98 protein-coding genes and 2 pseudogenes (2 of these 100 cut by a window edge) are annotated in these 115,343 nt (G+C 64.2%); 19 read left to right on the top strand and 81 right to left on the bottom strand.

Going from position 1 to position 115,343, the window contains the following annotated elements; all coding sequences use genetic code 11:
- The 10 genes from ACV229_RS00725 to ACV229_RS00680 form a co-directional block, all read right to left on the bottom strand.
- On the bottom strand, positions 1-305 hold the 5' portion of the coding sequence (locus ACV229_RS00725; protein ID WP_448081194.1) for an NADP-dependent oxidoreductase. It extends 739 nt beyond the left edge of the window; 305 of the gene's 1,044 nt are visible here — the first part of the coding sequence; its start codon is at positions 303-305; the stop codon falls past the left edge of the window.
- 91 nt (positions 306-396) lie between these two features.
- A complete protein-coding gene (locus ACV229_RS00720; protein ID WP_448081193.1) occupies positions 397-1,017 on the bottom strand; it encodes a TetR/AcrR family transcriptional regulator in 621 nt (206 codons plus the stop codon).
- Between the two features lie 173 nt (positions 1,018-1,190).
- Positions 1,191-2,213 carry a DNA-binding protein gene (locus ACV229_RS00715; protein ID WP_448081552.1) on the bottom strand — a complete coding sequence of 341 codons (1,023 nt, stop codon included), beginning with the start codon at positions 2,211-2,213 and terminating at the stop codon, positions 1,191-1,193.
- A 324-nt stretch (positions 2,214-2,537) separates the two neighbouring features.
- Positions 2,538-3,272, bottom strand: coding sequence for a DsbC family protein (locus ACV229_RS00710; RefSeq protein WP_448081192.1), 735 nt, complete (start codon positions 3,270-3,272; stop codon positions 2,538-2,540).
- Positions 3,273-3,462: 190 nt separating this feature from the next.
- A complete protein-coding gene (locus tag ACV229_RS00705) occupies positions 3,463-4,389 on the bottom strand; it encodes a YncE family protein (protein ID WP_448081191.1) in 927 nt (308 codons plus the stop codon).
- 946 nt (positions 4,390-5,335) lie between these two features.
- Positions 5,336-7,945 (bottom strand): glycosyltransferase family 2 protein, encoded by a 2,610-nt coding sequence (locus ACV229_RS00700; protein WP_448081190.1) that lies wholly within the window; start codon positions 7,943-7,945, stop codon positions 5,336-5,338.
- Between the two features lie 69 nt (positions 7,946-8,014).
- Complete coding sequence (locus ACV229_RS00695; protein WP_448081189.1) at positions 8,015-9,448, bottom strand: UDP-glucose dehydrogenase family protein; 1,434 nt, start codon at positions 9,446-9,448, stop codon at positions 8,015-8,017.
- Positions 9,449-9,485: 37 nt separating this feature from the next.
- Positions 9,486-10,481 (bottom strand): UDP-glucose 4-epimerase GalE, encoded by a 996-nt coding sequence (gene galE, locus ACV229_RS00690; RefSeq protein ID WP_448081188.1) that lies wholly within the window; start codon positions 10,479-10,481, stop codon positions 9,486-9,488.
- Positions 10,478-11,482 (bottom strand): UDP-glucuronic acid decarboxylase family protein, encoded by a 1,005-nt coding sequence (locus ACV229_RS00685; protein ID WP_448081187.1) that lies wholly within the window; start codon positions 11,480-11,482, stop codon positions 10,478-10,480. Before ACV229_RS00685 ends, galE begins: the two co-directional genes overlap by 4 nt.
- Before the next feature lie 632 nt (positions 11,483-12,114).
- Entirely contained in the window at positions 12,115-12,759 is a 645-nt protein-coding gene (locus ACV229_RS00680) for a flavin reductase family protein (protein ID WP_448081186.1), read from the bottom strand.
- Positions 12,760-13,212: 453 nt separating this feature from the next.
- Between ACV229_RS00680 and ACV229_RS00675 the strand changes: the two genes are divergently transcribed.
- Positions 13,213-13,725, top strand: coding sequence for a 6,7-dimethyl-8-ribityllumazine synthase (locus ACV229_RS00675; protein WP_448081185.1), 513 nt, complete (start codon positions 13,213-13,215; stop codon positions 13,723-13,725).
- Between the two features lie 255 nt (positions 13,726-13,980).
- Here ACV229_RS00675 and ACV229_RS00670 read toward each other — a convergent pair whose 3' ends face one another.
- Positions 13,981-14,490: a flavin reductase gene (locus ACV229_RS00670; RefSeq protein WP_448081184.1), complete on the bottom strand. Its 510-nt coding sequence runs from the start codon at positions 14,488-14,490 to the stop codon at positions 13,981-13,983.
- Positions 14,491-14,722: 232 nt separating this feature from the next.
- On the opposite strand from ACV229_RS00670, the gene ACV229_RS00665 reads away from it, so the two are divergent.
- The 6 genes from ACV229_RS00665 (at position 14,723) to ACV229_RS00640 (ending at position 20,538) form a co-directional block, all read left to right on the top strand.
- Positions 14,723-15,637 carry a LysR family transcriptional regulator gene (locus tag ACV229_RS00665; RefSeq protein WP_448081183.1) on the top strand — a complete coding sequence of 305 codons (915 nt, stop codon included), beginning with the start codon at positions 14,723-14,725 and terminating at the stop codon, positions 15,635-15,637.
- A gap of 276 nt (positions 15,638-15,913) precedes the next feature.
- Positions 15,914-16,945 carry an LLM class flavin-dependent oxidoreductase gene (locus tag ACV229_RS00660; protein WP_448081182.1) on the top strand — a complete coding sequence of 344 codons (1,032 nt, stop codon included), beginning with the start codon at positions 15,914-15,916 and terminating at the stop codon, positions 16,943-16,945.
- A gap of 116 nt (positions 16,946-17,061) precedes the next feature.
- Entirely contained in the window at positions 17,062-18,402 is a 1,341-nt protein-coding gene (locus ACV229_RS00655; protein WP_448081181.1) for an MFS transporter, read from the top strand.
- Positions 18,403-18,540: 138 nt separating this feature from the next.
- Positions 18,541-19,296, top strand: coding sequence for a GlcG/HbpS family heme-binding protein (locus ACV229_RS00650; protein ID WP_448081180.1), 756 nt, complete (start codon positions 18,541-18,543; stop codon positions 19,294-19,296).
- Positions 19,293-20,045 (top strand): transporter substrate-binding domain-containing protein, encoded by a 753-nt coding sequence (locus tag ACV229_RS00645; RefSeq protein ID WP_448081179.1) that lies wholly within the window; start codon positions 19,293-19,295, stop codon positions 20,043-20,045. The genes ACV229_RS00650 and ACV229_RS00645 overlap by 4 nt, the downstream gene beginning before the upstream one ends.
- A gap of 136 nt (positions 20,046-20,181) precedes the next feature.
- Positions 20,182-20,538, top strand: coding sequence for an STAS/SEC14 domain-containing protein (locus ACV229_RS00640; protein WP_448081551.1), 357 nt, complete (start codon positions 20,182-20,184; stop codon positions 20,536-20,538).
- Between the two features lie 350 nt (positions 20,539-20,888).
- On the opposite strand, the gene ACV229_RS00635 is transcribed toward ACV229_RS00640, so the two are convergent.
- The 4 genes from ACV229_RS00635 to ACV229_RS00620 form a co-directional block, all read right to left on the bottom strand.
- Entirely contained in the window at positions 20,889-22,457 is a 1,569-nt protein-coding gene (locus ACV229_RS00635) for an MFS transporter (RefSeq protein WP_448081178.1), read from the bottom strand.
- A 310-nt stretch (positions 22,458-22,767) separates the two neighbouring features.
- Positions 22,768-23,196 (bottom strand): nuclear transport factor 2 family protein, encoded by a 429-nt coding sequence (locus tag ACV229_RS00630; RefSeq protein WP_448081177.1) that lies wholly within the window; start codon positions 23,194-23,196, stop codon positions 22,768-22,770.
- 139 nt (positions 23,197-23,335) lie between these two features.
- A complete protein-coding gene (locus tag ACV229_RS00625) occupies positions 23,336-23,812 on the bottom strand; it encodes a MarR family winged helix-turn-helix transcriptional regulator (protein WP_448081176.1) in 477 nt (158 codons plus the stop codon).
- A gap of 119 nt (positions 23,813-23,931) precedes the next feature.
- On the bottom strand, positions 23,932-24,738 hold the full coding sequence (locus ACV229_RS00620) for an alpha/beta fold hydrolase (protein WP_448081175.1): 807 nt from the start codon (positions 24,736-24,738) through the stop codon (positions 23,932-23,934).
- 305 nt (positions 24,739-25,043) lie between these two features.
- Between ACV229_RS00620 and ACV229_RS00615 the strand changes: the two genes are divergently transcribed.
- The gene (locus ACV229_RS00615; protein WP_448081174.1) at positions 25,044-25,445 is read left to right on the top strand and encodes a tautomerase family protein; all 402 of its coding nucleotides are present in this window, start codon (positions 25,044-25,046) and stop codon (positions 25,443-25,445) included.
- Positions 25,446-25,668: 223 nt separating this feature from the next.
- Here ACV229_RS00615 and ACV229_RS00610 read toward each other — a convergent pair whose 3' ends face one another.
- From ACV229_RS00610 to ACV229_RS00585, 6 genes are all read right to left on the bottom strand, one after another.
- Positions 25,669-26,829 (bottom strand): porin, encoded by a 1,161-nt coding sequence (locus ACV229_RS00610; protein ID WP_448081550.1) that lies wholly within the window; start codon positions 26,827-26,829, stop codon positions 25,669-25,671.
- Positions 26,830-26,987: 158 nt separating this feature from the next.
- A complete protein-coding gene (locus ACV229_RS00605; RefSeq protein WP_448081173.1) occupies positions 26,988-28,208 on the bottom strand; it encodes a CaiB/BaiF CoA transferase family protein in 1,221 nt (406 codons plus the stop codon).
- A gap of 165 nt (positions 28,209-28,373) precedes the next feature.
- Positions 28,374-29,738: an MFS transporter gene (locus ACV229_RS00600; RefSeq protein WP_448081172.1), complete on the bottom strand. Its 1,365-nt coding sequence runs from the start codon at positions 29,736-29,738 to the stop codon at positions 28,374-28,376.
- 96 nt (positions 29,739-29,834) lie between these two features.
- The gene (gene fahA / locus ACV229_RS00595) at positions 29,835-31,169 is read right to left on the bottom strand and encodes a fumarylacetoacetase (RefSeq protein ID WP_448081171.1); all 1,335 of its coding nucleotides are present in this window, start codon (positions 31,167-31,169) and stop codon (positions 29,835-29,837) included.
- On the bottom strand, positions 31,159-32,394 hold the full coding sequence (locus tag ACV229_RS00590) for a CaiB/BaiF CoA transferase family protein (protein ID WP_448081170.1): 1,236 nt from the start codon (positions 32,392-32,394) through the stop codon (positions 31,159-31,161). The genes fahA and ACV229_RS00590 overlap by 11 nt, the downstream gene beginning before the upstream one ends.
- Positions 32,395-32,396: 2 nt before the next feature.
- Positions 32,397-33,257, bottom strand: coding sequence for an enoyl-CoA hydratase/isomerase family protein (locus ACV229_RS00585; protein WP_448081169.1), 861 nt, complete (start codon positions 33,255-33,257; stop codon positions 32,397-32,399).
- 245 nt (positions 33,258-33,502) lie between these two features.
- Here ACV229_RS00585 and ACV229_RS00580 point away from each other — a divergent pair, with 245 nt between their 5' ends.
- Positions 33,503-34,225 carry a TetR/AcrR family transcriptional regulator gene (locus ACV229_RS00580; protein WP_448081168.1) on the top strand — a complete coding sequence of 241 codons (723 nt, stop codon included), beginning with the start codon at positions 33,503-33,505 and terminating at the stop codon, positions 34,223-34,225.
- Positions 34,226-34,257: 32 nt separating this feature from the next.
- Here ACV229_RS00580 and yjfF read toward each other — a convergent pair whose 3' ends face one another.
- The 4 genes from yjfF to ACV229_RS00560 all read right to left on the bottom strand — a co-directional run bounded on the left by yjfF (position 34,258) and on the right by ACV229_RS00560 (position 38,954).
- A complete protein-coding gene (gene yjfF / locus ACV229_RS00575; RefSeq protein ID WP_448081167.1) occupies positions 34,258-35,382 on the bottom strand; it encodes a galactofuranose ABC transporter, permease protein YjfF in 1,125 nt (374 codons plus the stop codon).
- On the bottom strand, positions 35,379-36,419 hold the full coding sequence (locus ACV229_RS00570) for an ABC transporter permease (RefSeq protein WP_448081166.1): 1,041 nt from the start codon (positions 36,417-36,419) through the stop codon (positions 35,379-35,381). The genes yjfF and ACV229_RS00570 overlap by 4 nt, the downstream gene beginning before the upstream one ends.
- Positions 36,419-37,930: a sugar ABC transporter ATP-binding protein gene (locus ACV229_RS00565; RefSeq protein WP_448081165.1), complete on the bottom strand. Its 1,512-nt coding sequence runs from the start codon at positions 37,928-37,930 to the stop codon at positions 36,419-36,421. Before ACV229_RS00565 ends, ACV229_RS00570 begins: the two co-directional genes overlap by 1 nt.
- A gap of 61 nt (positions 37,931-37,991) precedes the next feature.
- Positions 37,992-38,954 carry an ABC transporter substrate-binding protein gene (locus ACV229_RS00560; protein WP_448081164.1) on the bottom strand — a complete coding sequence of 321 codons (963 nt, stop codon included), beginning with the start codon at positions 38,952-38,954 and terminating at the stop codon, positions 37,992-37,994.
- Between the two features lie 242 nt (positions 38,955-39,196).
- Between ACV229_RS00560 and ACV229_RS00555 the strand changes: the two are divergent.
- Positions 39,197-39,352 (top strand): annotated as a pseudogene (locus tag ACV229_RS00555) (galactose-1-epimerase); the annotation flags it as partial.
- A 76-nt stretch (positions 39,353-39,428) separates the two neighbouring features.
- Here the strand turns inward: ACV229_RS00555 and ACV229_RS00550 are convergent.
- The 6 genes from ACV229_RS00550 to ACV229_RS00525 form a co-directional block, all read right to left on the bottom strand.
- The gene (locus tag ACV229_RS00550; RefSeq protein WP_448081163.1) at positions 39,429-40,667 is read right to left on the bottom strand and encodes a dienelactone hydrolase family protein; all 1,239 of its coding nucleotides are present in this window, start codon (positions 40,665-40,667) and stop codon (positions 39,429-39,431) included.
- A gap of 39 nt (positions 40,668-40,706) precedes the next feature.
- Entirely contained in the window at positions 40,707-41,420 is a 714-nt protein-coding gene (locus ACV229_RS00545; RefSeq protein WP_448081162.1) for an SDR family oxidoreductase, read from the bottom strand.
- A complete protein-coding gene (locus ACV229_RS00540; RefSeq protein ID WP_448081161.1) occupies positions 41,410-41,751 on the bottom strand; it encodes a Zn-ribbon domain-containing OB-fold protein in 342 nt (113 codons plus the stop codon). The genes ACV229_RS00545 and ACV229_RS00540 overlap by 11 nt, the downstream gene beginning before the upstream one ends.
- Positions 41,748-42,917 (bottom strand): thiolase family protein, encoded by a 1,170-nt coding sequence (locus ACV229_RS00535; protein WP_448081160.1) that lies wholly within the window; start codon positions 42,915-42,917, stop codon positions 41,748-41,750. The genes ACV229_RS00540 and ACV229_RS00535 overlap by 4 nt, the downstream gene beginning before the upstream one ends.
- A gap of 25 nt (positions 42,918-42,942) precedes the next feature.
- A complete protein-coding gene (locus ACV229_RS00530) occupies positions 42,943-44,226 on the bottom strand; it encodes an MFS transporter (protein ID WP_448081159.1) in 1,284 nt (427 codons plus the stop codon).
- A gap of 190 nt (positions 44,227-44,416) precedes the next feature.
- A complete protein-coding gene (locus ACV229_RS00525) occupies positions 44,417-46,024 on the bottom strand; it encodes an ATP-dependent acyl-CoA ligase (protein ID WP_448081549.1) in 1,608 nt (535 codons plus the stop codon).
- Positions 46,025-46,448: 424 nt separating this feature from the next.
- On the opposite strand from ACV229_RS00525, the gene ACV229_RS00520 reads away from it, so the two are divergent.
- Complete coding sequence (locus tag ACV229_RS00520; RefSeq protein ID WP_448081158.1) at positions 46,449-47,384, top strand: LysR family transcriptional regulator; 936 nt, start codon at positions 46,449-46,451, stop codon at positions 47,382-47,384.
- Between the two features lie 51 nt (positions 47,385-47,435).
- Here the strand turns inward: ACV229_RS00520 and ACV229_RS00515 are convergent, their stop codons facing one another.
- Positions 47,436-48,695 (bottom strand): MFS transporter, encoded by a 1,260-nt coding sequence (locus ACV229_RS00515; RefSeq protein ID WP_448081157.1) that lies wholly within the window; start codon positions 48,693-48,695, stop codon positions 47,436-47,438.
- Positions 48,696-49,152: 457 nt separating this feature from the next.
- Between ACV229_RS00515 and ACV229_RS00510 the strand changes: the two genes are divergently transcribed.
- Positions 49,153-50,613 (top strand): amidohydrolase, encoded by a 1,461-nt coding sequence (locus ACV229_RS00510; RefSeq protein ID WP_448081156.1) that lies wholly within the window; start codon positions 49,153-49,155, stop codon positions 50,611-50,613.
- 205 nt (positions 50,614-50,818) lie between these two features.
- Here the strand turns inward: ACV229_RS00510 and ACV229_RS00505 are convergent, their stop codons facing one another.
- From ACV229_RS00505 to ACV229_RS00425, 17 genes are all read right to left on the bottom strand, one after another.
- A complete protein-coding gene (locus ACV229_RS00505; protein ID WP_448081155.1) occupies positions 50,819-51,934 on the bottom strand; it encodes a porin in 1,116 nt (371 codons plus the stop codon).
- Between the two features lie 64 nt (positions 51,935-51,998).
- The gene (locus tag ACV229_RS00500; protein WP_448081154.1) at positions 51,999-52,694 is read right to left on the bottom strand and encodes an ethyl tert-butyl ether degradation protein EthD; all 696 of its coding nucleotides are present in this window, start codon (positions 52,692-52,694) and stop codon (positions 51,999-52,001) included.
- A 7-nt stretch (positions 52,695-52,701) separates the two neighbouring features.
- Positions 52,702-54,162: an amidohydrolase gene (locus tag ACV229_RS00495; protein WP_448081153.1), complete on the bottom strand. Its 1,461-nt coding sequence runs from the start codon at positions 54,160-54,162 to the stop codon at positions 52,702-52,704.
- Positions 54,159-55,652: an amidohydrolase gene (locus ACV229_RS00490; RefSeq protein ID WP_448081152.1), complete on the bottom strand. Its 1,494-nt coding sequence runs from the start codon at positions 55,650-55,652 to the stop codon at positions 54,159-54,161. The genes ACV229_RS00495 and ACV229_RS00490 overlap by 4 nt, the downstream gene beginning before the upstream one ends.
- A 325-nt stretch (positions 55,653-55,977) precedes the next feature.
- Positions 55,978-56,934: a LysR family transcriptional regulator gene (locus ACV229_RS00485; RefSeq protein ID WP_448081151.1), complete on the bottom strand. Its 957-nt coding sequence runs from the start codon at positions 56,932-56,934 to the stop codon at positions 55,978-55,980.
- A 270-nt stretch (positions 56,935-57,204) separates the two neighbouring features.
- Positions 57,205-57,330: a hypothetical protein gene (locus tag ACV229_RS00480; protein ID WP_448081150.1), complete on the bottom strand. Its 126-nt coding sequence runs from the start codon at positions 57,328-57,330 to the stop codon at positions 57,205-57,207.
- Positions 57,331-57,448: 118 nt separating this feature from the next.
- Positions 57,449-58,168, bottom strand: a complete 720-nt coding sequence (locus tag ACV229_RS00475) for a hypothetical protein (protein ID WP_448081149.1) — start codon at positions 58,166-58,168, stop codon at positions 57,449-57,451.
- A 42-nt stretch (positions 58,169-58,210) separates the two neighbouring features.
- The gene (locus ACV229_RS00470) at positions 58,211-59,233 is read right to left on the bottom strand and encodes an asparaginase (RefSeq protein ID WP_448081148.1); all 1,023 of its coding nucleotides are present in this window, start codon (positions 59,231-59,233) and stop codon (positions 58,211-58,213) included.
- On the bottom strand, positions 59,226-59,567 hold the full coding sequence (locus tag ACV229_RS00465) for a non-heme iron oxygenase ferredoxin subunit (RefSeq protein ID WP_448081147.1): 342 nt from the start codon (positions 59,565-59,567) through the stop codon (positions 59,226-59,228). The genes ACV229_RS00470 and ACV229_RS00465 overlap by 8 nt, the downstream gene beginning before the upstream one ends.
- Positions 59,564-60,502, bottom strand: coding sequence for a dihydroorotate dehydrogenase (locus ACV229_RS00460; protein WP_448081146.1), 939 nt, complete (start codon positions 60,500-60,502; stop codon positions 59,564-59,566). Before ACV229_RS00460 ends, ACV229_RS00465 begins: the two co-directional genes overlap by 4 nt.
- Positions 60,496-61,368, bottom strand: a complete 873-nt coding sequence (locus ACV229_RS00455) for a dihydroorotate dehydrogenase electron transfer subunit (RefSeq protein WP_448081145.1) — start codon at positions 61,366-61,368, stop codon at positions 60,496-60,498. The genes ACV229_RS00460 and ACV229_RS00455 overlap by 7 nt, the downstream gene beginning before the upstream one ends.
- Positions 61,365-61,931: a nuclear transport factor 2 family protein gene (locus ACV229_RS00450; RefSeq protein WP_448081144.1), complete on the bottom strand. Its 567-nt coding sequence runs from the start codon at positions 61,929-61,931 to the stop codon at positions 61,365-61,367. The genes ACV229_RS00455 and ACV229_RS00450 overlap by 4 nt, the downstream gene beginning before the upstream one ends.
- Positions 61,928-63,196, bottom strand: coding sequence for an NAD(P)/FAD-dependent oxidoreductase (locus ACV229_RS00445; protein WP_448081143.1), 1,269 nt, complete (start codon positions 63,194-63,196; stop codon positions 61,928-61,930). Before ACV229_RS00445 ends, ACV229_RS00450 begins: the two co-directional genes overlap by 4 nt.
- Positions 63,193-63,558: a cupin domain-containing protein gene (locus ACV229_RS00440; protein WP_448081142.1), complete on the bottom strand. Its 366-nt coding sequence runs from the start codon at positions 63,556-63,558 to the stop codon at positions 63,193-63,195. The genes ACV229_RS00445 and ACV229_RS00440 overlap by 4 nt, the downstream gene beginning before the upstream one ends.
- Entirely contained in the window at positions 63,555-63,971 is a 417-nt protein-coding gene (locus tag ACV229_RS00435; protein ID WP_448081141.1) for a cupin, read from the bottom strand. The genes ACV229_RS00440 and ACV229_RS00435 overlap by 4 nt, the downstream gene beginning before the upstream one ends.
- A 19-nt stretch (positions 63,972-63,990) precedes the next feature.
- Positions 63,991-64,377, bottom strand: a complete 387-nt coding sequence (locus ACV229_RS00430) for a hypothetical protein (RefSeq protein ID WP_448081140.1) — start codon at positions 64,375-64,377, stop codon at positions 63,991-63,993.
- A gap of 14 nt (positions 64,378-64,391) precedes the next feature.
- The gene (locus ACV229_RS00425) at positions 64,392-65,684 is read right to left on the bottom strand and encodes an aromatic ring-hydroxylating oxygenase subunit alpha (RefSeq protein ID WP_448081139.1); all 1,293 of its coding nucleotides are present in this window, start codon (positions 65,682-65,684) and stop codon (positions 64,392-64,394) included.
- Positions 65,685-66,033: 349 nt separating this feature from the next.
- Between ACV229_RS00425 and ACV229_RS00420 the strand changes: the two genes are divergently transcribed.
- Together ACV229_RS00420 and ACV229_RS00415 are read left to right on the top strand one after the other, a co-directional pair.
- Positions 66,034-67,395: an MFS transporter gene (locus ACV229_RS00420; protein ID WP_448081138.1), complete on the top strand. Its 1,362-nt coding sequence runs from the start codon at positions 66,034-66,036 to the stop codon at positions 67,393-67,395.
- A 96-nt stretch (positions 67,396-67,491) separates the two neighbouring features.
- Entirely contained in the window at positions 67,492-68,538 is a 1,047-nt protein-coding gene (locus ACV229_RS00415) for a porin (protein WP_448081137.1), read from the top strand.
- A gap of 53 nt (positions 68,539-68,591) precedes the next feature.
- Here ACV229_RS00415 and ACV229_RS00410 read toward each other — a convergent pair whose 3' ends face one another.
- The 8 genes from ACV229_RS00410 to ACV229_RS00375 all read right to left on the bottom strand — a co-directional run bounded on the left by ACV229_RS00410 (position 68,592) and on the right by ACV229_RS00375 (position 77,463).
- Positions 68,592-69,212, bottom strand: coding sequence for a TetR/AcrR family transcriptional regulator (locus ACV229_RS00410; RefSeq protein WP_448081136.1), 621 nt, complete (start codon positions 69,210-69,212; stop codon positions 68,592-68,594).
- 131 nt (positions 69,213-69,343) lie between these two features.
- A complete protein-coding gene (locus ACV229_RS00405) occupies positions 69,344-70,684 on the bottom strand; it encodes an MFS transporter (RefSeq protein WP_448081135.1) in 1,341 nt (446 codons plus the stop codon).
- 69 nt (positions 70,685-70,753) lie between these two features.
- Positions 70,754-72,175 (bottom strand): FAD-binding oxidoreductase, encoded by a 1,422-nt coding sequence (locus tag ACV229_RS00400; protein WP_448081134.1) that lies wholly within the window; start codon positions 72,173-72,175, stop codon positions 70,754-70,756.
- Positions 72,176-72,230: 55 nt separating this feature from the next.
- Entirely contained in the window at positions 72,231-73,109 is an 879-nt protein-coding gene (locus ACV229_RS00395; RefSeq protein ID WP_448081133.1) for a dihydrodipicolinate synthase family protein, read from the bottom strand.
- A gap of 121 nt (positions 73,110-73,230) precedes the next feature.
- The gene (locus ACV229_RS00390; RefSeq protein WP_448081132.1) at positions 73,231-73,923 is read right to left on the bottom strand and encodes a GntR family transcriptional regulator; all 693 of its coding nucleotides are present in this window, start codon (positions 73,921-73,923) and stop codon (positions 73,231-73,233) included.
- A gap of 272 nt (positions 73,924-74,195) precedes the next feature.
- The gene (locus ACV229_RS00385) at positions 74,196-74,855 is read right to left on the bottom strand and encodes a Clp protease N-terminal domain-containing protein (protein ID WP_448081131.1); all 660 of its coding nucleotides are present in this window, start codon (positions 74,853-74,855) and stop codon (positions 74,196-74,198) included.
- Between the two features lie 19 nt (positions 74,856-74,874).
- Complete coding sequence (locus ACV229_RS00380; RefSeq protein WP_448081130.1) at positions 74,875-76,365, bottom strand: alanine/glycine:cation symporter family protein; 1,491 nt, start codon at positions 76,363-76,365, stop codon at positions 74,875-74,877.
- A gap of 357 nt (positions 76,366-76,722) precedes the next feature.
- The gene (locus tag ACV229_RS00375) at positions 76,723-77,463 is read right to left on the bottom strand and encodes a MipA/OmpV family protein (RefSeq protein ID WP_448081129.1); all 741 of its coding nucleotides are present in this window, start codon (positions 77,461-77,463) and stop codon (positions 76,723-76,725) included.
- Between the two features lie 319 nt (positions 77,464-77,782).
- On the opposite strand from ACV229_RS00375, the gene ACV229_RS00370 reads away from it, so the two are divergent.
- Positions 77,783-78,430, top strand: a complete 648-nt coding sequence (locus ACV229_RS00370; RefSeq protein ID WP_448081128.1) for a response regulator — start codon at positions 77,783-77,785, stop codon at positions 78,428-78,430.
- A 69-nt stretch (positions 78,431-78,499) separates the two neighbouring features.
- Here ACV229_RS00370 and ACV229_RS00365 read toward each other — a convergent pair whose 3' ends face one another.
- The 15 genes and pseudogenes from ACV229_RS00365 to ACV229_RS00295 form a co-directional block, all read right to left on the bottom strand.
- Positions 78,500-82,132, bottom strand: a complete 3,633-nt coding sequence (locus ACV229_RS00365; protein ID WP_448081127.1) for an ATP-binding protein — start codon at positions 82,130-82,132, stop codon at positions 78,500-78,502.
- Positions 82,133-82,277: 145 nt separating this feature from the next.
- Positions 82,278-82,802: a transposase gene (locus tag ACV229_RS00360; RefSeq protein WP_448081126.1), complete on the bottom strand. Its 525-nt coding sequence runs from the start codon at positions 82,800-82,802 to the stop codon at positions 82,278-82,280.
- A 117-nt stretch (positions 82,803-82,919) separates the two neighbouring features.
- The gene (locus tag ACV229_RS00355; protein WP_448081125.1) at positions 82,920-83,657 is read right to left on the bottom strand and encodes a response regulator; all 738 of its coding nucleotides are present in this window, start codon (positions 83,655-83,657) and stop codon (positions 82,920-82,922) included.
- 335 nt (positions 83,658-83,992) lie between these two features.
- Complete coding sequence (locus ACV229_RS00350) at positions 83,993-85,231, bottom strand: NAD(P)/FAD-dependent oxidoreductase (RefSeq protein WP_448081124.1); 1,239 nt, start codon at positions 85,229-85,231, stop codon at positions 83,993-83,995.
- Between the two features lie 141 nt (positions 85,232-85,372).
- Positions 85,373-85,528, bottom strand: a complete 156-nt coding sequence (locus tag ACV229_RS00345) for a rubredoxin (protein WP_448081548.1) — start codon at positions 85,526-85,528, stop codon at positions 85,373-85,375.
- 67 nt (positions 85,529-85,595) lie between these two features.
- Entirely contained in the window at positions 85,596-86,735 is a 1,140-nt protein-coding gene (locus ACV229_RS00340) for a LeuA family protein (protein WP_448081123.1), read from the bottom strand.
- Positions 86,732-87,070: an AzlD domain-containing protein gene (locus ACV229_RS00335; protein ID WP_448081122.1), complete on the bottom strand. Its 339-nt coding sequence runs from the start codon at positions 87,068-87,070 to the stop codon at positions 86,732-86,734. Before ACV229_RS00335 ends, ACV229_RS00340 begins: the two co-directional genes overlap by 4 nt.
- Positions 87,063-87,797: an AzlC family ABC transporter permease gene (locus ACV229_RS00330; RefSeq protein ID WP_448081121.1), complete on the bottom strand. Its 735-nt coding sequence runs from the start codon at positions 87,795-87,797 to the stop codon at positions 87,063-87,065. Before ACV229_RS00330 ends, ACV229_RS00335 begins: the two co-directional genes overlap by 8 nt.
- A gap of 285 nt (positions 87,798-88,082) precedes the next feature.
- Complete coding sequence (locus ACV229_RS00325; protein WP_448081120.1) at positions 88,083-88,922, bottom strand: sugar phosphate isomerase/epimerase family protein; 840 nt, start codon at positions 88,920-88,922, stop codon at positions 88,083-88,085.
- A gap of 387 nt (positions 88,923-89,309) precedes the next feature.
- Positions 89,310-89,495 (bottom strand): annotated as a pseudogene (locus ACV229_RS00320) (IS110 family transposase); the annotation flags it as partial.
- 96 nt (positions 89,496-89,591) lie between these two features.
- Positions 89,592-91,049, bottom strand: a complete 1,458-nt coding sequence (locus tag ACV229_RS00315) for an efflux transporter outer membrane subunit (RefSeq protein ID WP_448081119.1) — start codon at positions 91,047-91,049, stop codon at positions 89,592-89,594.
- Complete coding sequence (locus ACV229_RS00310) at positions 91,046-94,255, bottom strand: efflux RND transporter permease subunit (protein ID WP_448081118.1); 3,210 nt, start codon at positions 94,253-94,255, stop codon at positions 91,046-91,048. The genes ACV229_RS00315 and ACV229_RS00310 overlap by 4 nt, the downstream gene beginning before the upstream one ends.
- Before the next feature lie 10 nt (positions 94,256-94,265).
- Positions 94,266-95,489, bottom strand: coding sequence for an efflux RND transporter periplasmic adaptor subunit (locus ACV229_RS00305; RefSeq protein ID WP_448081117.1), 1,224 nt, complete (start codon positions 95,487-95,489; stop codon positions 94,266-94,268).
- Between the two features lie 102 nt (positions 95,490-95,591).
- Positions 95,592-95,792, bottom strand: coding sequence for a hypothetical protein (locus tag ACV229_RS00300; RefSeq protein WP_448081116.1), 201 nt, complete (start codon positions 95,790-95,792; stop codon positions 95,592-95,594).
- 263 nt (positions 95,793-96,055) lie between these two features.
- A complete protein-coding gene (locus ACV229_RS00295) occupies positions 96,056-98,557 on the bottom strand; it encodes a hypothetical protein (protein WP_448081115.1) in 2,502 nt (833 codons plus the stop codon).
- Positions 98,558-99,146: 589 nt separating this feature from the next.
- Here ACV229_RS00295 and ydiK point away from each other — a divergent pair.
- The 4 genes from ydiK (at position 99,147) to ACV229_RS00275 (ending at position 102,780) form a co-directional block, all read left to right on the top strand.
- A complete protein-coding gene (ydiK, locus tag ACV229_RS00290; RefSeq protein WP_448081114.1) occupies positions 99,147-100,274 on the top strand; it encodes an AI-2E family transporter YdiK in 1,128 nt (375 codons plus the stop codon).
- Between the two features lie 263 nt (positions 100,275-100,537).
- The gene (locus ACV229_RS00285) at positions 100,538-100,822 is read left to right on the top strand and encodes a hypothetical protein (RefSeq protein ID WP_448081113.1); all 285 of its coding nucleotides are present in this window, start codon (positions 100,538-100,540) and stop codon (positions 100,820-100,822) included.
- 48 nt (positions 100,823-100,870) lie between these two features.
- On the top strand, positions 100,871-102,043 hold the full coding sequence (locus tag ACV229_RS00280) for a patatin-like phospholipase family protein (protein ID WP_448081112.1): 1,173 nt from the start codon (positions 100,871-100,873) through the stop codon (positions 102,041-102,043).
- A complete protein-coding gene (locus ACV229_RS00275) occupies positions 102,040-102,780 on the top strand; it encodes an acetoacetate decarboxylase (RefSeq protein ID WP_448081111.1) in 741 nt (246 codons plus the stop codon). The genes ACV229_RS00280 and ACV229_RS00275 overlap by 4 nt, the downstream gene beginning before the upstream one ends.
- Positions 102,781-103,187: 407 nt before the next feature.
- Here the strand turns inward: ACV229_RS00275 and ACV229_RS00270 are convergent, their stop codons facing one another.
- From ACV229_RS00270 to ACV229_RS00230, 9 genes are all read right to left on the bottom strand, one after another.
- A complete protein-coding gene (locus ACV229_RS00270; protein WP_448081110.1) occupies positions 103,188-104,939 on the bottom strand; it encodes an ABC transporter ATP-binding protein/permease in 1,752 nt (583 codons plus the stop codon).
- A gap of 197 nt (positions 104,940-105,136) precedes the next feature.
- Positions 105,137-105,724 (bottom strand): PqiC family protein, encoded by a 588-nt coding sequence (locus ACV229_RS00265; RefSeq protein WP_448081109.1) that lies wholly within the window; start codon positions 105,722-105,724, stop codon positions 105,137-105,139.
- Positions 105,721-107,337 (bottom strand): PqiB family protein, encoded by a 1,617-nt coding sequence (locus tag ACV229_RS00260; RefSeq protein WP_448081108.1) that lies wholly within the window; start codon positions 107,335-107,337, stop codon positions 105,721-105,723. The genes ACV229_RS00265 and ACV229_RS00260 overlap by 4 nt, the downstream gene beginning before the upstream one ends.
- Positions 107,312-108,607: a paraquat-inducible protein A gene (locus tag ACV229_RS00255; protein ID WP_448081107.1), complete on the bottom strand. Its 1,296-nt coding sequence runs from the start codon at positions 108,605-108,607 to the stop codon at positions 107,312-107,314. Before ACV229_RS00255 ends, ACV229_RS00260 begins: the two co-directional genes overlap by 26 nt.
- Positions 108,604-110,073, bottom strand: coding sequence for an efflux transporter outer membrane subunit (locus ACV229_RS00250; RefSeq protein ID WP_448081106.1), 1,470 nt, complete (start codon positions 110,071-110,073; stop codon positions 108,604-108,606). The genes ACV229_RS00255 and ACV229_RS00250 overlap by 4 nt, the downstream gene beginning before the upstream one ends.
- Before the next feature lies 1 nt (position 110,074).
- Complete coding sequence (locus ACV229_RS00245) at positions 110,075-113,269, bottom strand: efflux RND transporter permease subunit (RefSeq protein ID WP_448081105.1); 3,195 nt, start codon at positions 113,267-113,269, stop codon at positions 110,075-110,077.
- 12 nt (positions 113,270-113,281) lie between these two features.
- On the bottom strand, positions 113,282-114,451 hold the full coding sequence (locus ACV229_RS00240) for an efflux RND transporter periplasmic adaptor subunit (protein ID WP_448081104.1): 1,170 nt from the start codon (positions 114,449-114,451) through the stop codon (positions 113,282-113,284).
- Between the two features lie 16 nt (positions 114,452-114,467).
- Entirely contained in the window at positions 114,468-114,863 is a 396-nt protein-coding gene (locus tag ACV229_RS00235; protein ID WP_448081103.1) for a hypothetical protein, read from the bottom strand.
- 26 nt (positions 114,864-114,889) lie between these two features.
- A protein-coding gene (locus ACV229_RS00230; RefSeq protein WP_448081102.1) for a glycine zipper family protein crosses the window boundary here: on the bottom strand, positions 114,890-115,343 show its 3' portion. 83 nt of this gene lie beyond the right edge of the window; 454 of the gene's 537 nt are visible here — the last part of the coding sequence; its start codon lies beyond the right edge, outside the window; the stop codon is at positions 114,890-114,892.

The following is a 115,343-nucleotide window of genomic DNA, read 5'->3' as shown; positions in this document are numbered from 1 at the left end:
CAGCCGCCGCCCGTGACCACCAGGTCGCCGGCCCGGTACGCGGGCAGGTTCGATGACACGACCTCGCTCACTGTCCCGCCGACCATCACGTCGCCGAGTTCCACCGGCGGCGCATAGGACGGCGCATCGCTCATCCGGCCGCGCATGTACGGGTCGAGCGACAGCCAGACCGTGCGCAGCAGCACCTGCCCCGGCGCGGGCACCGGCACCGCAGCGGTCTCGGTGCGGAAATTGTCCGGCGTGGGCGCGCCCGCCGGGCGCGAAGCGAGGACGATCCTGCGGTTTGCGGTCTTGCTTTGCGGCATGTGAACCTCCATCAACGTGGATACGACCATTCTTAGTAGACCAGTCGTCTAGAGACTGGCACAAAATAAGGCGCGCCAATGCGCGCCCTGGTTACGACCGCTCTCCGGGCATGTCCGGTTGCGGCAGATTCAGCATCCGCAGCGTCGCGGCCATTGCCGTTTCGAGCGGCTTGCGATTGCGATGGATCTTTTCCAGCAGCGTCGCGCCGAGCCACAGCTCATACAGCGTCGACGCCGTGTGCAGCGGATCGTCGATCCCGTGCAGCGAGCCGTCCGCAAGCCCCGCTTCGATGCCGGCCGCGAGCCGGTCGATGATCTGGCCGGTGCCGCGCCGCAGGACCGCGCGCATCGCCTCGGACAGGTCGGCCACCTCGGCGCCGAGCTTCACCGCGAGGCACTTGCCTTCCGGATCGTCCGCACACTGCGTGTGCAGCCAGTTGCCCCAGTAGCTCATCAGGCGCTCGGCGGCAGTGCCCGGCTGCCGGACCAGCAGATTGTCGAGATGCTCGCGATAGCCGTCGAAGTACGCTTCGAGCAGCGCTTCCCCGAACGCCTCCTTCGAGCCGAAATAGTGATAGAACGAGCCCTTCGGGATGCCCGCCGCTGCGAGAATCTCGTTCAGACCGACCGCCGAAAACCCCTTGTGGAGCATGATCGGCTTCGCGATATTCAGGATGTGCTGGCGGACTTCCGCGCCTGAAGATGCATTCATGGTGGCGTATGGTAGCAAACGATTAGACCGGTCGTCTAGTAACGGACGGACCGCATTTTGAGTGGCACTTTACCCCAATGGCTTCACGCGAAGCGCAGGGGCGCGATGCTGGCGGGCAGCCGACGTGCATCGAAGTCGACGCCGGCGCAGTGGCCATGTGGCCGCATCCGGCATCAGATCCCCTTCGGCGAACGCCGCTTGGCGCCCGGCTTCGCCGCATGACCGCCACCGCCTGCCGCCCGTGCCGGCGCGCGGCGCGCAGGCGGCCGAATCGCGCGCGCGCTGCGCAACGCTTCGAGTTCGCCGGCATACGTCGCATTTGCCGCCTGTGCGCCGTCGAGCTGCCCCTGGAGCACCCCGCACCGGTGCAGCGCGTCGCCGAGTTGCGCCTGTAGCGCAGCGACATCGTTGCGATGCTGCAAGTCGTTCTGCAATTGGCGCTGCTCGGCGCGCGCGGCCATCGCGTCGATCTCTCTCTGCAGCCGCGCGGCCGCCGTCCGCTCGCGATCGATCTCCTGAAGCGCACGCTTCTCCGATGCGCGCAGCCGGTCCTCGGCGCGATTCGCATCGTCGCGCAGCCGATCGAGCTGCGCGGTGAAATCCGCACGCGCCTGCGCCAGCGCGCGGTCGCCTTCCGCGTTGTCGGCCTGCAGGCGCTCGACCTCTGCGGCCAGCGCGCGCTGCGACGCGCCATCAGCCGCCCGCGCCTGCTCGAGTTCCTGAATCCGCACCTGCGCGGCCAGCAGCGCAGCCGTGCGTTGCTCCAGCGCCGTCTCGGTGCGCGCCAGTTCGGCCTGCATTGACGCGACCTCCGCACGCGCGGCCACCCTTTCCGCCTCCACCTCCGCGCGCAACGCGTCGAGTGCCGTTTCCGCCGCGGCCGTCGAGCGCTGCCATAGCGCCGCGACCAGTTCGCCCGCAGCCGCCTGCAGGTCGGACGGCAAATCCGGATGCTCGATCCGCACCCGGCTCTTTTCCCGGAGTTCGGCCCAGAACTCGCCGAGCACGGCCGTGGGCGTGCTCATGCTGCCTTTGCGGACGAGCTGGTACAGGCGGTTCGCGGTCGGCGTGATGCCGAACCGGAAAAACAGCAGCGCGCAGGCTTCGCGGTACAGCTCGCGGGTTTTCGGGAAATCGGCCTTCAGGCGCTCGATCTCGGCGGCGAGGCGGGTTTCGTCGGCGGCGATGTCGGACATGGTCTGGACGGTTGGATTTTTGTGAATAATACAACGTAAACCGTTAGATATCCAATCATCAGGCACCGTCAATTTGACATTATTTCTATAATGTCGAAATTTGCCCTTCGGGCATGCGCATGGATAAGGTCGGCCGGATAGCTTACGCGGCGCGCAAGCGGACATAATGAAATGGCCAGCCCGATCCCAGCGACCGTTCTACGATAGGAGGTTCGTTCGAAGGTAGAGGAGCGCGCCATGAGCGAGGTCACGCTGATCGGCATCGATCTGGGCAAGCATGTGCTTCATCCGCACGTGCAGGAAGCACCGGGTCCCCACACGCGATCAACGGATCGCCGCGAGCGCCTTATCGAGTTGATCGGCCTTCACCACGCCCGGCAATCGGCGGCCGTCCGCGAGGATGATGGTCGGCGTGCCGGCGACGTTCAGTTGCTGGCCGAGTGCGAGGTTGCTCTGAATTGCCGCGGTGTCACAGGTACCCGCAGCACTAGGTGCACGCCCCTCGAGCATCCAGGCTTGCCATGCTTTCTCCCGATCCGGGGCGCACCAGATCGATTTCGCCTTGATCTTCGAATCCGGCGTGAGGATCGGGTACAGGAACGTGTACACGGTAACGTTGTCGACGTTGATCAGCGTTGACTCAAGTTGCTTGCAGTAGCCGCAGTTCGGATCTGCAAACACCGCGATCTTGCGTGCGCCGTTGCCTTTGACGTGCTTCACCGCGTTATCGAATGGCAGGCTGGCGAAGTCGATCTTGTTTAGTTCGTCATTTCGCGCCTGCGTGAGATTCGCTCGGGTGCGGGCGTCGACGATATCGCCGAGAATCAGATAGTTGCCAGTCGCGTCGCTGTAAATGACTCGCTTGCCGAGATTTACCTCAAACAGTCCAGCAATCGGTGTTTTGGTAATGCTCTTGATCGACGTTTCCATTCCGAGCCGGACTTGCAGCGTCACCGCCAACTTCTCCGTGACAGGATCGGACTGCGCCAGGCCATCGATGCCGGTCGTCAGCGTCAAGGCCGCGGCACCCGCTGCAATGTAGCGTCTCAATGTCTTCATTTGCTTTCCTGCACTTCATTATGGCCGTGCGGCTGTTCCCGCTCGATGTCACATGGACCACCCAGCTTTCGATTACCGGTAATGCATGGTGGACACCACGCAGCTGGCCTGCTTCGATCGCTTACGCTAACGCAGCGCGTTGCGAACCAGGCGCTGCACCCGTGTCAGCCTTGGATCGCCGAAAAATCCATCACTGGCAGATACCGACGCTGCCCATGACATGACACACGCCGCTCGTGCAGTCAGAATTCACCAGACAATTCTTGCCTGAGGCGCACGTTGGGCAGGTTCCCCCGCCGCAATCGACATCGGTCTCCGAGCCGTTCTTGACATGATCAGTACACGTCGGTGCTTGGCAGGTGCCATTGGCACCACAAACGCCGCTCTGGCAGTCCGATTGCGTCAAACACTTTTGGCCTGCGGCGCATGGCGGACAAGTCGGCCCACCGCAATCGACATCGGTCTCCTGACCGTCCTTGACACCGTCCATGCACGTCCCGGACGAAGTGGTCGCGGGCGGAGTGACGACGTCGACCGGAGCCGACCCAACCGACACAGTGGCCGTGACGGTATTGGTCGTCGTGGAGATGACTGATACCGTGTGTGCGCCAGCATTCGTTACCCAAGCGCTCGCCCCATCCGGTGTAATGGCGACCTTTTCAGGAAGGGAACCAACCGGCACGGTGACGACTACCGTCTGCGTAGCCGTGTCGATGACGGAAACGGAATTGGCGCGAACGTTAGCGACGTACGCGTGTTTTCCGTCTGGCGTGATGGCGATACTCACCGGGCTCAAGCCTACTCGCACCGTGGCGACCACGGTATTGCTTGCCGTGGCGATGACTGACACGGTGTTCGAGCCGCTGTTGGCGACATAGGCGTGCGCCCCATCCGGCGTGACTGCGACGGCAACCGGACCTGAGCCGACCGCGATCGTCGCGACGATCGCGGAGGTCGTCCTGTCGATGACAGATACCGTGCTCGAGGCAGCGTTGGTTACAAAAGCATGTTGCCCGACCGCCTCTTCAGCGGTCACGACCAACGAGAGCAGGACAGCCAGAACGCGAAGGACGGCTCCGAATCTGGCATATGCGCGTCGATCATAGACTGTTGCCATGGTGAACCTCGTGACGTTGGGCCAAGCATTGTGTTTTCGGCCGTACCGGACGGATGTGAGATTTCCCCCGCTTGCACGCTCGCATCAGCCGTATGAAATTCGCCCGATCGAAAGCATCCGGGTCACGTCTGACGGAAAACCGACCGGCTTGGGGCACAACTCGTCCGCCTTGACGCGTAACGTGCGAGCCTAGTGAGTTGTACGTGGGCCGGGCGGTGGTGGCCGCAACAAGCTTGCCGCAGGCATTCTCGGGCGGCTGTTCGGGCAACCGATGTTTTCGCTCCATGCTTGCCGCGGATTCAAGCCAACGACGCAACCGCAGCGAGTAACGTGCCACCTGCGCCCCGGCGTTGATTTGGGCCTGATTTGAGCGATGCGGGATGGCGGAATGGCACCGGGAACGTAAAAAGTCGTTTCATCCCCGATACATGAAGGCAGGCAAGGTATTGGCGTTATCGTTTTGCGAACGCTCGCCTGCCCCCTGTCGCGAAGGCACAACGCGCCAACTGCTTGTTTTCAATGTGTTTGACAGCGGTTCCGCCGCCTGCAATCAGGCTTCCTGCTCTATTTGAGACAACTGAATTTGTTTCAGTCGCGATGCGCTCTGACAGGAATGGAACTGCAGTCGTGCTACGCCAGCCGGCTAATAATCTGAACTGTGGCTGACCCCGTGTCCTTTCGGTAAGCGATCCTTTGCGGTTTGCACCATCGCTGCCAGAGAATTGAAGCCGCAGCGCATATCAGTCCCCCCCTGCGGCGATCGAGATCCGGGTATTCGGCGGAATCATTTCAGGCGGTCCCGAAGAAACCGTGCGGCGAATTCCTGCGACACGCCTCGAATGCGGATGTGGCGCATGCCGACCACAACCTCAATCTCGCAATTCGGCACCAGCTCGGCGCTCGCCGGCACTTCGTGAACGTGCGTTGGGGGGCACCCGCGACAGGGTCAGTCAGCGCCGGCCAGGCGGAAAAACATCGGGTCTATCCGCCAGTTCGGCACGTACTGTGTCGGCCAGGCACCCGGGGTATCCTTGGCGTTGAAGTAGAACACGGATCTCAACAGCGGGTAACGCCAAAGCGTCGCTTGCAGCTGGTCGATCGCTTTTCGCTTGTGCTCAGACTCGCCATCGACACCGAGTTCGGCAATCATGACAGGTCGATCGTATCGCTGTACGCGCCGGTATTTTTCCCGGAATATGCTCGCCACCGAGAAAACGCCGCCCGCAGGCGCTGCGTTGCAGCGGGGGCAATCGTACACGGAGACGCCGATAAAATCGGCATACGGCCTGCCGGGAAAATACGCATCGAGATTTGGGTCGCCCGCAGGCGACCAGACATAAAGCAGTTTTCCCGTGAAGCGACGGCATTGATCGACGAAGTGCCGATAGGCGCCGATGTAATGCGCCGGCTCGCTGCCTGCCCACGGGTACCGCCCGGACGAAGCCTCCATTTCATGGCCCCAACGCACGAACAAGGGGGCATTGAGCGCGGCCATGCCTTTGCAGATCGCATGTATCTCGGGATCGTACATGCCCCCGCCGATGTCTGCGAGTAACGTGCCGCGCGCGCGCCCTGCAGCGGGCCAGGGTTCGATGGTGATCATCAACCAACGGTTTCGGTAAGCCGCATAATCATAGGATTGCATAATGTATGACATCGCGCCGGGATCGGACCAGGACACGAATATCTGTTCGATCGCCAAGTCGTCGCTGTCGGAAAAATCGTGGCTGGGATCGTAGACGCCCAGTACCGGCTCGGTGGCGGCACGATGCCCCGCCACCCGCTCATGGGCCGTTGCCGGCCGCCACATCATCGCCTGAATGCCGGTCGTGAAGCGCAGGACGAAACCCGACAGCGTCACTGTGAACGCGACGGCAAACAGGACGTTGCGCGCGAGCGACCGGTTGCCAATCAGCAGATTGATCGGAGCGGTTCGCTGCCCCCGCTCGCGATCGTGAGCGACGACAATGACGATGGCGATCAACAGGTACGTGAGGCAGGTCACGAGTGAGAAGACGTAAAACCCGCCGGCGGCCTGCGCATTGCGCACCGCGAGCACCGGGATTGCGCAGAACAGCGAAATCAGCAGGTATGGCATCACCAGACGAAGCGGCACCTGCCTTTCCGTGACATTGCCCTTCGCCGTCACGCGAAAGCTGAATTCGCGCCCGCGAATGCAGTCGCTGATTGCCGACAGCGTGCCTAACAAATCCCACGGCCACCGCGCGAAAAGGAACAACACCCCCTCCCATGTCAGCAGCTTCGTGTCGCGCGGGCGAAACGAGCCGGTCTTTCTCAGCCATGCCAGCAGCGCAGCCAGGCTTGCCACGATCGGGAAGGCATGCAGGAAGTACGTGCCGTAGTCGACATGAGCCCAGACTTTGTGGGTCCAAAGCGCCACGGCGGGAATGATGCACGCAGCGACCATCGACATGGAAAACAGCGTGTACCAGAGCTGGCAAAAGAGAAACTGGGCCTTCAGGCGCAGCGGCAGCGGTGCGTAGTAATGCCTGGTATAACGCAACAGGATCAGCATCAGGCTCCTGGACCACTGGTATTCCTGCGTGGCCATATCGGCGAAAGTGCGCGGCCCTTCCCCATGCGCGATTGCGTCAAGTGCGTGAACGCCGCGCCACCCGCCGGCGTTCATCATGAGCGTGGTCGAGTGATCCTCCGCCAGCTCCGGGCCGAGACCGCCGATATCGCGCAGGGCCGCGGTCCTGACCGCATAGTGCGATCCGATGCAAAGCGGTGCGAGACCGCCGCTATAGCCTGCCTGCAGGACGCCGTGAAAGGGTCCTTCATTGTAAAGTCGTCCTCTCGCGCTCCAGCTCGATGCGCGGTTGCTGTCGCAAATGCTGGGGGCGCTAACGTATCCGACCTGCCTGTCGGCAAACGGGCGAAGCATCTCCTCGAGATACGTCGCGGTCGGCACATGATCCGCGTCCAGTTGCGATACGAATTCATAGCGCTCGTAGCCATGCCGATCGTAGAAGTACGCCAGATTCCCTTCCTTGCACTTCGTACGCCTGGGCCATGACGCGTTGTGGTAGGCCGCCACCCCCTTTCGCGTCGAGATATGCACGCCGTGACGCGCACACCAGGCAACGGTGTCCGCCGACGGATCCTCGTCGGCCAGCCACGTATCGTGCGGGTACGTCTGATTCAACATGCCGACGAGCGTCTGCTCGACGATTTCAAAGGGTTCGGATGGCGCCTTGGTGACGACCATCGCCACGCGCAGCCCCGCGGGGACGGGCCGTGCCGGATGCACAACGCGCGCGCGCCACGCGATGGCCAGGAAATAGCCGGGGATGACTGTGGTCCAGAAGAGAAACGCGCAGTTGACGGCGAATCTGAATCCATCGACCTTGTGCTCCGGACGCAACCACCAAAACCAGAATATCAGCAGGCAGGCCACCCACAGCGCTGCAAGCAACGCATAGCCGGTGCGCGCGCGCGCGGACATGAGCGGCACAAGCAAGGGCTGTTCGGCCTGGGCCCCGACTTGCAGCCACCTTGGATCCACCGACCTGCCGGATGGGTATTCGCTCATGGCAACACGTGGGCGTGTATCGAGCCGTGCAGCCGCTCGTGCCGGCCACCGGCCCGCGTTGGCCCTCTCCTATTCCGCCAACGGAAAGATGGAGCGGCACAGGGTGCTACCCGCCTTGGGCGGTACCCACTCCGCGATCGCCGCTGGTTGCGGGATGTTCGTCTGGGCCGGCTGCCGCGGACTTGGCGCCTTCCGCCCGATCCGCACGTAGTGGCGAAAACCGCTGCTACGCACGACGTCCTCATCAAAAAGATTGCGCAGATCGATCAGGACGGGATCGGACATATAGGCGACCAGTTCCTCCAGATCGCAATCGCGGAACGCCTTCCAGTCCGTCAACACGATGAGGGCGTCGGCACTTTTGATCGCGTCGACCGCACACGACGCCATGACGAGGCCGGGGAGGATCCGGACGGCGCCGGCCGGCCGGGACGGGTCGTAGGCCCGGATCCTGGCGCCACGCTCGGCGAGCGTCCGGATCACTTCGATGCTCGGGCTTTCGCGCACATCGTCGGTTTCCCCTTTGAACGTGAGGCCGAAAACGGCCAGCCGTTTGCGGGCGACGCCCCCTCCGCAGGCAGCCTCGATCTTTTTCACGATGGTGTCCCTGCGCATCATGTTGGCCTCGATTGCCGCATCGACGATGCGCAGCGACACGACGTGGTCGGCGGCGATCGCCCGCAGTGCACGCGTATCCTTCGGAAAGCAGGATCCGCCCCAGCCAGGCCCGGCCTTCAGGCACGCGGCCCCGATACGATGATCCAGTCCCATGGCGGCGGCAACACGGTCCACATCGGCGCCGACGGCCTCGCACAGATCCGCAATCTCGTTGATGTAGCTGATCTTCACGGCAAGGAAGGCGTTGGAAGCATATTTGATCACCTCGGCGGTTTCGATTTCCGTGAGCAGGACATCGCATCCCTGCCGTTCGAGCGGATCGAAGATCCGCTTCAGGACCGCAATGGCTTGCTCGTGCTCCGCACCGATGACGATGCGATCCGGGTGCATGAAATCGTTGATCGCGCAGCCCTGGCGCAGGAACTCCGGATTGGATGCCACGGCCACTGCCTGGCCGGCGGGCACGCAACGCTCCACCACGCCCTGGACGATCCGGCTGGTTCCGACGGGCACCGTCGACTTCATCACAACGACGGCGAATTGATCGAGATTGGACGCGATCTGTTCCGCCGCCGCCATCACGGCGTCCAGATTCGCCCGATCCGATTCGGCGTGCGACGGTGTCCCGACCGTGATGAACACCGCATCGCGACCGCGGACGCTGCCGGGAAGATCAAAACTGAAGCGCAGACTCCCCTTGCCTACGTTGCGGCTCACCAGTTCGTCGAGCCCGGGTTCGAAAATGGGTACACGCCCGTTGTTCAGCGCGTTGATCTTGTCCGTGTCGTTATCGACGCAGATCACGTCATGGCCGAGTTCGGCCAGGCAGGCGCCCGACACGAGGCCAACATAGCCGGTTCCGATAATGGCGATTTGAACAGACATATCAGCCTCACTGTGATTCGGCGTAGTGAATACGGGGTCATGCGGACTCGCTGCCTTCGTGCCCGGCTGCACGCCGAAACCAGTCGGCCGCCGTCTCCACCATCTGTTGGATCTCGACGAAGCGCGGCTGCCAGCCCAGAACTTTCCGCGCCAGCTCCGCGTTCGCATAAAGCGACGGCGGATCGCCGGCTCGGCGTGCAGCCAGCAACACCGGAACACGGCGGGCGGTTACCGCCTCGACCGCCTTGATGACCTCGAACACGGATGTCCCCTTCCCTGTCCCGAGGTTGAAGGCCGCGCTGGCGCCGCCCTCCGCCAGATGGTTCGTCGACAGAACATGCGCCTCGGCGAGATCGCTGACATGTACGTAGTCACGGACGGCCGAGCCGTCCGCAGTGGGATAGTCCACGCCCAGCACGGAAAACGGCGGGGCCGTCCCGAGCGCGGCCCCGATGGCCAGCGGGATCGCATGCGTCTCCGGTTGGTGGCGTTCGCCCAGTTCCCCGTCGGGATCGGCGCCCGCCGCATTGAAATACCGCAAGGCGATCCAGCGCAGACCATAGGCACGCGCGTAATCGGCGACCATTCTCTCCGTGACGAGCTTGGTGAAACCGTAGACATTCACCGGCGCCTGGAGCGTCGCTTCCGAGATGGGCAGCATGGATGGAATGCCGTAGGTGGCACAGCTCGACGACAGCACGATCCGCATCACGTCGTGCCGCCGCATCGCATCGAGCAGCGTCTGCGTGCCCGCAATGTTGTTGCGATAGTATTTGCCGGGCTCGATCACCGACTCGCCGACATAAGCCAAAGCCGCAAAATGGATCACCATCTCCGGGCGATGCTCGGCGAACGCTGCGTCCAATGCATCGGCATCGAGGATATCGCCCACATGGAGTGGCCCCCAGCACACTGCGTCCGGGTGACCGGAACTCAGGTTGTCGAAGGCGATTGGCGTGTGCGCGGCGCGTGCCAACGATTTGCAGGTGTGGCTCCCGATGTAGCCGGCACCGCCGGTGACAAGGACTCTCATCGCGTCGACTCCGGCGCTGCAACGGGAGACAGCCATAGCTCATGACAAAAATAGTCTATGGTTGCACCGAGGCCTTCCTTGAGTGAGACCGTTGGCCGCCAGTCGAGCAGTTGCTCGGCCAAGCTGATGTCCGGGCACCGCTTTTTGGGGTCGTCGATCGGCAGCGGCATCGCGCTGATGCGCGATGCCGACCGGGTCATTTCGATCACGAGCCCGGCGAGCGCCTGCATGGTGAACTCGCTCGGGTTACCCAGATTGATCGGCCCGGTGACCTCGGCCGGCGACCGCATCAGGCGAAAAAAGCCGTCGATGATATCCGTGACGAAGCAGAACGAGCGCGTCTGCTGACCATCGCCATAAATTTCAATGGGGTCCCCCAACAGGGCCTGCACGATGAAATTGGACACCACCCGCCCGTCTTTGGGATTCATGCGCGGCCCGTACGTATTGAAAATCCTCGCCACGCGGATGTCGACGCCATAGCGACGCTTGTAGTCGAAACAGAGGGTTTCCGCGGCACGTTTTCCCTCGTCATAACACGCTCGCGGGCCGGTGGAATTGACATGGCCGCAATACGTTTCGACCTGCGGATGAACTTCGGGATCGCCGTATACCTCGCTCGTCGATGCCTGAAATACGCGAGCGCCGGTCTTCCGGCCGAGATCGAGGCAGTTTTTCATCCCCATCACGTTTGTCAGCAACGTGTGGGTAGGATCGACCTGATAGCTGGGTGGGGACGCCGGGCAAGCGAGATTCCAGATCTCGTCGACGTCGGTATCCGGCAAGCTCGCGCAGATGTCCGCCTCGACCAGGGCAAAGCGTGGCGAAGCGCGCAGATGTGCCACGTTGCAGCGCCTGCCCGTCATCAGGTTGTCAACGCAGAGGACCTGCGCCCCCTCCGCGAGGAGCCGCTCGCAGACATAGCTGCCAAGAAAGCCGGCGCCGCCTGTCACCATTGCGGTCGGCGTATCCTTGCTGTCCCGAAATCGCATGCGTGTCATGGCTGACGCTCCCATTTCAGACGACCGCAGTCACTTGAAAATGCGAAAACCGGGATGCACCGCAGCAAGACTTGTACCCAAAGGGACGCAGAGGCCGGAACGCTACTGAATTCGGGTGGCTCGCGGGAACGCTTTGCTGTACCGCAGCACGAAACGTCGCGAAAACGTTGCATTCGTGAATAGTCGGTTGCGCCGCGCATTATATATAGACGAAACCGTATCCATACCCGTTTTGACTCAGTGGCCTGCGCTGCGACGCGATGGGCATTAACACCTACCCCGTTGGCATGACAGCACGTCGCGTATTGATCCGATCACGACAGCGCGCAGCGAGCATATGGATTTCACCAGAAATGCCGTAAAAATGATTCATTCATGAAATGGCGATTGCTCCAAATTACGGGGTGAAGTGTTGGGGTCTGTTGGTATTTTCACGAACGGCCCGAATGCGCATGACAGCGACGTCCCACAGCGCACATCGCCATCAACCTCCGGCCACGGTCCGTCGAGCCTGGCTGGCTTCCGATAATATCGACGCAAGACTCACTGGCTGACTGGTCACAAAACTCCGCCACAGGTCGACAAGGATGCGCTGAACGCGATAAAGCGAGCCGCGCTCGCTTGCCAAGCCGTTACGACGCAGGATGAACCACCCCCTCGGGACGGGCGATGTCGAACCGGCTTTCGGGTCTGACATGGACATAGGCCGAAGGGCCGCCTGCTCGAAGAATGATGCCCGCTCCGAAGGTGTCGAAGATGCCGTCCTTGAGCAAGTCATTGCGGATATGGACGGCAACGACCTCGCCCAATACCAGCCAGGCAGGAGTCGCCAGACCCTTGTGATCACGAAGCTGGATCACGTCGGCAACCTTGCATTCGAAGTTGACTCCGCTTTCCGCCACACGAGGAACGTCGACCAACCGGGATGCAACGGGAGTCAACCCGCCGAGTTCGAACTCGTTGACTTCGTACGGCACCACGGCACACGTCTCATTCATCCTCTCCGCGAGATCACGCGTCGCGAGGTTCCACACAAACTCGCCAGTCTCCTGTACGTTGCGCAGACTGTCCTTTGCGCTGGTGCTCGAAAAGCCGATGATCGGCGGATGGTAGTTGAAGGCGTTGAAGAAGCTGTAGGGCGCGAGATTGAGCGTGCCATCCTTGCCGCGGGAGGAGATCCAGCCGATAGGTCGCGGGCCCACGATCGAATTCAGCGGATCGTGCGGCAATCCGTGGCCTTGCGAGGGTTCGTAATAGTGATAGCTTGAGTCGGTCATGGCGGGTTGTCGTGCGAAATGCGTTGAAGTCCATTGGCGGATTCACATGAGCCAATGGCGGAAACGGCGTCCAATGCGACATGCATACGGGTGCCCAAGCATCGGTTCATCGGTCCTCGCTCGCGTTTTCGCTACCGCGCTTGTGGCTGAAGGACCATTCGACGCCTGTCGTGCCAAGTATCACATGACGTCATTTCCGTCAGAACAAGGTGAGCTGGCAAGCTTCCTTGCAGATTTGAGTGGGCTCCCCGCGCTGAAGCGACGCTGCTCGGGTTCAGCATCGGAAATTGAAGACGTGCGTTGCTCGGTGCAGCGCACGAATGCAGCAAGGCAAACGAGAATCGAATTGGGGCCGGCTAGCAAGAATCTGCAAGGATGATTGCCATTTGAGAATATTCTGTCGAAATCAGATAGGGCCTACAGTCCAACCATCGAACTTCGTTGGTGACGACCATGAGCCTCAATACCTTCGCGGCCGAGAAGCGCCGCATTGCATTCATCCAGTCGTGCTGGCATCAAGACATCGTCGATCAATGCAGGGATGCGTTTCTCTGCACTGTGGACGAGCACGGCGTCGACCCGACGCGCGTCGACTTGTACACCGTACCTGGTGCGTTCGAAATCCCGCTCCAGGCAAAAGTGTTGGCCCAAAGCGGGAAGTACGCCGCGATCGTCGGAGCGGGACTGGTCGTGAATGGCGGCATTTATCGCCATGAGTTTGTCGCTCAGGCGGTCATTAGCGGGCTCATGCAGGTTCAGCTCGAGACGCTTACACCGGTCCTTTCTGCAGTGCTCACACCGCACAATTTCCACGAGTGTGCCGAGCATCGTGAGTTCTTTCTTTCGCACTTTGTGACCAAGGGTCGCGAAGTCGCACTCGCGTGTGTGAGTACGGTTCGCAACATCCACGAGGCGTCTTCGCTCCACTACCCTGAGCCCGCCATGAAGCAAGCGGCTGCGCAGTGACGGATAACGTTTCGCGGTAGCGCGCGCCCTTCCCGCGATTTGCCGGTGAGCAACGATCGGACCTCTGATAGTGAGTTGCGACAGCGCGGAATTCGGGGTGCCCGCTACGCGCGGACCGAACTTTGTTCATTTCTCATCCAGTAGTACTGCGAAATCATCGAGAGCAGCGTCGGGACACGGAAGCCCGACACGAAGGGTGCACCTCGGCGGCAGACACTACCGGCGTGCCGCCGATCCGAGGAACGATACTTGGCGTCACGCGGCGGCACGCTCTTCCTGCGCGTCGCCGATCGGATGGAAGCTGCGGCGAAAGTAAACCAGTCCTGCAGAGTCGCTATGCCGTACCGCTTCGATCTCGACGAAGAAAACCGTATGCGTGCCCTTCTCGACCACATCAGTAATGCGACCGTCAAAGGACACCAGTGCGCCCTGCAAGACCGGCGCACCGGTCGCCAGCTCGATCCACTCTCCCGTCTCGAAACGCGCTTCGGGAGCACACCGGGTCGCGCCGGCGAAAACCGACGAGATCTCCGCCTGCGAGGAACTGAGCGTGTTGACGCAAAGCACGCCATTCTCCTTGAAGAAGGGATTGCTTCGGCTGGAGCGGTTGATGCAAACCGCAATGGTAGGTGGTTCATCGGTCACGCTACAGACCGCGCTGGCAGTCATTCCCGAGCGCCCTGCCGCCCCATCGGTCGTGATCACATTGACCGCAGCACCCAGCTGCGCCATCGCGTTACGAAAGTCTTGACGTTCAACAGACATGATCTTCTCCATTTCGGGTGAGCCGACAGCTCGGTACGAAGTTCGGTGTCAACGGCATTCGATTGCGCCTGCCCGTTGCCCCACGACTTCAGTATTGCTTCGGGAATCCCGCGAGAGAAGACGAGAAACTGCGAACCACCCTTTCACCCATGACGGAATTCGGGTACTTTTTCCAGGACCTGCTATCCGAAATGATTAACTGACTATCATGCTGATGAATCGGATCGACGCGATGGCACTCTTCGTCGCGGCAATTGATGCGGGAAGCCTTTCAGCCGCTGCCCGAGAGCGCGGTCTCTCGCTGTCGTCGGTGAGCCGCTACCTGACGATGCTGGAAGAGCGGATCGGTACTCGGCTGATCATTCGCTCAACGCGAATGCTCGCCCTGACGGAGGCCGGTCGCGCCTACTACGAGAAGGCAAAGCGCCTGCTCGCCGAAATCGATGAAATGGAGGCGAGCCTCACCCAGGCGTCCGAGGCGCCGATCGGCAAGATTCATGTCTGCGGCCCCACGCTGTTCGGCCGCGTGTTCATGCTGCCGATACTTGCGAAATTCCTGGTCGCCTACCCCAAGGTGACACTGGACGTCATGCTGCTCGATCGCCAGGTCAATCTGGTCGAGGAAGGGATAGACATCGCCATTCGCATCGGTGCAATGGAGGATTCGAGCCTCATCGCCCGAAAGCTCGGGGCGCTGCGCTGGGTCATCAGCGCGTCTCCCGCTTACCTGGAGGAACGTGGTATCCCGAAGACGATCGCCGACCTCGACAAACACGACTGCCTCATATACGGACAGCAATCCATCAGCTCTGAATGGCTGATGCTGACCGATGGAAAGCCGACGCACGTTCATGTACCCGTACGCATGCGCTCGAATACGCTCGATGGGGTTGTCGCAGCGGCTGTCGAAGGTGCGGGTCTCGTTTATGCGCCGGCGTGGACGGTCGCGGACCACGTCGCGGCCGGTCGCCTTCAAGTTGTGCTCCGGGCATTCGAGTTGCCGCCTCGCCCCATCAACGCCGTGTTTACCCACAATCGCCTGATGGCGGTGAAAGTGCGATCCCTGCTCGACTACTTCGTCGATCATCTGTCCAGGACGGATTTCGACACGGTTCCCGAATTCGGAAGCGCGCTGTCCCGCGACTAAGCGGAAAACAACCCCACCCAAACCGATCAGGGTATGGCGGCAATCGCCCGCCCCCCGTCGGTTCCACGCGTCCACCTCACCGCTGTACCTGCCCGAAACCGCCTCGACAATTCCTCCACGCCTGCATTCCTTCATCGGATTGTTCAGCCAATGCCATGCGTTCAATTGCGTAAATCCTGCAAGGATGGTTGCCACCCAGTCGTCTTCTGCCTGCTGATTCATCGCGTGATACTTCCGCTACAGACATCGCGGTTGTGACCGCCAAAGGAGATAGACATGCTTATTGGTTTGTTTGGAAGCGCGCAGGCAGACGGTTCGACGCTGGGCACAGGTATCGGTCAAGGTTTCCACGAGTACATCGACTTCAACGTCGAAGCGGAAAAGCTCGGGTTCTACAGCACTTTCCTCGTGGAACACCACTTCACGGGCTGGGGTCAAGTGTCTTCGACGCTGAATCTGCTGACGTGGTTGGCAGCGCGTACCCGCAAGCTTCGGCTGGGTACCGCCACGATGGTGCTTCCGTGGCACAACCCCGTTCTCCTCGCCGAACAAGCCGCTACGCTCGACCTCCTCTCTGGTGGCCGACTCGACCTCGGAGTGGGCAAAGGGTATCGGCATGCGGAGTTCAGCGGTTTCAATATTCCCATCGAAGAAGCCGAGGCGCGTTTCGAGGAATGCCTCGATGTGATGCTCAAGGGATGGGGGGCGAACGAACGCTTCTCGCACCACGGAAAGTTCTGGAACTTCAACGATATCGTGGTCGAACCCACCGTCTCGAAGAGGCCCGCCATGTGGATGGGCGCGGGCAGCGAGCCGTCCATTCGGAAGGTGGCGAACCGCGGTTTCAATCTTCTGCTCGATCAGTTCGCCGACGCAACGCTCACCGGGCAACGCATCGAGATGTTCAAGCAGGCCATCGCCGAACACGGTCGCCCGTATAACCCGAATGAAGTCGCAGTAGCGCGTGATCTCTTCATCGCGACGGACGAACAGGACAAGCAGGCTGCGATCGAGCGTCTCAACCAGTCGCGACTGCGCACCATCGAACATGCCCGTGCGCCCAATCAGGCCGGCGGCTCGCACATTCTCTCGTATGCGAAGGGTGGTCAGATGCCGTCGACCGAGAGCGCCCTGATCGGCACGGTCGACGAGATTCGCGACAAGCTGCATGCGTTGCAGGAAGCTGGCGCAGGCTATCTCATCTGCAGCATTCTCGGCGGATCGACCGACACCCTCCGGCGATTTGCCGACGAAATCCTGCCGGAGTTCCAAACGGCATCGAATGAGGCCGACCTCTCGATCGCCTGAGCCACCTGGCTGGCAGCTCAAAGCGAGCGATCCGTCCACAACTTTCCGCCAGAGAAGGTCACGGATCGCTCGTCCCTTCACTCAGTCATGCATTCGTGAAATGCACCGGAGGAGACATGACTTCGCAGGAAACACTGAGTTCTGCTTTGCCAGAGGCGTCCGCGAGCCATGGCCAGCAGATCGGTACGGCCCGCCGATTGAGAGCGATCTTTGTCGGCTCGATGGGTAACCTGGTTGAGTGGTACGACTTCTACGCGTACGCGGCATTTGCGCTCTACTTCGCTGATCAATTCTTTCCGCACGGCAATCCTGTCACGCAGCAGCTGAACGCCGCACTGCTGTTTGCCGCCGGCTTCATCATGCGTCCGATCGGCGGCTGGGTGTTCGGCCACCTGGCCGACTCCTTTGGGCGACGCAACGCGCTGACTGTCTCCGTGCTCATGATGTGCGGGGGCTCGCTGATCATTGCGGTGACGCCGACGTATTCATCGATCGGGGTCGCGGCTCCGATCCTGCTCGGCTTCGCTCGCATGATTCAAGGGCTCAGTCTGGGCGGCGAGTATGGTACGAGCGCAACGTATCTGTCCGAGATCGCCCACGACAAGCGGCGCGGGTTCTATGCAAGCTTTCAGTACGTGACACTCATCGGCGGACAGATGAGCGCCATCATCGTCTTGCTTCTCCTGCAGAAGTTCTTTCTCACCCCCGACGAGCTTAGCGTGTGGGGATGGCGAATTCCGTTCCTGATTGGTGCAGCGCTTGCCGTATTTGCCGCGTACATGCGTCGAAACATGCATGAAACCGACGCCTACCGGAAGAAGAAGCGGGTCGGTAGCCCGCGCAACTCGCTGGGCGAAGTATTCAAGTACCCGCGCGAAGTGTTTCTCGTCATCGGCATCACAATCGGCGGATCGGCAGCCTTCTACACCTACACGGTGTACATGCAGAAGTTCCTCAAGCTCTCCGTCAAATTGACGGACGACCAGACGACGATGGTGACCGCGGGCAGTCTGCTCGTCGCGATGATGCTCCAGCCGTTCTACGGCTGGCTGTCCGACATCATCGGCCGCAAGCGCCTGTTGATCGGCTTCGGTGTTGCGGGCACGCTCTTCACCGTCCCGTTGATGACGAAGCTGCAATCCGCGACGGGACCGCTTCAGGCGTTCTTCCTCATCGCAGCCGCGTGGTTGATCGTCTCCGCGTATACGTCGATCAGCGGTGTGGTGAAGGCCGAACTTTTCCCCACGAATGTCCGTGCGACCGGAGTGGGCCTGCCGTATGCACTTACCGTATCCCTCTTCGGCGGCACAACCGAGATGATCGCATTGTGGCTGAAGTCGACGGGCCATGAAGACTGGTTCTACTACTACCTGACCGGCTGCATCGCGATCTCGCTGATCGTCTATCTGTTCATGCGCGACACGCTCAAAACATCTGCAATGGATCGCCACGAATGACGATTTCAGCGCAAATACGTGGCTGGCGGCATGCGCATCCGACGTCCGGATGCGCCGCCACCGCGCCAGCAACCATTGAAATTCGTCACTAGACAGAGGTACACCCCGATGCTTATAGCGATAGCCAAGGATCTTTCCGTGACGCTCGATTCGCCCGAAGATTTCAAGCGATTCAGCGTGCACGTCGACGGACGACCCGCAGACCACCCTCGGATTCGAGATGCTGTCATGCATGCCGGGAATCTGGTCGACGCGGAAACCATGTGGGTGAAAGAGGCGTGGCTCCGGAATGCACCGGGCCGGATCGACACCTCGGCATGGCAAGACGGCGTGTCGGCGATGATCACGGCAGCCCAAAGATACGGGTGGATCGACGAGGCGACCCGTTCGATCAAGGCCCACGTCGTGTGGGCTGATGCGATCGCGTCATTCCACCATCAATCGGACCACAACATGAACCCACTCAACCTCGAAACAGCTACCCGGCTTGTCGACAGCGCGCTGCAGAAAGGACGCGAGATCAAAGCGGCGCCCCTCTGCGTCGTCGTGCTGGACGCTGGCGGACACTTGATTGTTGCCAAGCGGGAGGATGGCGCAAGTTTGCTGCGCCCCGACATCGCGACGGGTAAGGCGTATGGGTGCCTCGCCATGGGATTCGGTGGACGTGAGCTTGCAAGGCGTGCGAAAACGTCCGCTCCCTTTCTGGCCGCCCTGTCGGGGTTGACTGGAGGAAAGGTTGTGCCCGTGCCTGGCGGGGTGCTGATCCGCGACCACGACGGCGTTCTGCTCGGTGCAGTCGGAATCAGCGGCGACACGTCTCCGACGGACGAGGAATGTGCACTCGCCGGCATTGCGAGCGTCGCGCTCGTTGCAGATACGGGAGATTCAGCGTGAAAAGGTACGCCGGCGAAATCGCCCTGGAGGTGCTGCATGAGCTTGCACCATCCGGATCGCTGCGCGTTGCGATCAACCACGGCAATCCCGTTCTTGCGCAGCAAGACCCCGAGAGCAAAGCGCTTGGCGGAGTATCCGTCGACCTCGCCCGTGAGCTCGCTCGAGAGTTGCACGTCGAAGCGGAACTCGTGCCATTCGGCACCGCGGGAAACGCCTTTGAATCCGTTGCATCGGGTCGTTGCGACATCGGGTTCCTTGCCATTGACCCGGTACGGGCAGAAAAGGTGAGCTACACCGCACCGTATGTCCTGATTCACGGTGGATATCTGGTTCGCAAGGACTCGGCGTTTCTGTCGGTGAACGATGTCGACAAGCCCGGAGTGAAGGTTTCTGCAGGTCGAAACACGGCGTATGACCTCCACCTGTCCCGCACGTTGAAGCATGCGTCACTTGTTCACACAACCACGTCTGCCGACACTGTCGACTTGCTTGTCAATGGTGAAGCGGACGTCGCCGCGGGAATCTGCGAGCCGCTCGCCCAAGTGGCAGCAAGAGAACCCGGCTTCCGGATGGCAGACGGCCATTTCATGGTCATCCAGCAAGCGATGGTCGTACGAAAAGCGAGGCGCGTCGCGCTCGCCTATATCCGCGATTTCATCGAACGAGCAAAGCTTTCCGGATTCGTTGCAGACGCACTGTCGAGGTCAGGGCAAGTGGAAGCCCAGGTCGCGCCATCTCTTCGGGCCTAGGGTCTGCTTACATTCGGAACACGCATGCGTTGCGACGAGAACGGCCGCTCGCGAGGCGCGCGGAAAGGGGTAGTATTGAAAATCAGGTTTATCCGTGCCTGAGCGTGTAACCTCCCCCCAACCAGGCGGTACTGCCATGATTCGATATCAAACCGACCCCGATTCCCCGGTCATCGAAATTTTCGTCGAAGGCAAAGTCACCGATCACGATCTGCGCGAAGCCATCGAGCGCATGCGTGGCGATCTCGACCTGAACGGCAAGACCCGCGTGCTCGAACACATCGAGCATTTCACGGGCATCGAGCCGAAGGCACTATGGACCGATATCACGCTCGGCGTTTCACTGGCCCGCAAGATCACGCGCGCCGCCGTGGTGGCCGACGCGGGCTGGATCCGCGCGTCGATGCATCTGGCTCGGTTCTTTACGAAGGCCGAAGTCAAGGCGTTCCACGTCAACGAGCTGGAGCAGGCGCGCGCGTGGATCATCGCCTGAGCGCCGCCCGGCAAATCTCGTTGCAGCCCAACCACGCGGCATCGCGACGCCACATGGAACAGGGTGGAAAATCCAGCGTGAAAGCGTGGAATCGAGCGTGCCACTCAGCCGCTTTGATGTACGTCGAAGGCGGGATCGTCAATGTCGAGCCCGCAGAACAGGACGGCGACCCTGATTGTGATCGCCTTGGTTCGCGAAGACGTTGCGTGTGCACGGTCGGTTCCGACGACACTCATCGAATCTGTACCGGCGCACGCGCTGGAATGGCGCCGATGCCCAAATGCGCTTTGCAATAGTTCGGCGTACCGTCACACGGCGCAACAGCTGGACCCGCCCTGCCTCACGCCGCGTCAATCGACAGAGAGTTCGAGTTCGAGCGCATTCGAATGCGCGTGAGGCGCGGTCTCCTTCTCGCTGATAAAGAGCCACGCCATCAAGGCACCAGTCAGCGCGACCACCGCGCCCGTCAGCATCACGTACTCGTACCCATTGGCGAGACTGGCTCTGGCAAGCGTATCCGCGCCGCCGTATGCGACGATTTGCGATTCAGCAATCGACAGCCTGCCATCCGCGATCGCATGAACAATTCCGAACCTCGCGTCGCCACCCAGGTTGGGCAGCGCACTACGGACGAGGTGGTCAATGCGCGCGAACAATATGGCACCCAGCGACGCAAATCCGATGACGATTCCACTGAACCGCATCGTCCCGGATACACCAGATGCCATGCCGGCACGCTCAATGGGAATCACGGTCATTCCAACCTTGGCGATCTGGCCGTTGAGAATTCCTGCGCCCACTGAAGCCACGAACATCCCCGCAACGATCGACAGGTAATGGAACGACGCAATTCTGTCGCTCGTGATCACCAGCCCGCACCCCACCATGGCCAGCCCGATCGTCAGGAGTGCGCGGCCCGACAGCCGATGGTCGAGATACAGCGTCACCACACGAGGCATCACGAAAAGCGGCACCGCAAGCGGCAGCATGAGTCCCCCCGCGATGAACGGCGTGTAGCCAAGCGCGCTTTGAAAATAGAACGGCAGATAGGTGAGCAGGGTCAGGAATGCGGCCGCAAATGCAATCCCCGCGATATTCGCCCCGACATAGGTGCGCTGCCGGAAGTACCTGAGATCCACCATCGGTCGCTTCTGCACGCTTTCCAGGACCAGGAACGCCGCGAAGAATGCAGCGGCGCCGCACGCTTCTCCGACAATCCCGGGGCTGCCCCATCCCCTCTGATTGCCGGAAATCAACGCGAGCGTCAGAAGCCCGAGAAAGCCACTGAACGTGAGTACACCGGCATAGTCGATTCGCATCGCATTCGGGTCCTTCGACTCGGTGACGGCATAGCCAGTCAGTGCAACCAGAGCGATACCAACCGGCAGATTGATGTAGAAAGCCCACCGCCAACCGATGACCTGGGTGATGAAACCTCCGATCACCGGGCCGAGCATGATGCCGATGCCGATCACGGATCCCCAAAACGCAAATGCTCGCGCGCGTTCCCTTCCGTGAAAACCATGCGACAGAATCGCAAGCGCGGCACTCAGCTGAAAGGCGGCGCCGACACCCTGCAGGGCCCTCGCGCAGTTCAGCAGGGTCGCCGATTGAGCCGCACCACAGATACCCGATGCGACGGTAAATATCGTGAGGCCCGTCACAAGCATCCTCTTTCGGCCGAAACGATCCGCCATCGCGCCCGCCGTCATCAATAGCGTAGCGAATGCGAGCGTATACGCGCTGACGACCCATTCGATCGCAGCGAAATCCGCGTTCAATGAACGCGCGATCGAAGATAGCGCGACGGCAACGATGTTTGCGTCGAGGTTGATCATGAAGGATGGCACTGACACGCACAGCAGAACCATCAGTCGTTTCCGGTCTTCCATCATCGTTCGAGAATGAATATTTGCCATTCAGAAAATTCATGCAGCGGATCACAAAGCTGCATATGCACACGCTACCATCGATAACATTTGAGCGTCGATGCCGTCGGATGCAATCGCCTTTTGCGTCCGTGACAACAGTGCTGCCTGCCATCTGGAGGCCATGGAAAGCGCAAGGAACAGAAGCCGATGAAGTGCAGATATCGGCGTTCACGCGAAATACTTCATGCAGAAGTGATCGGCCAGGCCCTGCCGCTAGCATCAAGGCCGAGTATCGGCTTCAGCCGTTTGACAACGTCACGGCCGGATAACGCCGGCCGATCACGCGGCGACGGCATTCTCAACCGAGGATGACCTTCGGATAGCGACGCGGCTCCCTTCCCTCAAGAACGTCGCGGCCGCGCGCCGTGTCGGCGTAGAGTCGACCGTGGATGATCTTCCCGTCGCGAACCTGAAACAGGAAAAGATGCTCGTTCTGCATCGAGTACCCATTGGTCGCTTTCGCACGTGCAATCACGGGCACGATCACGAAGTCTTCCGCCTCGAGAATTGCCCGGGCGTCGTAATTGAAGTATTCCCATTCGTGGTACACGTGCTTCCAGAACGCAAGGAACTCCTCCTTGCCATGATAGGTGCCACCGTAGGGAAGCGAGTCCGAAAACTCGAATGTGATGTCGTCCGCCAACAGCGCCACGAGGTCGGACTTGTCGTTGCGATCAAATCCCGTAAAGGCCTTCCGGCATGCCTCAATGATTGCTGGATGTTTCATCTCTCGTCTCCTTTGATTGGAACATCATCGTCACCAAATACGCGCATATACTCCTTTTATCGGACAAAAATGGCCGCACAACGGCATTCGCGGCCACGCCCGCATCACATTCCCTGCACAGCAGTGCCCTGCGATCGATCTACTGCACTGCCAGACTCGCCTCGCCTTCCGCCCACGGCTCGAACCCGCTGCCAAGCACGTCACGCAGGGACTTGCGCAAATCCTCCGCCTTTCTCACGCCATAACGACCTTCGAACTGAACCTGAACCGATCGCCAGAGCGGAAGCGCTTCCTTGTAGCGCGCCAGTCCCGCCTTCGTCAGAACGGCATTTTTCATGCGCCGATCCTCACCTGGCACCATATCGATCAGACCATCCCGCTCGAGCGGCCTCAGGTTTGCCGACAACGTCGTCCGATCCATTGCCATGGCTGCCGCCAGCTCGCCAATGGCGAGCGGACCGTTCCTGACAAGCTTGTGCAAGATCGAGAATTGGGTCACTCGAATGCCTGCCGGCCCCAGCGCCTGGTCGTATACCGCCGTCAGGTACCGGGAAGCCTGGCGCGCGGCGAGACAGTTGCAGCGCCCGTCGATATCGTCTATTGAATCTCTGCGCATCAGAAGCTCCGTGTATGCTCGATCGTTGCTCGAAACAGGAATATACGCGCAACTACTCGTTTTCGACAGGCGGACTGGCGCAGGTTCTGTCGACGCAAGCGCAAGCGCAGGTCCTGTCCTCACGCAGGAGCCGCGAGCGGCTGACGCACACCGAGATGTGCCGCGATGACGCCTGTCGTGATAGCGGGTTGCTCCAGATGCGGCCAGTGACCCGAATTCGCAATCAGCCGCAGCGCCGCTTCGGGAAAGCGCTCCCTATGTGTCGCAGCCACTTGCTCGGGCGGGATCACCGGGTCATCCTGTGCGCCAATGATCAGCGTCGGGCCTGTGTAGCGGCACGGTGCGTCGCCGCGCCGATCGCCGACCGAAAATGCGTCATAGTACTGACGCACCGCCCGCTTGCCCATCAACGCGTCGGGAGCAACCAGCGCATCCAGTTGAGCTTCCGGCAGATTCTTCGAGAACATCGCGCGGATATGCCTTTGCGCGACAGGGTCCGCACCGCTTTCTCGCAGCAGCATCCGGATATCGTCAGGCAGCGCGTTCCCGCGCAACGGCGCAGGCGTGATGAGCACAAGCGCCGCAACTGATCCGGGGCGCTCCATCGCAACCAGCTCCGCGATCTGGGCACCCATGCTGTGCCCGACGAGCGCCACTCGAGAAAGCCCCGATGCGTCGAATAGCGCCTCGATATCGGCCACGGCTTGCGCAAGCGTGCATCGGTCGTCGTCAGCACGCCGCTCCCCCGCTCCCCGCAAGTCGATCGCGACAGACGGAATGCCGGTACCGGACAGTCCATTGATCAGCGGATCCCAGACCGAACGACTATCCAGAAATCCGTGAACGAATACGATTGCGTCGAAGTCGACGCGACCTGATCGGGCCTCCCGACCCGAGACCTTGTTCGCGTCAAGTGCGGTGTTCATAGGCGGTGTCTCCGTCTCCACGTGGTACTTGTCAAACGTCATGCCGAGCCATATTATGCGCATATGCTCCTATTGTAAAGGCGGGTGCGGACCGTGAGTTTCGGTATCGACGTACAGTTTCCCGGCGACGCCGGCACACAGCCGCGCGGGCATCACGTCGATCCACACGTAACGGCGTTTTCGACGTCCGGCAGCGCTGCACGCGACGGGTTCACCGAGCATCTTGCCGTTCTCGGCACGGCATCGAGCCGATCGAACTGATCGATCGACACTGCAATTCACTTCAATTGACACCGGAGAGAAACATGCCTGTATTCCACGCCCACATTCCCAAAGGTCGCTTTTCCAGAGAGCAGAAAATTGCGATGGGCAATGCGCTGAACCAGTCGCTCGTCGAATCGCTCAACATCCCCAAGGAAGACCGGTTCGTCATCCTGAGCGAACATGGCGAAGACGAGTTGTTCATTCATCCGACATTCATGGACATGAACCGGACGCCAAACGCGATGATCGTGACCGTCCTCATCGGCGCGCACCGGCCAACCTCGGACAAGAAGGCGCTGCTCGCAGCCATCCCGCGCATCCTGGAACGAGATGTCGGCATCTCGCAGGACGACGTCTTCATCGCGCTCGTTCCCGTGCCCAACGAAAACTTCTCGTTTGGTCGCGGCATCGCTCAACTGGCGGACACGGCGCCGAAATGGTAGTCCACCCTTGCGCGGCATGCCGATCGGTACTGTGATGGCTGACGACAGCAGCGCGGTTTCGCAAACCGACGTGCCTCCCCCGGCATCGGACCATAGACTGGTTGCTGGTCGCGTCCTGCACCCGGCGTGCCGACGTGCGAATCCACCCGTCATGCAAGGAACGGGGAGTCGCTTCCCCGGTCCTTGCGCCGGCGCCAAGCCGTCACGCCGGCAACCCCATCGCCTAGAACCGGTGCCTCAGCCCCGCCGTCGTTGCAATCTGGTATCGAGAATTGATGCCGCTTGGCCCGCCTACGTTGTCGATCGCCGCGGTCAGCGCGTCGTTCAGTGCTTTCTGGTAAACCACTGCGCCATAGAGCTCGGTGCGTTTGCTGAGCAGATACACGAATCCGGCATTCAACTGCAGCCAGTGCGGGTGCGCGCCGGCACTGACGTGCGCAAACGACGACGCACCGCTGATATTGCCGATGCTATAGATCGCCGCCAACCCGGCGACGAGGGCAGGCGTGAACGCGTACTTCCCGTTGACCTCGTAGGTCGACATCGCAAAGCCCGTGTGGTCTGCGTAGTGAAGCTTTGCGTAGGTGTAAGCGCCGCCGACTGTCAAATCGCCTGCCGTGTAGGCAATGCCCGCTCCGGTGACGTCATGAGAGGTCACCGGCTTGCCATAGAAAATGTCAGTCGGGCTGGTATAGTCGCCGACGACCGCACCCGCCGTGTTGTTGCCGTTCGTGCTCCCGGCCGACGGGTTGCTCAGGTGAAAATGACCGACGCCGACCGACATCGGCCCGCGGGAAAAGCTGGCTCCCGCGCTCCATGCACTGTTGTTTGCAAAGCCGGCGTCCGGGCCCGGCGCCTGATTGCTGAATGCATACAAACCGCCGAACGTGAATCCTGACACTGTGGCGCTGGTGTATTTGACCGCGTTGTTCAGGCGAAACGACGTGTAAAGATTGTCGATATCGCCGACGTGCGCGCCATACTGCGTGCCCCACTGCCTTGCAGACACGAACGGCCCGACGAAGTCCACGACAGACTCGTATTGGCGCCCGAATGTAACCGTGCCATACGACTTGTTGCCGAGACCGACATAGGCTTGCCGGCCAAATTCGCGCCCGCCTTGCAGCATCGTCCCGTTGGCCACGCTGAATCCGTTCTCGAGCACGAATACGGCCATATTGCCAGCGCCCAGGTCTTCGACACCTCGCATGCCCCACCGTGACGGGATCCCTACCCCACTCGTTTCCTGCACCTTGCGTCCCCCGGCCCCGCCTGGACTCGACGCCACGTTGTTCACATAGCTGATGCCGGAATCGACGATCCCGTATAGCGTGACGCTGCTTTGAGCAGACGCACCCGCTGGCGCAAGACCAGCGACCATCATGGACAGCACTGCACCTCGCCTCATCTCCAACCCCCAATTACTATGCATGTCTAATTATTTCCATTACGCCGCGTACACGGCCGTTCAACTTCATCCCTACGGAATTCGATCTGCCATCGGATCGCACATCGGACAGATCACGGATCCGTGAATCGCCATCAGATGATCGATCTTTCGCGCAACGACCGGATGATGTGCTCGTCGTAGCCCAGCACGGATTTCAGAACGTCGTCCGTATGCTCGCCGAGCATGGGCGGATGCGCGACGATTTCAGGCGGCGTCGCGCTCATTCTGACCGGATTGCGGATCAACTGAACCGCGCCTCCCAGAGGATGATTCACCGCGACTTTCAGGCCGCGCGCCGCGACCTGCTCGTTGTCGAATACCTCGGCCAGGTCATTGATCGGGCCGCATGGCACCCCACCTTCTTCCAGGTGCGCAATCCAGTCGCGCTTGCTTCGGGTACGGACCATGTCGGACAGCATCGGCACAAGAATGTCCCGGTTCCGCACGCGGGCCGGATTGGTCGAAAATCGCGCGTCGTCAGCCAACGCTCCATGCCCGCCGGCCTGAACGAACTTCCTGAATTGCGCGTCGTTTCCAACCGCGACGATAATCCAGCCATCGCTTGCCTCGAACGCCTGATACGGGACGATGTTCGCATGGGCGTTCCCCCACCGGGCCGGTACCGTTGCGCTCGCGAGGAAGTTTGCGCCAACGTTGGCGAGCATCGCCACCTGCACGTCGAGCAGCGCCATGTCGATATGCTGCCCTTCACCCGTGCGCTCCCGATGTGCCAACGCCGCGAGCACCGCGACCGAAGCGTACATGCCCGTCATCAGGTCTGCGATCGCCACGCCGGCCTTTTGCGGGCCGCCCCCCGGGCGATCGTCATGTTCGCCGGTGATGCTCATGAACCCGCCGATCCCCTGGACGATAAAATCGTATCCTGCCCTGGGCGCATAGGGGCCGGTCTGCCCGAAGCCGGTAATCGAGCAATAGACGATGTCCGGCTTGATCGCTTTCAGCGACAGATAGTCCAGCCCATACTTCTTCAGTTGGCCGACCTTGTAGTTTTCCAGAATCACGTCACTGCGAGCAACGAGCTCGCGTACGATCCGCTGCCCGTCCGCGGTGGCAATGTCGACGGTCACGGACCGTTTGTTCCGGTTGGCGGCAAGGTAATAGGCGGCCTCGCGCGTCTCCTCGCCGTCCGGCGTCCGGAAGTAAGGCGGCCCCCAATGACGCGTGTCATCCCCGCCTTCCGGCCTCTCCACCTTGATGACGTCGGCACCGAAATCCGCGAGTGTCTGTGCACACCACGGGCCCGCGAGGACTCGCGTCAGGTCGAGCACACGAATATGATCAAGCGCTCCCATTCAGGCAATTTCCAATATATGTCGCGTTGAAGCGGTTTTTTGAGGGGACGCAGCGCGCTGCAACGGCAAGGCCGGTGCGCGCTGCGCGCGTCGTGATGGTGTCGTGCCGCCGACAGCCCCTGCTCCGACGTTCGTTCTCAACCATGGCGTTGATTCCGACGCGGATCAGGCAAGTTCTTCTTCGGTCGCGCCGCGAGCAGGCTGCTGCTTTCTGATGACGACTGGAATGACGATGACCAGGACGATCGCAGCGAGCGCCTGCACGCAGGCAGACGCGACAAATCCGCTCGCATAGGTGCCCGATACGTCGCGAACGTAACCGATCAGCCATGGCGTCAGAAAGCCCGCGAGGTTCGCGATCGAACTGATTGTCGGCACGGCCAGCGCCGCCGAGCTGCGCTGCAGGAGACGCCCTGGAATCTGCCAGAAAAGCGACACGCCTGCCCCCGTTCCGGCCAGCGCCAGAACCAGCGTCGCAAATGTCAGTGGACGGCTGCCATGCCAGACGAAGACCAGCGCGAGGAGGTTCGCGACGCTGGCCAGCGACGCGATCGCGCAATGCCACCGAACATCACGAAAGCGACTGGCAAACGTGCAGAACGCGATATTCCCGAAAGCACCCAGCACGCAAATCACGGCGATCGTGTTGCCGATCGCATGGAAGTCGCCGAAACCCGCCTCATGCAATATCGTCGGCATAAAGAATCCCAGCGCCGAGTTCGCGGTCAGAATGCAGAAGTAAACCGTGGCGAGCGCCCAGAGCATTGGATTGCCGATCAACGACGGCGCTGCAACGGCCTGGGATGCGAAGCGTGCGCCGTCGCGTTCGAGATCCTCGAGTATCAGACGCCGTTGTTGCACGGATAACCATTTCGCAGCGGCAGGACCGTCCGGGAGAACATTGAACGCAACCCATCCAAGCAGGATCGTCGGGACGGCCTGGACGAGAAACATCCAGCGCCAGCCGGCGATGCTCCACAGGCCGCTCATGTGATCGAGTATGAAGCCGCCGCTCAGGCCGACGGCGATGGTCGAGCAAATTGCCGCCGAATGGAAAATGCTGAAATTGCGGGTCCGCCGTTTCGTCGGAAACCATTGACCGAAGTACAGGATGACGCCCGGATAAAAGCCGGCCTCGAACGCGCCAAGCAGGAAACGCAATAGGTAGAAGGTTCCGGCATTCCTGACGAACATCATTGCAACGCTGGTCACCCCCCAGCCCAAGGCCATGGACGCGATCGTCACGCGCGCGCCTGCACGTTGCTGAATCATCGAGCTCGGTACGCCCAGCAGCACGTAGCCGAGAAAGAACAACCCCGCACCCAGCCCATACACTGTCTCGCTGAACCGCAGATCCGACAGCATTTGCAGCTTGGCGAATGCCACGTTTGCACGATCCACCCACGCCAGCATCCACAATCCGAACAGAAGCGGCATGATGCGCCACTCGGTCGATACATAGGCCTTGCGTAACGCATCCCCGGCATCCGAACCGGGTTCACCCGTCTCTGCTTCCCACATCGCGCTCATTCCATCGTCTCCTGCCTGGTCCGGGGGTTCAGGTCTTGTGCCGCCTTCCCCGGACGCATGGTTAGTCTCGCTCGCCCAAGCCAGTGCCGAGCGTGATCAGGCCCATCCTGCGGGGATGACTTCACCCCGGTTCTCACCAAAGCCGATCCGCCTGTATCCGGGCCGTTCGCACCAGCCTGTCATCACGACGGCGTCGCCGTCCTCCAGAAATGCGCGGCTCTCCCCGGTCGGCAATTGAACCGGAGAGCGGCCGCCTTCGGTGAGCTCGATCAACGCGCCTGCCTCGGACCAGGTCGGTCCGGAGACCGTCCCGCTTCCGAGCAAGTCGCCTGCGCGAAGGTTGCATCCACCGACCGTGTGGTGTGCAACCATCTGTGCGACCGTCCAGTATTGATGACGGAAACTCGTGCGACAGAGACGGGTCGGTGCGATTGCGCGGCGACGATGCGCAGCCGTCTCGAGCGCCACTTCCAGCTGGATGTCGATCGCGCCATGTGCGCCTATCTCCGGCGCAGACAGATAGGCGAGCGGCTGAGGTGCCGCCGGCGATCGCGCCCACGGTTCACGAAACGGCGCAAGCGCATCCATGGTCACGATCCACGGGGACAGCGTGGTCGCAAAGTTCTTTGCGAGAAATGGCCCGAGTGGAACGGATTCCCATGACTGGATATCGCGTGCCGACCAATCATTGAGGATGCACAGGCCGAACACGCTCTCATCCGCGCGTTCGACCGGGATGCGCTCGCCCTGCTGGTTTCCGGCGCCAATGAAGATGCCGAGTTCGAGCTCGTAGTCGAGGCGCTCGCAAGGCCCGACCAGTGGCTCGCACTGGCCCGGCATCAACCGTTGGCCGACCGGACGACGGACCTGTTGCCCCGACACGCCGATACTCGACACGCGACCGTGATAAGCGACAGGCATCCACTCGAAATTGGGCGAGACCGTGCCATCCGGCCGCAATAGCTTCACGATGTTGCGTGCATGGTCGATCGACGTGTAGAAGTCGGTATAGTCCCCGATCTGCGCCGGCAGACCATGTTCGATCGCCGCCTGCGGCACCAGGCACTTTTCGAGCGATTCGCCCCCCACGCCCGATCGTGATCCTGCTCGCCGCGCGTTGAAGAGATCGAACAGCGCGTGCCGAAGCGCGCGCCACGCCCCCGGTCCCATCGCAAAGAACGCGTTCAGCGTCGGCCCGGCACAGGCACGCGCAGCCTGAGCTGCGGTGCCTGACAGCCCGCCCGCCTCGAGTGCCGCAGCCAGATCGATCACCTGATCGCCGAGCGCAACCCCGCATCGGAATGCCTCGTCCGCACCGGTGCGCCGAAATGCGCCGAACGGCAGGTTTTGCAGCGGAAATGGCGTCCCGGGTTCGTTCGCCGATGCGAGCCAGCTCCTGGCGGCGACGTCGTGCGTATGGTCAAGGCGCATCGAAATCTCCGCGAAGGCTGCGGCGGCTCAGCAGAATCTTGCGCTCACGGAGTGCCTGAATCTGCGCCGGATCCACGTTGCGCTCCGTGAGCAATTCGACATTGTGTTCTCCCTGGAATGCAGGAATGCCGGGAGCAGGCAACGTCGCGCCGCTGAATCGCCACGGCGGGCCTGGCATCCGCATCGTTCCTCCGGAGCGGTCGTCCACGTCCACGATTGCGCCCCAGTCCGCCGCCCATTCGGACTCGGCCAGTTCGCTCGTCGTGCGCACCACGCCGATCGCAAGACCTTGCTCGCTGACCTGCGCCTGCAGTTCTTCCAGGTCGTTGAACGTCAGAATCCATGCGCGAACTTCAGCCAGCAACGCGTCGAGATTCTGCCTGCGCAGGTGTGCCGTGGCGAAACGTGGATCGAGCAGGAGATCCGTGCGTCTCATCATCGAGCAGAAGCGAACGAACATCGGCGAATAGATCGGGCTGGCAGCAATCGTGACATGGCGGCCGTCCGGCATCATGAAGATATGCGACTCCGTCGCACTCAATGCAGGGGGCTCGCCATTCGTGTCCACACCCGAAAGCTGTGCGCCTGCCCGCTCGTTGACCGCCAGCATGGTGGCCGCCATCGAGACATCGACATGCTGCCCTTCACCGGTCCGGTTGCGATGCTGAAGTGCGGCGAGTACGGCAATCGCGCCATGCAGGCCGGTATACACGTCCGCATGACTGCACGCATCGTTTCGCAATTCGTCGGGCTCGTGGCCGTAATGCTCGCGCAGGATGTCGGTGAGGCCCGTCTCCGCCTGCACCGTTGGTGCGAAAGCGGGCCGGTTGCGCCACGGGCCGGTCTGCCCGTAGCCACTCATCGACACATAGACGACCGACGGATTGAACGCGCGTACCTGTTCATAGCCGAGGCCGAATCGGGCGAGCGTACCGGGCCGGAAGTTCTCCACGATGATGTCCGCTTCGCGGCACAAGTCCGCCACGATCGAGCGGGCCTCGGGCCAGTTGAGATCGAGGCTGAGATTGCGCTTCCCGGCATTCTGCTGCGCGTAGTACACCGACATCGTGCCGATATGCGGCACGCCACCACGCCCCGTGTCGCCGCTGGGCGGCTCGATCTTGACCACTTCCGCGCCGAGGTCGCGCAGCGTCTTGGTACACAGGGGGCCGGCAAGGACCCGCGTGAAGTCGATGACTTTGATTCCGTCGAGAGGTGCACCCATGATCAGTTCCCCTCGAACACTGCCGAGCCTGGGCCCGTCTTCGCGAACGCTTCGAGGCCGCGCTTCTGGTCGGCACTCGCCCACATCATGTTGTTCGTGTCGGTCTGCCGCGCATCCGCGCCTGCGATTCCGTGGCGCGCCGACAGATTGGCCAATGCCTTGATGCCGCGTAGCGCAACTGTCGGGCCCGCCGCCAGCTGCCGCGCCCACGACATCGACACGGCCGGCAGCTCGGCCTCGGCGGTGACGAGGTTGATCACGCCCCAGCGCTCGAGCGCCGCCGGATCGTGGCGCCGGCCGAACATCGCCATTTCCTTCGCGCGAGCCGGGCCGGCACGCTGGACGACACGTTGCACGCCACCGAGAAGCGGGAGCAGTCCAAGCGACGACTCCGCCATGCCGAAGAAAGCCGTATCGGCGGCGACAATCATGTCGCAGGTCAATGCGAGCTCGAAGCCACCACCGAGCGCACCGCCATGGACCGCGGCAACGGACGGAAGCGGTACGTTTTCGAGCGCGTCAAGCAACGCTTCGAGACCGGCCTGGTCGCGGCGGCGCCCGCCGCCTGCAAACCCGGCAACGTCGGCGCCGGCGCAGAAATGGCGCATCGCGCTACGCAGCAGGATCGAGCGGCACCCCTGTTCGACCGCTTGGCCATAGGCGTCCAGCAGATCCTTCAGGAACACGTCCTCGATGAGGTTATGCGGAGGCTTCGACATCGTGACGACGCCAACGGCGCCATCCTTCTCAAATACGACAGTACTCATTTTTCGTCCTGTAGGCTGACCGAACGCGATATCGGGAAACGGTCCTGATAACGCGGATCGACATACGTAGATATCCAAAATACCGACGCGACGCACCGGAGCAGATTGTTCGGCACCACGCCCGCGGCACCATCAGCACGATCCCGTCTGAGTCGAATGATAACGGTGTTAACTTAAATGCGAATCAGGGTATTCCCGACATGCGTTGCTGTGGCCATGAAAAGGCTGTGACGACGGTCGACGGCTCATCTGCCCGACAGCGCCGGCGCCCATGCGCGCATTGCGTCCGAGGGAATCGCACGCCTATAATTCCCGGTTTCCGACTGTCCTCTGGCGATACCGTGACTTCCAAATCGTCTGCTCCGCCGGCCGTGCCATACCACCATGGAAACCTGCGTAACGCGCTGATCGCAGAGGGACGCCGGGCACTGGAAGAGATTGGCGCACGCGAACTGAGCCTTCGCTATCTCGCACGCCTCGTCGGTGTATCGGAAGCGGCCCCTTCCCGGCATTTCGCGGGCAAGGAGGGTTTGCTTGCGGCGATTGCCGCGGATGGCTTCCAGGATCTCGCGAAGCAGCGTGACGAGATCCAGGCGCGCGACGACACTGCAATGGTCAAGGCGTACAGCATGATGCGCGCCTATGTCGATTTCGCGCAGCGCCACAAAGGGCTGTTCGACCTGATGGTAGGACCACGCATCGTCGCGCGGGATTCCTTCCCCGAACTGAACGAGATTGGTGCGAGATCGTTCCGGCTTTTCGCGTCATCGGTCGAGCAACTGGCGCTCGAACATGGCTGGCCCGAGACTTCGCTCACCCTCGTGACGCATGCCGCATGGAGCATGGAGCACGGGTTGGCCACGTTGATTCTGTCGGATCGCGTGCCTCGATCGGACCTGCCCGTTGACCTGGAGCACATGATCCGCTTCTCGATCGGCATATTCCTCAGCGCCATCGTGGCAGGGCCGTCGCACCTGGAAGAGATTGCGCAGCTGCTGCCATGTGGCAACGTGGCCAGCCCGAAGCGCGTGCGAAGCAAATCGTCGAAGGGACTCGCGGCCTAGGTGATCAGCGAGGGTTCCGCATAGTGCAGCCGCTACGTTGCACGTCCCTGTTTCCCGACCCGCAACAGCGAGTTGCGCCGCATCGTCGAGACAAGCGCTGCGTCCTCGCCCGGCGCATCCGGCCGCGGTCGCACCGGTTCCGGCGGCCCGCGCAGCGCGCCGAGCCCCGTGCCGCCCGTGCGCTGCCGCGCCGCATGCCGCTCGATGATCCGCTGCAGCAGGCAGAATACGCACAGCAGCGCACCGATCACGATCCGCGTCCACCAGGAACTCAGCGTGCCGTCGAACGTGATCAGCACCTGGATCGTGCCGAGGATGCCGACACCGAACACCGAGCCGATCACATACCCGACGCCGCCCGTGAGCAACGTGCCGCCAATCACGGTCGCCGCGATCGCGTCGAGTTCCATCCCTTGTGCCTGCAGCCCGTAGCCCGACAGCACGTAGAGCGTGAACACGACGCCGCCGAGCGCCGAGCACAGCCCGCTCAGCGCATAGACGCCGATCTTCGTGCGCGCGACCGGCAGGCCCATCAGCAGCGCCGAGCGCTCGTTGCCGCCGATCGCGTACACGTTGCGTCCGAAGCGCGTGAAATGCGCGACGTAGATCGCGGCGGCCAGCGTCGCGAGCGCGATCAGCGCACCCGCACTCAGCGTGCCGCCGCCGATCGGCACGCTGATGCCCGCGATCGCATGAAACGTCGGCTCGTTGATCGTGATCGACTGCGTCGTGATCAGGAAGCATGCGCCGCGCGCGAGAAACATCCCGGCCAGCGTGACGATGAACGGCTGCAGCCGGAAGAAATGGATCAGCGCGCCCATCGCCGCGCCGTACAGCGCGCCGAACGCGAGCACGAGCGGCACGATCACCCAGACCGGCCAGTGCAGCCGCTCGGCACCCACCGCGCAGAAGATCGTCGTCAGTGCGACCACCGAGCCGACCGACAGGTCGATGCCACCCGAGACGATCACGAACGTCATCCCGATCGCGACGATCAGCAGAAACGCGTTGTCGACCAGCAGCCCTGTCAGCACCTGCATCGAGAAGAATCCCGTGTACGTCACGGATCCGAATCCGAACAGCGCGGCGAACAGCACGATCGTCACGACGATCGGCAACGTGCGCGGGTCGGCAAGCCGGCCAAGGAACCTGTTCATCGCGGCGTCGCTCCGGTGGCGGCGCGCGAACGCGCGAAGGACAGCAGCCGCGACGCGTACCGGACGACGAGCGCGCGCGCCGCATCCGACTGGATCAGCGTGACGACGAGCACGACCATCGCCTTGACGACGAGTGTCGCTTCCGGCGGCACGCCGATCGAATACGTCGTGTAGGTCAGCGTCTGGATGATCAGCGCGCCGAGCACCGAGCCCGCGAGACTGAAGCGGCCGCCGAGCAGCGACGTGCCGCCGAGCGTCACCGCGAGAATCGCGTCGAGTTCGAGCAGCAGGCCCGCATTGTTGCCGTCAGCGCTGCGCACGTTCGAGCTCGCGAGGATCCCGGCGATCGCGGCCATCACGCCGGAGCACAGATAGACGCCGAACACGACCGCGCCGGATCGCAGCCCGACGAGCCGCGTCGCGACGGGGTTCACGCCGATCGCGCGGATGAACAGTCCGAGCGCGGTCCGATTCACGAGCAGCGTGGTCGCGGCGATCGTCGCGATCGCGATCCACACTGCGCACGGCACCGTCGCGAGATAGGCGCCGCCGAGCGCCAGGTACCCCGGCGCGCCGATCGGAATGATCTGGCCGCCCGTCAGCAGTTGCGCGACGCCCCGGCCAGCGACCATCAGGATCAGCGTCGCGATGATCGGCTGCATCCCGACGAACGCGACGAGCACGCCGTTCCACGCCCCCGCAAGGACGCCGACACCCACTGCGGCGGCGAGCGCCGTGCCCACGCGCGACGGGTCCGCATCGAGGACGATCGCCGCGGCCGCGCCGGCAATCGCGACGATCGCGCCGACCGAAATGTCGATGCCGCGCGTCGCGATCACGAGCGTCATCCCGAGCGACACGATCACGAGCGGCGCCGCGCGGTTCAGGATGTCGATCGGTGCACCGAACAGGTGACCGTCGACGAGCACGATCGACAGGAAGCCCGGGCGATGCGCGACGTCGATCGCGAACAGCAGCGCGAGCGTCAGCGCCGGCCACGCGAGCGGATGGCGGAACAGCATGCGCAATTGCGTCATCACTGACCTCCCGCGATCAGCCGGTAGACCTGTTCCTCGGATGCGACGCCGCCGGACAGCTCGGCGACCTTGCGACGGTCGCGCAGCACCGCGATCCGGTGGCTCACGCGCACCACCTCGCCGATCTCCGATGAGATGAACAGGATCGCGAGCCCTTTCGCGCAAAGCGCGAGCACGCGCTCCATGATGTCGAATTTTGCGGCGACGTCGATCCCGCGCGTCGGCTCGTCGAGAATCAGCAGCTTCGGATCCGTCGCGAGCCAGCGCGCGAGCAGCACCTTCTGCTGGTTGCCGCCCGACAGCAGGCCGATCGGCTGCTCCGCGTCGCGCGCCTTGATGCCGAGCCGCGCGATGTACGTGTCGGCGATCTCGCGCTGGCGCGCGCGCCCGATCAACCGCCACCATCCGCGCCGCGCCTGCAGCGCGAGGATGATGTTCTCGCGGATCGACAGCGCGGCGACGATCCCTTCCTTCTTGCGGTCTTCCGGGCAGTAAGCGATCCCGTGCCGGACCGCGTCGTGCGGCGACGTGAGCCGCGTGCGCGCGCCGCCGATCTCGATCGCGCCGGTGTCCGTGCGCTCCGCGGCAAACGCGAGCCGCGCCGTTTCCGTGCGGCCCGAGCCGAGCAGCCCGGCCAGGCCGACAATTTCACCAGGCCGCACGTCGAGGTCGAGCGGACTCATCATCCCGCGCCGGCTGACCCGTTGCATCGACAGGAACGGCGCGGCCGCGCCGGCGTCGCGCACGACGGCCGCCGCCCCCGCCTGCAGCGCATCGGACATCCGTTCGCGGCCGGTCATCTTCGCGACGAGCACATCGACCGGCAGGTCGCGGACGAGATACTCGCCTTCGCGCTCGCCGTTTCGCATCACGGTGATCCGGTCGGAGATCGCGTAGGTCTGCTCGAGAAAGTGCGTGACGAACAGGATCGCAATGCCCGACGCCTTCAGCCTGCGCAGCACGTCGAACAGCCGCGCGACCTCGCCGTCGTCGAGGCTCGATGTCGGCTCGTCGAGAATCAGCACGCGCGCGTCGACGGACACGGCCCGCGCGATCGCGACCATCTGCTGAACCGCGATCGGATACGCGTCGAGCGAGCGCGTGACGTCGAGCGACAGCCTCAGGTCGGCAAGCGCATCGCGTGCACGCGCATGAATCGTCCTCCAGTCGATCGCACCACGCTTCATCGGCTGCCGGCCGGCGAAGATGTTCTCGGCAACGGACAGGTTCGGGCACAGGTTCACTTCCTGATAGAGCGTCTGGATGCCGGCCGTCTCGGCTTCCCGTGGCGCGACGAAGCGCACGGGCCTGCCGCCGACGCGGATCTCGCCCGCATCGTGCGCGTGCACGCCGGTGAGCACGTTGATCAACGTCGACTTGCCCGCGCCATTCTGGCCCATCAACGCGTGGATCTCGCCCGGAAACAGCCGAAAGCTCACGCGCCGCAGCGCGCTGACACCCGGAAACGTCTTGTCGATGTCGATCATCTCGACCACCGGCGAATTCGTCATGGACACTCCGTCGAAGAGATTGCCGAACGCGAACGGCGGCGACCGCGCCGCCCGGCCAACATCAATATTTGCGAGTGGGCAGCGTTTGCGCCGCGACGTTCATCGGGAACACCGTCTCGTTCGTCACGATCCGCTTCGGCAGCGGCTTGCCGGCGACCACGTCCTTCACCGCGCTCATCAGTTGCGGACCGAGCAGCGGGCTGCATTCGACGTCGACGTTGATCTTGCCGGCGACCATCGCCTGAAAGCCGGCCTTCGTCGCGTCGAACGACACGACGCTCACGTCCTTGCCGGGCTTGATCCCGGCCTCCTCCATCGCCTGGATCGCGCCTAGCGCCATGTCGTCGTTGTGCGCGTAGACGACGTTGATCTGCTTGCCGTAGGTCTTCGCAAACGCTTCCATCACCTGCTTGCCGCCCGCAAGCGTGAAGTCGCCGCTCTGCGAAGCGATGATCTTGAATTTCGGGTTGTTCCGGATCACCTCGAGCAGGCCCGCGCGGCGATCGTTGGCGGGCGCCGAGCCGACCGTGCCCTGCAGCTCGACGATATTGATCGGGCCCGTGTCGTTCCTGTAGCGCTCGTCGAGCCAGCGGCCCGCACGCCGGCCTTCCTCGAGGAAGTCGGAACCGATCATCGTCACGTACAGCGACGGATCCTTCACGTCGACCGCGCGGTCGGTCAGGATCACCGGAATGTGCGCGGCCTTCGCTTCGGTCAGCACCGGCTCCCAGCCGGATTCGACGACCGGCGAGAACGCGATCACGTCGACCTTCTGCGCGATGAACGAGCGGATCGCGCGAATCTGGTTCTCCTGCTTCTGCTGCGCGTCCGAGAACTTGAGGTTGATGCCGGCGTCCTTCCCCGCGCTCTTGACCGACACGGTGTTCGCGGTGCGCCACGCGCTCTCCGCGCCGACCTGCGAAAACCCGAGCGTGATCGGCTTTTGCTGCGCGAACGCGCCAGGCGCCAGCAACGTCGCCGTCGCGACGATCGCACCGGCCGCAAGCTTCCTGATGAGTGTCATGGTCCGTCTCCAATTTTGTCGTTGTTCGCCGCGGTGCCGGCCCGGCGCGGATCTGATTCTCGTCGGCGCGGGCTGGAATCGGGGTTCGGGGCTGTTCCGCCGACGCTTGCGGCCGGTCCGATATGCGTGCCCCGGATCAGTCTAGAAACAAGTTCGATAACCTTCCAATGAATATTTGGATCGAACCGATATCGCTATCGGCATACGTATAAACACCTAAATGCATGACGGACGCCGTCCACTGGCCGGATGCACAGCTCGCGCGCGCATGCGGCTTCGACCATTGTTACGTGCTGCGTGATGACGCACACGGGTTGAGACCGGTCGCGTGCGTGTACGCCCCGGAAAGCGGTCGCGAGCCGGTTGTATCAACGGACCAGCGCGGCCCGCAGCTTTATCCGGCCGGACGATCCGGCGTACGGGGAATCGCGCCGCGTGCAGCCTCTGCCGCGGCGCGTCAGGGGCGGCGCCGCGTCAGATCGGCTTGCCTTCGCTCGACGCCCAATTGCGCATCAGTTCATTGCTCGGCAGCGTCTCGTCGACCATCTTCTTCGCGGTGGCGATGCCCGCGATCGGCAGCCCGGCCGGATCGAGCACACCGAGTTGAACGAGAACCGAAGCCTGATCCCAGTAGATATGCTCGTTGTACAGCTTGTCGCCGCGGAAGCAGACCACGGCCAGCATCGGAATCTCGAAGTACCTCCCGGTCGGCGGCAAGCCGGGCACCAGCCAGTCGATCTCGCGGCTGTGCGTCGCACAGAAGATGAATTCGTCGACGATGCGATCGGCGCCGATCGTGCGCGACACGGGAATCAGGCGCGTGTCTTCCGGATTGGCGTCCACGAAGTGATAGCGGTAGAAGCGCTTCAACTGATCGTGCCCGACGCCGCCGGTCATGGTCGGAACGTGATTCACGTACGGCTGCGCGACCATCGTAGGCATGACTGCATCCACGTCGCGCGTCGCGAACTCGTAGTAACAGTGGCGTTCCCACAGGCTGTTCAGATCGTGGACCGGCCCGAGCACCTTGCGAAGCAGCGCGATCGTGCGCGAATACGCCATCATCGCGGCCGGCTTGTCGAACGACGCGCGCTCGGGCGTCGCGAATGCATGGTTGCAACCCGGATAGACGTATTGCTCGATTGCGGTGTTCGCGGACAGCGCGGCCTGGATCCTTTCCCGCGTCGCGGGCGGGCAGAGCGCGTCGTCGCCCGCGAAATGAAAAACCATCGGGCAGCCGATCGCCGGAATCCGGTCGAGGTACGCATCCAGCCCGACGCCGTAATAGCTCACCGCGCAATCGAGCCCGGTCTTCGCGGCGGCCAGCATCGCCAGCTTGCCGCCAAGACAGTAGCCGATCGCACCCACCTTCCCGGCGTGCTGCGGCACCGCCCGAAGCGTGTCGATCGTCGCCGCGATGTCCGCCACGGCGAGGTCGAGATCGAGTTGCTCGTTGTATGCCAGCGCGGTGGCCAGATCGTCGCCGTCATACGCAAGCACGACGCCCGGCTTGATCCGCCAGAACAGATCGGGAACCAGCACGACATAGCCTTCTTCCGCGAAGCGGTCGGCCATCGATTTCATGTAGCCGTTGATGCCGAATATTTCCTGCAGAAGCACGAGGCCCGGGCCGGATCCTTGCGTCGGAACCGCAAGATAGGCCGAGAAGCTGCGCCCGTCGGTGGATTTCACATCGATATGGTTGCCGCTCACGATCTGCTCCGTTCGTTCGAAATGAATGCGCCGGTCGCGTCAGGCCGACGCGACACGCCGTTGCACCGCGATGCGATCGCTCGCGAGTTCCGCGGCGATCGACTTTGCCATGTTGCCCACATACACGTCGTCGGCACCGGCCGTGAGCGCGTCGAGCGTCGCGCTCACGACGTCGAGCGCCGGAATCTTCGGCCCCGGAAAGTCGCGGCTCATGTCGGTGTCGATCGCACCGGGCATGATCGCGAGCACGCTCACGCCGTCTTTCGCGAGTTCCGCGCGTACGCTTTCGGTCATCCGCAACGCGGCAGCCTTTGACGCGCAGAGCGAGCCCATCGACGGCAATGCGATCCGCGCAAGGATCGACAGCATGTTGACGATCGCGCCACCGTTCTCGCGCAACGCGGGCGCAAACGCGCGGATCATGTTCAGCGAGCCGAAGTAATTGACGTCCATCTCGTGCGTCGCGGCGTCGGGATCGACGAGCGACAGGCACGGCGCGATCCGGTTGACGCCCGCGTTGTTGACCAGCAGCGTCACGTCCGATGCGTTCCGCGCGGCACGCTGGATCTGCTGCGCGTTCGTGACGTCCAGCTCGACCGGCACGACACGCGGATCGCGTAGCACGATTGCCTCCGGATCGCGCGCGGCCGCATAGACCTTTCTGGCGCCGGCGGCAAGCAGGCCTTCCACGAAGGCGGCGCCGACCCCGCGATTCGCGCCGGTCACCAGCGCAACGCATCCGTCAATGTTCATCGGGTTCTCCTGTCTCGGGCCGGCGTGTTCCCGTCGCCCATGCCGTAATCCGCGCGTTCTCGTCGATGGCCAGCGACACGGCCTCGCCGTCCGCCGGCGCGTATTCCATCGCGGCGATGACCACCGGCCCGCGATCGGTTCTGACGCTGGCGATGTTCACGCCAGCATCGCCGCTGCCGGCCACGCGATGCCGCAAGACGGTCGACTCGCAGACGGTCCCGCGTTCGACCTCTACGCTCTCCCACGCCGCACCGCCGCACGTCGGGCAGAAATAGCGCGCCGGAAAGAGTGCCTCCCCGCATTGCACACACCGAAACACCGCGAGTTTCATCGCCGGCCTCCCTGCTCGCTGCGCTCCAGAACGACCGCGTTCGCGCACATTCCGTAGCGGTATTGCACCATGCCGTAGCCGCTGACCACCGCCAGCCGCGCGTCCTGCACCTGCCGCTCCCCCGCGTCGCCGCGCAATTGCACGATCGCCTCGACGAGCCCGTGCATGCCGCCCGCGGCGCCCGCCTGCCCGGCCGACAGTTGCCCGCCCGACGTGTTGACCCGCAGCTCGCGCGCGCCGATGCGGCCGATCAGCGCGCGAAGATCGCCGTCCGGCGCGAAGCCGAGATCCGCGAGCTGCGCCAGCACCATGACCGGGTAATCGTCGTACACCGAGATCACGTCCATCTCGCGCGGCAGTGCCCCCGCCTGCTTCCACAGATCCGCCGCGATGACGGCCAGCGATGTCCGCCATCCGTCCTCCTTCTGATGGTCGAAGTTGTAAAGGTTTTGCAGCGCGCGCACCTTCACGTTCACCGGCGCCGGCGCGCGGTCGGCGCGCGCGAGCACCACCGCATTGGCGCCGCTCACGACCGGCACGCAATCGAAGCGGCCGAGCGGATCGGCCACGGGCGGGGCCGCCAGATAGTCGTCCATCCGCATCGGCGCGCGATACACGGCACCCGGATTCTGCGCGGCCCATGCACGTTGCGCGACGCAGATCGCGCCGTAGTCGGACCGCTCGAGCCCGTGATGCGCGGCGTGGCGTTGGGTCAGCATCGCGAACAGGCTGTTCGGCCCGCCGTTGGGCAATGGCCGCAAGTACGTGGCGGTCGTGCGGTTGTAATTCTCGACGAGGCGCCTGAAATCCTCGGGCGCAAACCGGTCGCCGGACACCAGCACGATGACGTTCGCGTCGCCGCTCTGGATCGCGCGCACCGCGTGCTGCAGCAGATTGATTCCGCTCGCGCCGCCGTGGCAATCGTCCATGCACCAGCGCGGGCTGATGCCCAGGCGCCAGGCCAGATCGATCGCATGATCGGGCGCCAACGTGAACGATGCGACGCCGAGCCCGTCGACATCCTTGATCGAGAAGCCGGCTTTCCCGATCGCGTCCGCGAAAGCCTGCGCAAGCAAGTCGCTCGTCGTCAGCGCGTCCGGCGTGCGGCGGTACGCAACCTCCACGGCACCGGCGATCAGCACATCGTCGAAAATTGGCGGGTTCATTGAGTCACTCATGTACGGTCGGACATCACTGCGTTTTACGGACGGCGGTTTCGCGCGTGAACAGCAGCGTGATCACCGTGACCAGCGAGAGACCGACGAGCAGCAGCGCGACCGGCCATGCCGCGTGGTAGTGCGCGAGCAGCGCCGTGGCGATCATCGGCGACAGACCGCCGGCGAACACCGACGCGATCTCGTGACCCAGCGCCATCCCCGAATACCGCACCTCGGTACTGAAGAGCTCGCCCATCAGGCTCGGCTGCGTGCCGATCATCGCGCCGTGACAGATCGCGTTGCCGAGCAGAAACGCGATCCAGATCAGCGCCGGCACCTTGCTGTCGAGCAGCCAGAAGAACGGAAACGCGATGACGACGAACCCCAGCGCGCCGATCATGTAGACCGGCTTTCTGCCGATGCGGTCGGACAACCGCCCCCAGAGCATCATCGTGAAAAGCTCGGCGGTCATGGACACCATCACGCCCGCCAGCATGACCTGTGCCGGCACGCCGATGAACTTGCCGTACGCGAGCGAGAACGCCAGCACGATATAGGAGCCGCCGTTCTCCGCAACGCGCAGGCCCATCGCGATCAGCACTTCCTTCGGATGCTTGCGGACGACGTCGACGACCGGCATGCCGGATTTCCTGCCGGCCGCTTCGGCGCGCGCGTATTCGGCGCTCTCCGGCAGGTGCGAGCGGATATACACGCCGATGCCGAAGATGATGATGGAGAGCAGGAACGGAACGCGCCATCCCCAGTCGATGAACGCGTCCCTCGGCAGCATCTGGACCGCATAGAACACCGCGGCCGACAGGACGAAGCCGGCGCCGACGCCGATCTGGCTCAGCGACGCGTAGTAGCCGCGCTTGTCGGCCGGCGCCGATTCGCTAATCATCAGCACGCCGCCGCCCCATTCGCCGCCAGCCGCAATGCCCTGCAGCACGCGCAGGGCCAGCAGCAGCGCGGGCGCCCACAGGCCGACGGAACCGTAGGTCGGAAGCAGCCCGATCAGGAATGTCGACGCGCCCATGATGGCAAGCGTCCAGACGAGGGCCCCCTTTCTGCCGAAGCGGTCGCCGATGTGGCCGAATATCACACCGCCCAGCGGGCGGGCGGCGAAACCCACCGCGAAGCCGGCGAACGCGGCGATCGTGCCGACGAGCGGGTCCGTGCCCTTTGGAAAGAACAGGTCGCCGAACACCAGCGCGGCCGCGGTGCTGTACAGGAAGAAGTCGTACCATTCGAGTGCGTTGCCGGCCACGGACGCAAATACGATCCGCCGAAGCGACGACCTGTCGCTACTCGTCTCCATCGTGACACTCATCTCCCGCGGGTGCGGACTGCTCGCGGATGCAGTATGCATGCTACGTCCCATGTCGTACTCCGTATGGTGATACTCGTGGCAATTGATGTATCGCTGGAAAGCACGTGCGAATTCCGTCCTTCGTCCTTCGGACGTCCCGCGGCGATGCTGGCGCCGCATCGTCCGGCGGCGCGCTCGTCTATGCGCGCTTCAACCGATAGCCCGAACGCTCGAGGTCCCACGTCGTCGGCGTCACGCCTTGCTCCCTGAGCTGGTACTTCTTGATCTTCCCGTTCTCCGTCTTCGGCAGGTCCGGCGCAAAATCGATGAAGCGCGGCACGGCGAAATACGGCAGACGCGGCTCGCAGTACTTCACCAGGTCGAGCGGGTCCAGCACCTCGCCCTCGCGCAGCACCAGCGCGGCCATCACCTCGTCCTCGGCCAGGTTCGACTGCACCGCGAATACGGCCGCCAGCTCGATCGACGGATGCGCGAGCAGCACCTGCTCGACTTCGAACGACGAGATGTTTTCGCCGCGGCGCCGGATCGCATCCTTCAGACGATCGACGAAGCGGAAATAGCCTTCGGAACTTCGGACCACACGGTCGCCGGTGTGGAACCACAGGTTGCGCCACGCGTCGACCGTCTTTTCCGGCATCGCGAAGTAGCCGTTCGCAAATGCATACGGTTCGTTCGCGCGCAGCACGAGCTCGCCCGCCTGCCCGTCCGGCACCGCGTTGTCGTCGGCATCGACGACCCGCGCATCGAAACCGTCGGCCAGCTTGCCCATGTAGCCGACGCGCTTCGTGCCGAGCTTGCCGCCGATCACCGAGTTCGTTTCGGTCGAGCCGTAGCCGTCGATCAGGCCGATGCCCGTGCGTCGCGTGAACGCGTCCTGGAACTGCGCGGGCACGCCGGGCGCGAGCGCAACGCGAACCCGGTGTTCGCGCTCCTGTGCCGTCTCCGGGCGCGACAGCAGAATCGGCACCATCGCGCCGAGAACGAACGTGACCGTCGCGCGCGTTTCGATCAGCGAATCGAAAAAGCGGCTCGCCGAGAAGCGGCGATCCACGACGAGTTGCGCATCGTGCATGAGGGCCTGGAAGAAGCTGTTCAGCGCGTTCGTATGGAACAGCGGCAGGCACGTGTAGAGCACGTCACCCGGCCCCACCTCGAGATCGCCGCCCGTGTTCATTCCCCACCAGTAGAACTGCGCATGCGGACAGATCACGCCTTTCGACAGGCCGGACGTACCCGACGTATAGAGGATGACGAACGGATCGCCGTTCGCGAGATCCGCAGGCGCGATCGCGTCGCCACGCGCGGGAAACGGCCGTGCTTCGAAGCACGACGCACGTCGCGCGGGCGCGTGGCCGTCGATGACCCACGCGGCTTCCAGCGGCAGATCCGCATCGTCGAGCGCGTAGACGGCATCGAGCAGCGCGGCTTCCGCCACAATCAGGCGCGCGCCCGAATTGCGCAGGATGTGCTGCAACTGCATGCCGCGCGACGCGGTGTTGATCGGCACCGCGACCGCGCCCAGCCATGCGCAGCCGAGCAGTGTCTCGATGAACTCGACCCGGTTCGAGCACAGCAGTGCGACGCGGTCGCCTCGCTCGATGCCCTGTGCGGCGAGCGCGCCCGCCCGGCCGGCGGCAGCCGTCATCGCATCGGCCGCCGTCCAGTGCGTGGTGCGATCGGAAAAAAGCGGAGCCGCCCCGTTGCGCACAACGCGCGCCATCAGCATCGCAGGCAGCGTGCGGTTCGCGTGTCGATCGGAGGAGGTGTCGATCTGTTCAACCATCATTTGCATGGGACCGTTTCAAGCAGGGTTATCGTGTGAAGCCCAGTCTAGGAGTCGCCTATATATCGGTCAAATTCATCATTAATATGCCTATCATCCAAATTTTGGATGCACTCGCGCGCAGGGATCCGGTACGCCCGGCTCCCCGGGCGCCGACACGTCAGCCGGCTGGCGAATTGCGCCCGATCGGCCTGTGTACCGAAGCGATCTCGCGGGCCGCATCGACCATCCGGATGCTTGCAGCGCCCCGGGTTTATCCGGACGCATGGATACGAATGAAGGGCTGAAGCAAACCGCAACACGTGCCGGCAGCGCGGCGGGATCATCGCGACTCGGCCGCCGGCCATCAGGGGCGCGTGCGTTCCGTCAGGCGAACGTCTCGGCTACCATATCGGCCAAATGCATCAACCTCGTCGTCCACATCGACATGACTGATTTCAACAACGCCGACCTGAACCTGTTGCGCGTATTCCAGACGATTCTCGAGGAACGCGGCCTCACGCGGGCCGGCGGCCGGCTCGGGCTGTCGCAGCCCGCGGTCAGCTACGCACTCGGGCGGCTGCGCGCGCTATTCAACGATCCGCTGTTCGTGCGTACGCCGGAAGGCATGCTGCCCACGCCGGCGGCGCAACGGCTGGCACCGCTGATCGGCCGCGCGCTCGTTGCGGTGAGAGAGGCGCTGCAGGACGGCGAGCAGTTCGATCCCGCCACCAGCACGCGCGAATTCCGGATCTCCATGTCGGACATCGGCGAGCAGGCATTTCTTCCGCTGCTTTGCGAGAAACTGCAGACCATCGCGCCGTCGATCCAGATCTCGGCGGACCAGGTGCCGCTCAGCCACATCGAGGAACGGATGCGGCTGGGCCAGCTCGATTTCGCGATCGGCAACCTGCCGGCACTCAAGCCCGTCACACGATTCGCGCTGCTGTTCAATGAGGAGTACGCGTGCATGACGCGCAAGCGTCCGGGGCTGCCGTCGCGCAAGCTTTCGCCAAAGCAGTTCGTCGAGATGAAGCACATCGCGGTGATGTCGAGCGACAACAGCCACGTCGTGATCGACGAAGCGATGCGTGCCGGCGGCCTGCATCGCCGCATCGCGCTGCGTGTACCGCACTTCACCGTGATCCCGCTGATCCTGCAGCGCACCGACTGGATGGTCACGCTGCCGCGTGGCGTGGCCCAGGCACTGAACGCGTCCGGTCAGTTCGCGGTCTTTCCCACACCCGTGCCCATCGCCCACTTCGAGTCCACGCTGCACTGGCACGACGCCTACGATACGGAACAGGGCAACCGCTGGTTCCGGACCCTGGTGATCGACACATTGACGCAATACCGGCGCGACCTCGACCGACGAACCCGGTGACCCGCATCGCCCCCGGCGCCGCGACGGCAGCGCGCGCCGCCGGGGCCGCAATCATGCCGCTGCGCCGGTCGCCAGCCGCGCGCGGCGGCGACGCGCAAGCATGACGACCGCGACGAACGAAACCGCGTTGGCGCCCAGCAGATACCACGCCGGCGCCATCGGGTTCGGCGTGATGGTCGCAAGCCATGCGACGACCAGCTGCGCCGTGCCGCCGAAGATCGTCGTCGGCACGCTGTAGCAGATCGACACGCAGGTGCTGCGGATCGCCTGCGGGAAGATCTCCGGAATCACGCACAGATGGAACGGCGACATCAGCACACGCAGCAGCGTGAGGAACGCGACCATGCCGAGAAAGACCGTGCCGGTGCCCGCGTGCAGCACCCACGTGAACATCGGGATCACGGCAACGATCGACAGGAGCTGCGGCACGACCAGCAGACGCGTGCGCGGAAAACGGTCGAAATACATGCCGGCCGCCAGCGACGCGACGATGCCGACGCCGCCGGTCACGAAGCCAACCAGCATCGACGTCGACGTCGGCAGATGCAGCACGCGGATGCCGTACGTCGTCATGTAGTGGCCGACCACGTAGACGGTAATCGTCGGACCAATCAGCACGCAGCACGCGAGCACCAGATCGGACAGGTGCGCATCGACGATGCCGCGCCACAGTTCGCGGTTGCTCTTGACCGCATGCGCTGTGTTCAGCGTCTCGTTCAGCCGGTTGCGGATGTACAGGCCGAGCGGCGCGATCAGCAGGCCGACCAGGAACGGAATGCGCCATCCCCAGTCGCTGAGCGCGGCGGGCGACAGCAGCGACGACACGACGAAGCCGACCGACCCGCCGAGCAGCGCCGCGATGCCTTGCGTCGCGAGCTGCCAGCTCGTGTAGAGGCCGCGCCGGCCCGACGTGGCCATTTCGAGCAGATAGGACGTCGCGGGGCCGGCCTCGCCGCCGGCCGACAGGCCCTGCAGCAGCCGGCCGGCCACGACGAGCAGCGGCGCCGCAATGCCGATGTGCGCATAAGTCGGCGTAAACGCGATGATGGCCGTGCCGATCGCCATCAAGGCGAACGTCAGCGTCAGCGCGGCCTTGCGGCCGCGGCGATCGGCGTAGGCGCCGATGATCACGCCGCCGAGCGGCCGCGCGACGAAACCGACGCCGAACACCGCCACGGACGCGATCACCTGCGTCGCCGGCGAGAACGACGGAAAGAACGCGCGTCCGATGAATACCGAAAAGAACGCGTAAACGGTGAAGTCGTAGAACTCGAGCGCATTGCCGGCGACGACCGCCACGACATCGCGCATGGACGGCGAAGCGCGAACCTCGGATCGCGTCACGGAAGCTCCCTCGGTGGCAGCGGAAAATTGCGACACAAACGGTCTCCTATTCAGGTCAGGGCGTGGACGATATCCAGTACGTCCGCGTGAAAAAATAGTGAAGTTCCGTATTGGCAGTGTCAAACCGGCGTCAAAAATCCGCGTCGTAAAGCATCGCTGGCGCAACTCTTGCTCTGCCGGCACGCGGCATGCCGCTGCCGGGTCACGGTTGCATCGATCGATCCGTGCGGCCCGCGGCCACGCCGCATCCTTCACCATGCGCGCCTGCATCGCTGTACGCAACCGAAAGTGAACAGCGACACCGGCACCGTCCTTCCGCTCGTCATCGCGACGCAATACGCTAAATAAAGGAACGTGTCGCGGCACGCGCCTTGTCCTCTCATCGCGTGCGCGCATCGCGCACGCCACCCCGCCAGGAGCCCTAGTGGAACACATTGCAAAAGTGGTCGAGCTCGTCGAATCGAAAAAGGACGACTACGTCGCACTGGCCGACGAGATCTGGTCGCTGGCCGAAATGCGCTACGCCGAATTCGAATCGGCGGAACGTCATGCGTCGGCGATCGAGGCCGCCGGCTTTCGCGTCACGCGCGGCGTCGCGGGCATGCCGACCGCGTTCGTCGCGGAAGCCGGCAGCGGCGGCCCCGTGATCGGATTTCTCGGCGAATACGACGCGCTCGCGGGCCTGAACCAGGAAAGCGGCGCCGTCGCGTGCCGGCCGGCGGCCGGCGCCCGAAACGGCAACGGCCACGGCTGCGGCCATCATCTGCTCGGCACCGCGTCGCACCTGGCGGCCGTCGTCGCGCGCGACTATTTCGCGGCCAACGGCATTCCGGCCACCGTGCGCTTCTACGGCTGCCCTGCGGAAGAGGCCGCGGCCGGCAAGACCTTCATGGCGCGCGCCGGCCTGTTCGACGACCTCGACGTCGCGCTGTGCTGGCATCCGTCGGTCGCCAACTCCGTCTTCATGAACGCGACGCTGGCCAACGTGCAGGCCTACTTCCGCTTTCACGGCAAGGCGTCGCACGCGGCGCTCGCGCCGCATCTCGGCCGCAGCGCGCTCGACGCGGCCGAGTTGATGAACATCGGCGTCAACTATCTGCGCGAGCACATGCCCGACCAGGCCCGCATCCACTTCGCGTATATCAACGCCGGCGGCATCTCGACCAACGTGGTGCCCGCGCTGGCGGAAACGCTGTACACGATCCGCGCCCGCACGAGCCCGGAAGCGATCGAGCTGTTCGAGCGCGTCACGCAGATCGCCGAAGGCGCCGCGCTGATGACGGGCACGCGCGTCGAGATGGTGTTCGACAAGGCGTGCTCGAACGTGCTGCACAACGATACGCTCGACGCCGTGCTGGACCGGAACATGCAGGCGATCGGCAGCATGCGCGTGTCGGCGGACGAGATCGCGTTCGCCGCCGAGATGCAGAAGACCATCAACCCGGACGACCTCGCGAACGCGTCGCGCCATTTCGCGGCGGCGCTGCGCGATCCGCGTCCGATCATTCCGGAGATCCTGCCTTACCGCCCGGACGCCGAGCGTCCGGTTACCGGCTCGACGGACGTCGGCGACGTGAGTTGGGCCGCGCCGACGACCCAGTGCCTGACCGCCTGCTATGCATGGGGCACCGGGTTCCATTCGTGGCAGATGGTGTCGCAAGGCAAGCTTTCCCTCGCGCACAAGGGCATGCTGCTTGCCGCGAAGACGCTCGCGGCGACCGGCATCGATCTCGCGGGCCGGCCCGACGTGCTGCGCGCTGCGCGGGAAGAACTTCTGCGCAAGCGGGACATGAAGCCCTATCGCTGCCCGATTCCGGCCGACGTTGCGCCGCCGCCGGCGCGCGCGGCTGCCGCCCCCCCGCGCCCGGTGCCATCCGCCGCTTGACGGCGCTGCCGCGCTGTCGTCGACGACAGCGCGGCAGCCACGGCAAGACGCCGGATTTCCGCCCGACGAAAGCAACCGGCCGGATCGTCGCGATCCGGCCGGTTCGGGTCAAATTCCATCGTTGAAATACAGTAAGCATTCCGAATCTGATCGAGCGAACCAATCCGGAAACGGAGTGCCTTTTACATGTTTGCCGAGCGGCGCATCAGAACCGCTTCCGGATGCCGATCGCAATGACGCTGAGATCGTCGCCCGGCGCGCTCAACGATCCGTTCGCGAGCGTGGCGACCGCCCGCTTCTGGTTGACGACATAGCCGAGCCGCACATAGAGCGCCGTCACCTTCGACAGGTTGTAGTCGTAACCGAGCCCGAACGCCAGCGAATTGGATGCCGCCCGGCCCGCCACGTTGCGATAGACAGCCGAGAACTTCACGTCGTTGGTGCCTTGCTGCGCGTTCACGCCGATCATGTGCGTCGTCGCAACGTAATACCCCGCGTAATCCGGAACCGTCATGTTGAACTCGTAGGACAGCCGCACCTTGCCGAAGTCGTACATGGCGCCCGCGCCCAGCCATTTGTTCTTCACCGACGGCAACGCGGCGGTCGGATCGGTGTAGATCAGGTCGTAGAACATCCCCAGATACAGCGGCCCGTTCTGGTATTCCAGCTGGGCGCCCTTGAAGGACGCCTCCGGAAAGCCCGGCGTCGTCGTGCCGCGCGGCGCGCCCATCAGCTCGAGCTGGAATCCGCCGACGATCGGGGTCATGTACGCGATCGCATTGCTGATCCGGTAATCGCCGATCGTCGCGGCCGCACCGAGATCCGAACTGAAGCTCGACAGCGAGCCGTACGGGGAGAATGCGCCGACGCCGTAGAACGGATCGAGCGCCAGCGACAGCTCCGTCGGGTACTGGCGGCCGAGCTTGAGGCGCCCCCACTGCTTCGACACGAGCGCGATGTTCGCCTCCCGGCTGAAGAACGTGCTCTCGTTCTGCGCGGTGGTGCCGCCCGCCGTGCCGTTCGTCAGCTTGATCGCCGACTCCAGGTTGAAGCGCACGGACAGGCCGTCGCCCAGTTGCTCGACGCCGAGCAAGCCGAACCGCGACGTCGCGCCCGCGCCGCTTTCCATCGCGACAACCTGCCGGCTGCCGGCATGCGTGTATTGCAGGCCGGCATCGGCCACCCCATACAGGACGGTGCCGCTGGTTCCGACGAACCCGTCCGGAACGAGGATCTGAAACGATTCGCCGGCCGAAGCGGACGATGCGCACACCAATTCCGCGATCGCGATCGCCACCAAGGTCTTCCCGCACATTCTCATCTTTTTGCACTCCAAACCAATTGACTAACGAAAACCCATTTTTTATCGATCGGCCCGCAGCTTCTCAGGCCGCGCCGACGAACGACGTCAGCATTGCGTAGTGCTTCGCGGCGCCGGAGAACGCCGGGAAATTCGCGTTGTCCGCCCGCATGCGCGCACGCACCGGCGATTCGAGCGCCTGCGCCAGCGCATCGGTGGAGCGGAATGACAGCTGGTTGCGCTGCATGTACGACACGCGTTCGAACGGCATCGCATCGCACCAGTCAAGACGCGTGAAAACCTGCACCTGCAGCACGCCCGGATAGTCGAGCATGATCTGCGGATGGTGGTTGACGTAGTAGCCGAGCCACGCGTTGAAGTCCGCCGCGTGTCCCGGGTAATGCACGAGATAGCTGCACGCTTCGCCGTCGGCGCTGCGCGCCGCGTCTGCGAGCGGCATGAAGGTCCGGGTGAGCATGGCCTGCTGCGTCATCCGCTCGCCGGCCACGTGCCGCCACAGCGCGGAGCCCGCGAACGCGTGCAACCGGCCGCCCGGCATCAGCTGCGACTCGAGCGCCTCGATCGAATCGAACACGAGCCGCATTGCGACGCGCGGCGCGGCGCCGTCGCGGTGATAGGTTTCGATCGCCGCCGGCCGGTGCAATTCGGCAAAGCGCAGATCGGGAATGTGCGCCAGCTCCGCGCGGAACTCGGCATAAGCGTCCACCTCCGGGGCGGACGAATGATCTTCAGCGGTCAGGAAATAGGAAATCGACATCATGGTTGCGTCAGGCTGTCTGCGTTTCGGATGACGGCTGCGTCGCCGAGCGGTTCGGCGGCGCCTGCACGCCGGAAGGAATCGGGCTGACGTAAGGCCGCCCGCCGGTTCGGGCCGACAGTTCGGCCTTTGCCGCGTCGAGGTGCGCGGGGTCGATGCAGAGCTGCACGGCCGTGTCGGCCAGGACTTTCGCGGCGTGCGCGAGCCCCTTGTGGGCGGCCGGCAGCTTGCCCTGCGCAACGAGCTGCCACGTATGCATGTGGGTGCCGATCGCGTAGCACGCACCGAGATACTGGGTCGTCGGCGCGATCCGGCTCACGTCGCCGACGTCGCTCGACCCTGTCAGCGTGCCCGGCTCGTCGTCGAGCGGCAGCGTGCTCATGCTCAGTCCGCGTTCGTCCGGCGCGCCGCGATAGGATTCGATGCATTCGCGCAATTCGGCTTCGGTCATGCGCTGCGTCAGTTCGCGCGCGAACGCCTGGTCCGTGGCGTCGAACGGCGGCGGGCCAAGCGCCGCCAGCGTCTCCATCATCAATCGTTCAAGCACGCCGTTGCGCAGCACGTCCGAGCACGCGCGGTCGAACGCGATGCCGACCTGCGTATCCGTCATCAGTGCCGCGGCACCGGCGATCCGCTCGACGCGTGCCGCCAGTTCGCGGGCGTCGTCCAGCTCCGGCGCGCGCACGACGTACAGCACCTCGGCGCTGGCCTGCACGACGTTCGGCGCCAGGCCGCCGGCATCCGTGATCGCGTAGTGCACGCGCGCATCGGGCGGCATGTGCTCGCGCATGAAGTTCACGCCGACGTTCATCAGTTCCACCGCGTCGAGCGCGCTGCGGCCGAGATGCGGCGACGCGGCCGCGTGCGATGCGATGCCCGAGAAGCGGAACGCCGTCTGGATCACGGCGAGCGACCGGTATTTGAACACGCCCGAGTACGGGCCCGGATGCCAGGTCAGCGCCGCGTCGAGGTCGTCGAACACCTTCTCGCCCGCCATGTAGGTCTTGCCGGCGCCGCCTTCCTCCGCGGGACAGCCGTAATAGCGCACGGTGCCCGCGATGCCGTGGCGCGCGAGATAGTCGCGTGCCGCGATCGCCGCCAGCATCGCGCCGGCCCCGAGCAGGTGGTGTCCGCAACCGTGGCCGCTTGCGCCGTCGCACGACGCGACCGGCTCGACCGCGCCCGCCACCTGGCTCATCTCCGCCAGCGCGTCGTATTCGCCGAGGAAGCCGATGACCGGACCGCCTTCTCCGCACTCGGCGCTGAACGCTGTCGGGATGCCGCCCAGATTGCGCGTCACGCGGAAGCCTTCTCGCTCCAGCACGGCGATTTGCGCCGCGACGGACCGGAACTCCTGCCAGCGCGTCTCGGCCAGTTCCCAGATCTCGTCGGACAGCCGGATCAGCGCATCGCGCTTCGCGTCGACGAGCGCGGCGATTTCGGCCACGCGTTGATTCGGCAACTGACTCACGATTGCACTCCTGCGTAGTGTGACGGAAACGCGCCGCGCAACGTGCCGCGCGACCGCACGTTTGCGGGCCGGGCCGCGACCGGCGGCTCGATGTCGGGCGGGATCGGGCAGTGATACTGCGCCTCCTCCGATTGCTCACGCAGTGCGTTGCGCGCGGCGTCGAGCGTGGCGGGTTCGTGATACAGCGCCGCCGCCGTGACGGCCAGCACCTTCGCGGTATGCGTCATGCCCTTGTGCGCAAGCGCCGACTTGCCCTGCGCGACGAGCTGCCACGAATGAAACGGCGTGCCGAGCGCGAAGCACGGCACCAGGCAGCGGGCCGTCGGCACGACCCAGCTCACGTCGCCCACGTCGGTGGACGCGGCCAGCACGGCCGGCATCCGTTCCGCGGGCAGCACGGCGTCGTGGAGTTCGCCCTTCAATTGCGCCGCGCCGAAGATCGCGAGACTCGCGTGCGCCTCTTCCGCGGAAATGGCCTGCCGCATGTCGCGCGCGAACGCACGATCGGCGTCGTCGAACGGCACCGGCCCCAGCGCCTGCATGCGCGCGTACATCAGGTCGGACAGCACCGGATTCGGGCGCATGTTCGACATCGCCTTCTCCACGCGCGCGGTCATCGTCGTCTCGGTCATCATCGCGGCACCTTCGGCGATCCGCGCCAGCCGTGCATGGATCGACTGCACGACCGCAAGCTCGGGCGCGCGGATCTGGTAGACGACCTCCGCGCGCGCCTGCACCACGTTCGGCGCGCGCCCGCCCGTGTCGTGAATCGCGTAATGCAGCCGCGCGTCGGACGGCACGTGCTCGCGCAGGTAATTGGCCGCCACGTTCATCAGCGCGACCGCGTCCAGCGCGCTGCGCCCGAGATGCGGCGCCGCGGCCGCATGCGCGGCGCGCCCGACGAACGTGAAGCGCGCGTGCAGCGTGGCCAGCGTCGACATCGCGTCGATCGCGTAAATGCTGGCCGGGTGCCACGTCAACGCGGCGTCGACGTCGTCGAACACGCCCGCGCGCGTCATGAAGGTCTTGCCCGCGCCGCCCTCTTCCGCGGGACAGCCGTAATACCGGACGCGCCCCGCGACGCCCGCGTCGCGCAGATGGTCGCGCACCGCCAAAGCGGCAAGCAGCGTGGCGCCGCCGAGCAGGTTGTGGCCGCAGCCGTGGCCGTTGCCGGCCTGCGCGACGGGCGTGCGCGCCGCGACGCCCGCGGCCTGGCTCAACTGCGGCAGCGCATCGTATTCGCCGAGCAGGCCGATCACCGGCCCGCCGTCGCCCCACTCGGCGACGAACGCGGTCGGAATGCCGGCGAGCTCGCGCGTCACGCGAAATCCCTGCCGCGTCAGCTCGCGGATCTGCAGGTCGGCGGACGCGTGTTCGGCATAGGCCGTCTCCGCGAGATCCCAAAGCCGGTCGCTCAGATGCGTGCACAGCGCGCGGTGGCCCTCGATGCGCGCCACCACGTCGCGTTCCATTTCTGTCAGGTTCAACATGATCTCGGGCGGTGGAAGAACGTTCGCTGCGGCGCGGCTGCGCGCGTCAGCATGTCGAGCACCGATCGGACGACCGCCGCGATGCCGCGCGTCGACTGACGATGCACGGTGCGGCCACGTGCCGCCGACAGACTGCCGGCGGCTGCAAGGAATTGCGACACACTATCTCTCCATGACGAGCGCCGACGCTCTGTCATCGGCGCGAAAAGATAGTCATGTTTATTTTTGGACGGGTCAAACGCGGACAAAAAGCCCGTGCGGGAAACCGGCGTCAAAACTTGATGGCCCGACTCTTGCTTGAAGCTATCGCGCGCCTTTGCTCACATCATTGGCGCATCACGCATTCGACCGCGTGAAAGATGCGCCGGCTCATCGGGTCGGACGCGAGCGTGCCCTCGACGATGGTTTCCTTCAGGCTGCGGATGAACACCTTGGCGGCGGCGCTCAACGGCGTCGCGCGCCGGTACATCAGGTTGACCTCCACCTCGGGGATCGTTTCGGTCACCGGCAGCACGCACAAGCCCTCCTTCGCGACCAGCAACTCCGCGAGCGGCCACGGCATGATCGACAGCGCGTCGGTATTCGTGATCAGGCCGATCATCATCGTCGACGAGTGCGCGATGTGCACGCGCGGCTTGTAGCGCCGGAAATACTCGCCGACGGGCCCTTCGCCTTCGGCGTCGTTCTCGGTGAAATCGCGGTTCAGCACCCAGCTCGCGCCCCTGAGCTGCGACAGCGACCGGCATTTGGCCAGCGGATGCCCGGTCCGCCCGACGATCGCATAGCTCGTCAGGAACAGCGGCTCCTGCTGGAATTCGTCGCGGCACGACGGCGGGCACGCGCGATTGACGGACAGGTCGAGCGTTCCGTCGCGCAGCTTCGGGATCGCGATGCTGAGCAGGCTCTCGTAGAAGACGAGCCGCGTATCGGGCATCTCGCGTTCGAAGCGCGCCATGATGCCGCCCAGCAGCGCGATCGAGATCCAGGTCGGCAGCGCCACCGTCAGGCGCTCGCGCCCGGCGCCCGAGAAGCGATCCATCTCATCCTGCGCGCGCCGCAACTGGCCGAGCATCAGCCGCGCATGCGCGAGCAGCGCCTGCCCGGGCTCGGTCAGCGTGACGCCCGATGCCTCGCGGACGATCAGCGCGACCCCGACCTGCTCTTCCAGGTCGCGCATCGCCTTGGTCACGGCCGCGGGCGACAGTTCGAGCGCCTTCGCGGCGTTGCGGATGCTGCCGGTATCGGAAATCGCGACGAGCGTGCGAAGTTGATGGATCTTCATCTGACTGGATTCTCCACGGCGGGCCTGCAACCAAAAGTGAACGGCGATACTTCCGCGGATACTCGCATGCGCCGCCCGCGCGGCGTCGGCTGCACGGGCGAACCGCGACGGCCACGCCGCCACGCGCGCGGGCGCGGCGCTTCACCGCGAAACATCGTGATAGTGCAAAGGTAGCCTAGCCGCGCGTGCCGGAAAAGCAGTACGCGCGGTGGCCAACGAATGCGGGCGGCTCGCGGCGCGCGCGTCGGCATGCGGTACCGTTTCGACTCGCTAGCCCGCGTCGGCGATTGCGGCACGGAACGCGCGCAGCCCGAGGCAGGCTGCCTCGATGCCGAGCAGGCGCGGATAGCCGGCGAGATCGACGTTCAGGCGTCTCGCGGCGAAGAGTTGCGGCACGAGCCAGATGTCGGCCGCGGTCGGAAGTCGGCAGCGCCGCGCCGCAACCGCTCACCGGCACGCGATGTGCCGTGCGCGCGACCTGACGGCCGCGCGAAGCGCCGACGGCGCGGCGCGATCATTGCGGATCGTCGCCTCCGAGGAACGTGTGCGTATACATCGGATGGTGAAGGTTCTCCCCCTCGAACGGCGGAAACCGTTCGAAATCCGCGCGCATGCGATGCCGCACCTCGGAATTCATCGCCGCAGTGATCGCTTGCGGGTCGTCAAACACTTGCCGGTTGCGCTGCATGTAATGCACGCGCTCCCACGGCATTGCGTCGATCCAGTCGACGCGCGTGAAGATCTCGATTTCGCGGATGCCCGGGAAATCCTTCATGATCTGCGGATGGTGCGCGAGGTAGTAATTGATCCACGCGTCGAAATCCGCCGCCCGGCCGGGGTAGTGAACCAGAAAGCTGCATTGCACGCGATCGCCAGGATCGGCAACGGCATCTGCGGGCCCGGCGACCGGGAAAGGCCGCCGCAGCATGACCTGCTGCGTCACGCGCGCGCCGGCGAGGCTCGGCAGCGCGAGCGCGGCGACCTGCTGAAGGTGGCCGCCGTCCGCGATGGTCGCTTCCAGTTCCGACAGCCGCTCGAAATCCAGTTGCATCGAAAAAGGCGGCGACGGACCGTCGGCGGTGTAGTAGTCGCTTGCCTGAGCGGGCGTGTAGAGCCTGCCGCGCCGCAGCGCCGGCGTTTTCTTGACGATCGACGCCACCGCGCCGAAATCGGCCGCCGACAGGCGGACCGTCGGGTCCGCGTGCTCGAACGTCACCAGATATGAGAACTGCAAGATCGCCTCCGTCAGGATGATTGGAACATCGTACGCCGCCCGTCAGCTCAGGTCGAACCAGCGCTGGAGGTCGCCGGGATCCGATGTACGCGTGAGCGCAAGCATCAGCAGGATCCGCGCCTTCTGCGCTGACAGATCACCGGCCGCGAGCAGGCCGTCGTCGCGCAGGAATCGCTGCGGCACGACGCGGCCGCGGCTGCCGCGCGTCGCCTGCACCACCACGACGCCGCGCCGGACCGCAGCGGCCAGCGCGGCCGCCTCGCCTTTCGCCGGCCGGCCGGGCAGCAGGCCCGCGCTGACGATCCCGCGCGCGCCGGCGGCCACCGCAGCGTCGATCTGCACGCCGTCGGCCCCCGCATACGACGTCACGATATCGACGCGCGGCAGCGGCGCGCGCAATGACGGCTGGAAATCGGGCAACACCGCGCGGCCGTCGGCCGCACGGCGGCGCCAGATCACGCCCGCATTCGCGTCGACGAGCCCGAGCGGGCCGAATGGGCGCGATTCGAACGCATCGAGATCGAAGCTCGACGTCTTCGACACGTCGCGCGCGTCGAAGATCGAGCCGTCCATCACGACCACGACGCCGGCGCCGCGCGAATCGGGCGACGCCGCGACCGCGAGTGCGGCGCGCAGATTGGCGACCGCATCGCTACCCTCGGTATTGCTCGGACGCTGCGCGCCCGTCACCACCACGGGCTGCGCGATGCGCAACGTCAACGCCAGAAACCACGCGGTTTCCTCGAGCGTCGCGGTGCCGTGCGTGACCACGAAGCCGTCCAGCGACGGATCGCCTTGCGCGGTTTCGTGAATCAGCCGCGACAGCTCCCGCCAGTCGTCCGGCCCGATCGCGGTGCTGCCGAGCGCGCGAAACGGCACCGGCACCACGCCGACTTCGGGCAGCAGTTCGCCCATCGTCGACAGCAGCGCGTCGATCGGCTCGACGATGCCGCTGTCGCCATACTCGACCCAGTCGAAGCGATGCCGCGCCCGCATCGCGAACGTACCGCCCGTGCCGATCACGGCGACGCGCCTGCGCCTTGTCATGCCGGTGCGCTCACTCATCCTGGCCGTCCGGATAGCCAACGTGCAGCACGCCGTCGTCGATCCGGGTCGCGTAGACCCGCGCGTCGCGGCTCAGCGGCGCGGTCAGCGCCTTGCCGCTGCGCACGTCGAAGAGCCCCGCGTGCAGCGGGCACTCGACCTCGTAGCCTTCGACTTCGCCGTCGGTCAGCAACGCCTGCCCGTGCGTGCAGACGTCGTCGATCGCATAGACCGACTGATCGATCAGGAACAGGCCGATGCGCCGGCCGGCGATCTCGATGCCGTGGCAGCGGCGCTCGGCGAACAGCGCGGCCACCTCGCCGACGCGGTGCCAGACAGCGGTTTCGGTGCTCATAACCCGGCTCTCCTTTCGAGTACGAATGGGTCGTGCTGCCGCATTGCGCCGACCAGCTCGGTGACGCGCGCGATACCGCGGCGTTCGCAGAAATGCGTGAGGTCGTCGATGATGCGGATCATCGCGTTCGGCGACAGGAAGTTCGCGGTGCCGACCTGGACCGCGCTCGCGCCGGCAAGCAGGTACTCGATCGCATCGGCTGCGTCGGTGATGCCGCCGCAGCCGATCACCGGAATCGACACCGCCTGCGCGCACTGGTACGCGATGCGCAGCAGGATCGGTTTCGTCGCCCTGCCGGTCAGCCCGCCCATCATGTTGCCGACGCGCGGACGGAAGGTCTCGACGTCGATCGCCATCGCGAGGATCGCGTTGCTGACGACGAGCGCGGCGGCGCCGGCCGCCTCCGCCGCCTGCGCGACCTCGCGCACGTTGCCCGCGTTCGGCGTCATCTTTGCCCACACCGGCAGGCCCGACGACTCGCGCATCGCGCGCACCACCTGGGCCGTCGCCTCGGGATTCATGCCGAACGCCTCGCCGTCCTTCTTCAGGTTCGGACAGGACACGTTCGCCTCGATCGCGGCGACGCCCGGCACCGCGATCTTCTTCGCGAGCGCGCCGAATTCCTCGACCGTGTTGGCCGAAATGCTGGCGACGAGCGGTGCCGTATAGCGGCGGTAGAACGGCACGAGCGTCTCGACGTAATGGCGGCTGCCCTTGCTCGGGATGCCGATCGAGAACAGCGTCGCGTCACGGAACTCGGCGAGCCGCGGCAGCGGGTTGCCTTCGCGGATGTCGTCGGTGATCGTCTTCGTGACGATCGCGCCGAGACGGTTCAGGTCGAAGACGTCAGCCATCCCTTCGCTGAAGGTGCCCGAGGCCGGCATCACCGGGTTGGCCAGCCTGAGGCCGCCAATGTCAACACTGAGATCTACCATGATACGGTTTCCTGAAGATCGAACACCGGCCCCTCCCAGCAGACACGGCGATAGGTGAGATCGCTCGCCCCGGATTCCTTGCGGAACGGGCGCACGCACGCGAAACACGCGCCGAGCGCGCAACCCATGTTCTGCTCTAGCGCGGTCTGCCCCGCCATTGCCAGCTCCTTCGCGAGCTGCTGCAGCATGATCAGCAGCCGGTTCGACCCGCAGGTTGCCGCGTAATCGACCGGGCGCTCCGCATGGATGCCGCGGATCAGCCGCTCGACGCGCGGCACGGCGCTGCTGTCGTCCAGATCCGTGACGATGTGCACCGACGCGCGCACCTTGCGCAGATAATCGGCGGACATCACCAGTTCCGGCGCGCGCGCGCTCAGAATCGCGCTGACCGCGATGTCGCGCTCGGCGCACGCGTCGGCGAGCGGCGCGAGCGTCGCGAGGCCGACGCCGCGCGCGAGCAGCAGCACGTGGCGCGCGCGCGGCGGCACGTCGAAGCCGCGCCCGAGCGGGCCCAGCGCGTCGAGCACGTCACCCTCCGCGAGGAAGGCCAGGCCGCGCGTGCCGGCTCCCTGCACCTTGTAGAGGAACTCCAGCCGGCCGGACGCGGGCGACGCGCGGTACACGCTCATCGGCCGGCGCAGGAACGGCGTTTCTCCGCCGACGGCCGGACACGCGAGATGAAAGAACTGGCCCGGCTTCGCCGCAAGCGCGGCGGCCGGCGCGTCGAGCACCAGGTGCTTGTATTCGGGGTTCACCCATTCGTTGCGCAGCACGCGGCACTGGTTCTCCGCGATCCGGTGAATGAGCTCCCCACAGCATCCACCGGCAGGCGTCGCGGGTCGCTCGGATAGTTCGTACTGCATCATCTGTTCTCCTGATTGGTGGGCCACGAACGCTTCGCATCGAGGCCGGCAAAGGTCGCAGCGAGCGCGAGGGGCGTTTCGCCGAGGCTCATCATCTGCAGTTTCGCAAAGCGCATCGCACTGATCCGCCACTGGCCGTCGGCGTCGCGCCGATACGCCTCATCGGTCACGCCGACCAGCAGCACGGCCGTGCCGTCGTCGTCTCGCAGCGCGATTTGCGTGAGGCGCCAGCAGCCGCGCGCGGCGTCGCCGTCGATCTCGATCGATTCGCCGCCGTAGACGTGCAGCGCGTAGCGCCACGGCGAACGCTGGAACCACGCGTGCAACGCCGCACGCCCGGCGAGATCGTCGCCGAAGCCCTGTCCGCCGTGCCACACCGCATCCTCGGTGAAGCACAGCGCCTGCTGCCACGCGGTCTCGCACATCGTGCCGGCATCCACGCGCCAGTAGTCAGGCGTATATTTCGCGTCGGCCCAGCCGGTGTAGCGCGCCTTCAGTTCGCGGATCGCGTCGATCGCTTCCAGCCGCGCGACACGCGTTTCCAGATCGTCACGTGTCGCGCTCATGCGCCCAGCTCCTTGAGCGGGACCGACGCATCGGCCAGCGCGCCGACGCGGTCCCGCACATCCATGCCCAGCAGCGCTTCGAGCGCCCGGCGGTCGCGCCCGCGGTCGAGCATGACCGCGCCCGTCACGATGCCGTCACGCAGATGGACGACGGTCGCCGGGCCGTCGAACGCGGCATCGCCGCGCACGACCGACACGTCGTCCGCGCCCGGCAGCCCGACGACCTGGATGTTCCTGCCGAACTGGTCGGTCCACATCCACGGGATTTCGTCATATGGCTCCGACCGCCCGTGAATGAATTCCGCCACCGCACGCGCCTGGTTCTCCGCATTGCGCCACGTTTCCTGCCGCAGTGCGCGGCCGTAGCGGCGACTCTCGGTCAGCGCGACATCGCCCGCCGCGTAGCACCAGTCGGCGAGCGGGCTACGGCAGCCGGCATCGACCGGGATGCCTGCTGCCGTAGCGATACCGGTGCCGTCGAGGAACGGCGCGCTGAAGTCGATGCCGGCGGCCAGCAGCACACGGTCCGCGTCGACGTGCCGCGCGCCGCCCGCATCGGCAAAGTCGACGCGAAATCCCGCCGCGCCGGTGCCGCGCGCCGCGATCGCGCGAACGGCCGCGCCGGTGTGGATCGTCACGCCGTGCGCACGATGCGTGGCCGCGAGCCACCCGCCGATTGCCGGCGGCACGCAACGCGCCATCACGCGATCCCCTGCCTCCAGAACCGTCGCGTGCACACCGAGCGCGGCGGCGCTGGCGGCAACCTCCATCCCGATCACGCCCGCACCGACGATCACGATGGACCGCGCCAGTTCGAGATCGGCCTTCAGACGAAGCGCGTCGTCGAGCGTGCGCAACACGCGCACGCCGGGCAGATCCGCGCCATCGATCGGCGGCCGGCGCGGCGTGCCGCCCGTCGCCACCACGAGGCGGTCGAAGGCGACGTGATGCCCGTCGTCGAGCACGAGCCGCCGTTCGTCGCGGTCCACCGCGCTGACTCGTGCGACGAGCCGCTGCACGTTCGACGCCGCGGATGCACGCGGCGCCCAGAATTCGCTCGGCCCGAGCGTCAGCTCCTGCGCATGCTTGTGTCCGGTCACCAGCTCCTTCGACAGTGCCGGACGTTCGTAGGGCGCATGCGGCTCCTCGCCGATCAACGTGATCGGACCGGTGTGGCCGAGCGCGTGAAGATGCTGCGCGACGCGGCCGCCGGCATGCCCGGCGCCGACGACGACCACGCGCAGCGATTGCGCGATCCCGCTCATTGCGCGCTCCCTGCCGCCGGCTTGACGCTCACGCGGTAGACCACGCCCCGCGCGGTCAGGCACCGCCAGCGGCGCGGCGCGCCGGGCGGAATCACGATCCCTTCGCCGCGGCACAGCACGTAGCGCTCGCCGGCCGCTTCGACTTCGAACCGGCCCTCGAGCACCGCACCGACTTCCTCGCCCGCCGTCGGCGCGTCGGATCCGACGACACAATCGGCCTCGAGCACCGTGACGGACGCGTCGAGCGATGCGCCGCTCACCTCGTAGGCGGCCGGCGCGAGTGCGGCGTCCGCCCATTGCGTGCCGGCCGGCAGGTTGGTGCAATGGCCGGCTGCGGCCGGCCGTACAGTGGACTCGTTCATGATCGTGGGTGCCGCTCGGCAAGGGGATAGTAGGGTTTGTCGTTCGCGCCGCCTGCGTATTCGGCGCGCGGCGGCGTGACCACATTCAGCCTGAGGCTCACGCCTTCGCCGCCGAAACGGTTGACGCCGTAGTGGCTCAATCCGGCGGGAATCACCGTGACATCGCCGTCGTTCATCACGGTTTCCCGCTCGCCCGTGTCGTGGACCTCGAATATCGAGCAGCCGCCCGTCACCTGCAGCGATACCTCCTCGCCGTGGCTGTGCGCCTTCGCGGGAAGATCCACCCCTGCCTCGCGGACGAACTTGACGACGGCCACGCTGATCGTGCTGCCCGTCATCGTCTTCATGTACAGGCCGTCGGCGACGACCTCGTGCAGATCGTCATCGATCGCAAATATGCGGCATTTGGCCATGGTTCACGCTCCTCGCCGCTCAGATCGCGGGCCGCATCACGAAGGTTTCGTCGGCGGCGAACCTTGCCGGCTCGTAACCGTCGACAACGGCCGGCTGCCGGTAGAACTCGATCGCCGGCGCGACCTCGGCGAACGACAGCAGCAGGACCATCAGCGTCGCATCGTCCCCGGCGAGCGCGCCGAGTTCGAATCCGTTCAGATAGGCAACCACTTCGTCGACGCAGCCGAGCATCGCGGTGCCGAACCGCGTGATCTCGGACATCGGCATCGCATGGCGCTGCGCGTTGCGTTCGGTTTCCGTCGCGAGCGCCCAGTGCTCGACGAACGGTTGCAGCGCGTCGAATCGTTGCGGAACGCGCAGGTGCTTCGCGCGCGGTGCGTGAAGCTGGATCGGGTGCTGTTGCATGGCGGTTTCTCCTGTCAGGCAGCCTGCTTCGACACGAACCGCTCGACCACGTGGTATGCGTGGCGCACGAGCAACTCGTTGTCCTGCAGGATCATGTGTTTCTTCGCGCCGGTCTCCGCAGCGCGTTGCGTGCGTTCGAGCGTGCTCAGATCCTCGAGCAACACGTCGCGCAGCGCGACTTTCATGTATTCGAGGAAGAAGCGCCCGCCCGCCGTGGTCATCTCCGGGTAGTACACGCGTGCCTCGAACAGCGTCCGGTTGTGCGAGATCGGCCGGAAGTTGTAGGCCTGGCAATAGTTCGGCCGCAGCGACAGGTAGAAATCGGGGAACACGACGTTGATGTCGAACAGCCAGTTCGGGTTCTTGGTCCAGTTCACGCCGGACGGCAGTGCGTCGAGCGGAAAGTCGTGCTTCGCGCTGCCGACGCCCGCGCGCAGCGCGGCGGCCGCGATCGGGCGCGCCCCCGCGGCGTCGGATAGCGCGTCGGCGGCGGCGCTGCCACCCGCCGTGACCGCCTTCGGATTGCCGTACACGGATTTCTGATTGCCCGGCAGCGACAGCCGGCGATGAAGCTCGCCGCACAGCGCGTCGAGCGGCGGCATGCTGCCGGCTTCGTCGCGGTCGATCGCGTCCGCGATCGAGCGGCCGTGCACGTAAGCGACGTGATACGCCTCCTGGAACGCGTCGAGCGCAAGCTTCCAGTTGCAGTCGACGACGGTGCTCCACGCGAATCCCGTCGTCAGCTTGTCGAACGGATAGCCCTCGATGTCGCCGAACATCGGCCGCATGAATTCGTCGAGCGACTGCTCGGGCTCCGCCTGCATGTTGACGAAGATGAAGCCCTGCCACACGTCGCATGCGACGCGCGTCAGCCCGTACTCCGACTTGTCGAGGCCGTGGAAGCAGCGCTCCTCGGGCACGCCGGTGAGGTTGCCGTCCAGATCGTAGGCCCAGCCGTGGAACTTGCAGAAGAACTTCCGCGTGTTGCCGCATTTGTCATACACGATCTCGTTGAGCCGGTGTGCGCAGACGTTGTGCATCGCGCGAATCTCGCCCTGCCGGTTGCGCACGACGATGATCGACGTGTCGCAGGCGGCGAGATCCCGCACGAAATAGTCGCCGGGCGTCGGAATCTCCTCGACGCGCCCGACCTGCAGCCAGGTGCGCTTGAAGATCGTTTCCTTCTCGCGGGCGAAGTAGTCGGGCGACACATAGGGCTCGACCGGAATCGGCCCGTTGCCCAGTTCCGGATACCGGCGGGCGAACGGAATGCTGGACGGATGCTGCGATGGACTTGCCGGATTCATAGCGGTTCCTTGTTCATGGGGCGGCATCCAGGCTTGCACGCCCGAACGCCAACGTCTCAATAATGAATGCCATTCTTGTTTCAAGGAATCCGCATGTCAAGGCCCAACGGCTCGGCCGGCGAGCGGAAATTCCCTGACAATGGCCGTTATATAAGGCATTTCAGGCCGATTCAGGGAATTCCCCTAGCGCGTTGTTTTTGAAATGCTTTGACTTCGACTAATAGCGAAGTACATTCTTTATTGAAGGCCGGAACGGTGATCAAGGCGATCGCACCTCACGCAGCACCGGCCGCACGGCTGCCGCGCGTTCCGGCGGCTTGTCCCCAGCCCCATCCAACAGGTGTGCCTCATGACTCACGTCAGTCAGTCCGCTTCCGGCAACGCAATGCATCCGCCGCCCCGAACGACCTCTATCGTGCTGCTGCTGTGCTTCTTCGCGATCGTGGCCGAGGGGTACGACGCCGCCGTCATGGGCGCGATCGTTCCCGCACTCATTCATTACCAGCCGTGGCACCTCGACGCGATGCAGATCGGCGCGATGGGAAGTGCCGCGCTGTTCGGCACGCTGTTCGGTTGCTACTTCATCGGCGTGCTCAGCGACCTCGCCGGCCGCAAGCCGCTGCTGATCGGATGCGTCGCATTGTTCTCGCTGTCGATGCTGGCCGCGGCGACGGCGCCCACGCCCTGGTTCTTTTCGGTCGCGCGCTTCATCGGCGGCCTCGGCCTCGGCGGCGTCATCTCGGTTGCCGCCGCGCTGACCGTCGAGTATTCGCCGCCGGAACGAAAGAATCTGAATTTTGCGCTGATGTATTCGGGGTACTTTTGCGGCGCCTTGCTGTCGGCGCTGGTCGCGATGGGCTTTCTCGACGAACTGGGCTGGCGCTTCGTGGTGATGGTCGGCGCCATGCCGCTGCTCGCGCTACCCGCGCTGATCGTCTGGCTGCCCGAGTCGATTTCGTTTCTGTGCGCCCGCGGCAGGATCGACGACGCGAAACGCCTGGCCACGCGGCTCGGCATCGCCGCGGACACGGTTCGCGCGGCGCCCCGCGCCGCCGACGCGCGGCAGCCGCTGCGCGACGTGCTGCGCGAAGTGTTTTCGCGCGGCAACTTGCGCGCCACGCTCGCCTTCTGGGTCGCACAGGTCGCTGCAGTCATGGTCATCTACGGACTCGGCACCTGGCTGCCGCAAATCATGCGCCAGCTCGGCTACAACCTCGGCTCGAGCCTGTCGTTCCTGGCCGTCTTCATGCTCGGCTCGGCCATCGGCGGCATCGGCGTCGGCCGCCTCGCGGACCGGTTCGGCCCCCGCCGGACGCTGGTCGTCGCGTACCTGTTCGGCGCGGCCTGCCTCGCCGCGCTGTCGGTGAAAGGCCCGCTCGCCGCAACCTACGTGCTGGTTGCCTGTGCCGGCCTCGGCAGCGGCGGCGTCGCGATGGTTCAACTCGGCCTCATCGCCAACTTCTATGCGCCGCATGCGCGCGCCAGCGCGACCGGATGGGCCGCCGGAATCGGCCGCTTCGGCGCGATGGCGGGGCCGCTCGTTGGCGGGTTCATCGTCCGGCAGGGCGTCGACGTCAAATGGAATTTCTTCGTGTTCGCCGCGGCGGCGGTATGCGCGGGCATCGCGATCCTGATGGTGCCGCGCCGCGACGCCGCCCGGATGCCGGCGTCGCAAGGTTCGTCCGCCACGGCGCCGCTCTCCACGCACTGAAACAACGGCGCGCGGCGGTCCTCGTCGGCGCCTCCCCCCATTCAACGCAGCAGGCTTTGCATGCACGTCAAATTTATCGCACTCCGAATTGTATTCGTGTCTTTCGTTGCGCAGGGCAATGCGCATGCGCAATCCAGCTACACGCTCTACGGCAGTATCGACGAAGGTGTCGGATACGTTAGCAACATGAAGGGCGGACATGCGGTCGTAACCGGGCCGATCGCGGTTCCCGACAAATTCGGTTTGAAGGGCGCCGAAGATCTCGGCGGCGGCACGCGCGCGATCTTCCAGCTCGAGAACGGCTATTTCTCCAACACCGGGAGCCTGGCGGCCGCCGGCATCCTGTTCAACCGGATGGCTTGGGTCGGGCTGAGCGACAACCGGTACGGCACCGTCACGCTCGGGCGGCAATGGGATCTGACCAACGACGTGTTCACGCCGAACGCGAACGGCGCAGTTCAGTTCAACAACCTGCTGTACCACCCCGGCAACGTCGACAACGCCGCCGTCACGCCCGTCAACAACACGGTGAAGATTGCGAGTCCGTCATGGCTAGGACTGTCGGCACGCGTGATGTACGGCTTCTCCGATCAGGCGTCGATGCAGGGGCGCTACATTGCGACCGCCCTGCTCTATGCATCCGGCCCGCTGCAGCTCGGGGCCGTGTACAGCGATACGCGCGACAAGTCCTACGCATTCAACACGCAGCTCGGCTTTACGTCGTTCCTGGGACAGAACCTCTCGAGCAGCACGCCGTTTCGTGCCAGCAGCACCCGCATCGTCGGCTTCGGCGGAACGTGGACGCCGAACCGGACCTGGTCGATCCATGGCATTCTCGACACCGCGCGCCTTGCGGGCGCGTCGCAGACTGCCCGCGCAACGACCGCCGAGCTGGGCGCAAACTGGAACACGTCGCCGTTCAACACGATTGTGCTCGGCGGCTTCAGGACCTGGTTGGCCGGCCGCACCTATACGACCGCCGGCCTGTCGGACCTGTACCGCCTGTCGGCACGCACGCTGCTGTATGCCGAGGCGACCTTCCAGCATGCGGGCAACGGCGCTCAGGCTGCGATGCCGTCGCTGGCGCCGGCGTCCGGGAGCCAACAGGCTTCGGTGCGCGTCGGCATCCAGCATTTCTTCTGACGCAGCAGCGCGTATTCAGCGGTTGCCGGATATTTCCGTCGCGCGCACGCAGGTCATTTCCCGGATTCGCCGCTGTCGCCGAGCAGCAGGTCGGTCATCAAGTCGGCGATCCGCCCGACATCGCGCACGTCTCCGATCCGCTGGTTGACGACGAAGCCGTCGAACGCCATCCACAGCACGTGAGCGAGCAGCTGATCCTTCGCGAGCTCGGCCCGTGCGGGCGGGAGGATCTCGCCCAGCAGCGACGAAAGTGCCCCTTCGACCGTCGCGAGCAGCGCGCTCGGCTTCTCCATGCCTTGCGGCGCGCCTGACAGCGCGTCGATCAGCGAGTTCGCAAAGCAATGATCCGCCGCGGGGATGTCGCCCCACAGGCCGGTGATCAGCCGTCGCAGTCGGGTTCTTGGCGTTCTCAGCTTGAACACGGATTCGCGCAGCACGCGCAACTGATCGTCCAGCCAGGGTTGATAGATCGCGTACAGAATCAGCAGCTTCGAGTCGAAGTACACATAGAGGTTGGCAACGGTCGTTCCCGACGCGCGCGCAATCTCCGACATCGTCGTCGACGTGTAGCCCTTGCGGCAAAAGAGATCGAATGCCGCGGCGAGAATCGCTTCCTTGACTTCTGCTTTTTTTACCTGAACCACTTGCTCACCCGCCGGAAGCGGTGGCCTCATCCGCCGCTTCCGTCACGTCCTCCTGTCTGGCAATCCGGCTATTCTATCGAAATTCCGCCGTTGTCCATCCGCACTCGGACTCGATTCGTGATACTGCGTAATGTTGTTTCACCAGGCCGCACCACGCGGCATCAGCCGCGTGCCTGGAGCGCCTCGGACCGCTCCGGATCGGCATCTCTCGCGACCCGGACACGCAACGAAACGATCAACAGCGCCGACGCGATGCCGCTCGCCGCGAGCACATGCAACCCTGCCGACGGCGATTGAAACGCGGCTTCGGCAGCCGCACGCACGTTCGGCGCAACGAACCCGCCGAGATTGCCGATCGCATTGATCACCGCAAAGCCGCCCGCCGCTGCCGCGCCGCCAAGATAGCCGGCCGGGAAAGTCCAGAAGATCGGCTGCACAGTCATGATCCCCATCGTCACGAACGATAGCGCGATGATCGCCGCGACCGGCCCCGTATGCGCGGAGACCGTGAGCCCGGCCGCGATAGACAGCGCGGAAATCACCGCAAACGTGCGCCGGTAGCCGGTCTTCACGGCAATCCCGGGATAGATCGCACCCGCGACGATCGCGCAGGCCCACGGAATCGCCGACACGAGGCCGACGTGCAGCCCGACCTTCAGATGCAGCAGCGCGCTGACCTGGGTCGGCAGGTAGAACGCGACGCCATAGCCGGCGATCTGGATGCAGAAATACAGCAGCGCGAAATGCAGCAGCCTGGGATCCGCGAGCGCGGCGCGAAAGCTAGTCTTGCCGGTACGCTGCTTCTCGCGCGCCTCCTCGGCAAGCGCGGCGGTCAACGCGCGCGCCTCGTCGGCCGACAACCACTTCGCGTCCTGCGGGCGATTGCACAGATAGAAGTAGCTCCACACGCCGACGAGCGACGCGAGCAGCCCTTCGACGACGAACATCAATTGCCAGCCATGCAGGCCGAACGTGCCGTCGAGCTCGAGCAGGTAACCGGACAGCGGGCCGCCCAGCATCAGCGCAAGCGGCGAGCCGAAATAGAAGATGCCCATGATCTGCCCGCGCGCTCGCGCGGGAAACCAGTGCGTCATGTACAGCACCGCGCCGGGAAACAGGCCGGCTTCCGCGGCCCCGAGCACGAAGCGGATGAACGAGAACCACGAATCCGTCGTCGCATACGCGGTCGCCGCCGACAGCAGCCCCCAGGTGACCATGATCCGCGACAACCAGACGCGCGCGCCGACCCGGTGCATCATCAGGTTGCTCGGCACTTCGAACAACGCGTACGCGATGAAGAAGATCCCCGCGCCGAATGCGAACGCCGCGTCGCTGACACCCGTCGACGCCTGGTACGCCTGCTTCGCGAAACCGATGTTCGCGCGATCGAGATACGCGAGCATGTACATCAGGATCAGGAACGGCACGAGCCGCCACTTCGCGCGCGAAATCGCCCGTTCGAGCACCGCGTCCTGCGCGGCCGGCTGTCGGCTGGTTTGCATCATGTCTCCTTGATTGTCTTGTGCGACTCGATGGCGACGGCGAGTGCTTTGCCCGCCGCCGTGCGGGCGTCAGATCACCTTGCCCGGATTGAGCAGGTCGTCCGGATCGAGCGCCCGCTTGATCCTTCGCATCAGCGCCAGCTCGGCATCGCTGCGGGTATAGCCGAGCCACGCTTTCTTCGTGATGCCGATGCCGTGTTCCGCCGAAATCGTGCCGCCGAAGCGGCGTACGCACTCGTAGACGATGCGCACGATCTCTGCGGTCGGCTGCGGCGTGTGGCCCGGCGCACAGGCGACGATATGCAGGTTGCCGTCGCCGATATGGCCGTAGAACAACGCGATCGCATCCGGAAAGCGCGCGCGCAGCGCGTCGCCGCACTCGGCGACGAATGCGTCCATGCCGGCGACCGGAAGGCCGATGTCGAACGGTTCGTGCGGGCCGAGCACCTGCGGGAACTCGGCGCACGCGTCGCGCACGCCCCAGAACGCCTGCGCGTCGGCGAGCGATTGCGCGAGCGCCGCGTCCGCCACGACGCCGTCCTCGAGTTGCCGTTCGAGCCACGCGTCGAAGCGCGGCTCATCGAATGCCGGATCCATCCCCTGCACCTCGATCAGCGCGTAGCACGCATGCTCGCCGGCGAACGGCGAGCGCACGCCCGGCACGCGCTGCGTGACGGTCTGCCAATAGTCCGGCCACATCACCTCGAACGCGGACAGCAGTGGCCCGAGCCCGCGGCGCGCAGCATTCAGCAGATCGACGAGCGCCGCATAGCTGTCGAGCGCGCACAACGCGACCATCGTGCAGCCCGGTTTCGGCGCGAGCCGAAGCACGACACGCGTGATTACGCCGAGCGTCCCTTCGCTGCCGATGAACAGATGCTTCAGGTCGTAGCCCGCATTGTTCTTCAGCATCTTGTTCAGGTTCGTGACGACCGTGCCGTCCGCGAGCACCGCCTCGAGTCCGAGCACTAGGTCTCGCGTCATGCCATAGCGGATCACGCGGTTGCCGCCCGCATTGGTCGACAGGTTGCCGCCGACCGCGCACGAACCGCGCGCGCCGAGATCGAGCGGCATGAAGAAGCCTGCGTCGTCGGCGGCCTGCTGGACCGTCTGCAGCGGCGTGCCGGCTTTGACCGTGATCGTCGCGGAGGCCGGATCGATTTCCTCAATGCCGATCATCCGCTCCAGCGACAGCGCGATGCCGCCGTCGACCGGTCGCGCGCCGCCGCAGAGGCCCGTGAGGCCGCCCTGCGGCACAACCGGCACGCGATGGCGCGCGCAGATCCGCATCGCCGCGGCCACGCCGTCGGTGTCGGCCGGCCGCAGCACGGCGAGCGGACGCTGCGGCGCGAGCGTGCTCCAGTCCTTTTCGTTACGCACGGGAATCGCGTCGCCCGTCAGCACCGCGGATGCGCCGAGTGCGTCGCGCAGTTCGGCGAACAGCTCCGCCGTGGTTTCGCTCAAGGCAGGCGCGCAAACCTGTTCAGTCATGTCGAGTCCTCGTTGTTTTTGTCGACCCGCAATGCGGGGCCCGCGCATGCGCCGGTCAATCCGCCAAAGCCGTGGCAAGCGCGGCGGGCAGCGGGGCGTGCGGATCGGCCGCAACGAGCGGCGCACGGACGCGCCGCCAGCCGTCGTGACGACGGCTCACCGCGAGCCAGCCCTTCAGGCACGGCACGAACGGCTGCCCGTCGATCGCCGCGATCAGGTCGGCGATCACGCCATGTGCGTCGTCGCTTGCCGTGTCGAAGCTCGTCCGGACGGCCTCCGGCACGACGTTCGCGAGCCCGCAGATCGTCCCTGCACCGCCTGCGGCGCGCGCGCGGCCGATCGACTGCTCGGCGCCGACATACACGTTGAGCGCGGGATGGCAATCGATCAGCCCGAGCGAATGCGCGAGGTCGCCGCTGCTGTCCTTGATCCCTTCGATCACGTCGCCGTAGCGGGCGCGCAGCGTGCCGATCGATGCGCCGTCGAAGGCGACGCCCGACACCTGCGGGATGTGATAGAGCACGACGCGCAGACGCGGATCGTCAATCGCATCGACGACCGCGCCGATCGCGTCCGCCACGCCGGCGCTCGTTACGCCCTTGAAATAGAACGGCGGCATGAGCAGCACCCGCGTGCAGCCGTGCGCCAGCGCGTGACGGGTCAGTGCGATCGCGTCGGGCAGCGCCGCCGCGCCGGTGCCGACGATCACCCGCTCAGCCGCAATGCCGCTCGCGAGCATGCCCTCGAGCGCCGCGCGGCGCTCGTCGACCGAAAACGACGGCGCTTCGCCCGTCGTGCCGAACAGCGTGACCCCGTGCAACCCGCGCCGCATCAGGTCCGCAGAATGCGCGGCAAGCCGGGCGACATCCACGCGCCCTGCCGTGTCGAGCGGTGTCGCGACCGCGGCGAACACGCCGCCTCCATCGAATGCCATGTGATCTCCCAAAAGTGCGCCCGGCTCGTCATTGCGAGCCGAACAATCAGTGAGTTTCAACTGACATGTTAGTTGGAGCGCGGTGCGGCGTCAAAGGAAAACTGACGACGCCTGAACGCCGTCAGATCTGGAAATTGCCCATCGACCGGTGCCGCGCGTTTTCGATATGGGTGTCGAGCAGGCTCAGCGCCTTCGCGGCATCGCGTGCCTTCAATGCGTCGATCAGTTCGAGGTGCTCGTACATGGTCGGCAGCACGACCTTCGGCTTCAGAACGACATGCTCGAGGCGGATCAGGCGGATCCGCAGGCTGTTGACCCGGTAGATCCCGGAGATGATCTCGTTGTCCATCGCGTCGATCATCATGTCGTGCAGGCCCCAGTCGACCGTTTGCGCATCGTCGAGCAGGCGGTCGTCGATGTCGTCCGCCTGCGCACGCTCGACGATGTCGCGATGGGCGGCCTCGATCCGGGCCAGATCGGCGTCGGATGCAACGCGCACGAAGTTCGCGACGGCCTCGCGTTCGAGCACGAGACGGAGCTGGAATGCATTGCGGATCAGCTTCAGATCGACATGGCAGACCTGCAGGCCGCGATTCGGCACGGTCCGGATCAGGCCCTCCGCTTCGAGGCGCGGAATCATCTCGCGGATCGCGCCGAGCGGCATGTCCGTCAGCGACATCAGCTCGCGCTGGGACACGAATTGCCCGGGCCGGACATTCGCATTGAGGATTTGCTGGGTGAAATTTTCGTAGGCGACGAGCCGCAGCGATTTCCGCTCGTCCAGTTCGGTCTTTGCCGGTGCGGTGGTGCTCATGCCGGTCTCGTAACAGGTAAGTGTGCGGTGACATGTTATCACGCGGTCACCGGCCGCTCCGCGGCATTCGCGCCCCGTTTCTCGATGGCAGTGATGACGCCAGCCGGTGACATCGCCCTTCTGCCGCATCGCGCCGGCGGTCTCGGCCGCCCGCGATCGTTCATCCGACAAGGCGGACGCCGGACGCCGACGGTCGAGCGTTCTGTGGCGAACGCTCCGATCTCGGTGCCGGATGCGGCGACAGGCGCGACGCGCTACTGACACCGCAACGTTCACCCCGCCACGCACGCATGCACGCGGGCCTCGCTCGACACGTCGCAGATCTGCTGAAACTCGCGGCGCATCAGCTTGCGATCGAGCTTGCCCAACGTGGGGGCGTACTTGCCGAGCGAGTAATAGTTCCAGCGTGCGACAAGCGCAAGCAGGATCGCCCCTGAGCGAATACTCGACTCCTTCAGGTTGACCGACGCGATCAGCCACGCGTCCTGCAACAGATCGTACAGCAGCGGCGAGAACGCCGGCCGACCAACGTTGCCGGCGCGCCTGGTTTCGATCGATCGGCCGATCGCGTGTCTGACGAGCGCTGCGTCCACGTTTCGCCGGTGCAGCAGCATCGGGATGTCGGCCTGATCGTCGTCGAGCAGATTGACAAGCAGATGTTCGACCGAAATTTCGTGGTGTCCGTACGCGACGCATTGCCCGATGCCGTTCCCCAGCGCTCGTCTCGTATGCGCATTGAGGCGGTCAATGAGGGGCGCAAGATCGACAAGCATCATGTTGGTTCTCCAGCAAACTGATCGAATCGGCAGCACGGGTCGTCGGGCAACGCCGCTCCCCTGCCGCCTGAGGGTTTGAATGTCGAATGCATGGCGACGTCGCGGCGCAGACGCATCGTCGACGGAAACCGCCGGGTCGAACAGCGCGCTGCGCACGTATCGTCTTCAGGATCCGCTAGGATTGCCGTTCGCGAGCGACGGCACCCGCCGGTTTCATCTCCGCTTCCGCGTGCCGGTTATCGCCCCCTTCCCAGAAGGTGGCATTCGTCACGCCAAGTGCGACCGGGTCGTAGGTCAGCGGCTTTCCGGCGCGCCTTTGCGCCTCGAAATCGCGCAGCGCACTGAGTGCGGGTTTCTGCAGCAGGAAGATCGCGACGAGATTGAGCCACGCCATCAGCCCGACGCCGATATCGCCGAGCCCCCAGGCGACGCTCGCGCTCTTGACCGCACCGTAAAGCGTCGCGACGAGAATCCCGCCGCGCAACAGGAACGTCCAGACGGCAGCGCTGCGCCCGCGGCTGAGATAGGCCACGTTGGTTTCCGCGATGTAGTAATACGCGAGGATCGTCGTGAACGCGAAGAAGAACAGCGCGAGCGCGACGAACGCCGCGCCGAATCCAGGCAGGGCCGATTCGATCGCGAGCTGCGTGTAGCCCGGCCCCGCCTCGATACCGGCGGCACCCGAGAACAGCTTGTCGCCCGTCGGTGCAACCACGTTGTACGCGCCGCTCAACAGGATCATGAAGCCGGTCGCCGAGCACAGGAACAGCGTGTCGACATACACCGAGAACGCCTGCACGAGCCCCTGTTGCGCCGGGTGCTTGACCTCCGCCGCGGCAGACGCGTGCGGCCCCGTTCCCTGGCCTGCTTCGTTCGAATACACGCCGCGCTTCACGCCCCACTGGACGGCAAGGCCGAGCACCGCGCCGAAGCCGGCTTCCAGGCCCAGCGCACTCTTGAACACGAGCGCGATCACGCCCGGCAATTGCTGGATGTTCAGTGCGATCACGACGCCCGCGATCAGGATATAGCCGAGCGCCATGAAGGGAACGACAATCTCCGTGATGCGCGCGATGCGCTTCACGCCGCCGAAGATGATCAGGCCGAGCAGCAGCACGATGATGGCGCCCGTGACAGGTTTCGCGATGCCGAACGAATTCTCGACTGCCGCCGAGATGCCGTTCGCCTGAACGCCCGGCAGGAGCAGGCCGCACGCAAGCACGGTCGCGATCGCGAAGATCGCCGCGTACCAGCGCATCCCGAGCCCGCGCTCGATATAGTACGCAGGGCCCCCGCGGTACTGCCCGTCGCGACGCTCCTTGTAGATCTGCGACAGCGTCGATTCGATGAACGCGGTGCTCGCACCGAAAAACGCGACCACCCACATCCACAGCAGCGCGCCCGGCCCGCCGAACGTGATTGCAGTGGCGACACCCGCGATGTTGCCGGTGCCGACGCGTCCGGACAACGACAGGGCCAGCGCCTGGAACGACGAAATGCCCGCATCGGATGCCTTGCCGGCGCGCATCAGGCGCAACATCTCGAGGAAGTGGCGAACTTGCGCAAAGCGCGTGCGCACGGAGAAATAAAGCCCCGCCGCGAGGCAGAGGAAGATGAGCGCGGGACTCCAGACAATCCCGTTGACGGTATCAACCAGTTGATTCATCGATCAGTTCCGAACAGTCGAGTTGAGCAAGCGCATTGCAGGTTTTCGGGATTCCCGATGGCGCAATCACGCTTTCCCGTTCGATCTGCGCCGACACCTATGCAAAGCTTTTCGTTTTTATGAAACTTCGGAATTTTATTTCGGCATCCGCATTAGTCCTGTTCAGGAAGCGGTTGATGCTCGCGCGATACCGGGATGCGCGATCCCGTCACGCACCCCTCGGCGTGCCACCCTTGTTCGCTCGATACAGGATCGATCGCCGTTCGATCCCGTCGAGCGAGCCGGCTCGCCTCGCTCGACGGAAGAGGCTTCATGAAGATGAGCCGGAACGTGCGGTGCGACGTTCATCGCACGGTTCTAGAACCTGTATGTGACCCCAACCGTGGACAACACCGAAGTCCGCTTTTCGACGATCGGGCTGTCCGCGGCGTCACCCACGAGCGACTTGACGCCCACGGAGGCGATGGTGCTCCAGTTCTTGTTCAGATGGCGGATCCACGCCACGTTTGCTTCGACGCTCTTGAAGCCATGCGATATGGCGTACGGCGTCAGGTTGCCGTTGCTGCGCATCGCCTCTGCGTCCGTCACACCGAAGTAGGTACTCATATGACCGTTGTTGCCCCACGTCGTACCGACTCCGACACGCAACACGTCCTTCTGCGTCAGGGCCGCCGTATAGGCGCCTCCCGCGCGCACCGTCAGTCCATAGCCGCTGTGCGTCGCCTGCAATACCTTGACCGACGCCGACCATGGGCCATGCCGCCAGTCGACGAATCCGCCCAGCAGCGCCGTGGTCGAGATGTCGTCGGTCCCGGCCAGCCGATCCGCATCGCCCTCGTCGCGGCCGAAGGCGACCGTCGCCATCAGGCCCGTCGAAAAACCGGCGCCCAACGGGAAGCGCACGCCGGTCGAGAGGTCGTCGACGAAGAAGTAACCTTTTTCGTATTTCAGGATCGGCAGCGGCAAGACGCGATATTCCGATCCGCCTTCGTATTTGGGTGAGACGTTGACGCCCAGGCCAAGCGTCCCTGCCGCATGTGCCGAAGCCGCAAAAACGGCGGAGACGGAAAACAGCATCGCTGTTCGGATGTACTTCATGGGTAGCCCTTCAATTCCACGTTTAGACAAAGCGAATTGTCGCGATGCGCGCGCCGGCGGAACGATGGAAAAAACCCAAACGGAGTCGGAAAATTCGGAATATGCGTGGCATGCCGATGCAGGCGACGCACTCGTGCGCGGCTCCGTCCGGATCGAATGGAGGCCGATCGATCGCCGTCGTTCGGCAGATGCGACACGTGTGCCGATGGCGTCACGCAACGCTGCGAAAACACGCGATGCAGATCCGCCGCGGCACGCCATATCGCGATAAAATGATTGTTTCTGATGAGCGCCACTCCGGACGCTCCCGCTCGCCCTTATGACGCACTATGCGCATCACTCCGGATCGGCCCCCGCGTCGGTGAGCCGCATCCTGCTGATCGACGATCATCCCGCCATGGTTTTCGCGCTGACGACCATCCTCGAGCGTGATCCGCTGCTCAAGGTTGTCGGCACCGCCGAGACGGGCAAGCTTGCGCTGAAGCGCTATCGCGAGCTGAAGCCCGATCTGCTGCTCGTCGATCTCGATCTGCCGGAGCTGGATGGCCTGAACCTGATCGAGACCATCCGGCGCGCGGACAGCGACGTGAAAATTCTCGTCGTGTCGTCGCAAAAGGCCGCGCAATTCGCGACGCGCTGCCAGGCGGCAGGCGCAAACGGCTATGTCGAGAAAGGCGAGGACATCCCGCAGATCCAGAACGCGGTGAGGGCCACGCTCTCCGGCTACAACTGCTTCCCCGCGATCAAGTCCACCGCCACCGCCGAAGGCCCGATCTCCCTGTTGAGCGAACGCGAAGTCTGCATCCTGAAGTACCTCGCGCGGGGCTGGAGCAACAAGCAGATCGGCGATGCACTCTCGATCAGCAACAAGACTGTCAGCACGCACAAGAACAGCATCCTGACGAAGCTCGGGATCACGAACGTCGTCGACCTCGCGCACTTCGCGAAAGCGAACGACCTGCTCTGACGCCGGTGGCCGCGCACCGCACGCGTCGTCGTGCGGCCGCACCCGTGCCGCCGCACGCGCCGCGACCTTTCACACCGAACGAACGTAGCCCGAGCACCGCGTGACGAGTTCGCGATCGAGCGCCTCGATGTGCTCGAACACCGGCTGGCCGAGCGTCGCGAGCGGCACGTCGCCGCCGTCCTGCACACCGGCTTCCGCGACATTGCACGCGTGGACCGCGGCCCGTGCGCCGATCAGGTGGATGGCACTGCGCATATGGTGGACGATCGACACGAACGCGGCACGATCGCCTTGCTCGATGGCGCCCCGCAAGCGTTCGAGATCGGTGCGGTTCGCATCCAGGATGGTCCCGAGAAGCTTGCACTCGTGCGCGGCATCGCCCGCCGAAATGCCGTCGACGACGGCCATGTCGATCAGCTCTGTCGCTTCGGCCCGGCTCGCGGCTCCGTCGCGGCCATCGGCGCCTTCGCCTCTTTCCAGCCCGAGTGCGGCGAGCCTTGCGGCCAGCGCGGTCAGGCCGAGCGGCTTCATCAGGCACATGTCCATGCCCGCGCTGCGTGCGCGAGCCAGCATGTCGCGCTGGATGTTCGCGGTATAGCCGACGATCGGCGTCCTGGCGATGCCGCTTCGCGCCTCTTCGGCACGCAGGCGCTGCGTCAGTTCATAGCCCGACATCTCCGGCATCAGACAATCGGTGACCACCACGTCGAAGGAACCTCGCCACCACGCGTCGAGCGCGCTCGCGCCGTCCGCTGCCGCTTCGACCCGAAAGCCCAGATATTCGAGTTGCCGGCGCAGCACCAGGCGATTGGCGGGATGATCGTCGACGATGAGCGCCGTATGGCCGAGGAACGCGTTCGGCGGTACGGCTTCGATCGTTTGTGTAACGCCGCCTCCCACGGCAGCCGGTGCATCGAATGCCACGCGCACCGTGGTTCCGATGCCGGCCGTGCTCGTCACTTCGATCGTGCCGCCCATCATGTCGACGAGCGACCGGCAGATCGACAGCCCGAGGCCGGTGCCGCCGAAACGGATGCCGATCGATTGATCCGCCTGGACGAACGGCTCGAACAGGCGCGCTTGCTGCGTGCCCGTCATGCCGATTCCCGTATCGGACACGGTCACGTCGACATGAACCCGGTTCTCGCCGGTTCGCGTGATGCTCGCGTGCAACGCGATGCGTCCCTTCTCGGTAAACTTCACCGCGTTCGACAACAGGTTGCCGACCACCTGCCTGAATCGATGCGCGTCGACCACCGCACCGAGTTGCTCCGGATTGTCGATGTTGACCGCGAATTCGACGTTCTTCTGGCGTGCGGGCCCGTCGAATATCCGCGCCATGCCGCGGAGCGCCGCTTCGACATTGCACGGCTCCGCCGCAAGCTCGACCTTGCCCGCCTCGATCTTCGACAGGTCGAGAATGTCGTCGATCAACGTCAGCAGGCCGCTCGCCGATTCGTAGGCCGCCTCGATCGATTCGCGCTGCGAATTGACGGAGACGGGCGACTGTTTCAGCAATTCAAGCACACCCAGGACGGCATTCATCGGTGTACGAATTTCGTGACTGACCGTCGCGAGGAACGTCGATTTCGCCAGGCTTGCCTCTTCCGCCCGGTCCTTGGCCTGCTGCATCGCACGCTCCAGTTCCGCGCGCTGTGTCATGTCGATCCAGCCGCCCATCGTGCCGACAACCGCGCCCGCGCGGTCATGAAGCGGCGCAAACCAGAAGTAGGCATCCATGCTGCGCCCGAGCGGTCGCCACGAACGATCCTCGAATACGGGCCGTCCGGTGCGCATCACCTGGCTGCGGCGCTCGTCGATCCAGGCAAGATCATCGGCGGCGCACATGTCCTGCTCGGACATCAGGCGGCCGATCAACGCGTCGCGGGTCCGGTCGTAAGCGCGCGCAAGTGCTTCATTGCATTCCAGGAAGCGGCCGTCCCTGTCGATCACGCAGAACGGCAACGGCAGGCTCGCGAACAGGTTGACCTGAAACGCCAATTGCTCCTCCAGGTTCGACTCCGCCAGCCTGCGCGCGCGAATCTGCCTGCGCAGAATGTAGATCCAGGCGATGCTCCCCGCGCCCAGCAACGCCATCACGAGCAATGCGATACGCAGGTAGCGCAATCGGGCACTCCAGATCGATTCGGGAAGTCCCTCCGATTGCCATTTCTGCCTGAGCGTGTTCATGCGCAGCGGCGAGTTGCGCGCAGCGCCCTTGTCGAGAAGCGTGAGCAGCGGCGCGGCGGTATCACGTACCGCGAAACCGATCGGAAAATTCGTGCCGCCGTTGGTCGGGCTGATCACGAGCCGGTCGCGATACTTCTGGCGGATCACGTAGCTTGCGGTTTCGATGTTCTGAATGGTCGCAGTCGCGCGGCCCTCCGCCACGTCGCTCATGGCCGCCCAAACATCGGCTGCGACGACGATGCGCGCCTTCGGCGCGAATCGCGCCAGTTCGGCGGCGGCGGGATTGCCTGTATCCAGCGCGACCCATTGACCATCGAGCGAGGCGAGCCCGTTCGCACGCTCCGTATCCGCGCGCGTCACGATCACCCACGGCGACATCGCATACGGCGCCGACGGCCGCCAGCCGCCCATGCCCGCGTCCGAGCGCGGCACGGCAAGCCGCAATTCGGCGCTCTTCAGGCCGGCAGGATCGAATACCGGCTCGAACGTCAGCCCTGTGAGTTCGCCGATGTCCTTCAGCAGATCGACGGCAAGCCCTGCCGCGCCGCCGTCGGACGTCCTGAACACGAACGGCGGCGAATCGCGCGGCACCGCATAGCGCACCACCGGGTTCGCCGCCACCCAGTTCCGCTCTTCGTCCGTCAGCGTCAGGTTGTAGATTCCGTAGTGATTGGAGATGGCGCTCCATCTCACCTGGATCGCCATCTTCCGGCTCGCGGGGATTGCCGCGAGTATCTGGTCGATCATGCCGATCACGACCCGGTTGCGCGCGGTCGCGGCAAAGCGGAAATCGTCTGCGTCGAATCGCGCGAAATCGGTAATCCTGACGTTCAGGAGCTGGAGCTGCTCGATCAGGTAGTTGATGGCCGTCGCGTTGCCGACGAAGCTTTCCGCCTGGCCGAACGCGACGGCATTGAGCGCGCGCTCCATCGTCGGAAATGGCTTGACCGTCATCTCGGGATACAGGCGCCGCACCTCCTCCGCGGGCATCAGGTCCGGTACATAGGCCAGCACATGTTCGTTTTCCCGACCACGCTCCGGCACGTAGAGCGAATCCTTTTGCCGGCTCGCGACGACGGTCTGATTCGTGAAATAAGGTGCGCTGTAGACGAAACCGGGATCGGCACCATGCCGCTGCATGCTCGCCCCGATATCGACCTTGTGCTGGCGCACGGCGTCCCTGAGCTCGGATTCGTTGCCGTACAGGACGATGTCGATACTCGCGCCGGTTGCCCTTTCAATGATGTTCAGATACGACGCGCTGATCCCGTCATGGCGACCTTGCGAATCGACGATATCGAACGGCTCGAGGCCGTGCGACACGATGCCCACCTTGATCCTGCCACCGCGGGCCGCAAGCCACGCCTTCTGCTCGGGCGACAGCGTGACGGGCACCTTGACGTCGACTGCGGCCGGAACGGCGCCCTCCGCCGCCAGCACGGCGCGGCCGCCGATCGACGTCGACAGCGCCATGAAAAGCAGGGCAGCACACCACCGGAGACGGAAAGACATGGCGTCGGAAATACGTTTGAGACGATCGGGAAGCGGGCCGGGGACGCGCATGTGGTGTCCGGCAATGCGCGAGCAATGCCGCTGTCAAAAATGATAGCCGAGCGCGCGTTGGCCGGCACAGTGGCCGCGGGCGACGCGCCAATGTTCAGACGTATGCAGGAGCCGCGGGCGGGGAGCCGGCGACTGACCTCTCGGGCCGCGGCCGCCGAACCTTCTTGCGTTGCCGGATTTCAGCCAGCAAGTGGTGATGCATTCCCCGATACAGCATCGCCAGCGCCTGTTCGAGCACGCCTGCGTCGCGCCATACCTTGAAACGTCGGTGACAGGTCTGGTACGGCGGGTAATCGGCGGGCATCCGGGGCCACGGGCAGCCGGTTACCAACACATAAATCACGCCGCCGAGCACGGCGCGCGCGTCCGTGCGCGGCCTTCCGCGCAGCCTCCGTTGCGGGCCGCCTTCGCCCGCCCGCAGGCAAGCATGGATGCGCCCCCATTCCTCTTGCGTCAGCGCATCGAGCACCGTCAGCGATGCGATCTTCGATTTCGACTTCCCGGCCGGCCTCGCAACGTCGGTCCCGCGCCTGCTCGCATCGCAATCCGCGCTGCCTGTCGCGAGCGCCCCGGACTTCATCTGGTCAATATTCATGCATGCACCTGCCTGATCCCGCATCTTCGGTATTCTGGCGATGGCGATGCCACGCGCGTGCGCCGGAATGCTTGCTGAAAATTGTGCAAGCCGGGACGGGACCGGGCATTGGGAATTTTCCGAAACTCGATGGGAAATGCCTTATTTCGGGTGATCCACCGTCTCAAGCAGGCTCAAGTAGCGAAACAGCTCGCCGTCGGTCGAGACGCCCAGCTTGGCCATGCCCGACCGCTTGTGCCGGCTCACCGTCTTGACACTGCGCTGCAATCGCCCGGCGATGTCATCCGCGCTCAGGCCCTCGCCAAACAATCGCAACACCTCGGATTCTCGAATGGATAGCCGTGCACCCGCGAATTCGCTTCGCCCTGTCGTCTCCTCGACGCTGGGGCGAATCGACGAGCCCAGGTAGCGCCGACCGCATACGGCCGCCTGGATCGCAAGCGGCAATTCGTCCGGCAGACCGCTCTTGCTCAATAACGCGGAAACCCCGCACGTCCAGATCGAACGCAATACGCCAGGCGTGTTGACCATCGTCTGTACGGCGACCGGCAAGTTCGGGAAATGACGCTTCAGATAGGCCAGCAGCTTCAACCCGTCACCGTATCGCCGGCCTGGCATCGCGAAGTCGGTGACCAGAATGTCGCACGGCGTCTCACGCAGAAGCGGGATGAGCGTATCCGTGTCTCGCACGCTGAGCACCACGGTCCCGATACCGCATTTCGCGATCAATGTTTCGGCGCCAAGCGCAAACAACGGATGCCCGTCGGCGAGGATGATACGTAGATTTCCTGGCATTGTTTCTGTACCGAGGTCTAGAGATACTGGATGGGGGCCGGGCGAGGCGTTCCGGCGGCGCTTCAAGGTCTGCATCGAGACCATGCACCGGGGGACTCCGTTGCATCCGGCCCGTCATTCTCTCCCCCTCATCCGCGACCACGCTGGTCAACGTGCAGGATGCGACGTATCGAACAGATTCAAGTTTGATGTTCTCGTTTTATGATAAAAATCCTGGACACGTTTCGATACGGCCGCTGATTTCATCTTTTCTGTTCGAACAAAGTTTGCAGCAATCTTTCATCGCATGCAATATTGATGAAAGGAGTTTTTTAGAGTGCCGTGTCAACCCGCTCGGGTTTCACCATTCCTGCCCTCCTTTCCTGGATGCAAGCAGTTTGCCCGGATCACGACATTTCATCGCCGCGTCAGGATTGCCTTCAGCCGCGCTTTCGCGTCGCCATTTCATGCTCGTTGAGATCGAAACCATTCCGGGACGCGTCCGCCGGCGTGAGCTCAGCGGCGCGCGCCAACAGCTTGCATGCAGCCAGATGATCTTCAGGCCGGTTACATGACTCGACCGCGATCAAGCGCTCGTCGCGGAAGCGGAGCACGCTGAGCCGCCGGCTTCGCGCGCAGCCCACCTGCACGGCACAGTCATCGCCATCGGCCAACCCTGCGATCTGCAGTTTGACGCTACCCTGGTCGCTCCAGAATCGAGCCAACGCCATAAAGGGCATCGCGTTTCCTGCGAGCCGCGCGGCCACGCAGCGCGCCTGGTCGACCGCGTTCTGTACGGATTCCAGTCGTATCGGCCGAGCGCTATGGACACTTGGAAAGTTGGCCACATCGCCGATCGCGGAGATCGCCGAATTGCTGGTCGTCAGGAGTCCATTCACACGGATCCCGTTTTCCACGACGAGGCCCGTCTCGGCCGCGAGCACGACATTGGGCACGACGCCAATGCAGAACACCACGAGATCCGCCGGCAGCCGTCGCCCCTCGCTCGTTTCGACACCAACGACGCTGCCACGCTCTCCGAGCACGCGAACAACAGTCTGGCCGAAATGCAATTCGACACCCCCGCCCGCATGCGCGGCGCCCACAATGTCCGACATCTGCGGCGACAGCGCACGCATCATGGCCCGCTCGCCAGACTCGACGATGTGCACCGCGAGACCCAGCTCGGTCGCGACGGCGGCAAATTCCAGCCCGATAAAACCGGCACCGATGACAACCGCGCCACGCGCACCCCGCATCTTGCGCCGCAACGCGTGCGCATCCGCGAGCGTTCGAAGCGTGAATACGCCATCGAGCGCCGCGCCTTCCATGCTCGGCGCATGTGCGCGTGCCCCCGTGGCAAGTACGAGGTGATCGTACGGGAATCGACCGCCGCTCACCAACTCGACGTGGTGCGTCCGCCGGTCAATTGCGCCGACCCGCGCTTCAACACGGACGATACGGTGTCGTTCGAACCATTCCGGCGGCTGAAGTTGCAGCGCTTCCGTCTCCGTCTTGCCGAGCAGGCAGCCCTTGGAAAGGGGCGGCCTCCGATACGGCAAGCCAGCCTCGTCGCCAATCAGCGTAATCTGGCCGTTGAAGCCTTCCTGCCGCAGCGACGCCGCCGCCTGAAGCCCGGCATGGCTTGCACCCACGATCGTGACGTAGTCCATTGACATGTGAATTTCCCGGTATGTCCGGCGGCTCTCTGACGTCCGCAGATGACGCCTGTCGTTCAAACCTTCCGCCTGTTCTCGAACATCACGCCTGGTGCCGCGCAGTCGCCGGGTTGCCCGATCGGCGCCTGCGCTCACGCGCCTTCACGTGCCCGATTCCTCGAAGCCGTGCTTGCCTACCGCACATTCGGGACACAACCAGTCCGACGGCAGATCCTCCCAGACGGTTCCCGGTGGGATTCCCTCCTCCGGCAGGCCACGCCCCTCGTCGTAAACAAATCCACAAATCAAGCATTCCATTTTTTTCATAGCCAATGCCCAGAAAGCCCCTTGAGATTCAACAGTCGGCCATATGCTGAACGCACGTTCACCCAGTCACTTTTTCTCCGATGAAGCGCTCGAAGTAATTCGATATCTCGCTCGCGTCGATTTCCTTTTCCTGTTCGATCAGCCAGGTGCTGAACCTGCCAACGATTTCGTCACTGACGTCCGGCAATAGCGCCTTGACGATCGACCTCCCCGACAGCCGATTGACGACCAGTCGCCTTTCACGCCCGAAGTCATGCGGCCTGACATATTCGTATATCTCCGGGTCCTTCAGCATGCCGTTCTGGTGAATGCCGGCCGCGGTCGAGAAAACATGCTTTCCGAGTATCGGCTTGTTCGACGGAATCGACTTTCCCAACAAGGCGAAGATTCTTGCGGCCACGTCATGCAGCACTTTCAGGTCGAACCGCCCGACGAATCCGGGACAGTTGCCCTTATAGTGCAAAACCGCCACGACCTCTTCGAGTGGGCAATTTCCCGCACGCTCCCCCAGCCCGCCGACCGTGACGTGTGCGATCTGCGCGCCTGCCGCGATCGCCGCCAAGGTATTTGCGGTGGCCAGCCCGAGATCGTTGTGGCAATGCACCCCCCAGGTGGTCCCCGGTGCGACGTTCCTGGTGACTTCGCCGACGAGCGTGCGGATTTCTTCCGGCGTGATTGCGCCGACGGTATCCGCAAGCGCGATACTCCGGATACCCAATGCAGACAACGCGACCGAAACCCGCTGAATGTACGCAAGCCCGCCGCGGCTTGCGTCTTCCAGAATGACCGCGATGTTCTCCCTCCCCGCTTTTCGCAAGCACGTCGCCGCTTCTTCGATTTCGCACAAAAGATAATGCAGCGATTGATTTCTCTTCTTCTGCTGATGAAGCTCCGACCCGGTTCCCAGCAGCAGGTACTGGATCGATTCGAATCCCTCGGTCGCCTTGAGCGTCTTGTGCAAGTCGTGTGGCGTCGGACGCAGCAGGACGACAGGTGTCGCACGCAGTGGCATGCTCGAAACCGCCCTGATCCATGCGAAGTCCTCATCCGAACTCGCAGGAAACCCCAATTCGATGGAATCAAGCGGCAGCAGATTCAATTGTTCGAGAATGGCCCGCTTTGTGGACAACGACATCGTGTTGCCGATGCCTTGCTCACCGTCCCTCAATGTCGTGTCGTGAATCAGAAGTGAACTCATGATCGTCCCCAAAAAATAATGACGTAGGCCGCCAGACAGAAGAACAGCGTCTTCAGAATGCTTCTTGTTCTCGAAGAGATGACCACGGCGGCAATCACCACCGCAATCTTCAGCACTCCGTCGAAATCAAAGTGACCGGAGAGATTGTCGTAATATTTCTCGCTGAACAATGATGAATAAATGATTCCGCCAATCACACCATGCGCCGCGTAATTCAGAAAGCGGGCAACCTGTGACTCGCCCGAAAACCGGATTCTCTGCATCGCCAGGACAGGAAGTGCCCGAAGTGCATATGAAAATACGCCAGCCCAAACCAGGATCTGCCATTTATCCACGCGCCTTCCCCACAAGGTAATCGCCGGCCAGAAATACCGAGGCCAGCGCGAACGGCAAGATGAACACTTGCGCGCCGCCCACGAATTTCCCCAGGACCGGCGCGAAGGCTGCAGCGGCAATCGTGATGAGCACCGGCTTGGCCTTCGGCCATTGGAAGCCCGTCAGGGTTGCGAAATGAATCGGCAAGATCATGCCGACGACCTTCATCAGCATCCCATCGATCACGCCGGCAAACATCGTGCCGACGAGGGTCGCGACGAGCGCCGTACCAATCGAGATACTGCCGACTCCGATGTAGTAATCAAACAATTCCGTGGACGACGCTTCCTTCTTTGAATTCGAAACGACAAACGTCGACGCTGATATCATGAATATCGCGGCCAGCAGCTTCTTCAGGGAATTTCCGCTTAATCGGCTCCCCAGCACGGACGCCATGATCACAAATCTGAAATTGATCATTACGCTCGCCAGCAACAGCGTAGCGAGGGAAATGGCCTCCCCGTTCTGGACGATGAATACCTGAAGCGGAGCGGCAAACACGATCGCGGTCATCAAGCCGGCCTGAAAGGTGCTGTAGCCGGCACCAGCGCAAAGCGATCCGACGGAGAAGAACAGAAACACGTAAGACAACGAGACGGGAATGGAGTCGCGCATTCCGTCAACAAAGAACGACCTTCGTGCCCGCCCCCCATCGAGTACGGACTTCATGCGTGCGATGGTTCTCATATTCACGATTCGAGCTGACTGTTTATCGGCTGGATGATCTGCGGCACGACCGCACACCTCTGCGAATGCGCCCACACTCGGTAAGTCGGGATTGCAGGCATGACCTGCGCCGCAAAAGACCTTGCCTGCAGGAAATCGGCGCCAGGAAGTGCGAACAGGCCCGCTTCTCGACGCCGGTCGGCGATTCGACGCGGCATTACCGGTCTACGCCGAGTCACGCGCATCCGGCGCCGGCGATCGCCCGGCGCGTACGCCGGGCAGAACCGATCGAATCGGCGGGCCAGATCATGCGAGGCCGCTCCGGAACCGGAACGCGGCATCCAGATAATCCGATTCGCTGAACTTCCCGCCCCGCTCCTCCACGATGAAATTGCCTGTGTAGCCCGCATCGTTCAGACGATCGATGACTTCCTCATATTTGAAATCCCCGCTGCCCAACGGAAGATGAACGTGATCCGGAACCCGCATATCGGCAAAATGAACGTTCCTGATCCACTTGATCATCGGGCTCAACCTGTCGTAATAGGTGTCATCCATTCCCCGGAAGGATGTGAAGTGGATAATATCCATCGTTATGAAAACCCCGTAACAAGCGCACAATTCTTCCTGTTCTTCGTCGCTCAGCACGATATAGTTCGGCCGCTCATTGCCGGTGTTCTCGAGACAGATATCGATATCGAATCGGGATGCTTCTTCGGCAAGCTGTGTCAGTGATTTCTTTAATTGACCGAAAAGTTGCTGCTGCTCGCCCGCATCCTTTGCCAGATAACCCGGATGACATGTGAAGCGGCTGGCCCCGAGCTTCGCCGTCAGCCGCATCGTGCGTTTCATCAGGTCGACCGCCTGCTCGCGCCGATCGTCTTCCGGACTCGAGATATCTGTATCCCGGCCGATATAGGGCGCGTGAACGCTGAAATAGAGACCACGCGCCTCCTTGAGCGCAAGGATTCGCTCGAATTCCCGATCGACTTCGCTTTCGGTCTTCGCGAAATACGATCGCGCCTCATTGTCGAATTCGATTTCGATGGTCTTGAACCGTTCGCTCAGCAGGTCCAGCGAGGAAAAAAGATTCTCGCTGTCGTCCAAGATGTTCGTCGAGATACCAATTCGATTCGAGAGATTCATTGTTCGACTCCTGTATCCTGATAAAAGACATGGCTGAAGATGCACCATCAGCCGTTGAAAATGACTGACGATCCGATGGACGTTCCGCGCTTCAAATGGCGAGACGATTAAATGAACCCATGCTCCATATAAAATAACGACCTGAATCGCTGCGTGTTTTCAATGTATCAACTACTCAGACGAATATGAATTAGAAAATTCTCAATTTTTATCTTGATGATTCCGGGATGCGATGAAACGGCGTGCGATTCCGTTTTGGCGGCAAGACGAGTTTCTGTCAGATGGGAAATCACGCGCGTGCGGCCGCGGATGAGTGTGCAGCGCCGGACCAGCGCGTCTGTCGCGGGGAGGCCCATATGTTGTACGTCAAGCGTCAGGGGCTGAATTGAGGTGAGCAGCCGAAGCGAAGGCTATATGAGCGCCTTCAGTCACGAGTCTGGCGGCGGTCCTGACGCCGACTCCCGGCATGCTGGTCAGGACCGGCCAAAGAGGGTGAGCAAGCACCAGCCGCTCAACTTCGGCGACGATTTCGTTACGCTGCTTGCGCAACGCGGCGAGTTGCTGGGCCAAGCGTGTCCAGTTGTTGGTATGCCGGGGTGCTTGCTGACGATTGTGCAACCCGGAAGGGGCCGGGCATTGCGAATTTTCCGAAACTCGATGGGAAATGCCTTATTTCGAAGCGCGAGTCGCGGGCGGCATGACGGACATCTCGCCCGCCTTCTGCACGTCGCCCGGCACGGACGCCCAGCCACCGCCAAGCGCCTTGTAAAGCGCGACATACGCGCTCAGCAGGTCGACGCGCCCCTGCACGTCCGAGAGTTGGGCGTTGAACAGCTTCTCCTGCGCGTTGGTCACTTCGAGAAAGCTCGAATACCCGCTTTCGTAGCGCGCACTCGCCTGATTTGCGTAGACGGCGAGCGCGTCCTTCTGGCTGTTCAGGCTGCCCACGCGCACCGCCGATTGCTGCGCGCCGACGAGCGCGTCGTCGACTTCGGCAATCGCCTTGAGCACCGCCCCCTGGTACGCAAGCAGCGCCTGCTCCCGTTGCGAATCCGCGATGCGCACCTGCCCGCGAATCGCGCCCCCCTGGAATATCGGCTGCGACAGGCCGGCCGAAATCCCCCAGATCTGCGAAGCGCCATGCCAGAGCGCGCCGGTGCCGCCCGCCGCCTGCCCGATAAAGCCCGACAAGCTGAGCGACGGAAGATAGAGCGTCTGCGCCGCGCCGAACAGCGCATTGGCAGCGACCGCGCCCTGCTCCGCCCGCAGCAGGTCGGGGCGCCGGTTCAACAGGTTGATCGGCGGATCGGCCGCAAGAGGCGGCAGCGTCATGAGCGCGATCGGCCTGCCCCGCTCGATCGGTCCCGGTTCGCGGCCGAGCAGCACGGACAGCGCGTTTTCGATCCGGACAATGTTCGCGCGCAACGGCGGAATCGCCGCTTGCGTCGCGAAGTAGTCGTCTTGCGCCTGGCTCAACTCCATGTCCGAGATGACGCCGTGCGCGCGGCGCAGCGTGAAGATATCGAGCGCATGCCCGCGCGCATCGAGCGTCCGCTGTGCGATCTCGAGCTGCGCGTCGAGCCCGCGCAGCGTGAAATAGCCTTGCGCGACGCTCGCCGCCAACGACAGCGCGATCCCGCGCCGCGCATACTCGGCCGCCCACAGGTCCGCCTTCGCCGCTTCGGTCTGCCGGCGAATCCTGCCCCACAGATCGATTTCCCAGTTCACGCTGCCTTGCACCTGGAACCGGTCGTTCGGTCCGTCGAAGCCCTCGAGCGGCGTGCCCGCGAACAGCGAGCGCTTGTCGCGGCTCGCCGCGAAAGACGCTCCGACGCTCGGAAACAGGCCGGCGCGCGTCGCCTGCACCTGGCCGCTGAACTGTTCGATACGTGCCGCCGCGATGCGCGCGTCGTAGTTGCTGCGCATCGCCTCCTCGACGAGCGACGCGAGCACCGGATCGCCGAAGCCCAGCCACCACGCGCCGTCGTGATCGACGGATGCGTCTGCCGTCTCCGCATGCCGGTATGCCTGCGGCGCGGCCGTGACGGGACGCTCGTAGTCTGGGCCGATCGCACAGCCGGCCAGTGCGATCGACAACGCGGCCAGAGTCATGCTGATCCGCTTCATTGCGCCTCCCCTTCGCCGATTCGCGCGGGCGAATGCCCTGTCGCCGGCTGTAGGTCGCCGGAGCCGGTCCGGTCGGTCTTGTCGGTCTTGCCGCGCCTGCCGCCGAGGCGGTCGGCCGTTGACGCGATCAAATGGAAGAACAGCGGCACGAACAACAGCGCCAGCGTCGTGGCCGCGATCATCCCGCCGATGATCCCGGTGCCGATCGAATGCCGCGAATTCGCCCCCGCGCCATACGCGATCGCAAGCGGAACCGCACCGAGAATGAATGCGAGCGACGTCATCACGATCGGCCTCAACCGCAGCCGCGCCGCTTCGACGGCCGCCTCAAGCGTGCTCATCCCTTCCCTTCGCTTGACCACCGCGAACTCGACGATCAGGATCGCGTTCTTCGCGGCGAGCCCCACCAGCGTGACGAGGCCGATCTGGAAATAGACGTCGTTCTCGAGTCCGCGCAGCCAGATCGCGACGAGCGCCCCGAAGATCGCAAACGGAATCGCCGTCAGGATCGACAACGGCAGCGACCACGATTCGTATTGGGCCGCGAGGATCAGGAACACCATCAGGATGCCGAACGCGAACACGGCGACCGTCGTGTTGCCGGCCTTCTTCTCTTCGAATGACTGCCCGCTCCACTCGAACGCGTAGCCGGCAGGCAAGGTGGCACGCGCCACCTCCTCCATCGCGGCAAGCGCCTGGCCCGAGCTGTAGCCGGACGCCGCGCCACCGGTCACCTTCGCGGCCGGAAAGCCGTTGAAGCGCGTCTCGAGATCCGGGCCGCTCACGTACGACACCTTCACGAGGCCCGCGACCGGCACCATCTTGTCGTCACCCTGGCGCACGTAGAGGCTCTGAAGATCCTGCACGCGTTCGCGGTATTGCGGCTCCGCCTGCAGGATCACCTGCCACACACGGCTGTCGAGCGTGTACTGGCTCACATACAGCGAACCGAACAGCGCCTGCAGCGTGCCGTACACCTGCGCGATCGGCACGCCGAGCGCTGCCGCCTTGTCGGCGTCGGCCTCCACACGCAGCTGGCGCGACGACGACTTGATCGTCGTCATCAGGTTCGCGAGTTCGGGGCGCTTCGATGCCGCCTTGATGAACTCGCGCGTCGTCGCCTCAAGCTGCGCCGCCGTCCCGTTGCCGCGGTTCTGCACCCAGAATTCAAAACCGCCCTGCGTGCCGAGCCCCGGAATCGACGGCGGCATGACGGGCACCGCGATGGCCTCCTGCATGCCGCGCAACTGCGGGACGAGCTTGCGCATCACGCCGAGGATCGACAGCTCCAGGCTGCCGACGCGTTCATCGAAGTCCTTCAGCCCGACGAACACTGTCCCCGCATTGGTCTTGAACTGACCGTCGATGAAGCTGTAGCCGGCGAGCGCCGACGCGTCCTCGACCGCCGGGTGCTGCCTGAACAGCTCCGCGACCTGCTCGGTCGTCTTCTCGGACCGCTCGAGGCTCGCCGCGTCGGGCATGAAGATCCCGGACAGTGCATAGCCCTGGTCCTCCTTCGGCACGAAGCTGCCCGGGATGTGCGCGAAGAGGCCCCACACCGCGACGAGCATCGCGCCGCACAGCACGATCGACAGCGCGGCGCGGCGCATGACCACGCGCACCGCCGACGTGTAGCGGCTGGTGAGCCGCTCGAACATCGCGTTGAACCACGCGAACAGGCGCCACGGCTTGCCGTGCGCGGGCTTCAGGAGCAGGGCGGCAAGCGCCGGCGACAACGTCAGCGCGACGATGCCGGAAATCGTCACCGATACCACGAGCGTCAGCGCGAACTGCTTGTAGAGCATGCCCGTCGTGCCGCTGACGAACGCGACCGGAATGAAGACGGCCGACAGCACGAGGACGATCGCGATCACCGGGCCTGTCACCTCCTCCATCGCCCGTAACGTCGCGTCCCTCGGCGACAGGCCGAATTCGTGCATGTTGCGCTCGACGTTCTCGACGACGACGATCGCGTCGTCGACGACGATCCCGATCGCCAGCACGAGTGCGAACAACGTGAGCAGGTTGATCGAGAAGCCGAGCGCGAGCAGTCCCGCGAACGTGCCGATCACGGATACGAACACCGCGAGAACCGGAATCACGGTCGCGCGCCAGCTTTGCAGGAACAGGAACACCACCGCGACGACCAGCACCACGGCTTCGATCAGCGTGTGGACGACCTCGCCGATCGAGGCCTGCACGAACTTCGTGGTATCGAGCGACACCTTCGTCGCGATCCCTTGCGGCAGCGTCGGCTCCATCTTCTCGAGCTCGTCGCGAACGCCCTTCACCACTTGCAGCGCGTTCGATCCGGGCTGCTGGTACACGGCGATCAGCGTCGCGGGCTTGCCGTTCAGCGATGACCGCAGCCCGTAGCTGTTCAGGCCGACTTCGGCGTGGCCGATGTCGCGAATGCGCACCGCGGCGACGTCATGCTTGGCAGCGCGGATGATGATGTTGTCGAAATCCTCGGGTTTCGCCAGTCGCCCCGGCGTCACGATCGGAAAGCTCAGCACCTGCCCTTTCGGGCTGGGCGTCTGCCCGATGCTCCCCGCGCCGTATTGCTGGTTGTGGCTCGCCACCGCGTTCTGCACGTCGGTCGCGGTAATGCCGAGTGCGGCCATCCGGTCGGGCTTGAGCCAGACGCGCATGGCCAGATCCGCGTTGCCCATGATTTGCGCCTGGTTCGCGCCGGGCACGCGCTTGATCGCATCGAGCACGTAAAGATTCGCGTAGTTGCCGACGTACTGCTGGTCGTAGCGGCCGTCCGGCGACGAAACCGCAATCAGCATCAGGATGCTCGACGAGCGCTTCTGAACGTTGATCCCGTTCTGCTGGACCGCCTGCGGCAACTTCGCGAGCGCGAGGTTCACGCGGTTCTGCACCTGGACCTGCGCGATGTCCGGATCCGTGCCGGTGTCGAAGAAGACGTTCAGCGTCATCTGGCCCGTCGGCGAACTGGTCGACTGCATGTAGATCATGTTGTCGACGCCGTTCACCTGCGTCTCGATCGGCGCGGCGACCGCCTCGGCCACCGTCTGCGAATCCGCGCCCGGATAGGTCGCCGTCACCGTCACCTGCGGCGGGCTCAATTCCGGATACTGCGCGATCGGCAGATTGAACATCGCGACGAGGCCGCCGATCACGATGACGAGCGACAGCACCACCGCGAATACGGGGCGCTTCACGCAAAAAGCAGCTAGCATGCGCCCCCCGTCAGTGCGTGCCGGCGGCCGGCGCTTGCGACGGCAACTGCCTGGAAACCGCAACCGGGGCACCCGCGCTCAGCTTGAGCGCGCCGTCGACGACCACGTTGTCGCCTGCGCGAAGTCCCTCGCTGATCAGCCAGTCGTCGCCGACCGTGTCGCCCAGCGTGACCGGACGCTGTTCCGCCTTGAACGCCGCCTGCCCGTCGGCGCCGCGTGGTGCCAACATGACGACGTAGACGAAGTCGCCCTTCGGCCCGCGCATCACCGCACGCTGCGGCACGGCGATCGCTGCGGGAAACGACGCACCGATCACGCTCACACGCACGAACTGGCCGGGACGCAGCACCCGCTTCGGGTTTGGCATTTCCGCGCGGACGAGGAACGTGCCGGTCTGCTGGCTGTAGGTCGGATCCGCGAATGTGATACGGCCGCGCTCCGGATAGATCGTCCCGTCGCTCAGCGTGATCTCGACCTCGTACTGGCCGTCGTGCGGTACCGCGAGGCGGCCCGAATCGCGCGCGCTCTGCAACCGAAGAAGCTGGTTTTCCGACACGCTGAAATTCACGCGCATCCGGTCCATCGACGACACCGTCGTCAACTGGCTGTTCTGCGCGCTCACGTACGTGCCTTCCATCTGGCTCGCGGCACTTGCCATGCCGTCGACGGGCGAACGCACGTAGGTATACGAAAGATCGAGCTGCCTTGCAGCCAGGTTCGCCTTCGCGCGATCCACGGCCGCCGCCGCTTCGTGCTCGTTCGCGACGGCGTCGTCGAGGTCCTTCGCGCTGAGCGCGTTCCGCTCGGCAAGTGGCTGCACGCGGGCAAGATTGGCCTTGGCACGCGCGAGCCTTGCCTCCTGCTGGGCCAGTTCCGCCTTGGCCGCGTTGACCTGCACCTGGAACGGCTCGTGATCGATCTCGAACAGCACCTGGCCCGCCTTCACCGATGCGCCCTCGACGTAGTTCCGCTTGACGATGAATCCCGATACGCGAGCGCGGATCTCGACCTCGTGCCCGCTCTCGGTTTGTCCGACGAACTCCATCACCGCGGGCGTGGCGTGCGCCACGACGTTCAGCGCAGCGACCTCCACGGGGCCGGTTGCGGGGGGAATGCCCGCCGGCTTGCAGCCGGCGAGCGTGAGTGTTGCCGCGACGAACGCAGCCACAAGCGGCGTCGTGCCGACTGGATGCTTCGGGCGCTTGCCGTCAGCGACCGGACCGGAATCCGTCATCAGTAATCCTCATTGCTTTTTTTGGAAGAAGTCAGCGAATATGTTCCAGCTCGCCGGAATTCGTCTCGACGGGCCAGAATTGCGGCAGCCGCAGCCGGTTGTTCACGCAAGGTAAAAGCGAATGCGATTGTGCATTCGCGGCGGCACGATCGGCACCGGAAAATTCCCAGATTCGTTCGGAAAACGCGGGCAAACCACATCGCCGCCTCGACGCGCACCATACGACCGGATATCCATGCGATGCCGGCAAGCATCGCGCAGCCACATCGGGTTGTTGTCCTGGCGCAGGGTCATGCGGGTCATGCCGTGAATCTTGAAAGCTGGCCAGACAAAAAAAATCCTGCTCCGGGTGACGGAGCAGGACCAACTTGAGATCACGGAGCAGGAGGGGTGTCCTGCAGGGTCAATTCTACTTACCGCGCCCTCTGATTCACTCACCCGATTCCCAATTGCATTCGGAAATTTCCCAATTGGCCGACAAGGCGCCGACGGGCCATCCATCATGTCGCCGCAGCAACACCGAAGTCCAGGGATTAGACGACGCAATGCACACGCGATGCGGACTACTATCGGCGGCGAAAGCCGCCGCCACCGCCCGCGCGTTCGCCTTGAGCGTAGCGTTGGCTCTGGACTGCCCCTCGCTGTCGATTTTGCATTTCCCGGTTCAGGTCGCCGGAGGAAAACTGTCCGCCGGTCCTGTTAAATCCACTCGCAGGACTTTGGGGCGAGCCGCCGCCCGGCGGGTTCGCAGCGGATGGTGTCCGACGCTGCTGTTGATAGCCTTGTGCTTTTTGCTGAGCAGCCGCGGAATTGGCGGTCTGGGTCCCGGCGGAACGCTGCTGCTGAGCGCTCTGCATTCTTTGCTGGACAGTAGCCGAATTGGCGGTCTGGGTCCCGGCGGAACGCTGCTGCTGAGCGCTCTGCGCTCTTTGCTGGACAGTAGCCGAATTGGTGGTCTGGGTCCCGGCGGAGCGCTGCTGCTGAGCGCTCTGCGCCGCCTGTGGCGTGGGCTTGTTGACAGGAGACCAGGAGCCATTGTCGTATTTCTGCCAGCTACCGTTGGTGTTCTTATAGACGTTCCCGTCACGACCAGCGTACATGTCGCCGCTCGCGGTTTTACCCGCCACCGCACGGCCATTCGCGCTCGTGCCGGCAATCGCCTTGCCCCCTGCGGAGTTCTGATACGTACCGACCGAGCCCCTGGCCGTCGTCGCATGCTGGGTCGCCGCCCACTGGTTACCTTTCGTGACAACCGAACTCCCCCATTGGCCGTAAGCGTTCGAGCCTTGGCGCGTAGCGGCATAGGCGCCGGTGTACGGGTTGTAGGCTTGCGCAACACTTCCGCTGCCGTATCGCCCGGAAGCAGTCGCGCCACGTGCATAGGTGCCTGTGTACGGGTTGTACGATGTGCCCCACTGAGCACTCCCGTTCGGCCCGTAAACGCCCCCTCTTACGGCGCTCGCTCCCGTATAGGGGTTGTAGGTGCGATAGCCATAGGGCGCCGGACGCGGGTAGTAAGCCGGGTAAGGTCCACGCCCCGCGCCAACGTAGGGCGGATAGTAGTACCCGTTGCCCTGCGCGATAATCGCGCCGACTGCAGCGCCTGCGATGAAAACGCCGAGATACCCTGCTGTGTAGCTTGCCTGTACCGTGCCGGTGGGGGTCGCCGATTGCGTGACATAGGTCACGTTATAGACTGGCGAACTCGGTGGAATCGTATAGATGACTTGGGGCACGGTGGTACTGGTTTTCCATGGCCCGGTTGGCGACGAAGAATCGAACCACACACCCTGAGAGCAAACGTAATAGCGATTTTGCACTTTGATGACTTTGTCAGGCGTGTTCACCGCGTATGCGAGCGTTGTGCCTTGAATGGGCTGGAACTGGGGCTCGCCGCTGTACGAAACCTTGACCGCGGCCGCAGCCGCGGCGGGGTTGACCTCCACCGTCGTCGGGATCTGCGCGAGCAGCACGGCGTCTTCTGCTTCCGGCGTCCCGGGCACGGAACTGAGGACCCGGGCGACCGCGCTATCGCGCGGAATCTTCGCGAAATCAGGCGGCAACTGGTTCGTCGCGAACGTCCACGGCCCGGTGAGCCCGGGCGCGGAAAACCAGCGACCGCCGCTCAAGTAATAGTACGTTTTGGTCGGTGAATAGACGAACACATCGCTGTCGGTATTTTTCGCGAAGACCAGTTGGGTGCCGGGAATCGTTGCATAAACAGGCTTTCCGTCAAACACGATCAGTTCTGCGGGCGTGTTGCTGAAGAACACCCCGGGCGCTTTGGCCCGCTGTCCTTTGGGCGAGGGAATATAGGGCTTCAAGTCTGCCCAGGTGGGATCGGCAGGAACCTTTGACATCTTGGCTGGCAGCGTCTTCGCTTCTGCCCATCCGCTTTTCACGTCGGTCGACGTCATCCATGACTGCCCGGTGAACAAGTAGTACTGGTGGCTGGCGCTATCGACAAACAGCGGCCAGTTGACGTTGACGACAAACGCAAGGTCGGAATTCTGAATCGGCGCCAGCACCGGCTCACCGTCCACAAGCAGCAGGATCGCCGGCCCGAAACTCGCAAAGATTGCCGGCGGGTCGTTCTTGACGGCTGCAACCGGAGGCGTGTTCTTTTTCTCCACACTTGCGACCAGGCGGTCGACCGATATGGTCAGCGAAGCCTGCGGATTGAGAAATTTGCGCACGAGCTGATCCAGCTTTTTGGCCGTTGCCGGATCGGTGTCTGGAAAAGTCGTCCCGGTAATTTGCGGATTGCTCAAGAGCACGTTACGGCTGTCGACGTCAACATCCGTGTGCATCTGCAGCGTGATAATGCCTACCTGCGGCTTACCGCCGCGCGGAGTCACGTTTATCGCCATGCGACCGGTGACTTCCTTGAATTCCTTCCATTCATCGATCTGCGGTTGGTAATAGACGAGCGTAGCGTCGTCTCTTGAGATCTCTCGCGGCCAACCGGGGTCTTGAGCCGCAGCGGGGCCCGGAAGCGCTACCGATAGCACCAGCGCAAGCGCCAAAGCCCGTGTCAATGCGCTGATCGGCATTGCTGATCGCGCCATGTCTTGCTCCTCGCCAGCGTCGTGGCCTGCCTGCAGCGCACCCGAACGTGGGTATACGGCAGGAATCGCTGATCACGCGGCGCAGATCGCTTCGCAGCTGCTCGTCACCCGTTGAATACGGAGAGGCCCTATCAACCTCTTGGTCGGTCGCGTCGCTCGATTTAACTCTTGGAATCTAGGTCAGCCGCTACGCTCGGGCAATTGGACTTTGGTCTCATCCAGCCGGATGCACGGGTGTATTGAAGGCGAACGCAGAACGACGTCGAGCGGCGCACAAGGATTGAGTGCGCCGTCGCCCGCTGTGCCGTCGCCCGTTGCGCCAGCGTCCGACGCGCCACCAACGACGAAGGCCGACAAGCTCGCGCCGGCTGAGGTCCCGCTGTGTTGCGAGCAGATAGTCGCCCCTGAACAAATCATTTTGCGCTGAGACCGGGTTCATGCCGTCGACAGCACTGCGGTGTTGACGCTGTAGGACCAAGGTCCAATGTTCGCCAGGCGTCGCGATGGTAGGCTAGGAATCCACCTCATCAGGTCGCTGCCCGATGGGCAGTGCTTCGCCGCCAGCTGCATCGCCGGAGGGAAACAGCCTATGAGTGATGCCCGTCCTCCTGTCGACCTTCCCCGTGTCGTTCTCGCCATCGGCACGTTGTTGCTGCTGATCGGCGGCAGCCTGTACGTTCTGCATCCCTTCGTGCCGGCGATTATCTGGGGCACGATGATTGTCGTCACGACATGGCCTGCTCTGCTGGGTCTGCAGCATCGCTTGCACGAAAGGCGCGGGCCCGCGGTCGTGATCATGCTGCTCGTGCAGATCGTGGTCATCATCGTTCCTGTTTACGGGGCCGTGTCGACGCTCGCCGACCATGCCCCCGATATCACGGCCTTTGTCAAAGGTTTGCCCGACTACGCGCTTCCGTCACCTCCACGATGGGTGGCGGGCATACCTTTGGTCGGCGCGCGGATCTCACACGAGTGGCAGATCTTGTCGGACGCAGCGCCGGGGAGCGTGCTCGCGACGCTCCAGCCGTACGCGGCCAACGCTGCGCGGTGGCTCCTCGCGCGCGTGAGCCAGTTGAGCATCTTCATGTTGCATCTGCTGCTCATGCTGATCGTGTGCGGCCTTCTCTATGCAAAAGGCGAAGCCGCCGCTCAGTTGGTGATCCGTCTTGCCCAGCGCGTCGCCCCTCACAATGGGCCGGACATGATCCATCTCGCTGGCCTGTCGATTCGCGCGATCGCGCTCGGCGTCGTGGTGACGGCCGTCGTGCAGGCGGCGCTCGGCGCCCTCGGCATCTGGATCGCCGGTGTTCCGTTTGCCGGTGTCCTGGCCGCGCTTTTGCTCATCGCGTGTCTCATACAGATCGGCCCGCTGCTGCCGTTGCTCGGCTGTGTGGCATGGCTGTTCATGAACGGCTCGCGGCTCACGGCGATCCTGTTGCTGGTCTGGTCCATCGGCGTCGCCATGCTGGACAACATCTTGCGCCCGTTGCTCATCCGGCGCGCCGTCTCGCTGCCGATGGTGCTCATTCTTTCGGGGGTTCTCGGCGGCCTGCTTTCGATGGGCGTGGTCGGGCTGTTTATCGGGCCCGTGATTCTCGCCGTCACCTACCAATTGCTGCTGGCATGGATCGACACGCCGGGGCCGTCCTCGGGCGCCGCGGATACGCCGGCATCCCGCCCAGCCGCGCCGGCAGGAGACGGGACGACACGGGATTGACCGCTGCTGTCGGTGAGGTCGCCTCGGCCGAGCCCGGGCACGGCAGGCGAGACGGGACGACAAAATTGGTGCCGACTGGAGATGGCGAGCAGATGGCCATCGTCATGCGGATGAGTGAATCCTCGACCCGCGGCTGTGCAGAGGGCGACGTCAAAAGACCTAAACTGGGGTGTGGAGGCTTGCGCCGGATCGGTCGTCATCCTGATCAGGATTCAGTCGGTACGCGCGGATCATCTTCGGGCGCACCCCCAAAGGAGACAGTCATGAAGACTTTGGTGATATTGGCGTGCCTAATGGTGACCTCAAACGCATTTGCAGAATGCGCGACGAATGCCCGCGGTGAAACCGTATGCGGCAACGGGCAGACCGCGGGCGGCTATAACCGGAACACCGGCACGGCCTGGACCTCCCAGACGAACCAGAATGGTGTGCGGACGACCCAGACCAACCGCGGCGGCGAGGCGAAGACGAAGAACGGCAAAGGTGTGGTTCGCGGCCCAGGTGGGACCACCTGTTACCGGACCGCGAACAGTCACGGCTGCAACTGACGGCGCTTGTGCCACCACCGCATTCATTGGACATCGGGTAAAGAGCGGATGAATACCAAGACGCACAAGCTACCTGCGGAGGTGGCTGAAAACCTTGCCAGGTTCGACCACACGGTTCTTGTGTTGCAGGGCGGTGGAGCACTGGGTGCTTATCAGGCCGGTGTATTCGCCGGCTTGACCGAGGCTGGAATCGCCCCTGACTGGATTGCCGGCATATCGATCGGGGCAATCAATGCCGCGCTGATTGCGGGCAATCCGCCGGAGCGACGCGTCGGTCGACTTCGCGAATTCTGGGAGCGCGCGTCGGCGCGGACATCGGTCGCGCCACCGGCTTCGCTGGACCCCGTACGTCCGCTATTCAATGCCGTAAGCGCGGCGTGGACGGTCATCCTTGGCGTCCCGGGCTTTTTTGTGCCGCGCGTGCCGCCGCCATTTCTGGCCGCTCCGGGCAGCCTGGGTGCGCTCAGTTTCTACGACACCCAGCCACTGAAGGCAACACTCGAGGAACTGGTCGACTTCGATCTCATCAACCGCAAGACGGTGCGCCTTTCGCTGGGTGCGGTCAATGTGCGCTCGGGCGCATCGGTCTATTTCGACAATACGAAGACCCTGATCGGTCCCGAGCATGTGATGGCAAGCGGCGCGCTGCCTCCGGGCTTCCCTCCTGTGCCTATCGGCGGCGAGTGGTATTGGGACGGCGGAATCTCGTCCAATACGCCGTTGTGGTACGTGGTTGACGAGGCACAACGAATCAGTGCGCTGGTTCTGCAGGTCGATGTGTTCAGCGGCGCCGGCGAGCTGCCGCAGAACCTGCAGCAGGTTCAGGAGCGGGCCAAGGACATTCAGTATGCGAGCAAGGCGCGCTTGAGCGCCACCCGCGTCAGCGAGATCGAGGAACTGCGTGCGTCACTTCGCCGGGTGCTCGATAAACTGCCGCAAGCGCTGCTGGCCGATCCCGATGTGCAGCGGCTCGCTGCGGTCAGCACGCGGGGAGAGGTTGCGCTGGTGCGATTCACCAACCATCACAACACGCGCTCGTCAGACTTCAAGGACTACGAGTTCTCGCGAACAACCATGAACGATTTGTGGGAAGGGGGGCTTGGCGACGTGCGCAATGCGATCGCGCGACAGGCGTGGCGCAATGTCGTGGAGCTCGCCAGGGGGATTCACTTGTTCGACCTCACCCCCATAGACCCCGCGCAACAGGAGCACACACCATGACCGAAGCCGAAGTGAAAGCGCGTGCTTTCGCGATGCCGCTCACGAGCCCCGCATTTCCACCGGGACCGTATCGTTTCGTCGATCGCGAGTTCCTGATCGTGACCTACCGGACCGATCCCGACATACTGGCCGAAGTGATACCGAAGCCACTGGAAATGACTGATCCGATCGTCAAGTTCGAATTCATCCGCATGCCCAATTCGACCGGTTTTGGCGACTACACCGAAAGCGGCCAGGTCATTCCGGTGCGGTTCCAGGGGCAGCCCGGCAGCTACGTGCACGCCATGTATCTGGACGACATGGCACCGATCGCGGGCGGGCGCGAAATATGGGGATTCCCGAAGAAGCTTGCGTCGCCCCAGTTGCGCGTCGAAAAGGACACGATCGGCGGCGTGCTGCGATACGGCCCGGTTCCGATCGCAGTGGCCACGATGGGCTACAAGCATCGCGAACTGCCGCACGACAGGATTCTCGCGTCGCTGTCGGCGCCGAACTACCTGCTGAAGATCATTCCGCACGTGGATGGCACAGTACGAATCTGCGAACTGGTTCGTTATTTTTGTGAGGACATTACCGTCAAAGGCGCGTGGGAGGGCCCCGCCGCACTCGAGCTTTTCCATCACGCGCTCGCGCCCGTCGCTGCGCTGCCGGTGCGCGAAGTGATATCCGGCGTGCACATTCTGTCGGATCTGACGCTCGGCCTCGGCACGGTAGTCCACGATTATCTTGCCAAGTAGCACCCGATGCGATTCTTTCCTGGCCCACAATGGCCGATGATCAGTTCCATTGCTGACTGGATATCGGAAGGCCGCCATGCGACATCCTCTGATTGCTGCTCTATTGGTCCTTTCAAGCGCATGCTTTGCCGCGACGGATTGCGATCAGGTAAAGAACAATTGCGCCGAATCCTATAACGGCTACGTCCAGGCATGCGGCGATTCCCCGGATCGGCGTGCGGGGATTTGTCGGGCGGAGGCCTATAACAAATATATCGACTGCCTCAGGGCTGGCGGCTGCGGCGGGTAGGATAAGAAGGACCAGCGCAAAAGCGGTATCTTCGATCGTGTCGATGGGCGCACCTACAGCGACCGTGCTGATGACGAAGCAGCCTGTGACTGCACTGTTACGGCGATGGCGGCCAGGTTCACGCCCCTGCCTGCCCAATCGAACGCCGGAGATCGAGCGTCTCATGGTGAAACCGCGCAAGCGACTCGCGGTGCGCTACGCTGACGATCGCCGCCATCGGCAGCCGGTCGTTGAGCAGCCGATACAAGTGCGCTTCGTTTGCCGCATCAAGTGCGCTTGTCGCTTCATCAAGAAACACGTAGTCAGGCTTGTGCAAGAGCACACGTGCTACCGCCAGCTGCTGCAGTTCCCCGGGAGAAAGAATACGCGTCCAGTGGTCAGATTCGTGCAATCGGCCAACGTAGCCGTCCAGCCGGCACATGCGCAGTACCTCGCGGCACTCGTCGTCGCTGTAGGTGCTGGCTGGTGCAGGATAGGTGAACGCGGCCTTCAGCGTGCCGATTGGCAGGTAGCCCTGCTGCGGAATGAACATCATGCGCGCGTCCACGGCCACGTCGATCGAGCCGTTGCCGAATGGCCAGAGACCGGCGAACGCGCGCAACAGCGTGCTCCTTCCCGAGCCGGACGGCCCGCACACGAGCCAGCGCGAACCGGGTTTGACGGCGATGTCGCGCACATTCGCGAGTACCTCGCCGTTGGGCAGTGCGAGCGTGAGATCGTGCGTAACGAGTTGCTGCTCGTCGACGTAGTGCAGGTTGATGCCGCCATGCTCGGTGGCGGGCGACACGGACTCTTTCAGATGGGAGTGCCGCATGACGCGCTTGAACTCACGCAAGCGATTGACCGTCGCGCGCCACTCGACCAGCGTGCCGTAACTATTGATGAACCATGAAAGTGATTCGCTAACCGAACCAAACGCGTCGGCGACTTGCATCAGCGTGCCGAAACTGAACGCGCCTGCGAAATAATGGGGCGACGCTACCGCGATCGGAAAGATGTCGGCGATCTGGCCGTACAAGTCGACCACGAAGCTGTAGCGCCTCGTGTACTTTATGAAGCGCCACCAGTTTTCGCGAATCCGGCCGAACAGATCTTTCGCGTTCGATTCCTCGGTTCGCATGCCGTCATGGAACGCAATCTGCTCGGCGTTTTCGCGCAGACGGATCAGGCCGAAACGAAAGTCTGCCTCGACACGCTGCATCTGGTAGTTGATCGACACGAGCGGGTGACCGACCTTGTTGGTGACGAGCGAACCCGCGATCGCATACGCGATGGCTGCCCAAAACATGTAGCCGGGAATCTGGACGGGCGTGCTGCCGATCGTGACGGTCAGCGCCCCCGCCGTGCTCCACAGCACGACCGAGAACCAGGCGAGCGTCTCGATTGTCGAGAGCAGGTCGAGCGTGAGCGAAAGCGTTGTGGCGGCAAACGAACCGAGGTCGACGGCAATCCGCTGATCGGGGTTGTCGGCGAGGCGGTCGCGTTCGATGCGGTAGAAGGTGCTGTCGCTCAGCCATTCCTGGAGGTAGCGCGCGGTCAACCATTGGCGCCACCGGAAGCCGAGCTTCTGGCGCAGATAGCGGTTGTAGATGGCGATGATGACGAACGCGATCGCAAGCACACTGAAAACCAGCATCTGTTGCGGGAATTCGTGGATGTCCCTGCGTTCCAGTGCGTTGTAGAAATCGCGGTTCCACGTGTTCAGCCGGGCGTTGATGCCGACCAGAAGCAGGTCCATCCCGATGATCGCGATCAGCAGGCCCCACGCGATGCCGCGTTCTTCCGAGACCCAGTACGGACTGGTCAGGCTCCAGGCCGAGATACGGTCGACTTGCCCGGATGCGGGGCTGGAAGACTGGCTGGACTTCATCGAACCCCTCGCGCGGATCTCCCGCAACGGGCTCTCGAATGACACATCACGCCTTCCCACATGGCTAGCTGCTACCAGGGACCGGACGGACGCGTGTGGTTCAATCCTGGCGATGCGCGGCCGCAATCACGTCGCGTGCGAGCAACAGCAGGAAATGGCGATCGCGTTGTGCGCGTTATCCGGTTCGAATCGCCTGGCTAACGCAAGTTCGTTCGGATCGCCGCTACGATATCGCGGCTCACTGCAGCAATCGCACGATTGTGCGCGGCGATGAGCGCGTCGTAACCCTGCCCCTGCACGGCCTCGTGCGCGACTGAGCGGCCTGTAATCGTCGCTGCCTTTCCTGGTGGCCATATCACCCACAGTGCTTCGATCGTGGCCGAATCGCCCGAAAGCGACTCGAACCTCATCACGTCCACGCGGACCCGCCAGGCCGGCGTAGCACCCACGCCGCTATCGAACACGTTCACCTGGGTCGAACCGAGCAGCATGCCGATATCGGCCGCGATCACGCGCGCGATATCCGTCTTCAGCGGCTCGGCCCAGCGCGCGAATTCATCGATGTCCACGCGGCTGCCGGCCGCGCGCGTGACGATCTGCGGCCGGTCGACGACTTCAGGCACGGTCACCGGGCTGACAACGACATGAACCGGCGCAGCGGCGCCGGCGCCGGTAAGCGTCGCGTCGGGACTCAGCGTGTAGAAGCGGGCCGTCGGCGAACTGCCGCACCCGACAAGCAGCCCCGCGAGCAGCAACACTGCGACGCGCGTATGGATGCGTTTCATGGCTTGCTCTCCGACTTGCCCCGCACCAGTGCTTCCGGATGGCGCTCGAGGTAGTCCGCCAACGTCCTGAACGCCGCGGCCGTGCGGGCGATCTCCCGCATCGCGTCGCCGGTGTTCTGCTGCAGCTCCGAGCCCGGCTGCAACGCGCTGTTCGCCGAATCGAGCGCGGAGTGCGCCGATGCCAGCGTTTCGCGCGCCTGCGGCACCACCGTGTCGAGCTGCTTGAGCAGCAGGTTGGCGCTCGCCAGCGTCTGTTGCGCGTTGTTGCCGATCTTGTCGAGCGGAATGCCGTTGAGTTTCGCTATCAGGTGTGTTACCGAATCCTGCAGCGATTGCAGCGATCCCGGAATCGCCGGCAATTCAGGCGGGTTTGCGGCCCAGTCGATCGTCGCCTTCGGTGCATCCGGAAAGAAATCGAGCGCGACATAGAGTTGCCCGGTCAACAGGTTGCCGGTCCTCAGCTGCGCGCGCAGCCCGTACTCCACGAGCACGTTCCCCAATTGTTCGGGACGCTGGGAAAGGCGCCCGCCTTTTGCGCCGGTCCGGTAGCGCGACGTGAAACGCTCCGGATACAGGTTGATTTCGACGGGAATGCTGAACTTGCGGGTTTCGCGATCGAAGCGCGTATAGATGCCCGTCACTTCGCCGACCGTCACGCCGCGGAAATCGACGGGTGCCCCGACCACCAGGCCGCGCACCGATTCGGTGAAGTTCACCAGATACTTCACGACGATCCGGTCGTGCCGCTTCATCGCCTCCGCCCGGTCGTGGAACAGCGTGAACGGCGCGCCAGTTGCCGCGACCGGCTGATCGAGCGAATCGACGGGCGTCTCGAACGCGATGCCGCCGATCATGATCGACACCAGCGATTGCGTTTCGACCCGCAAGCCGTCGGTGCTCAACGCGACGTCGATGCCGCTCGCGTGCCAGAAGCGCGAGTCGGCATTCACGAACCGGTCATACGGCGCATTGATGAACACCCGCAGCGTCACGCCCTTGCCGTCCGGATCGAGCGCGTAGCTAACGATCTGTCCGACCTGGAGTCGCCGAAAATAGACGGGCGAGCCGACGTCGACCGATCCCATGTTCTCGCTCTTCAGCACGAACTCGTGACCGGGCTCGTCGCTCGTGAAAACCGGCGGGGCTTCGAGGCCGGTGAAAGCGCGGCGCTCGGCCTTCGCATCGCCGACGTCGGTGCCGATGAATGAACCGGACAACAGCGTGTTGAGACCCGACACCGTGCCGCCGGAAATGCGCGGGCGCACGACCCAGAAGCGCGTGTTGTCGACCAGCAGCGTCGTCGCGTCCTTGGAGATATCGGCGGTCGCGACCACGCGTTTGTGATCGGTGGACAGCACCACCGACCTGACGACGCCGATATCGACGTTCTTGAACTTGATCTTCGTCTTCCCGGCTTCGAGACCTTCTCCGGTCCGGAAGGTGATCGTGATCGTCGGGCCTTGCTCGATGACGGCCTTCACCGCCAGCCATCCGCCGATCAGCACCGCGACGATCGGCACGAGCCACACGAGTTGCATGCGCCAGCGCGAGCGCGTCGTCGCGACGGCGTCCGGTATGTCCGGCATGTCAGGCTTCTGCTCGGGGCCACCCATGATGCTGCTCCCCAGTGTCCCAGATCAGGCGGGGGTCGAACGTCGTCGCTGCGAACATCGTCAGCACGACCACCGCCCCGAACGCGATCGCCGCAGGACCGGCCTTGATCGTCGCCAGCGCCTGGAACTGAACGAGCGCGACGAGCATCGTGATCACGTAGATGTCGAGCATCGACCAGCGCCCGACGAATTCGACCATTCGATAGATGCGCGTGCGCTGCTCCGGCAGCCATCGCGAATGCCGCTGGGCCGTGAACGCGAGATACGCGAGCGCAATGATCTTGAGCAGCGGCACCGCGATGCTCGCGACGAACACCACGACCGCGAGCGGCCACGATCCGGAGACCCACAGATAGACGACGCCGCTCAGGATCGTGTCCTTCTGCGCACCGAACAGCGAGCTCGTGTACATCACCGGCAGCACGTTCGCGGGGATGTAAAGGACGATCGCGGCGATCAGGAGCGCCCACGTGCGCGACAGGCTCGCGGGCTTGCGCACATGCAGCGCGGCGCCGCAGCGCGGACAGGCCAGGTCGTGCGCATCGGCCGGCGCGCGGGCGATCAGCCCGCAATCGTGGCACAGCACGAGGCCGCAATCGGCTGCGGTGACAGCGCCGCCGTGCGGCGCGGGCACGCCGCTGCCGATGCCGCGCCCGCCACCGCCCCGCGCCGCGTCGATCCGCGACCACAGTTCATGCGCATCGAATGCCGCGCCGGCGGCGGCGAGCACGAGCATCAGCGCGCCGAACGAATAGAGCGCGACGCCTGTCACGACGCTCGCGATGTGGGCCAGCTTGACCAGCGCCACCAGCAAGCCGAGGATCAGCACTTCCGTCATCCCCCACGGCGCCGCGAGGTGGCAGAGCCGAAACACGAGCGCCGCGCCCGCGGGCACGCGGTTCGACCGCAGCGGCAACAGCAGCCACAGCATGCCGGCGATCTGCACGAACGGCATCAGCATCGTGGTCGCGAACACGAGGCCGGCGAGCGGCCAGATCCCGTCCGCATACAGCACGCGCACGGATCCGGCCAGCGTCGTTTCGACAACCGTCCCGCCGACCGACAGGCCGACGATCGGGTACAGGTTGGAAATGACGAACAGCACGCCCGCGGCCGCGGCAAACGCCAGCGCGCGCGTCAGGCTGTCCTCGCGGTTCCGGTAGAGCTCCGCGTGGCAGCGCCGGCAGCGCAGCGCGCCGCCGGGCGCCACCGGCACGTTGCGCTGGAGCAGGTCGCATTCGTGGCAGACGACAAGACCGGCGCGGTTCATTTCGGCCCCTCGTCGGCCACGGGCCGATCGGCGGCGGCGTGCGGCGGCGCGGTCATCCGCTCGGCCGTGACGACCCAGCCCCCGCCCATCGCCATGTAGAGATTGACGAGCGACGTGAGCGTCGTGCCGCGCGTCTGTGTGTACGACAGCTCCGCATTGAACAGCGTGCGCTCCGCGTCGAGGACCTCGATGTAGCTCGTATAGCCTTCCTCGTAGCGCATCCGCGCGAGGTGCTCGTACGTGCGCAACGCGTCGATCTGCCGGCCCTGCGTCTCCAGTTGCTCGCGCGATTTCTGCAGCGCGATCAGCGCGTCCTCGACCTGCTGGAACGCCACCTCGATCGCCTTCTGGTAGCTGTAGAGCGCTTCCTGCTGCCGTGCGTTCGCCTGGCGCACCTGCCCCGCGATGTTGCCGCCCGTGAAGATCGGCTGCGTGACCGAGCCGGCAAACGACCATACGCGCGCGGGCCCGGTGAAGAGATTCGAGAACCGCGCGCTGACCGAGCCGAACAGTCCGGTGAGCGAAATCGACGGGAAGTACAGTGCGCGCGCCGCGCCGATCAGCGCATTCTGCGCGACCAGGTTCTGCTCGGCCTGAAGCAGGTCCGGCCGGCGCTCCAGCAGGTCCGACGGCAGGCCCGCGGGCACGACCGGAGTCGCGAGATCGGCCAGCTCGCGACCGCGCATGATCGGGCCCGGGTTGCGGCCGAGCAGCACGGACAACGCATCTTCCTGCTGCGCGATCTGCGTTTCGAGCTGCGGGATGGAAGCCTGAGTCGACTCGTATTCGGACTGGCTTTGCGCCAGTTCCATCTGCGACACCTCGCCGCCCTTGAAGCGCGCGGTGAACACGCGGACGGATTCGGCACGGCTCATGGTCGTGGCTTTCGCGATTTCGAGCTGGCGGTCGAGGCTGCGCAGCGTGATGTAGGACGACGCGACCGACGCCACCAGCGTGAGGATCGTCGCGCGGCGCGCGTCCTCGCTCGCGCGCAGGTTCGCGCGCGCGGCCTCGGTCTCGCGCCGGACCTGGCCGAACAGATCGATGTCCCACGCCGCGGACAGGCTCGCCTGGAACTGGTTGGAGACCGGCGATACGGTCGCCGGCAGCGGAATCGCACCGCTTTGCGACGAGCGCTGGCGCGACGCTTCGAAGCCCGCGCCGACCTGCGGGAACAGCGCCGAGCGGGTCGACATGAACTGGCCGAGGAACTCGTCGACGCGCGCCGACGCGACCTTGACGTCGCGGTTTTCCGCGAGCGCGGTCGCAATCAGTTCGTTCAGCGCCGGATCCTGGAACTGCTCCCACCACGCGGTATTGGCGACGTCGGCCGCCTCCGTCGACTGGAAGCGGAACGTGGCCGGCACGTCCACTTTCGGACGCACGTAGTCCGGGCCGAGCAGGCAGCCGCTCAACCCCGCCAGCAGGATCGGCGCGCCGAGGCGCCAGAGTGCAGCGCGGCGCATGTCAGTCGTCCTCGCGCCGCGCCGACGGCGCGGCATGCGGCGAGCCCGGCCCCGACTCGGACGGAGGCGGCGCGGCCTGTCCGCGCGAGCGCGACGACAGCGCCTCGAGCAGGTAATAGAACATCGGGATGAAGAACACGGCGATCGCCGTGGCCCCGAGCATCCCGCCGATGACGCCCGTGCCGATCGAGTGACGGCTGTTCGCCGATGCGCCGAGCGCGATCGCCAGCGGCACGACGCCGAGGATGAACGCGAGCGAGGTCATGACGATCGGCCGCAAGCGCTCTTCCGAGGCCGTGAGCGCCGCGTCGTAGGGCGACGCGCCCGCATCGCGGTTGATCACCGCGAACTCGAAGATCAGGATCGCGTTCTTGGCGGCCAGCGCCACCAGCATGGTCAGCCCGATCTGGAAGTAGACATCGTTGTTGAGCCCGCGCAGCAGGATCGCGACCAGCGCGCCGAACATCGCGAACGGCACCGCCATCAGCACGCCGAACGGCAGCGACCACTTCTCGTATTGCGCCGCGAGAATCAGGAACACCATGATGAGACCGAACACGAACACGAGGCCGGACGTGCCGCCCGACTTGCGTGCCTCGTAGGCCTCGCCGCTCCACGCGACGTCGTAACCTGGCGGCATCCGCGCGGCGATCTCCTCGAGCGCGGCGATGACCTGGCCGGAGCTGTAGCCGGGGGCCGCATTGGCCGTGATCATGACCGCGGGGAAGTTGTTGAATCGCGTGATCAGGTCCGGGCCCGTCACGTACTTGTAGGTCACCACGGACTTGAGCGGCACCATGTTGCCGTTCGTGCTGCGCACGTAGATCTGGTCCAGGTCCTGCGGCTTGAGGCGGTAGGACGGCTCCGCCTGCAGGATGACCTGCCAGAGCCGGCTCGCCCGGTTGAATTGCGACACGTAGAGCGAGCCGAACATCGTCTGCATCGCGCTGTACACGTCCTGGATCGGCACGCCGAGTGTCTCGGACTTGTCGCGATCCACATCGACCAGAAGCTGTTGCGACGATGCGTTGAAGGTCGACGTCACGCCCGACAGCTCCGGCCGTGCTTTCGCCTTGTTCACGAATTCCTGCACGACACCCGCCAGTTGCGCAATCGACGCGTCGCCCTTGCTCTGCACCCATACTTCGGTGCCGCCGGTCGTACCGAGCCCCGGAATCGATGGCGGGTTGACGGGAATGACGATCCCCTCCTTGATCCTGGACAGCGCCAGATACGCATCGACCAGCACGGCGCGGGCGTTCTGCGTCCTGATGTTCGCGAACTTGTAGCGCTCGTCGAAGCCCTTCAGGCCGACGAAGAACGTGCTGGCATTGTTCTTGTTCTGGCTGTCGAGCAGACTGTAGCCGTCGACCGTCGTCACGCTGCCCACTGCCGCCTGCTTCATGAAGTAGTCGGCCACCCGCTGCGACACGTCGCCCGTGCGGTCGAGGCTCGCCGCATCCGGCATGATGATCGCGCCGAGCAGGTAGCCCTGATCTTCCGGCGGCAGAAATGCACCGGGAATCGTCCTGAACATCAACACCGTCAGCACGATCATGCCGCCGAACAGCACGAGCGCGAGCACGAAGCGCTTGATGACGAACCTGACCGCGCGCGTGTAACCGGCCGTCAGCCGCGCGAACACGTTTTCGAACCATCGGAAGAAGCCCTTCTTCTCGTGGTGCGTGCTCGTGAGCAGCAGCGCGGCCAGCGCCGGCGACAACGTCAGCGCGACGACGCCCGAGATCACCACCGAAATCGCGATCGTGATCGCGAACTGCTTGTAGAGCTGCCCCGTGATGCCGCCGAGAAACGCGACCGGCACGAACACCGCGCACAGCACCAGCACGATCGCCACCACCGGCCCGGCCACCTCGTCCATCGCGCGCTTGGCGGCCGCCTTCGGATCGAGCTTGTGCACCGTCATGTTGCGCTCGACGTTCTCGATCACGACGATCGCGTCGTCGACCACGATGCCGATTGCGAGCACCATCCCGAACAGCGTCAGCATGTTGATCGAGAAGCCGAGCAGCGCCATGCCCATCGCCGTGCCGAGAATCGACACCGGCACGGCCAGCACCGGGATGAGGGTGGCGCGCAGGCTTTGCAGGAACACGAACACGACGATCACGACCAGTACGAGCGCCTCGAAGAAGGTGTGCACGACGTCGGTGATCGACGCGCGCGTGAATTCCGTCGTGTCCATCGCGATCTCGTAATCGAGTCCTTCGGGAAACGACTTCTTCATGTCAGCGAGCGTCGCGCGCACCTGTTTCGACACATCGAGCGCATTGGCGCCCGGCTGCTGGTAGACCGCGATGATCGTGGCCGGCTTGCCCTGAAAGCGGCTGCGGATCGAATAGTCCTTCTGCCCCAGCTCGGCCCGCCCGATGTCCTTGAGGCGGACGATCGCCGTGCCCTGGCTCGCGGCCCGGACGATGATGTTGTCGAAGTCGGCGGGCTCGGCAAGGCGGCCCGGCGTCGTCACCGCGAACGACTGCTCGACCGCGCCGCCGGTCGGCGCCTGACCGAGCCGCCCGACTGCGAACTGCTGGTTCTGGTTGGCGACCGCGCGCTGGACGTCGGCTGCGGTGATGCTCAGTTGCGCCATGCGGTCCGGCTTCAGCCAGATGCGCATCGCATAGTCCGGCGTGCCGAAGATGGCGGACTGGTTGGCCCCGCCGATGCGCTTGATCGCATCGAGCACGTAGATGTTCGCGTAGTTCGCGATATAGGTCGCGTCGTAGCGTTCCTGCGGCGAATAGATCGCGATGACCATCATGAACGCCGACGATTTCTTCTGGATCTGCACGCCCTGCGCCTGAACCGACTGCGGCAGTTGCGGCAGCGCCAGGTTCACGCGGTTCTGCACGTCCACCTGTGCGAGTTCGGGGTTGGTGCCGATCTCGAAGAACGCATTGATCGTCAGGTTGCCGGTCGACGAGCTGGACGAGTTCATGTAGATCATGTTGTCCGCGCCGTTGACCTGCTGCTCGATCGGCGCGGCCACGTTGTTGGCGACGACGTCCGCGCTCGCGCCCGGATAGGACGCCGCAATCGTGATCTGCGGCGGCGTGACGTCCGGGTACTGGGCCACCGGCAGCGCGAGCATCGTCAATGCGCCGCCCAGCGTGATGACGATCGAGATGACGGACGCGAAGATCGGCCGGTCGATGCAGAAGTGGGAGATGTTCATGAAGCCGCCCCGTCACTGGGCCGCGGCGACGCCGGCTCCGCTCGCGGCCGACGGCGCCGCCGCGGGAACGATCTTCAGCGGCGTATCCGGCGCCACGCGGATCGCCCCGTCGACCACCACGCGCTCGCCGGCCTTCAGCCCGTCGGTGATGAACCAGTCGTCGCCGTGCCACTCCCCGACTTCGACGACGCGCTGATGCGCCTTCGATTCATTGTCGACGACCCATACGTAGTGACTCTTCGCGCCCTGCAGGACGGCGCGCTGCGGCACCAGCACCGCGCCGGGCCGCGTCGCGCCGGACACGCGCGCGCGCACGAACTGCCCGGGCCGCAACGTGCCGTTCGGGTTGTCGAACACGGCGCGCACCAGAAACGTTCCGGTGTCGGTGCTGAATGCCGGGTTCGCGAAGTTGATCCGACCGCGCTGCGGAAATTCCGTGCCGTCGGCAAGCACGAGCGTCACGACGAAATCGTCGTTCGCCGGAAAACGCAGCTTCCCGCGCGTGATTTCGTCGCGGTACTTGAGCATCTCGTTCTCCGAAATACTGAAGTTCACCCACATCGGGTCGAGCTGGTACACGTAGGTGAGCAGTCCCGCGGCGGTGGCCGTGACATAGCTGCCGTCCTGCTGCCGGGCAAAGCTCGACAGGCCGGTGATCGGCGACTTGATCGTCGTGTAGCTGAGATTGAGCTGCGCCGTCTGCACCTGCCCCTGTGCGGCGATCACCGCGGCCTCGGCCTGCTGCACGTTGCCGACCGCGTCGTCCAGGTCCTTCTTGCTCAGCGCGTTCTGCGCGGCGAGCGGCCTGACGCGTGCAAGGTTTTCCTTCGCGACGTTGAGCCTCGCCTGCTGCTGCGCCAGCTGGCCCTTCGCAGTCTGCAGCGCGGCATCGAACGGCTTGTGGTCCATCAGGAACAGCGTCTGGCCAGACTTCACCATCTGCCCTTCGACGTAGGTGCGCTTGTCCAGGAATCCGTCCACCCGCGCACGAATCTCGACCTCGTGCGAACTCTGCGTCTGCGCGGTGAATTCGAAGTCCACCGGTGTATCGCGTGGCGCGACCGTCACAACCGTCACGTCAGGCGCGCCGAGCTTCGGGATCGCCGCCGGCTTCTTGCATCCTGCGCAGACGGCGAGGGCCGCGATCAGCGGCATCGAACAAATGAGGGTTACGGGCTTCATGGGATGATTCCCGACGCTACATCGCCGTGCAGTCTCCGAACACGACCACGGCGTCTTCGCGATTGACCAGTGTCGCAGTCATCGTCCCGTCGCGCGTATCGAGCACGAGTGTCCACGCGAAGCCGAGTTCGGTGCCCTGCATCGCGATCTGGTTCTGGCCTTTCTCCATGAATTGAATCGGTGAGTTCCGCGCGGGTCCGGCAATCGTCTTCTTGACGAAGTCGATCGACAGGAACCTCGGCGCACCGAGGTCCGCGGGCAGCGCACGCGCGCAAGGAAAACCCGGATCGCACGCGTGAGCCTCGACCGTCGCGCACAGCAACGGCTTGCTTCCATCGAAATCGCCTGCGCATGCGCCTGCACAATCCAGCAGGAAGGTCGCCACCCATGCCGTACGTACGAGGTTGTTCATGGCTGATTCCACCGCTCGCTCCGATACTATTGGCTCGTGTAGCCCCGCCCGTTCATGCATGCGGTCACGGCGCGCGTAAATGTCGACAGCTGGCTCGCGGTGCTGCTCTGCGTGGCCTGCTCCTGCTGGGCGGCGGCCTGCTCCCGGCGAAGCCGCCGCATGCCGCCGCCGGCCGTGCCGGTGATTGCGCCGATCGCCGCGCCCTTGCCGGCATCGCCGGCGATCGCACCAATCGCGGCCCCCATGGCGGCACCGCCTGCAGCGCCTCGCACCACGCCACCCTGTGGCGGTGGCGGAGCGGACGGAGAAGCGGCGCGCTGCGCGAGGGCAACCGGATCGACGCCCGTGGTCTGCTTTGCCCACACCTGGCATTCCGCCGTGTCGGTCTGCTGCTTTTGCGGACTCTGCCCCTTCGCGGGATAGTAGATCGGCTGCTGCGCGCACGCGAAGCCGGCAATCGTCAATGCGATCAGCCCCATC

It is taken from the genome of Burkholderia sp. MR1-5-21, from assembly GCF_053427715.1.
The sequence above is the reverse complement of the archived record's forward strand: the minus strand, read 5'-3'. Positions and strand labels throughout refer to the sequence as shown.

What these genes read in the sequence shown, in the direction of transcription:
- ACV229_RS00720 (WP_448081193.1), bottom strand. Translation starts at nt 1,017, where the DNA reads ATGAATGCATCTTCAGGCGCGGAAGTCCGCCAGCACATCCTGAATATC.
- ACV229_RS00715 (WP_448081552.1), bottom strand. Translation starts at nt 2,213, where the DNA reads ATGTCCGACATCGCCGCCGACGAAACCCGCCTCGCCGCCGAGATCGAG.
- ACV229_RS00710 (WP_448081192.1), bottom strand. Translation starts at nt 3,272, where the DNA reads ATGAAGACATTGAGACGCTACATTGCAGCGGGTGCCGCGGCCTTGACG.
- ACV229_RS00705 (WP_448081191.1), bottom strand. Translation starts at nt 4,389, where the DNA reads ATGGCAACAGTCTATGATCGACGCGCATATGCCAGATTCGGAGCCGTC.
- ACV229_RS00700 (WP_448081190.1), bottom strand. Translation starts at nt 7,945, where the DNA reads ATGAGCGAATACCCATCCGGCAGGTCGGTGGATCCAAGGTGGCTGCAA.
- ACV229_RS00695 (WP_448081189.1), bottom strand. Translation starts at nt 9,448, where the DNA reads ATGTCTGTTCAAATCGCCATTATCGGAACCGGCTATGTTGGCCTCGTG.
- galE (WP_448081188.1), bottom strand. Translation starts at nt 10,481, where the DNA reads ATGAGAGTCCTTGTCACCGGCGGTGCCGGCTACATCGGGAGCCACACC.
- ACV229_RS00685 (WP_448081187.1), bottom strand. Translation starts at nt 11,482, where the DNA reads ATGACACGCATGCGATTTCGGGACAGCAAGGATACGCCGACCGCAATG.
- ACV229_RS00680 (WP_448081186.1), bottom strand. Translation starts at nt 12,759, where the DNA reads ATGACCGACTCAAGCTATCACTATTACGAACCCTCGCAAGGCCACGGA.
- ACV229_RS00675 (WP_448081185.1), top strand. Translation starts at nt 13,213, where the DNA reads ATGAGCCTCAATACCTTCGCGGCCGAGAAGCGCCGCATTGCATTCATC.
- ACV229_RS00670 (WP_448081184.1), bottom strand. Translation starts at nt 14,490, where the DNA reads ATGTCTGTTGAACGTCAAGACTTTCGTAACGCGATGGCGCAGCTGGGT.
- ACV229_RS00665 (WP_448081183.1), top strand. Translation starts at nt 14,723, where the DNA reads ATGGCACTCTTCGTCGCGGCAATTGATGCGGGAAGCCTTTCAGCCGCT.
- ACV229_RS00660 (WP_448081182.1), top strand. Translation starts at nt 15,914, where the DNA reads ATGCTTATTGGTTTGTTTGGAAGCGCGCAGGCAGACGGTTCGACGCTG.
- ACV229_RS00655 (WP_448081181.1), top strand. Translation starts at nt 17,062, where the DNA reads ATGACTTCGCAGGAAACACTGAGTTCTGCTTTGCCAGAGGCGTCCGCG.
- ACV229_RS00640 (WP_448081551.1), top strand. Translation starts at nt 20,182, where the DNA reads ATGATTCGATATCAAACCGACCCCGATTCCCCGGTCATCGAAATTTTC.
- ACV229_RS00635 (WP_448081178.1), bottom strand. Translation starts at nt 22,457, where the DNA reads ATGGCAAATATTCATTCTCGAACGATGATGGAAGACCGGAAACGACTG.
- ACV229_RS00630 (WP_448081177.1), bottom strand. Translation starts at nt 23,196, where the DNA reads ATGAAACATCCAGCAATCATTGAGGCATGCCGGAAGGCCTTTACGGGA.
- ACV229_RS00625 (WP_448081176.1), bottom strand. Translation starts at nt 23,812, where the DNA reads ATGCGCAGAGATTCAATAGACGATATCGACGGGCGCTGCAACTGTCTC.
- ACV229_RS00620 (WP_448081175.1), bottom strand. Translation starts at nt 24,738, where the DNA reads ATGAACACCGCACTTGACGCGAACAAGGTCTCGGGTCGGGAGGCCCGA.
- ACV229_RS00615 (WP_448081174.1), top strand. Translation starts at nt 25,044, where the DNA reads ATGCCTGTATTCCACGCCCACATTCCCAAAGGTCGCTTTTCCAGAGAG.
- ACV229_RS00610 (WP_448081550.1), bottom strand. Translation starts at nt 26,829, where the DNA reads ATGATGGTCGCTGGTCTTGCGCCAGCGGGTGCGTCTGCTCAAAGCAGC.
- ACV229_RS00605 (WP_448081173.1), bottom strand. Translation starts at nt 28,208, where the DNA reads ATGGGAGCGCTTGATCATATTCGTGTGCTCGACCTGACGCGAGTCCTC.
- ACV229_RS00600 (WP_448081172.1), bottom strand. Translation starts at nt 29,738, where the DNA reads ATGAGCGCGATGTGGGAAGCAGAGACGGGTGAACCCGGTTCGGATGCC.
- fahA (WP_448081171.1), bottom strand. Translation starts at nt 31,169, where the DNA reads ATGCGCCTTGACCATACGCACGACGTCGCCGCCAGGAGCTGGCTCGCA.
- ACV229_RS00590 (WP_448081170.1), bottom strand. Translation starts at nt 32,394, where the DNA reads ATGGGTGCACCTCTCGACGGAATCAAAGTCATCGACTTCACGCGGGTC.
- yjfF (WP_448081167.1), bottom strand. Translation starts at nt 35,382, where the DNA reads ATGAACAGGTTCCTTGGCCGGCTTGCCGACCCGCGCACGTTGCCGATC.
- ACV229_RS00570 (WP_448081166.1), bottom strand. Translation starts at nt 36,419, where the DNA reads ATGACGCAATTGCGCATGCTGTTCCGCCATCCGCTCGCGTGGCCGGCG.
- ACV229_RS00565 (WP_448081165.1), bottom strand. Translation starts at nt 37,930, where the DNA reads ATGACGAATTCGCCGGTGGTCGAGATGATCGACATCGACAAGACGTTT.
- ACV229_RS00560 (WP_448081164.1), bottom strand. Translation starts at nt 38,954, where the DNA reads ATGACACTCATCAGGAAGCTTGCGGCCGGTGCGATCGTCGCGACGGCG.
- ACV229_RS00545 (WP_448081162.1), bottom strand. Translation starts at nt 41,420, where the DNA reads ATGAACATTGACGGATGCGTTGCGCTGGTGACCGGCGCGAATCGCGGG.
- ACV229_RS00540 (WP_448081161.1), bottom strand. Translation starts at nt 41,751, where the DNA reads ATGAAACTCGCGGTGTTTCGGTGTGTGCAATGCGGGGAGGCACTCTTT.
- ACV229_RS00535 (WP_448081160.1), bottom strand. Translation starts at nt 42,917, where the DNA reads ATGAACCCGCCAATTTTCGACGATGTGCTGATCGCCGGTGCCGTGGAG.
- ACV229_RS00530 (WP_448081159.1), bottom strand. Translation starts at nt 44,226, where the DNA reads ATGGAGACGAGTAGCGACAGGTCGTCGCTTCGGCGGATCGTATTTGCG.
- ACV229_RS00525 (WP_448081549.1), bottom strand. Translation starts at nt 46,024, where the DNA reads ATGATGGTTGAACAGATCGACACCTCCTCCGATCGACACGCGAACCGC.
- ACV229_RS00520 (WP_448081158.1), top strand. Translation starts at nt 46,449, where the DNA reads ATGACTGATTTCAACAACGCCGACCTGAACCTGTTGCGCGTATTCCAG.
- ACV229_RS00515 (WP_448081157.1), bottom strand. Translation starts at nt 48,695, where the DNA reads ATGCGCGATGTCGTGGCGGTCGTCGCCGGCAATGCGCTCGAGTTCTAC.
- ACV229_RS00505 (WP_448081155.1), bottom strand. Translation starts at nt 51,934, where the DNA reads ATGAGAATGTGCGGGAAGACCTTGGTGGCGATCGCGATCGCGGAATTG.
- ACV229_RS00500 (WP_448081154.1), bottom strand. Translation starts at nt 52,694, where the DNA reads ATGATGTCGATTTCCTATTTCCTGACCGCTGAAGATCATTCGTCCGCC.
- ACV229_RS00490 (WP_448081152.1), bottom strand. Translation starts at nt 55,652, where the DNA reads ATGTTGAACCTGACAGAAATGGAACGCGACGTGGTGGCGCGCATCGAG.
- ACV229_RS00485 (WP_448081151.1), bottom strand. Translation starts at nt 56,934, where the DNA reads ATGAAGATCCATCAACTTCGCACGCTCGTCGCGATTTCCGATACCGGC.
- ACV229_RS00470 (WP_448081148.1), bottom strand. Translation starts at nt 59,233, where the DNA reads ATGAGTGAGCGCACCGGCATGACAAGGCGCAGGCGCGTCGCCGTGATC.
- ACV229_RS00465 (WP_448081147.1), bottom strand. Translation starts at nt 59,567, where the DNA reads ATGAGCACCGAAACCGCTGTCTGGCACCGCGTCGGCGAGGTGGCCGCG.
- ACV229_RS00460 (WP_448081146.1), bottom strand. Translation starts at nt 60,502, where the DNA reads ATGGTAGATCTCAGTGTTGACATTGGCGGCCTCAGGCTGGCCAACCCG.
- ACV229_RS00455 (WP_448081145.1), bottom strand. Translation starts at nt 61,368, where the DNA reads ATGATGCAGTACGAACTATCCGAGCGACCCGCGACGCCTGCCGGTGGA.
- ACV229_RS00450 (WP_448081144.1), bottom strand. Translation starts at nt 61,931, where the DNA reads ATGAGCGCGACACGTGACGATCTGGAAACGCGTGTCGCGCGGCTGGAA.
- ACV229_RS00445 (WP_448081143.1), bottom strand. Translation starts at nt 63,196, where the DNA reads ATGAGCGGGATCGCGCAATCGCTGCGCGTGGTCGTCGTCGGCGCCGGG.
- ACV229_RS00440 (WP_448081142.1), bottom strand. Translation starts at nt 63,558, where the DNA reads ATGAACGAGTCCACTGTACGGCCGGCCGCAGCCGGCCATTGCACCAAC.
- ACV229_RS00435 (WP_448081141.1), bottom strand. Translation starts at nt 63,971, where the DNA reads ATGGCCAAATGCCGCATATTTGCGATCGATGACGATCTGCACGAGGTC.
- ACV229_RS00430 (WP_448081140.1), bottom strand. Translation starts at nt 64,377, where the DNA reads ATGCAACAGCACCCGATCCAGCTTCACGCACCGCGCGCGAAGCACCTG.
- ACV229_RS00425 (WP_448081139.1), bottom strand. Translation starts at nt 65,684, where the DNA reads ATGAATCCGGCAAGTCCATCGCAGCATCCGTCCAGCATTCCGTTCGCC.
- ACV229_RS00420 (WP_448081138.1), top strand. Translation starts at nt 66,034, where the DNA reads ATGACTCACGTCAGTCAGTCCGCTTCCGGCAACGCAATGCATCCGCCG.
- ACV229_RS00410 (WP_448081136.1), bottom strand. Translation starts at nt 69,212, where the DNA reads ATGAGGCCACCGCTTCCGGCGGGTGAGCAAGTGGTTCAGGTAAAAAAA.
- ACV229_RS00405 (WP_448081135.1), bottom strand. Translation starts at nt 70,684, where the DNA reads ATGCAAACCAGCCGACAGCCGGCCGCGCAGGACGCGGTGCTCGAACGG.
- ACV229_RS00400 (WP_448081134.1), bottom strand. Translation starts at nt 72,175, where the DNA reads ATGACTGAACAGGTTTGCGCGCCTGCCTTGAGCGAAACCACGGCGGAG.
- ACV229_RS00395 (WP_448081133.1), bottom strand. Translation starts at nt 73,109, where the DNA reads ATGGCATTCGATGGAGGCGGCGTGTTCGCCGCGGTCGCGACACCGCTC.
- ACV229_RS00390 (WP_448081132.1), bottom strand. Translation starts at nt 73,923, where the DNA reads ATGAGCACCACCGCACCGGCAAAGACCGAACTGGACGAGCGGAAATCG.
- ACV229_RS00380 (WP_448081130.1), bottom strand. Translation starts at nt 76,365, where the DNA reads ATGAATCAACTGGTTGATACCGTCAACGGGATTGTCTGGAGTCCCGCG.
- ACV229_RS00375 (WP_448081129.1), bottom strand. Translation starts at nt 77,463, where the DNA reads ATGAAGTACATCCGAACAGCGATGCTGTTTTCCGTCTCCGCCGTTTTT.
- ACV229_RS00370 (WP_448081128.1), top strand. Translation starts at nt 77,783, where the DNA reads ATGACGCACTATGCGCATCACTCCGGATCGGCCCCCGCGTCGGTGAGC.
- ACV229_RS00365 (WP_448081127.1), bottom strand. Translation starts at nt 82,132, where the DNA reads ATGTCTTTCCGTCTCCGGTGGTGTGCTGCCCTGCTTTTCATGGCGCTG.
- ACV229_RS00360 (WP_448081126.1), bottom strand. Translation starts at nt 82,802, where the DNA reads ATGCGGGATCAGGCAGGTGCATGCATGAATATTGACCAGATGAAGTCC.
- ACV229_RS00355 (WP_448081125.1), bottom strand. Translation starts at nt 83,657, where the DNA reads ATGGTCTCGATGCAGACCTTGAAGCGCCGCCGGAACGCCTCGCCCGGC.
- ACV229_RS00350 (WP_448081124.1), bottom strand. Translation starts at nt 85,231, where the DNA reads ATGTCAATGGACTACGTCACGATCGTGGGTGCAAGCCATGCCGGGCTT.
- ACV229_RS00345 (WP_448081548.1), bottom strand. Translation starts at nt 85,528, where the DNA reads ATGGAATGCTTGATTTGTGGATTTGTTTACGACGAGGGGCGTGGCCTG.
- ACV229_RS00340 (WP_448081123.1), bottom strand. Translation starts at nt 86,735, where the DNA reads ATGAGTTCACTTCTGATTCACGACACGACATTGAGGGACGGTGAGCAA.
- ACV229_RS00330 (WP_448081121.1), bottom strand. Translation starts at nt 87,797, where the DNA reads ATGAGAACCATCGCACGCATGAAGTCCGTACTCGATGGGGGGCGGGCA.
- ACV229_RS00325 (WP_448081120.1), bottom strand. Translation starts at nt 88,922, where the DNA reads ATGAATCTCTCGAATCGAATTGGTATCTCGACGAACATCTTGGACGAC.
- ACV229_RS00315 (WP_448081119.1), bottom strand. Translation starts at nt 91,049, where the DNA reads ATGAAGCGGATCAGCATGACTCTGGCCGCGTTGTCGATCGCACTGGCC.
- ACV229_RS00310 (WP_448081118.1), bottom strand. Translation starts at nt 94,255, where the DNA reads ATGCTAGCTGCTTTTTGCGTGAAGCGCCCCGTATTCGCGGTGGTGCTG.
- ACV229_RS00305 (WP_448081117.1), bottom strand. Translation starts at nt 95,489, where the DNA reads ATGACGGATTCCGGTCCGGTCGCTGACGGCAAGCGCCCGAAGCATCCA.
- ACV229_RS00300 (WP_448081116.1), bottom strand. Translation starts at nt 95,792, where the DNA reads ATGACCCGCATGACCCTGCGCCAGGACAACAACCCGATGTGGCTGCGC.
- ACV229_RS00295 (WP_448081115.1), bottom strand. Translation starts at nt 98,557, where the DNA reads ATGGCGCGATCAGCAATGCCGATCAGCGCATTGACACGGGCTTTGGCG.
- ydiK (WP_448081114.1), top strand. Translation starts at nt 99,147, where the DNA reads ATGAGTGATGCCCGTCCTCCTGTCGACCTTCCCCGTGTCGTTCTCGCC.
- ACV229_RS00285 (WP_448081113.1), top strand. Translation starts at nt 100,538, where the DNA reads ATGAAGACTTTGGTGATATTGGCGTGCCTAATGGTGACCTCAAACGCA.
- ACV229_RS00280 (WP_448081112.1), top strand. Translation starts at nt 100,871, where the DNA reads ATGAATACCAAGACGCACAAGCTACCTGCGGAGGTGGCTGAAAACCTT.
- ACV229_RS00275 (WP_448081111.1), top strand. Translation starts at nt 102,040, where the DNA reads ATGACCGAAGCCGAAGTGAAAGCGCGTGCTTTCGCGATGCCGCTCACG.
- ACV229_RS00270 (WP_448081110.1), bottom strand. Translation starts at nt 104,939, where the DNA reads ATGAAGTCCAGCCAGTCTTCCAGCCCCGCATCCGGGCAAGTCGACCGT.
- ACV229_RS00265 (WP_448081109.1), bottom strand. Translation starts at nt 105,724, where the DNA reads ATGAAACGCATCCATACGCGCGTCGCAGTGTTGCTGCTCGCGGGGCTG.
- ACV229_RS00260 (WP_448081108.1), bottom strand. Translation starts at nt 107,337, where the DNA reads ATGGGTGGCCCCGAGCAGAAGCCTGACATGCCGGACATACCGGACGCC.
- ACV229_RS00255 (WP_448081107.1), bottom strand. Translation starts at nt 108,607, where the DNA reads ATGAACCGCGCCGGTCTTGTCGTCTGCCACGAATGCGACCTGCTCCAG.
- ACV229_RS00250 (WP_448081106.1), bottom strand. Translation starts at nt 110,073, where the DNA reads ATGCGCCGCGCTGCACTCTGGCGCCTCGGCGCGCCGATCCTGCTGGCG.
- ACV229_RS00245 (WP_448081105.1), bottom strand. Translation starts at nt 113,269, where the DNA reads ATGAACATCTCCCACTTCTGCATCGACCGGCCGATCTTCGCGTCCGTC.
- ACV229_RS00240 (WP_448081104.1), bottom strand. Translation starts at nt 114,451, where the DNA reads ATGAAGCCCGTAACCCTCATTTGTTCGATGCCGCTGATCGCGGCCCTC.
- ACV229_RS00235 (WP_448081103.1), bottom strand. Translation starts at nt 114,863, where the DNA reads ATGAACAACCTCGTACGTACGGCATGGGTGGCGACCTTCCTGCTGGAT.